Genomic DNA, 112,925 nt, shown 5'->3' with positions numbered 1-112,925 from the left:
CTCGCGCGTTCGCTAGCGCGCGGGCGGGGACTTGACTCGCAGTAGCATTGCACACATGTCAGCCCCGGCCACCACCGTCGAGGACGCGATCAACGCCGCGCTCGCGACCGTCGACGACCCCGAGATCCGCCGACCCATCACCGAGCTCGGGATGGTCCGCGACGTCACCCTGCGCCCGGACGGGGTCGCCATGATCGGCATCCTGCTCACGGTGGCCGGCTGCCCGCTGAAGGACAAGCTCCGCACCGACATCACGCGCGCCGTCGGCGCCGTCACGGGTGTGAGCACGGTCGAGATCGACTTCGGCGTCATGACCGCTGAGCAGCGCAAGAACCTGCAGACCAGCCTGCGCGGCGACGTGCAGGAGCCGATCATTCCGTTCTCCCAGCCCGGCTCGCGCACCCGCGTCTACGCCGTGGCCAGCGGCAAGGGCGGCGTCGGCAAGTCGAGCGTCACGGTCAACCTGGCGGCCGCCCTGGCCGCCCGCGGCCTGTCCGTGGGCGTCGTCGACGCCGACATCTACGGCCACTCGGTCCCCCGCATGCTGGGCGCCGACGGCCGCCCCACCCAGGTCGAGTCCATGATCATGCCGCCCTCCGCCCACGGCGTGAAGGTCATCTCGATCGGCATGTTCACCCCGGGTAACACCGCGGTCGTCTGGCGCGGCCCGATGCTCCACCGCGCGCTGCAGCAGTTCCTCGCGGACGTGTACTGGGGCGACCTCGACGTCCTGCTCCTCGACCTCCCGCCCGGCACCGGCGACGTGGCCATCTCCCTCGCGCAGCTCCTGCCGTCGGCCGAGATCCTGGTCGTGACCACCCCGCAGGCCGCCGCGGCCGAGGTGGCGGAGCGGGCGGGTTCGATCGCCCTGCAGACCCACCAGCGCATCGTGGGCGTCGTGGAGAACATGTCCTGGCTCGAGCTCCCGGACGGCAACCGCCTGGAGGTCTTCGGCGCCGGCGGCGGCCAGACGGTGGCCGACTCGCTGACCCGCATGGTCGGCGCGAAGGTACCGCTGCTGGGCCAGATCCCGCTCGACACCCGCCTCCGCGAGGCCGGCGACTCGGGCCTGCCCCTGGTCCTGGCCACCCCGGACGCCCCGGCGGCGGCCGCGCTCGTCTCGGTGGCGGACAAGCTCGCGCTGCGGCGCGAGAGCCTGGTCGGCAAGCCGCTGGGCCTGAAGCCGGCAGGCCGCTGACCGCTTCTACGCATCTCGACCCGCGGCGCGCACGCATCTGACATTGCGCGCTGCGGCGGTCGCAATTCCGGCGGATACCCGAAATTCCGCCCGGCGACGCTTAAATCGGGCGGTGCGTCACCGCGGCGCATGGTGCGACAGAGCCGGGCGCCTGGCCGGGGGACTCCTAGCGGGCTCTCTGAGCCTTAGTGGCGATCAGGTGACGTCGTCCCACGAAGCCTTGATGGCCGGCTGCTGAGACGCGGCGGGGGCCGGAGCCGGGCTCGCGGCGGGGGCGGTCACCGACTTCGCGGCCGACTCGGCGTCGCGCTTGACCTGGTCGGCCACGCCGCGTACGTCGTCGTAGATGCCCTGCAGCGGCTTGCGCAGCGCGGCCTCGTCCTCCTCGCTCAGCAGGTGCTTGCGCAGGAAGGTCTTCGGGTGCAGGTCCTCGAGCTGGATGTCCGTGCCCAGCTCGCGGCTGAGGTCGCCGGTCGCGTTGCGGGCCATCTGGCGGAGCTGGCGCAGCATCTTCACGCCGTCGGCGATCGCCTTGGGCAGGCGGTCGGGGCCGAAGATGAAGAGCCCGACCAGGATGATGACGACGAACTCCCAGCCACCGATGTTGTCCAAGCCCATGTGCCGGCCCTCCCCTTACCTTCTCACCGGCCAGACTACGCATTCCCGAGCCGGTTCCGGGAGTGCCTGTCAGGTCACTTCGCGTCGGCGACCAGGGTTACGGACGTCTTGGCTCTTGCGGTACCGCGGAGGTATTGGATCTCGACCGTGTCCCCGGGCGCGTATTTGCGCACGAGGGCGGTCAGGTCCCACGACTCCTCGATCGGCTTGCCGTTGACGGCCATGACCACGTCGCCGGACTTGAGCCCGCCGCCCTCGGCCGGACCGCCGGCCTGGACCTGGGACAGGCGCGCGCCGCCGAGCGGGTTCTGGTACGACGTGTCCACCTGCACGCCCATCACCGTGCGGCGGGCCTTGCCGGTGTTGATGATGTCCGTGGCGATCCGGCGGGCGTGGTTGATCGGGATGGCGAAGGCGAGGCCGACGTTGCCGGCGCTGGCCTGGTCCTCGGACAGGGTGCCGATCACGGAGTTGATGCCGATCACGCGCCCGGCGGCGTCGAAGAGCGGGCCGCCGGAGTTGCCCTGGTTCACGGCGGCGTCGGTCTGGATGGCCGAGTAGTACCGCGACTCGCCGCCCTCGCTGGTGCGGATGGGGCGGTCGAGGTAGCTGACCACGCCGTACGTCACGGTGCTCGTCAAACCCAGCGGCGCGCCGACGGCGACGACCGGGTCGCCGACCTGTACCTGGTCGGAGTTGCCGAACTGGACCGGCACCAGCTTGCCGTCGGGCAGGCCGTTGGTGTCGATCTTCAGTACCGCAATGTCGGACTCCGCGTCGTTGCCGACCACCTTGGCGGTGGCGACGGTGGCGTCGCTGAAGCGGATGGTGGCGCTGCCGTTGCCGCCCTCGACGACGTGGTTGTTGGTGATGACGTGGCCGTCGGAGGAGACGACGAAGCCGGAGCCGAGGGAAGTGCCGTTGCCGACCCGCATGCTGATCGTGACGACGCTCGGCAGGACCTTCTTCACCAGGGCGGCGATCGAGTCGGGCGCGCGGTTGTTCAGCGGCGCGTTGCCGACCTGGCCGCCGGCGCCGAGCGTGGCGCCGCCCCCGCCGACGGCGAAAACGTAGCCGAGGGTGCCGCCCAGGGCGCCGGCGAGCAGGGCGGTGACGATGGACACGAGGAGTACAAGACCAATGCCCACGCGAGGGCCGGCGGACGGTGGCGGCGGTTTCTCCAGATCCGGGACCTCGTCCGGTGGGTTTTTGACCACCACGACGGGTGCGTCGGGGTCGCGCCAAGGGTCGGCGAGCGCGTCGGACCACCAGCTGTTGGGCGCAGGCTGCGGCCCGGCCGCCTGAGGCGTGTTGGGCGCGGGCCACGTCGGGCGCGCCTCCCAGCCTCCGCTGGCCGGCGCGCCGGGGCCCGGCTGACGCCAGGCCGAACCGTCTGTCACGATCGGCTCCTCCGTCCGTTTCGCATCCAGCATTACACGACCCGGCATGAAGCATGCGCGGGCGAGGTCTCCTAGGCTTGCGGACATCGACTCACATACAGAGGGGTACATCATTTCCGCTTCCGCCCGGACCGCTGACTTCATCGACGGGTACGTCGCCGAGGACCCGGTGCTGACGGCCGCCCGTGAGCAGGCGTTCGAGCTCGGCATCAACGCGGTCAGCCGGGGCTGCGGGGCGGCCCTGCGGGTGATCGCCGCGGTGAGCAACGCCAAGGCGGTCGTCGAGGTCGGCACGGGTACCGGGGTGAGCGGCGGGTGGCTGCTGCGCGGTATGCGCCGCGACGGGGTGCTGACCACCATCGACTACGAGGCCGAGCACCAGCGCGTCGCGCGCCGCGTCTTCTCCGCCGCCGGCAACCCGCCGTCGCGCACGCGGATCATCACCGGCCGCGCGCTGGACGTGCTGCCGCGGCTGGCCGACCGCGCATACGACCTGATCTTCGTGGACCACGACCCGAGCGAGTACGGCCCGGTGGTGACCGCGGCCGAGCGCCTGCTGCGGCCCGGCGGCACCCTCGTCCTGGCGGACGCGCTGGCCGGCGGCCGGGTCAGTGATCCCACAATGAGGGACGCTGAGACGGTACTTCTCCGTGAAGCGGTCAAATCGCTCCGCGACAGCGAGGCGTGGATCCCCACACTGCTCCCCCTCGACGACGGACTGCTACTGGCCGCTCGCGCGCAGTGACCCTCGCCCAAAATTGTCGTACCCCTGTTCGAACATCAACCCATGACCGAACTCGGCACCATCACCCAGACACTCCTCCCGGCCACCGCTCCTTATGACCTCGGCTGCACGCTGCGCGCCCTCGCCGGCTTCCGGCCCGGCCTGCGCGACGTCGGGCTGTTCGACGGCATGGTCCGCCGCGCCTTCACCCACCCGGCCGACCCGCAGTCCGCGATCGTGACCCAGGTCACCGAGCGCGACGACGGCGCGCCCGGCGTCCGGCTCACCGTGTTCAGCGAGGCGCCCCTGGCCGAGGCCGACCTCGACGCCGTCGGCCGGCGCGTCAACGCCTGGCTGGGCCTGGACGACGAGCGGGCGGAGTTCCTGCGCATCGCCGAGGCCGACGAGCACGTGCGCCCGCTGCTCGCCCTCACCGCGGGCCTGCACCAGCCGCGGTTCTCGAGCCTGGCGGAGGCCGCGGTGTACTTCGCCCTGGTCCAGAACTCCGCCGAGTGGTACGCCACGCTCCGCAAGCGCCGCCTGACCCTCCACCTGGGCCCGACCGCCCGGGTGGAGGGCGTGGACTACACCGCGTTCCCGGAGTTCCCGCTGCTGACGACGCTGTCGCCGACCCAGCTGCTGCCCTACGTGGGCGTCGCGAGCAAGGCCGCCCCCCTGGCCGACGTCCTCGCCGGTGTGGCCGCGCTGGACGAGGAGCTGCTGCGCCACGGCCCCTACGAGGAGGCGAGGGCGGCGCTGCTGTCGGTGCGCGGCGTCGGCGACTACACGGCCCACGCGCTGCTCCTGCGCGCCCTCGGCCGGCCCGACGCCGTGCCGCTGGAGATGGAGCAGTTCGTCAACATCGCCGTCTCCGTCTACGGCGACCCGCCGCCGGCCCCGTCCGAGCTCCGCGAGCGGTACGGGCCGTGGGTGGGTTGGTGGGCCTACTCCTGCCGGACCGCACTGGCCTGGCTGGACCAGGAGCGCCGCGCCCGCGAGCGCGCCGAACGGCTGCGCCAGCGCTCCGCGACCGCACGCCGCCCGCGCACGCCGAGCGGCAGCACCCGCCCACGCGCCGCGGGCCGCGGCCGCCAGCCGGCACCGTGGAGCCCGACGGACCCGGGCCCGGCCGCGGTCGACGCCTTGGCACTCGCCACGGCGCCGGCGCCCTCCCCCGCATCGCCCCCACCGCCAGCCGACGCGGCCGACTCGGCACCTGTTCGCCCGGCCGACTCGGCGCCTGATCCCACAGCGGCCGACGCGAACGCTCCTACAGCGCCCAGCGCGGACGACACAGCGCCTGGTCCCACGGCGGTCGACGCGGACGCTCCTACACCGGCCAGCGCGGGCAACACAGCGCCTGGTCCCACGGCGGTCGACGCGGACAACGGAGCGCCTGCTCCGACAGCGGCCAGTGCAGACGGCCGTGCACTCGTTCTCGCGCCGCAGCCCGCAGCTCTCGGCGCCGACGACGCCGCACCTCTTGTCGCGCCGCAGCCCGCAGCTCTCGGCGTCGACGACGCCGCACGTCTTCACACGTCGCAGCCGGCGGTGATCGGCGGGCTGGCCACGGGCGCGGCGCTCATCGGCGCGACCGGCGCTTCGACGACCGGTCCTGCGGTTCGGACGGCGGCGGTCGGCTCGGACGTCTCGGCGCCCGCTCTTGCGCTGCTGACCGGGGTGATCGAATCTGACGACTCCGCGGCGGTCGAGGCACAGGATGCGGCCTCCGCCGAGGGCGTGCCGATCTTCGAGTCGGACGATGCATCGCACGCGCGCCTCACCGCGACGGACGCCGCACTCATGAGCCGCGAACTGCTCGCCCAGCCCGTGGGCGGCTAACGCCGAACGGATCGGCGACCGCATCCGCCCACCCGCGGCGGATGCGGTCGCTCGGCAAGGCCGGTCGCCGACCGCGCCGGTGGCCCGGTCGTCGCGAAGCGCACCGAGGGGCGAAGTCGCCGCACAGCACGTGTGGGCCGCCCGGCCGCCGCACAGCACGTGTTCGCCGCCCGGCCGCCGCACAGCACGTGTTCGCCGCCCGGCCGCCGCACAGCACGTGTTCGCCGCCCGGCCGCCGCACAGCACGTGTTCGCCGCCCGGCCGCCGCACAGCACGTGTTCGCCGCCCGGCCGCCGCACAGCACGCACATGCGGCCCGCACGGCGCAGCACATGCGGGCCACACGGCGCAGCGCGTGCGCGAGGCGAGTCATTGCTCACATCGTCTGGGAGGTCAGATCGCCGAAGATCAGCACACCGAGCGACCCCGCACCACCTCGCACGCCGATGGCCGCCGCCGGCCGGATCGGCGGGTAGCGGGCACGCGTGCCGGGCCAATGCCGCGACGCGCGCGAGGCTCAATCGCCGCGCGCCGGCGTCCGGCCGCCGCCGGCCAGGTCGTCAGGCGAGCCGAGCGCCGCGCCAGTCGGGTGCCGCGCGGGCCGGGCGCCGCGCGGGCCGAGTGCCGCGCGGGCCGAGCACCGCGCGGGCCGAGCACCGCGCGGGCCGAGCACCGCGCGGGCCGAGCACCGCGCGGGCCGAGCACCGCGCGGGCCGAGCACCGCGCGGGCCGAGCACCGCGCGGGCCGAGCACCGCGCGGGCCGAGCACCGCGCGGGCCGAGCACCGCGCGGGCCGAGCACCGCGCGGACCGAGCACCGCGCGGACCGAGCACCGCGCGGACCGAGCACCGCGCGGGCCGAGCACCGCGCGGGGATGCCGATGGAAGTCCGGGTCGGGGCTGGCCGTGCGCGGCGGGACGGAGCAGGTGCGCGGGCGCTGGCGCGGAGCTACAGGATGCCCTCCAGCTGGGACTTGTAGCCGAGGATCTGTTCGGGGTCGGCGTCGAGGACGTCGCGGAGGAGGGTGGCGTACACCGAGCGGAAGTCGGTCGTGAACTTCAGGTCGCCGTTGTCGAGGTCGCTCAGGGCGGGCTGTTCGCCGTACAAGCCGCCCTTCACCGGGCTGCCCAGGATGAACATGTTCGAGGCCGTGCCGTGGTCCGTGCCGTCGGAGCCGTTCGCGGCCACCCGGCGGCCGAACTCCGAATAGACCGCGACCACCACCTTGCGGCCGGCCTCCGTCTTCGACATGCGGTCGGCGAAGGCCGTGAGGGCCTGGTCCAGGAGCTTGAGCAGGATCTCCTGCGAGTTGCGCTCCTCGGCGTGCAGGTCGAAGCCGCCCAGCGACACCGAGAAGACGCGGGTCGCCACGCCGGCCTCGACGCAGCGGGCCACGAGGTCGAGCTGGGTTTTCAGGTCGGAGCGGCCGCCCGTCGCGGTGCCGGAGGAGGCGGAGCCGGAGTCGTCGGCGGCGGACTCGTCGACGCTGTGGATCAGGGCGTCCACCTCAACCAGGTCGGCGAAGGCGCGGGCGGCGCGGGCCTGCAGGGGCGGTTCGCCGTCGGAGGGCTTGCCGAACGCGGTCAGGACCTCGGGCTTGACGCCGTTCGGGAGGGTGAGGCCGCTGACGGGAATGGCGGCGCCCGAGGTGGTGGCGCCGGCCAGCAGCGGCGGGAGGACGGGCTCGAAGGAGACGGCGTGGCGGGGGTCGCCGCCGAAGGCGTCGAGCCAGCGGCCGAGCCAGCCGGTGTTGCCGGGGCGGTCGGGCTGGGCGGTCTGCCAGATGTCCATGGAACGGAAGTGGCTGTGGTCGGGCTTCGGGTAGCCGACGCCGCGGACGATGGCGAGCTTCTTCGCGTCGAACATGCGCTTGAAGCCGGCCAGGCCGGGGTTGAGGCCGAGGGAGTCGTCGAGCTTGAGGACCTCCTCGGGCTTGTACGCGAGGTCGTGGCGCGCGGGGGCGTAGGCCTTGTCGGCGTACGGGATGACGTTGGACAGGCCGTCGTTGCCGCCGTAGAGCGTGACGAGGACGAGGGTCTTGGCGTCGCCGGGGCGGTCGTCCCACTTGGCGGTGTCGAGGACGTCGTACAGCGTCCAGGCTCCGCCCGCGGCCAGGGCCGCGCCGCCGACCACACCGCTGGCGATCAGAAACTTCCTGCGCGTTAGGGCGTCCATGTCGCCTCCTTGAGGGTCAGTTGACGGCGTACTCGGGGCTCGCCAGGCCCAGGGTCAGCAGGCGGCGGGCGTCGTTCGCGGCGGGGGTGAGCGCGGCCAGCGTGCGGTCGGTGAATGTGTCGACGACCAGCAGGCGGGCCAGGGCCGCGGGGCGCTGGGCGGGCGGCACGGCGGTGAGGCGGTCGATCACCGGCTGCGGGGCGCGGGCGCCGAGGGCCTGGGCGAGCCTGATGCGGGCCTGGGTCGCGGACGTGGTCAGCCAGGCCGCGCCCGCGGGCCAGCCGCCGACGCTCGGCGGGCGCAGCGGGACCTGGCCGAGCTGGGTCAGGCCGCCGGCGAGCTGCTTGCGCTGGGCGTCGTTGAGGTCGCCGGGGCGGATCTGCAGCTGCCGGAGGGCGCCGACGAGCCACTCGACGGGCTGCTTGACGAGCTCGGCGTGGCCGTCGGCGGTGAGCAGCTCGCGCAGCATGGCGGCCGTCGTGGTCTGGGCCTTGGCGCGGTCGAGGGCGGCCGGCGGGATGGGGGCGTCGCTGCAGTACCGCAGCCAGAGCCTCCGCGCGATGAACTCCGGGCTGACGGGCTGGGCCAGCAGGATGTCGGCGAAGCCGTCGGCGTCGAAGTTTCCGGTCCTGCCGAGGATGGTCTTGGGCTTGTCGTCGTGGCGCTTGGCGTTGAACGTCGCCGTGCCGGACTTCGCGTCGACCGTCCAGCCGGTCAGCGCCCGGGCGCCCTCGCGCACGTCCTGCTCGGTGTAGTTGCCGACGCCGAGGGTGAACAGCTCCATGAGCTCGCGGCCGAGGTTCTCGTTGGGGGCCTTGACGGTGTTCTTCTGGCCGTCGAGCCAGACGATCAGGGCCGGGTCGCGCAGCATCGTGTGGACCATCGTGGCGAAGTCGCCGAGGGCGGTCTTGTACAGGGTCTGCTGCTGGTTGAGCATCAACGGGCCGGACTTGACCTTGTCGGCCGAGGTGGCCCAGTGGCCGTGCCAGAAGAACGTCAGCTTCTCGTGCACCTGGTGGTCGGCCTGGACCATGCGGTCGAGCCACCAGGCGCCGACCGTGCGGATCTGCTCGGCGCGGTCGCTCCTCTCGTTGACGACCACGCCGAGCCTGGGCGGCGGGGTCCGGCCCGCGCCGGCGTCGGGCGCGGGCGGGTCGAACAGCGCATCGAGGGTCGCCGCCGGGCCCTTGGACTCGGCCGCGTCGACCTCCTCCGCCGTGGGCCCGAACGTCGCCCGGCGCAGCAGATGCGCAACCTTCTCACGATCGGCCATGGACCCCAGGCTATGGGCCTTTTGTACGAAACGTGTTAAGCGGGGCTCAGGCTCCGTTGAAGACGGGGCGCTGCTTCTGTACGAAGGCGGCCGTCGCGTCGCGGTGATCCGCGGTGCGGCCACAGGTCGCCTGGGCCTCGGCCTCGACGGCGAGCGCGGCGGCGAGCGAGCCGGAGCCGCCGGCCGCGAGCTCGCGCTTGATCTGGCCGTACGCGACCGTCGGGCCGGCGGCGAGGCGGTCGGCGAGCTCGAGGGCGCTCGGCAGCACGTCCTCGTCGTCGTCCGTGAGCCGGGTCAGCATGCCCAGCCCGAAGGCGGCCTGCGCGGGGACCGGCTCGGCGAGCAGGAGCAGTTCGAGGGCCTTGGCGTGCCCGACGATGCGCGGCAGCGCCCACGAGATGCCGGTGTCGCCGGCCAGGCCCACGTTGGCGAACGCCATCAGGAACGCGGTCTTCGGGCCGCCGATGCGGAAGTCGCAGAGCAGGGCGAGCGAGGCCCCGGCGCCGGCGGCCATGCCGCGCACGGCGGCGACGACGGGCTTGGGCATGCCGCCGAGCAGCGTGGCGATCGGGTTGTAGTGCTCGGCGACGGTCGACAGCGGCGCGCTCGAGCCGGACTCCAGCAGGTCGACGTGCTCGCGCAGGTCCTGGCCGCCGCAGAAGGCGCGCCCGGCGCCGGCGAGCACCACGGCGCGTACCGAATCATCGTCCTGAATCTCTTGCAAGGTGTCCCGCAGGGCCACCTTCAGCGCGGTGGTCAGCGAGTTGAGGGCATCCGGCCGGTTCAGCGTCAGGATCGCCACGCCGGACTCGGTGCGTTCGAAGAGCAGCTCCATCGGTACTCCAAAACCTAAAGGGTCAGGCACGTGTCGACGAACCGGTCCGCGGCGGGGCGCAGCCGGGCGGCGTGGTGGTCGAAGAACGCGGCCGCCGCGGTGCCGGCCCAGCGCTCGGGCAGCAGTTCGGGCGGCAGCTGCGGGTCGCGGAAGAGGAACGCTCGCCAGGCGTGCACCAGCGTGAACCGCACCGCATAGGCGCGCTCGTCGGGCGTCGCCGGCCCGACGCCGGCGACCAGTGGCGTGAGGCGCTCGACGAACTCCCCGTAGGCCGCGGCGATCGCCTCCAGATCCCAGGCTCTCGCCACCATTTGCAACGCGCCAGCGGTACCGCCGGAATGCTCCGCCTCGAATCGGTCATAGCGCACGCCGGCCTCCGTCAGCAGGGTGTCGACGCCCTCACCCGGGCGCGGGGCGATCCAGGTGGAGCCGTCGAGCGAGCCGTACCCGAGGAATCCCAGGTTCGCCACCAGTCTCGCCCGCGCGCCGCGGTGCGCGGGCGGTTCGAGCGTGATGAGATCGAAGCGGCCGGTCCAGGCGTTGGCGGGCGCCCCGGGGCGCTGCGTGCGGTAGATCCGCGCGCCGGCGGCGTCCAGACGGCGTGCCGCCTTCGGGGTGATGCCGTAGCCGGGGCCGGTCGGCAACCGTAGAGGGTGCAGCCATCCCTGCCGGACCATCCGCGACACCGCGGTCCGGACGGCGGGGGCGGCGATGCCGAGGGGAGCGAGCAGGCGCACGAGAGCCGCGACCGCGGCCCGCCCACCGCGCGGGCGAAGATGGTCGCCATAGAGATCAAAGAGGGCGGACCGGGCCTGCATGGCCGCTTATTGTGACAGTTGACCGCCTGTTCCCGCTAGAACATGTCATAGGGACCGACCAGGCGTTGTCACAAGGTTCGCGTCCCGGTTTGGGTCTTGGGGCCATCATCAGGGAAAATCAACGGTTGGTGCGTACATCACGGAGCCGGCGGGTCCGGTCGAGGCCCCGTGACCTGGCGCGCCGGGCATGCGGGGACGGCTGTGCCACCTGATGTCTGGGACATCAGGAAGCGAAGGGAGACAACATGGCGGCCATGAAGCCGCGGACAGGCGACGGTCCGCTGGAGGTCACCAAGGAGGGCCGCGGCATCGTCATGCGCGTCCCGCTCGAGGGTGGTGGGCGGCTTGTCGTCGAGATGACCAAGGACGAGGCCAACGAGCTCAGCGAGGCGCTGAAGACGGCCACAGGCTGACTCTTCCTGCAATCGGCTCTGCTTTCGGGTTGACTGGGGTGGCCAGGACTGGTCGCTCCCATCGGTGTGCGCAGAAAAATGGAGGGTCCCCGTGCTGGACATCAGGTTCGCCACAGCCCGCAGCGCCTCCGGCGCGGTCGCTGTCGTCGTGCCGTCCGGCTCCCCCTCCGACGCTTTGGACCTGCTGAAACTCGGTCCAGCCGACCTTGCGGAGTGCGAGGCGTTCCTCGAGGACGTCGAGCACTCCGGGTCGGCCGGGACCGTGCACACCCTGCCGCGACCGGCCCGGCGGCCGTCGCGGCTGCTGTTCGCCGGCATCGGCGACGGTGAGGAGGCCGGCTGGCGAGCCGCGGGCGCGGCGCTGGCCCGTTCGGCGCGCTCCGAGACGTCGTTACGAGTGTTGGTACCGCGGGACACGGCGCCCGAGGCGGTCCGCGGACTGGCCGAGGGGCTCTGGCTCGCCTCGTACCGGTTCCGCCTCAACGACGCCGAGCCCGACCCGCTGCGGCGTGTCACGGTGGTGCTGCCCGCCACCGAAGAGATCGAGGCCGCGCTCGACCAGGCCCGGGCGGTCGTCACCGCGACGCTGCTCGCCCGCGACCTGACCAACATGCCGAGCGACCGCAAGACGCCCGCCTGGTTCGCCCGGCAGGTGGTCAAGGCGGCCGCCGGCGTGCCGGGGCTCACAGTCGAGGTGCGCGAGCCCGCCTACCTGGCGGCGCAGGGCTTCAACGCGATCCTGGCCGTCGGCCGGGGCGCGGCCCAGGAGCGCGGGCCCCGGCTCGTCGAGCTGTCGTATCGCCCGCGCGGCGCGAAGCGGCACATCGTGCTGGTCGGCAAGGGCATCACGTTCGACACCGGCGGCGTCTGCATCAAGCCGGTGAGCGGCATGAAGCTCATGCGCAAGGACATGGGCGGGGCGGCCGCCGTGATCGGCGCGACCCTCGCCGCCGCCGCGATGCGCCTGCCGGTGCGGGTGACCGCGCTGGCCCCCCTGGCCGAGAACGCGCTCGGCGACGACTCGATGCGCCCCGGCGACGTGATCACGCACTACGGCGGGATCACCTCGGAAATCCTCAACACCGACGCCGAGGGCCGGCTGGTGCTGGGCGACGCCATGGCGTACGCGGTGCGCCGCCTGCGGCCCGACGTCATGGTCGACCTCGCCACCCTCACCGGGGCGCAGGGCGTGGCGCTGGGCAAGCGGACCGCCGCGCTGTACAGCCACAGCGACAGCCTCGCGGGCGCCCTGGCCGAGGCGGCGGCCGCCTCCGGCGAGTCGGTGTGGCGGATGCCGCTGAACGAGGACTACGCCGCGGAGCTCGACGGCGACCTGGCCGACATCGTCAACTCCACCGACATCGGCGCCGGTTCGCTGCTCGCCGCGCTGTACCTGCGCGAGTTCACCGGCACGCTACGCGAGAACTGGGCGCACTTCGACATGTCCTCGCCCGCCTGGTCGGACTCCAACGACGGCGAGCTCACCAAGGGCGCGACCGGCTGGGGCGTGCGCACGCTGACCCGCTGGCTGGAGACCACCGCCGCCTGAGACGGCGGCGGCCTCCCCCATCGTCGTTACAGGATCGTCCAGGTGTCGCCGCTGTTGAGCAGCCCGGCGAGCTCCTCCTCGGGCGAACCCTTGGCCTTGGCCTTCGCGGCGACGAGCTGGTCGCGGACGATGTCGTCGTACGCCGGCCGGTCCACGGACCGGAACACCCCGATCGGCGTGTTGCGCAGGTCGAGGCCCGGCAGCCGGGACAGCGCGAACGCATACGCCGGCTCGGTGACGGTCTGGTCGTGCACCACGATCTCCTCGGCGCTCACCGAGGCGGTCGGCACGACGGAGAGGCCGAAGCCGCCGGGCGGGTGCGTGACCGCCCACTCGCCGTCCTTGCCGAACGTGATCGGCCGCCCGTGCTCCAGCCGGATCAGGAAGTCGTCGCGGGTCGCCGGCTCCTTGAGCGCGTCGAACGCGCCGTCGTTGAAGATGTTGCAGTTCTGGTAGATCTCCACGAACGCGGAGCCGCGGTGGTCGGCCGCGGCGCGCAGCACCGACTGCAGGTGCTTGCGGTCGGAGTCGATCGTCCGCGCGACGAAGCTCGCCTCCGCGCCCAGCGCCAGCGAGATCGGGTTGAACGGCGAGTCGGCCGAGCCGGCCGGCGTCGACTTGGTGATCTTGCCGATCTCCGACGTCGGCGAGTACTGCCCCTTGGTCAGGCCGTAGATCTTGTTGTTGAACAGCAGGATCTTGAGGTTGACGTTGCGGCGCAGCGCGTGGATGAGGTGGTTGCCGCCGATGGACAGCGCGTCACCGTCACCCGTGACCACCCACACCGACAGGTCGGGGCGCGACACCGACAGGCCGGACGCGATCGCCGGCGCGCGGCCGTGGATCGAGTGCATGCCGTAGGTGTTCATGTAGTACGGGAAGCGCGAGGAGCAGCCGATCCCGGAGACGAAGACGATCCGCTCCCGCGGGATGTTGAGCTCGGGCATGAACGACTGGACCGCCGCCAGGATCGCGTAGTCCCCGCAGCCGGGGCACCAGCGCACCTCCTGGTCGGACTTGAAGTCCTTCATCGTCAGCTTCAACATCGGCCCGGGCATTTTTTCGGTCTCAGGCATTCTTGACCACTTCCTCGAGCACACCCTCCAGCTCGGCCGCGGTGAACGGCAGGCCCCGGACCTGGTTGTAGGCGATGGCGTCGACCAGGTACTTCGACCGGATCACGGCGGCGAGCTGGCCGAGGTTCATCTCCGGGATGACGACCTTGTCGTAGGACTTGAGCACCTCGCCCAGGTTCTTCGGCATGGGCGAGAGGTGCCGCAGGTGGGCCTGGGCGATCGCCAGGCCCCGCTGACGCAGCGCGCGGGCGGCGGCACCGATCGGCCCGTACGTCGAACCCCAACCCAGCACCAGCACCCGCGCGGTGCCGTCGGGGTCCTCGACCTCGACGTCGGGCACGTCGATGCCCTCGATGCGGGCGGCCCGGGTGCGGACCATGAAGTCGTGGTTGGCCGGGTCGTAGGAGATGTCGCCGGTGCGGTCGGCCTTCTCCAGGCCGCCGATGCGGTGCTCCAGCCCCGGGGTGCCCGGGACCGCCCACGGCCGCGCCAGCGTCTGCGGGTCGCGCAGGTACGGCAGGAAGGTCTTGCCGTCCTCCCCGTTGGGCTCGGTCGCGAACTGCACGCGCAGGTCGGGCAGGTCGGCGACCTCCGGCAGGCGCCACGGCTCGGAGCCGTTGGCGATGTACCCGTCCGAGAGCAGGATCACAGGGGTCCGATAGGTCAGCGCGATGCGCGCCGCCTCGAGCGCGGTGGTGAAGCAGTCCGCGGGCGAGCGCGGGGCGAGCACCGCGACCGGGGCCTCGCCGTGCCGGCCGAACAGGGCCATGTTGAGGTCGGCCTGCTCGGTCTTGGTCGGCAGGCCCGTCGACGGGCCGGCCCGCTGCACGTCGATGATCACCAGCGGCAGCTCCAGCGCGACCGCGAGCGAGATCGTCTCGCCCTTGAGCGCGACGCCCGGGCCCGAGGTGGTGGTCACGCCGAGCGCGCCGCCGTAGGAGGCGCCCAGGGCCACGCCGATCGCGGCGATCTCGTCCTCGGCCTGCACCGTCGTCACGCCGAACTTCTTGTGCTTCGACAGCTCGTGCAGAATGTCCGACGCCGGGGTGATCGGATACGCGCCGAGGAACACCGGCAGCTGCGAGCGCACGCCCGCGGCCACGATGCCCAGCGCCAGCGCCGCGTTGCCCGTGATGTTGCGGTAGTTGCCGGCGACCATGCGGGCCGGCTTCACCTCGTAGCGCACCGCGAAGTTCTCGGTCGTCTCGCCGAAGTTCCAGCCGGCCTTGAAGGCGGCGATGTTGGCGGCGACGAGCTCGGGGCGGGACGCGAACTTGCGCTCGAGGAAGGCCAGCGTGGACTCGTGCGGGCGCGAGTACATCCACGAGAGCAGGCCGAGCGCGAACATGTTCTTCGCCCGCTCGGCATCCTTCTTGGAGATCTCGAACGACTCCAGGGCCTTGACCGTCATCGACGTCAGCCCGACCTGGGCGACGTTCCAGCCGTCCAGCGAGCCGTCCTCGAGCGGGTTCGCCGCGTACCCCACCTTGGTGAGGTTGCGGTTGGTGAACTCGTCGGTGTTGACGATGATCGAGGCGCCCTTGGGCAGGTCGGCCAGGTTGGCCTTGAGGGCGGCGGGGTTCATCGCGACCAGCACGTTGGGCGCGTCACCGGGCGTGAGGATGTCGAAGTCGGCGAAGTGCACCTGGAAGCTGGACACGCCCGGAAGCGTGCCGGCTGGGGCCCGGATCTCGGCGGGGAAGTTCGGCAGCGTGGATATGTCGTTTCCGAGCTGAGCGGTCTCGGATGTGAAGCGGTCACCGGTGAGCTGCATGCCGTCGCCGGAATCGCCAGCGAACCTGATGACCACCCGATCCAGCTGGCGGACCTGCTTGGTCACGTGAGCTGACCTCCTATTGCGGCGATCGTGTTGTCCTACACCCTGAGGGTACGTCGGAGGGCAGGCTACGCCTGCGGCGCATATCCCTCCTCGAGCCGCATTGGTGCGACTTTGGTCATTGCGTCGCGGACGCCGTTGTGCGCTGATCGCCGAACCGTACAAATTATCCCTCAGCCGGTGGACCGATCGTCACTGTCCGTGTCGTATTTCTCACGGAAACCGGAGCCGGCGACCGGCCCGCTGGGCAGCCGGGGCAGGGTGAGCGAGCGCGGGATCGGCGCGCGGGGCAGGGCGATCGACGCCGGGTCCCCGGCCCCCGCCGCGGTCACCAGCACGACGTCCTCGACGTCGTCGGGCGGCAGGTCCTCGTCCCGGCCGCGGCGGCGCAGCGAGAACACGACCAGCGCGCCGACGATGGCAGCCAGGCCGACGATGCCGCCGATGTACGGCAGGCTGGAGAGCTGGTGGCTGTCGTTGGCCTGTTTGCGCAGGTTGAGCTCGCCGATGCTCGGCGGCGGCGGTGACACCGGCGCCGAGGTGGGCAGCGGCGCGTCGGCGCCGGCCAGCGGCGGAGCGGTGATCTTGAAGTCGAACCGGGTCTCGACGGCGTCGCGGCCGATCGGGGTCAGGTAGGCGTGCACCGTACCGGTGAGGGGCAGTTCGGCCCGGGCGGCGGCGCTGACGTTCAGCCCGAACACGGCCACCACCTCCTTGCCGGCCGCGATGTCACCCAGCTCACACCGGTCCCGCTCGGCGGAGATGCGCCGGTGCGAGCGGCAGGCCGCCGGGAACCCGACCAGGTCGACGCCGGGCGGGGTGACCACCTCGAGCGCGCCGGCGGCCTTCGTCGTGCCGGTGTTGCGCAGCCGGACCGACAGCTGGGTCGACTCGTCCTTCGGCGAGGAGGCGCCCGGCAGCTGCGGTTCGGTGGTGCCCAGGTCGATGCCGGGCGTCGGCGGCGTGGTGAACGCGAACGAGATCGGCGCCGTGCGCACCAGCGGCCCGATCGCGGCGGTGACCTGCCCGGCGGTGATGGTCTTCCAGGCGCCGGGGTCGACGTTGACCTTGATCACGATCTGGCCCAGGGCCTGCTCGGCCAGCGGGCAGCTGAAGCTCAGCGCGCCGTTGTCGACGCGGCAGCCGCCGGTGCCGTACGCCCCGGTGGCCTGCGACCCGCTGGGGAACGCGTAGTAGCCGGTGATCGTGTCGCGCCCGACGTTCTCGCCGGTGTTCTTGACCGAGATGACCAGCTCGGCCGAGCCGTCGCCCTGCCAGTACCCGTCGCCGAGCGAGACCGTGCTCACGGTCATCTTGAACCGGTGCACCGGCTGCGGAGGAGGCGCCGCCGGCGTCGTGGTGGGCGGCGGGGGCGGGGCCTCGGTGGTGGTCGGCGGCGCCTGCGTGGGCTGCCCGGTGGTGGGTTCCTGCGTCGGTACCTCGGTGGTGGGCACGTCCACGGGCGGTGAGCTGGTCTCGCCGTCGCCCGGGTCGGCGTACGCCGGGGCGGCGAGCAGCATGGAACAGACGGCGGCCAAGAGCACGAAGGAGCCGGCCCGCAGCCGCCTGGTTCGGCGGCCCGTGGGTGCTTCCATAAGGGGGTGTCCTTCTAATCTCGTCTCAACGGCAGGCCGGGGGTGACTTGGTTGCACTCCGGCAAGAACAGATGCCAATTATGTAGACGGATTCGCATTTCGGCATGTCGGAGATCGTGATGATGCGTGTACGGTGCGTACCATGAACGGATATCTGGGCGGATACGCGACGCTCGGACTCCTTCTGCTGGTCGGAGCCGGGGTCTTCGTCGCCGCATTTACGGCCAACCGGCTGCTCGGACCGCGCCGTTCGGCCGACTGGCGGATAGCCACCGGGCCGAAGTACGAGACGTATGAGTGCGGCCTCGACCCCGTCGGCGGCGACTGGGCGCAGGCACAGATCCGCTACTACGTGTACGCCTACCTCTACGCCCTGTTCGCCGTGGAGAGTGTGTTCCTCTTCCCCTGGGCGGTCGTCTTCGACGGGCCGGGCTTCGGCGGCGCGGTCGTCGTCGAGATGGCGATCTTCGTGGCCGTGCTGTTCCTCGGTATTCTGTACGCCTGGCGCAAGAACATCCTGCGCTGGACATAGGCCGCGAATCAGGCAAGACCGCGGCGGGCCACGGCCGGCGGGCGCTCCCCCCGGATGGCGGCGATGGTGTCGAGGACGCGCCGGGTCTCGCGCACCTGGTGGGCGCGGAACACCCGGGCCCCCAGCCACGCCGAGACCGCCGTCGCCGCCAGCGTGCCCTCGAGGCGGTCGCCGACCGGCAGGTCGAGGGTCTCGCCGATGAAGTCCTTGTTCGACAGCGCGACGAGCACCGGCCAGCCCGTCTCGACCAGCTCGCCCAGGCGGTTGGTGATGGCGAGGGAGTGGCGGGTGTTCTTGCCGAAGTCGTGCGCCGGGTCGATGAGGATGCCGTCCCGGCGTACACCCAGCTGAACGGCCCTTTCAGCCAGCGCCGTGACGGTGGTGACCACATCGGCCACCGGGTCGGCGAAACCCACCCGGTGCGGGCGGGTGCGGGGGGTGAGGCCCCCGGCGTGCGAGCAGACCAGACCGGCGCCGGTCTCGGCGGCGACCTCGGCCAGGGCGGGGTCGGCGCCCGCCCACGTGTCGTTGATGAGATCGGCCCCGGCCGCGACGACCTCGCGGGCCACCTCCGCCCGCCAGGTGTCGATCGAGATCACGACCTCGGGGAACATCGCCCGGATCTTCTCGACGGTCGGCAGCGTGCGGCGCAGTTCCTCGGCGGCGTCGACCGTCTGGCCGGGGCCGGCTTTGACCCCGCCGATGTCGATGATGTCGGCGCCGTCGGTCACGGCGGCCTCGACGGCGCGCAGCGCGACGTCCTCCGCGAACGTTGCACCCTTGTCGAAAAAGGAGTCCGGGGTCCGGTTGATGATGGCCATCACTGCATATTCGCTGTCGGCGAACCGCCGGACGCCCAGACGGAACATTGCGTGACCTCCGTGTTTCGTGCAGATAGGTGTGCCGGGCTCGCCCAGGCGTTCTCAGCGTGCCACGATTCCCCCTATGGCTGAGTTCCTCCTGGTGTTGATCGCCGCTGTGGTCGTCGGGGCCATCGGGTTCGGCGTGTCGCTGTTGATCACCGGTGACGACCCGGGGATCGAAGGACATGAGCCCGACGGACGCTCCGTGCCACTGCCCTCGTCGCGCCCGCTGGTCGAGGGCGACGTGAACCAGCTGCGCTTCGACACGGTCGTCCGGGGGTACCGGATGAACCAGGTCGACACCGCGCTGCGGCGGGCCGGCTACGACATCGGCTACAAGGAGGAGCTGATCCAGGTCCTCGAGGCCGAGATCAAGGCCCTCCGCGAGGGCCGGAAGGAAGACGCCGACGCCCTGCGCGACGCCCGCGAGGCCGCCGCCACCGGCGCGTCCGCGACCGCCTCCCCCGGCCCGGCCGAGGCCGAGGCCGAGGAGAAGGCCGAGGAGAAGGCCGAGGAGGCCGCGCCGGAGATCGACCTGGACGAGAAGCCCGAGTCGGGCGGCAGCTGGGACGCCTCCGCCGACGACTCGTGGGGCCGCCCGTCACCGGTGGTGAAGTGACCGCCGAGGACTTTGCCGAGGCGGCCCGGCCCGGCCCGGGCGAGGTGACGGCCACGGTGATCGTGGCCGCGCCGGCCGCCCGGGTCTTCGCCGCGCTCACCGACTGGCCGCGGCAGGGCGACTGGATCCCGTTCACCACGGTCCGGCTGCTCTCCGGCGACGGCGGCGAGGGCAGCCAGATCGAGGCGGTGACCCAGGTCGGCCCCGCCTCGCTGCGCGACCTCATGCGGGTGGTGAAGGTCGACGCGCCGTTCGAGGTGCGGGTCGTGCACTACGGCAAGGTGCTGCGCGGCCCCGGCGTGCTGCGCTGCACGCCCCTGGCCAGCGCCCGCACCCAGGTCGTGTGGCACGAGTGGTTCCACCTGCCGGCCGGCCCGGCGGGCCGGGTCGCGTGGCCGCTGCTGTGGCCGGGCTCGAAGGCCGGTCTCACGGGCGCGTTGCGCCGGTTCGCCCGGCTGGTGGAGTCCGGCCGCCTCGGCTGAGGCATTTTTTTGTCGTACCCCAGGAGTAGCTTCCTGGGCATGAGCGGTGTGGTGGTTGGCGAAGACGGGCTCGCCCGGTGTGGTTGGGGCGCCTCGACCCCCGACTACCTGGAGTATCACGACAGCGAGTGGGGCCGGCCGGTCCGCGACGACAACGGGCTGTATGAGCGCATGACGCTGGAGGCGTTCCAGTCCGGCCTGTCGTGGATCACGATCCTGCGCAAGCGCCCGTCGTTCCGGGCCGCGTTCGCGGGCTTCGAGATCGAGAAGGTGGCCGCGTTCGGGGAGTCCGACGTCGAGCGGTTGCTGCTGGACGCCGGGATCGTCCGCAACCGGCAGAAGATCGAGGCGGCGATCGCCAATGCGCGGGCGGCGGCGGAGCTGCCCGGGGGGATTGCGGCGCTGTTGTGGTCGTTTGCGCCGGAGGCTCGGCCGCGGCCGGCGGATTTTTCGGAGGTGCCGGCGGTGACGCCGGAGTCGAAGGCGATGGCGAAGGAGCTGAAGCGGCGGGGGTTTCGGTTCGTGGGGCCTACTACGGCTTATGCGCTGATGCAGGCTACGGGGATGGTCAACGATCATGTCGTTGGGTGTTTCGTGGAGGTGTGAGGTCGGGGGTGTTCGAAAGCTGGGGCCGGGGGCAGGGTGCGCCTCTTCTTTGAGCGGTGTGGGGGAACGGGTCGGGCGCCGTCTGAAGGTGCCGGGTGGCAGGTGGCCTTGGCTTTCCTTTTGAGCGGTGTGGGGGAACGGGTCCGGGGCGTCTGAAGGTGCGGGGTGGCAGGTGGCCTTGGCGTTCCTTTTGAGCGGTGTAGGGGAACGGGTCCGGCGCCGTCTGAAGGTGCCGGGTGAGCACGAGGGCGGCGGCGTTCGAGGTGGCAGGGGGGCTGTGGACCTTGTGGGCGGGGGGCGCGGGCGTGGTGCAATGACCGTATGGGTCAGTGGGTGGTTGTCGTCTCCGGGGAGCAGTACGAAAGTGAGCGGCTTTACGGAGGGGAGGCGCTGACCGTCGCCGACGGGGGGTTTGGCGCCGGCGATGAAGTGCTGCTCGTGGCCGCTGTGGAGCCGGCGGTGGTGTTCGGGGTGGGGCGGGCCGAGAGCGGGGAGCGGCTGCGGTACACGGTGAACCTGCTCGACTCGCCGCTGGCGGCCGAAGGGCTGCCCGTGGAGGTTGGCGTGTGGGGGGTTGACGAGGAGGCGTACCGGGCGGTGGCGCGGCGGGCCGTCGTCGAGCCGGAGGAGCGGCGGACGTGGCTGGTCAGCGTCGACATGCCGATCGAGGCCTCGTCGCCGGGGGATGCTGTGCGGGCGTTCTGGAGCTACGTGCGGGAGCTGGGGCCGGCCGAGCTGCCGGCGTTCGTGTGGCCGGCGGGGAACGAGCTGGCGATGCAGGCGTACGTGCTCGGGGCCGAGGCCAACCAGGATCCCGAAGAGGAGTAGATCCGGCGGCTACTCGACCGTGGAGAAGCGGATCGAGCCGGCCATCAGGTCCGGGTGCTCGATCGTCAGGGCCAGGGCGACCGACTCCTCGAGGGTCAGGGTGGCGCCGGTGGCGTAGGCGGCGTCGAAGTCCGCGTCGCCCATCGTGGAGCGCAGGTTGGCCTGCTGCTCGGTCCAGAACGTGCCGAAGGCGCCCGGGGAGCAGCGCAGGCGGATGCGGGCGGCCTGGGCGGCGCCGAACAGGCGGGCGGCCGTCTCCGCGTCCCCGGCCAGGGAGCAGCGCACGGCCACGGCGTTCAGCGTTTCGCAGACGCGCAGGTGGAAGCCGTGGGTCATGCGGGAGCGCAGCGCCACGATCAGGTGGTCGTGGGCGGCCACCAGGTCGCCGCGGGAGAGCGCGACCATGCCCAGGAGCATGTCGACCGTGCGGCGGCCGCGGTCCAGGGGGCGGCTGTTCTCCAGCGGGCGGGCGCTGGCCAGCAGGTCGGCGGCCTCGTCGAGCGCGTCGCGGCGCCAGAGGATCTGGGCCAGGGTGTAGACGGCGGCGATGGCCTCGCCGGCCACGCCCTGCTCCTCCGACCAGCGGATGACGTCGCGGGCGACGCGCTCGGCCTCGTCGGCGCGGGACATCTCCAGCAGCGGCACGCCGCGGGCGGCGAGGATGCGGGCGATGAGGCCGGGGTCGCCGGCCCGGCGGGCGGCGGACTCGGCGCGCTGGGAGAAGCGCAGCTCCTCCACCGTCTCGCCGTCGGCGCCGGCGTGCAGGGAGTGCATGTGGTACGCCGCGGCCAGCTCGGCGTCGGGGACCGGCTCGCCGGTGGCGCTGATCCGCTCGTACAGGCGGAACAGCCACATGCGGCCCTCGCGCACCAGGCCGCGCTCGCGCCACCACTGGTCCAGGGCGCCGGCCAGGGCCAGGCCCTGGCGGGCGCTGCCACGGGTCACCGTCCAGTGCAGCGCGGCGCGCAGCTCGTCGGCCAGCGGGTCCAGCGTGTACAGCGACAGCGTCACCGGGCGGCCGTCGGCGTCGACGTAGGCGTCGTGGGCGGCCTGGCGGCACCAGGCGACGTGCCGCTCGCGGGCCGACTCCTCCTCGCCGGCCTCGACGAGGAGGCGGGCGGCGTAGGCGCGGATGGGGTCGAGCATCCGGTAGGTAGCGCTGGTGGCGCCGGCCTCGGCCTGCAGCAGGGACTTGTCGACGAGGGTGGCGAGGGGGTCGAGCGGGTCGCCGTCGTGCAGCCACTCGACCGCCGGCAGGTCGACCGGGCTCGCGAAGACGGACAGCCAGCGCAGGAGCCGGGCGGCGCGGGGGTCGAGGGTGCGGTACGACCAGTCGACCGCGGCCTGCATCGTGAGGTGGCGGTCGGAGGCGGGGGCGTCGGCGAGGTCGGCCGCGCGGGAGCCGGCGTCGAGGGTGCCCAGCACGTCGCCGATGCGGTCGGCCAGCTGCGCGGCGGACAGCAGGCGCAGGCGGGCCGCGGCCAGCTCCAGCGCCAGCGGCAGGCCCTCGAGGGCCGAGGCCACGCGGGTGAGGTGGGCGATGTCGCCGGGCTCGACCGGGCGGCCGCCCCGCGCGGCGGCGGCGCGGTCGACGAGCAGGGCCACGGCGTCGCTGAACCCGCCGCCGCTGGCCGCCTCGACCGACAGCGGCGGGATGCGCCAGACGAGCTCACCGGCGACGCCCAGCGGCTCCCGGCTGGTCGCCAGCACGGTGACCTGAGGTCCGGTGGCGAGCAGCCGGGCCACGAGGCGGCGCGCCGCGGGCAGCTGGGCGTCGGAGGTGTCGAGCAGGATGAGCAGGCGGCGGTCGCGGACGTGGTCGGCGATGGTCTGGGCGACCAGGCGGCCGGGCTCGGGGCGCAGGCCGAGGGCGGCGGCGACGCTCACGTCGACGAGGTCACCGTTGGCCACGGCGCTGAGGTCGGCGAACCAGACGCCGTCGCGGAAGCGCTCGACGATCTCGCCGGCCGCCTCGATGGCGACCCGGGTCTTGCCGGCCCCGCCGGCGCCGACGACGGTGACCAGGCGGTGCCGGCCGATCAGGTCGCGCACGGCGGCCCGCTCGCTGGCCCGGCCGATGAAGCGGGTGGTCTGTACCGGCAGGTTGTGCGCCGGGGCGTCGATGGTGCGCGGGCGCGGGAACTGCCGGTCGAGGCCCGGCGCGACCAGCTGGAAGATCCGCTCGCAGCCGTCGAAGCCGCGCAGCCGGTGCAGGCCGAGGTCGAGCAGCCACGCGTCGTCCTCGAGCGGGGCGTCGGCCAGGCCGACGCGGGCGGCGGTGGCGGCCGAGCAGAGCACCTGCCCGCCGTGCGCGGCGGCGGCGACGCGGGCGGCCCGGTGCACCTCGGGCGAGGTGTACTCGCCGCCGTAGGGCTCGGCGAAGCCGGTGTGCAGGCCCATCCGGACCTTGGGGCGGGCCTCGGGGCTGGGCCAGTCGTGGACGGCGAGCTCGCGCTGGGCATCGGCGCAGGCGGCGAGGGCGGCAGTCGCGTCGGCGAAGGCCACGAAGAGGGAGTCACCCTCGGTGAACAGCTCCACACCATCCGCTTTGGACAGTGCGCGGCGAATCACGTCCCGGTGCTCCTGGAGCACCGGACGGTATCCCGCACCGAGCATCTGGGCCAGTCGCGTCGAGCCCTCGATGTCAGTGAAAAGGAAAGTCACCAGCCCGCTGGGCAGGTGCGTCCGCCCCGACACGTGAAACCTCCGCCTCCTTATTTCAGGCGTGCCCCATATTTCCCCACTCTGCCGGTGCGCGCATCGTAGAAACGGTCGATCCCGGATTGGTCATCCGGAGCGATCCGCGCTGGTCAGCAACGATGGGGGGCAAAGCTTGAGTGGGTTTCGCGTGACGTAACGACAACACTCCGGTAGCGGTTGTGGCACGACAGGCCACAACATCAAAGCCGTTTCGCCAATAGAATCGAAACCGACCCGTAACAATGTCTCAGCAGCCACAGGCGCCACCGCAGCATCCGCCGCCGGACGGCGCCGGACCGCCCCCGGCCGACCCCGCGGCGCCGCCGCCCACGGCGATCGTCGACAGCAGCTTCACGGTGTCGTCGTGGCCCGCCGGACAGGCGGTCTTCACGTTGGCTTCACGCATCGGGCGTTGCACTTCGAAGGTGTCGCCGCAGGCGCGGCAGCGGTACTCATAACGAGGCATCTGCACAGGTTATGCCAAGGTGACACACGCCCGGGAATTCGAAATACTCGGAGACGTGGCAAGCAACGACGAGGCGCCCGAGGTCGACCGACCGACCACAGTGGACACTCCCCCGGCCGCCGTGATCCGGCCGCCGGCGCCGGAGCCCACGGCCGTGCCGTCGCCGGCGGAGCCCGCGGCCGTGCCGTCGCCGGCGGAGCCCGCGGCCGTGCCGTCGCCGGCGGAGCCCGCGGCCGTGCCGTCGCCGGCGGAGCCCGCGGCCGTGCCGTCGCCGGCGGAGTCGTCGGCCCTCCCGGCGCCGCGAGAGGCGTCCGAGGAGCGCCGCATGCCCGTGGACATCATCCCGCCGACGAGCGGCGCCTCCCCCGGGCCGGCCGAGAAAACGGGTGAAAAGCCGCCGCACCGGCCCAAACACGCCGCGCCGGAGCCGCCCGCCGGCGACGTCCTGGAGTCACGGCGGCGGCGCTTCGACGAGTGGCGCGAGCGCTTCGCCGCCGCCCGGACTCGGCCCGGGTTCCGGTTCCTCGTACCCAGCCTGCTCATCGCCCTCATGCTCGCCCTGGCCGGCGCGGCCGGGTTCGCCGGCGGCAAGCTGCCGTCGGCCAGGCAGGCCGACCCCACCGGCACCGCCGCCCCGCCCACCGGGACCAACGGGCCGCCCGCCACCGGCGCACCCGCCACCGGCGAGGCACCCCAGCCGGCCGACCCGTCGGCCACCGCGCCCTACAGCCCCCCGCCGGGCACCAAGACCCGCCCCGCCGACGTGTACGGCGCGTGGGCCGCCACCCGCGCCGTCCGCCTCGACATCCCGGTCGTCGCGCTGCAGGCCTACGGCTACGCCGAGGCGATCACCGCCCGCACGACGCCGCGCTGCCACCTCACCTGGACCACCCTGGCCGGCATCGGCAAGATCGAGTCCGACCACGGCCGCACCAACAACTCCGTCCTGCAGGACGACGGCCGCTCGGTCCCCCCGATCGTCGGCCCGCCCCTGGACGGCCAGAACGGCCGCCAGGCCGTCCCCGACACCGACCAGGGCACCCTGGACACCGACAAGACGTGGGACCGCGCCGTCGGCCCGATGCAGTTCCTGCCCTCGACCTGGCGGCAGTACGGCGTCGACGCCGACAACGACGGCGTCATCGACATCAACGACATCGACGACGCCGCCCTCACCGCCGCCGCCTACCTGTGCGCCAACGACCGCGACCTGTCCACATTGGAAGGCTGGAACCAGGCCATCCACTCCTACAATGTGCCCGAGGAGTACCGGGCCGCTGTCTTCAACGCCACCAACGACTACGGCCGCCGTGACCGGCAGGGTTAAATCACAAATCACCCTCGAGTAGATCAATGCCACGCTCTGCGCTGTGGTACTTCCGCTCAGCCACAAACAAGGGCAGGCTTAGGGCGTGAAGGTGCGCGAGTGGGACCCGGGGACCGCGTCCGCGGCCGAGGTCGAGGCGGTGCTGCGGGCACTCAACGACATCGTGACGGTCGACGTGCCCGAGGACCCACCGTGGCGCGAGACCATGTTCCGCGAGTATCTCGCCGTCACCATGCCGGGCGAGCGGCGCACCTCCTGGCTGGCCACCTCCGACGCGGGTGAGATCCTCGGCCACGCGAGCCTGCTCGCGCTCGAGGACATCGGCGTGCTCGAGCTGTCGGTGGTGCCGAGCGCCCGCCGCAGCCAGGTCGGCACCGCGCTGCTGTCCGCCGTCGCCCGCCGGGCCGCCGAGGAGGGCTTCGAGTCCGTCGGCGTCGAGGTCATCGGCGGCACCCCGAGCGTCAAGTTCTTCGAGTCCCACGGCTTCGAGTGCGCCTTCATCGAGATGCGCAACCGGCTGGACCTCAGCGGCGTCGACTGGCTGCGGCTGGGCGAGATGGCCGCCGGCATCAGCGCCGGCTACCGCATCGAGTACTACCCGGGCGGCCCCCCGCCGGAGCTGTACGCCGGCTACGCCGCGGCGAAGGAGGCCGCCCGCGCCGCCGTGGTCGAGGACCTCGAGCTGCGGCCGAGCTCCTACGACTCAGAGCGGCTCGCGGCCAGCCTGCGCACCCTGCACGCCCGCGGCCTGAAGCCCTACATCGTCCTCGCCGTCCACGAGCAGTCCGAGACGATCGCCGGGCTCACCGAGGTCGTCGTGCCGGCCCAGCGGCCGACCCGCGCCGACCAGTACGACACCATCGAGGTGCCGACCCACCGCGGCTACGGCATCAGCCGCGCGATCAAGGCCCGGATGCTGTTCGAGCTGCGCGCGGCCGAGCCGGACCTGCTGGAGGTGCAGACCTGGAACGCGCTCGAGAACGAGCCGTTGCTGCAGGTCAACGCCGAGTTGGGGTTCAAGCCCGACCGCGAGTGGCGCGAGTACGAGGCCGACGTCGTCGACCTCCTGCGCCGGCTCAAGAGCTAGCCCGGGGCCCCAAAGCCGTCAGCTTGCCGCCCACGGCCCCTGGACGAAGGTGCCGTCGCTGGTGAACGGGAACGCGTTGGGCGTGCAGCCGTTCAGCGCGATCGTCTGCGTCTGCATCACCGGCGCAACCTGGCCCGAACCGGGGCACTTCATGTGGTCGAAGCCCAGGAAGTGGCCCATCTCGTGCAGCACGGTCTCGGCGTGGAAGTCGATGCCGGCCTGCCCGTCGATGCCCTTGAGCCAGCGGCGCAGGTTGAGCAGGATCGTCTTGCCGTAGCGGCACGAGTAGATGCCCTGCGTGGTCACGCCCTGTGCCTTGCACAGCTTGTCGACCGTGCCCGGCGTGGCCAGCCGCAGCACCACGTTGTAGTTGCCGTCGCTCACCCGCTGGAACTTCCAGGTCGCCCCGTTGATGTGGGTCTGCCCGAGGTTGTAGGTCACCGGGTGCGCGGCGGACATCGTCCAGCCCTGCGGCGCGGCGATCGCCCGGTCGACCTCCTTGGCCAGCGAGTCGGTGGTCCAGACCGTGTTGTTGCCCCAGGTGATGCCGTTTTCCATCTCGACCTGGTACTTCACCATCGTCGCGGCGTCCGCCGAGCCGACCACGTCGGTTCCGCCGCCGGCCTTGCTGAACGTGCCGTTGCCCAGGTTGGGCACCCCGTCGTTGGTGTTGGCCTTGCCGCCGCCGGTGTCGCCGCCCGCCTTGACCGTGGTGACCGGCTTCGGGCTCGCCTTCTTCGTCGGCGACGGCGATTGGGACGGCGCCGCGCCCAGTCCGCTGTCCTCGCCCTCGAGCTGGGCGACCGGGAACGGATCGGTGCTGGCCGGCACCTCGGCCGCGGCTCCCGGTGGGGCCGACTCGGCGTTCTTGGCGCAGCCCGCGAGGCCCGCCAGGCCGGTCAGCAACGCGCCGACGAGCACAACTCTCCCCATCCGAGTCCCCAGCACCCGGCCGAGCCTAGGGGAAAGTCGCAACCGACGCTGCCCCCGGTCGATTTGGTCACGTCGGAGCAACCCCGCGACGGGGGCCGTACGTCTCCGTACAGCCCCCGTCTCGAAGATCACGCCGGCAGGGTCCACTTCTGCGCGGCGCTGCCGTTGCAGGTGTACAGCTGCACGACCGTGCTGTCGGCCGAGTTTCCGCCGGCCACGTCCAGGCACTTGCCCGACTGCGGGTTGCGCAGCGAGCCGTCGGCCTGAGCCGCCCAGTTCTGCGCGCCCGTGCCGTTGCACGTCCACAGCTGGATCTTCGTGCCGTCGGCGGTGCCGCCGCCGGAGATGTCCAGGCACTTGCCGAGCGCCCGCAGCGTCTGCCCCGACACCGTCCAGCTCTGGGCGCCGGAGCCGTTGCAGGTGTACAGCTGGATCTGCGTCCCGTCGGCGGTGCCCGCGGACCGCACGTCCAGGCACTTGCCGGCCAGCCCCTTGACCGGGCCGGTCGGGTTGGCCGGCGGCGAGCTCTTCACGAACGTGAAGTCGTCGACGTCGAACAGCCCGGTGCCGGTGCCGGTGAACGTCAGGTACACGTTTGCCGTCCCGGTCGGCACGCCGGTCAGCGCGGTGCTGACGTCCGCGAACGTCTCCCAGCCGCCGGTGTTGGGCACCGTGACCGTGCCCAGGATCGGGCCGGTCGTCGAGCCGGTGCGGACCTGGATCTGCCCGCCGGGGCCGCCGGACACCACCCGGGCGCGGAACGAGGTCGCGCCGCCGACGTCCACCGAGTTGTACGCCGCCCAGTCCCCTGGCTCGATGTAGCCGAGCGTCTGGCCGTTGTTGGCGCCCGGCTTGGAGAAGGGCTGGACTCCGCCGGCCGACGAGAAGTTCTCGGCCTGGATGGTGCCGGAGAGCTCCTTGATCCGGACGTTGCGGAACGACACCTGGTCGCCGGCGCCGTGGTTCTGGATGCCGACGTACCCGTCGAGGTTGCGCGCCGGGTCGGTGTTGGTGAAGTCGTTGATCAGGGAGCCGTTGAGGTACACCCGGATCCGCTGCCCCTCGACCAGGATCTCGTAGGTGTTCCACGCGCCGGGCGGGTTGAGCGCCGCGTCGCGCGCCGCGATGTTCGCGGACTGGAAGTTGTAGATCGCGCCGGTCGTGTGGTCGGGCGTGTCGGTGGCGTCGATCTGGATCTCGTACCCCTGGTTGATCGCGATGTTGGGGTCGTTGCCCGGGTTGGGGAACCCGACGTAGACGCCGGAGTTGCTGTCGCCCGTGATCCGGAAGTCGGCCTTGAGCGAGTACGACGTGCCGTACTGCTTGGCGCTGTACCAGAACAGCCCCAGGCCGCCGGTCGAGCTCAGGGTGGCGTCGGAGTTGGTGAACCCGCCCGGGCCGGCCTGCGACCAGCCGGTGGTCGAGCCGTTGTAGAGCGCGGTGTACCCGGTCTCGGGCCGGCAGTCGGCCTGGGCCCGCTTGGCCGCGTACCGGATGCCGCCGAGCAGCTCGCCGCGGAAGTTGCTGTCGGCGTACGACTCCTGGGTGTGCCCGAAACCGGTGTAGAAGGAGCGCCCGGCGTCGATCGTCTTGCACCAGGTGATCGGGTGGTCGGCGCCCATCGTGCCGCCGGAGTACGACGACTCGTCGAGCGTGGCGAGCACCTTCGCCGTGCCGCGCGGGTTGGTCTGGTAGTTGTACAGCTCGTCGGTGCGGGTCCAGACCTGCGGCAGGTGCGCCGTGGCCGGGTTGGCCCGGTCCTCGGTGCGCGAGTTGACCTGCTGGATCGCCGGGTGACTGGCGAACCAGGCCCCGACCAGCTGGCCGTAGAAGGGCCAGCTGTACTCCGTGTCGGCCGCCGCGTGCACGCCGACGTACCCGCCGCCGCCGCGGATGTAGCTCTCGAACGCCGTCTGCTGGGCGTCGTTGAGCACGTCCCCGGTGGTGCTCATGAACACCACGGCCTCGTACTGCGCCAGGTTGGCCGCCGTGAACGCGCTGGCGTCCTCGGTGGCGGTCACGGTGAAGTTGTTCGCCGCGCCCAGGTCCCGGATGGCCTGGATGCCGGCCGGGATCGAGTCGTGCCGGAAACCGGCGGTCTTGCTGAAGACCAGCACGTCGTAGGGCGCGTCGGCGGCCTGGGCCGGAGTGGCGACCAGGGCGCTGCCGATCAGGACCGCGGCGACCATCAGCGCGCGTTTTTTCATGGCAGGGTCCACTTCTGCGCGGAGGTGCCGTTACAGGTGTACAGCTGCACCGGTGTGCTGTCGGCGGAGTTCGCCCCCGTGACGTCGAGGCACTTGCCCGACTGCGGGTTCTTCAGCGATCCGTCGGCCTGCGCCACCCAGTTCTGTGCGCCGGTGCCGTTGCACGTCCACAGTTGCACCTTCGTGCCGTCCGCGGTGCCGCCGCCGGAGATGTCCACGCACTTGCCGAGGATCTTCAGCTGCTGACCGGCGACCACGACGACCTGCGCGCCGGTGCCGTTGCAGGTGTACAGCTGCATCTGCGTGCCGTCGGCGGTGGCCCCGCCCCGGGCGTCCAGGCACTTGCTCGCCAGCCCCTTCACCGGCCCGACGCCGTTGCCGCCGGCGCCGGTCGTGAACGTGAAGCTGTCCACGTCGAACAGCGCGGCCGTCGTGTTGCCGGAGAAGGTGAGGTACAGGGACGTGCTGCCCGCGGGCGCGTTGCTGATCGACCCACTCACATTGGTGAACGTCTCCCAGGAGCCGGTCACCGGGACCGTCGCCGAGCCGATGATCGTGCCCGTCGGCGAGCCCGTGCGTAGCTGCAGCGTGCCGCCCGCGCCGCCGGAGGAGACCCGGGCGGTGAACGAGGTGGCGTTGTTGAGCTTGTACGGGTCGAAGCCGATCCAGTCGCCGTTGTTGATGTTTCCGACGGTCTTGCCGCCCTCGGCCTGGGTCTTGACGATCGGGTCGACGCCGGAGGACGTCTTGTAGAACTCGGCCTGGCGGTAGCGCGGCGCCATGATGCTCTGCGCGTGCACGGTCAGGCCGCCGTTGTCGGTGTACTGCGCGTCGAAGATCGGGAAGATGTTCGACGCCGTGTCGTGCTCGCCGTCGACCGGGATCGTGATCGTGCCGGCGCAGCCGTTCTGCGACGTGATCTGGTGCGCGTGCTGGTCATGACCGAGCACGTAGGTCATCGTGATCCTGGAGCAGTCGATCGCGCCGTCCTCGGGATCGGTGACGGTCACGCTCCACGGCACCGAGTCGCCGAACGACACCAGCTGGCCCGGCGCCGGGCCGCTGATCTTCACCGTCGGCGCGGTGTTGCCGACGCTGATGAGCACGTTGGCGGTGCCGATCGCGCCCTGCGGGTCCTTCACGGTGAGGGTCACCGAGTAGTTGCCGTTGGCCGTGAACGTGTGCGACGGGTTGGCGGCGGTGGAGCTTGCGCCGTCGCCGAACGTCCACTGGTAGGTCAGCGCGCCGCCCTCGGGGTCGGCGGAGCCGGCGCTCGAGAACGTCACGGCGAGTGGCGCCTGCCCGGACGTCGTGCTCGCGCTCGCCACGGCGGTCGGTGCCCGGTTGCCGCCGGCGCCGACGTAGTCGTAGCGGTACAGCGCCGAGTTGGCGTCGCCGTTGAAGTAGCCGGTGCCGTAGTCCAGGACGTACAGCGACCCGTCGGGGCCGAACTGCATGTCCATGACCTGCTTGCCGTTCCACTGGAAGTTGTCGATCGCGCCCGGCGAGCCGTCGGCGTTGATCTTGATCGGCTTGATCCAGCCGCGGCCGAACTCGCCGGCGAAGAACATGCCGTCCAGCGCCTGCGGGAACTTCGTGGTCGACGGGTTGGCGGCGTCGTAGTGGTACACCGGGCCGCCCATCGGCGACTCGGAGCCGCCGCCGAACTCGGGCGGGCTGCCGGCGTCGCCGCCGTAGCGGATCCAGGCCGGCTTGGCGGGCGGCAGCTTGGACAGGCCCGTGTTGCGGAACGAGTTGTTCGTCGGGCCGCCGGCGCAGTCGTACTTCGGGCCGGTGCTGTTGGTCGCGAAGTTCCACTCGTTGTACGTCTCGGCGGTGGTGTTGGTGCCGGTGCAGTACGGCCAGCCGTAGTTGCCCGGCCCGGTGACCCGGTCGAACTCGACCTGGCCGGAGGGGCCGCGGTTGGGGTCGCTGGTGCCCGCGTCGGGTCCGTAGTCGCCGACGTAGACGATGCCGGTGGCCTTGTCGACGGTCATGCGGTACGGGTTGCGGAAGCCCATGGCGTAGATCTCGGGCCGGGTGTTGGCGGTCCCCGGCGCGAAGAGGTTGCCGGACGGGATCGAGTACGACCCGTTGGCGTTGACCTTGATCCGCAGGATCTTGCCCCGCAGGTCGTTGGTGTTGGCGGCGGAGCGCTGGGCGTCGTACGCCGGGTTGCGGTCGGTCCGCTCGTCGATCGGCGAGTAGCCCGCGGAGTCGAACGGGTTGGAGTCGTCGCCCGTCGACAGGTACAGGTTGCCGGCCGCGTCGAAGTCGATGTCGCCGCCGACGTGGCAGCAGATGCCCCGGTTGGCCGGCACGTCGAGGATGTTGACCTGGCTCGCCATGTTCACGGTGTAGTCGGCGTTGAGCGTGAACCGGGACAGGCGGTTGACGCCGGTCCACGTGGCCCAGGTCGCGTCGTTGCCCGTCGCCGGCGCGTCACCGGACGGGGTGCTCAGCGGCGGGGCGTAGTACAGGTAGATGTAGCGGTTGCTGGCGAAGCCCGGGTCCGCGGCGACGCCCTGCAGACCTTCCTCGTCGTGGGTGTACACCGGGATGTTCGCGATGACGGATGTGTTGCCGCTCGCGTCCGTGCGCCGCAGCGTGCCGTTGCGGGCGGTGTGCAGCACGGAGCGGTCGGGCAGCACCGAGATGGTGAGCGGCTCGCCCACCTCCGGCTCCCCCTTGGCCAGCGTGACCTGCTGGAAGTCGGCCGGGTTGATGGCCGCCGCGGCCGGCGTCGCGGGCGCGACGGCGATCGCGGTGAGGCTTGCGGAGACGAGCACGAGGGCGGCACCCATCGGCCGCCATCGATGACGTGAGGGCTGCTGGTTCACTGTGTCCCTTCCTGACGTTGACGTGCCAGGCAGGGCGCGCGCCGCCGCGCCGGATGCCCTGATTCCGGGCTGCCCCGATCCGGAGCCGAAGCCGGATACATTGACGAAACACCCCGGTCTCGTGGGGCACACATTAGGGTCTTTAGCTGCGACTGTCCATACCTTCTGTCATTCCGCCACCAACTTTTGCTCCGCCCGGCAAAAGGCCAGCTAGCTCGCCGCATCGCGCGTTTCGCCCGGATTTTTCGGACAAATCCGGCTGCACTCCGGCTGCCCGACAGGTCGTCTCTCATGGAGAAGGCCATAAAAATTTGCATATGCTGTAGCCATGGGGGCTCAGCAGGGGGAACTACGCCGCGACGCCGAGCGCAACCGCCGGCAGCTCGTGGAGACCGCGAAAATCGTGTTCGCGGAGCGCGGCCTGGAGGCCCCGCTCGACGAGATCGCGCGCCGCGCCAAGGTCGGCAACGCGACGCTCTACCGCCGCTTCCCCAGCCGCGGCCACCTGGTCGCCGCGGTCTTCGCCGGCGCGCTGGAGGAGGTGGTGGCGGCGACCGAGCGCGCCTTGGCCGTCGAGGACCCGTGGGACGCGTTCGCCGAGCACCTGACGTTCCTGTGCGAGGTCCAGGCCGGCAGCCGCGCCTTCGCCGACCTGCTGACGGCCACGGTCTCGGCCGTCCCGGAGCTGGAGCAGCTGCGCGACCGCGCGTTCCGCGGCCTGACGGCGCTGATCGACCGCGCCCGCGCGGCGGGCGTGCTGCGCCCGGACTTCCAGCACGAGGACGTGGTCCCGGTCCTGATGGCCAACGCCGGCCTGGTCGAGCGCACTGGCACCACGGCCCCGACGGCGTGGCGGCGCCAGCTCGGCTACATGCTGGCGGGCCTGCGCGCGCCGGCCGACGCGCCGGCGGAGCCGGCCCCCGACCGGATCGGCATCCTGCGCGCGATGCACGCCCTCGCCGAACGCAATGGCCTCACGGCCGCCGGCCTCGAAAACTGACCACCGCCCGCGCGGTCTCAACCCCACGCGTCCTCGAAACTGACCACCACCCGCGGAACCGAACGGCGGGACCGGTTGGCGGCCACGACCTTGCCATCCACACCGCCCGCGAGACTGGACCACCGCGCGCGAACTCCCAGCACCACCGCTCGCAAGGTCTCAACCCCGCGCGCGGGCGAAACGCTGCAAGCAACCGCGACATCGCACCGAACCCGGATGTCACCCCATCGATCGTGGTCGCAGCGGCGGACATGCACCTCGGCCAGCCCCGCTCCGATTCTCCTCGAGCCTACACCCGCCCACCAAGTCGATCTCCCCGCCGATCACCCAGCGTCAGCAGGGCTCACGCCACGCATCCAAGGCGAGTTTCTTCTTCATCGACGAGAAGCGCAAGGCCCTCGCCTGAGGGCAGAACGAGCTCGGCGCGCCGTCGTACTCCACGTGGAACACCGGCTTGCCGGCGTCGACGAAGACCTTCAGGTCGGAGCACTCGTCGTACCGCGCGCACTCCTCGTTCACCGCGAAATCGAACGCCGGCTGCAGCGACGACGCCTGCTCCACGTCGTTCTTCAGGCCGACCGCCAGGCCCGTGCGGTGGGCCAGGTCGGCGACGCGGCGGTTGAAGGTCAGCTGGTCGGCCGCCGTCAGCGGGAAGCCGCTGCTGTTGCTGTAACCGTCCACATTGTCCGGTTCGACGGCGTCGAAGCCCTTGTCCTTGCACACCTTGAAGCGCGCGGCCAGCAGCGGCTCGAGAACGTCCCAGCGGCGGATGTCCAGCCACTTCTCCCCGGGCCAGCCTTCCAGGCCCTTGCCCCGCACCGACTCAGGGTAGTTCTTCGCGTCCGCGCGGAAGTCCTCGTGGGCGCCGGCGTTGACGTAGCAGATGACGTGGCGGCCGGCGGACTTCAGGGCGGCCACGTCGGACGCGGACGTGTTCGCGCCGTCCACGTCGTACACGTCCACCGCCACCGAGCGGTCCAGCGTGCCGGTGAGCTGCCACTGCCACGTCAGGCCCACCGCCGGCTTCCACCAGCCAGCGGCGGGCGCGGCGGGCGAGGGCGCGCTGCCCGACGGGGAGGCCGAGCCGAGGCCGGCGCCGTTGGACGGGGCGAAGCCGCCCGTCTGCGGGGCGTGCGAACCGCCGCCGACGTCGCGGCCGTGGCCGGAGGTGCAGCCGGCGGCGTACAGGACCGTGAGCGCCACCAGCGCACAGAGCAGGCTGCGCAGGCGCCGGGGGGTCACCGCGCGGCCGCGCGGGCGCGCAGCGAGCTCGGGACGCCCTGGTACGGCAGCGGCGCCGCCAGGTCCGTCACCAGGCCGTGCGCGGCGCGCGACAGCAGCAGCGCGCTCGCCTCGCCCAGGCGCGCCGACGGTACCCCGTAGACGAGATGGGCGGCGTTGGGCCAGTCGCGGGCGGCGGGCGTCATCGCGGCGTAGGTCTCCCATGGCCCCTCGAACGTACACACGACGTCGGCGAGCGCCGCATAGCCGGGCAGGCAGCGGGTGCCCGGGTTGAGCACGACGGCGCCGCGGACCGCCCGGACGACCTGGGTGACGTAGGCGAGACCGGCGGCGTCGGCCGGGACCTGGTCGAAGAAGATGCCGCCGACGGGGTACTGCGACCAGCCCACGATGTCGCACCACACCTCGCCGTTGGCGCGCCCGCCGTAGCCGAGGTCGACGTAGCCGAGCATCTTCACGCCGGACTCGTGCAGGCGCGCGGTCAGCGGGGCGTAGACCTCGTCGCGGCCCGCGCCGGGTCCATTGTGGATGTTGACGATCGTCCAGCAGGCGCCGCCGCGGGGCAGCGCGTCCCACGCCTCGGGGTCGGCGAGCGGGTGGGCGTACAACGGCAGCAGCATCATTCTCGGTAACTCTCCGGATCACGCAGGACGAGCGCCGCGACGGCGAGCCCGGGCAGGGCCGCACCCAGCAGGGTCGCGACGGCGAGGGTTTCGGCGAACGAGGGCGCGACGTGCACGAGGGCGGGCGCCCAGTGCCCGACGCCCGAGACGAGCAGCGTCGGCCACCACACGACGATCGCGGCGGTGCCGGCCCGGCCGTGCGCGGCGAGGACGAGGCAGAGCGCGTAGACGCCGGTGAGCAGGACGGCGGCGGCGAAGGGCTGGCCGCCGCGCAGGAGGCCGAACCACACCGCGCCGGCGACGGCCGCGCCCAGCAGCACCGGGGCGCCGAGGACGGCGACGGTGCCGGCGCTGATGCGGGCGAGGTGGCGGTCGAACGCGAACCGGTCGGCGAGGTTGGCCCGCGCGGACGCGATGCGCCGCTGGTGCCACACGAGCGTCAGTTCGATCAGCGGTACCCCGAGCAGCAGCGGAACCGCCTCGACCGGCACCCGGTGCGGCGCGATCCCGTCGAGCGCGACGCTGCGCAGCAGGGCCGCCTGCCCGGCGCCGACCAGCCCGTAGAGGGCCGCGTAGCGCAGGTCGTGCCGCCACCAGTTCCGGGTCCGGCGCGGCCGGTCGGGGCGCCCGAGCACGGGCCGGAACGCCACGACGGCCAGCGCCGCGACGCAGGCGAGCAGGGCCCAGACGCCGAGGCCGTACCGCAGCCCGGCGGTCGCCAGCCAGCAGGGCACGACGGCGGCGATGACGACCCGCTCGCGGTTGGTGACGAGCGTGACCCCGGCGACGGCGAACAGGGCGAGCGTGACGCCGGCGACGGCGTACGCCCGGGCGCTCTGCCCGATGAGCGCCAGGGCCCACAGCGCGGCGAGCGCCAGGAAGCCGGCGCCGAGCACCCGGGCGGCGGCGGTGCGCCCGCGCTCGGACAGCGCGCGGTACCCGAGGTACGACAGCGCCTGCCCGCCGCCCCACCCCAGGATCAGGGTGCCGGTGGTGGCCAGCCGCGGCACGCCGTCCACTTCGGACGATGCGCCGACGCCGATGACGAGCGGGGTGAGGTAGATGACCGCGCGCAGCAGGGTGTCGCCGACGACCCGGCCGAGCGGCGGGCCCTCGGCCCGGATCGGGCGCAGCAGCTGGGTGTCGGCGTTGTCGAGGGTGCGGGCGACGACGCGGCCGGCGAGGGCGAAGACGGACGGCGCGCCGTACTCGCGGTCGGCGACCCGGTCGTTGATCCCGTTGGCCTCGAGGATGGCCGCGATCTCGTCGATGTCGACGGCGTCGAGGCAGTCGTCGCGCATCTTGTCGGCGAGCGCGGCGACGGGGTCGGTGGCGACGCGCCCGACGTACCGCAGCGACTCGGGCCGGTCGAGCTCGCTCGGCCGCGCCCGCCGCTGCGCCGGCACGATCACCAGCGAGTCGCCGCTCACGGTGCCCACCAGAATCGTCCGATATATACGCTCATGCCGGAACCAACGCCTCAGCGCCCGTCAGGGTCCGGTAACGGTCGCGATAGGCGGAAACGCAGCGGTCCAGCGTGTACTCCCCGAGCGCCCGCGACCGCGCGCGGGCGCCGATCGCGGACCGGAACTGCGCCGACGACAGGAACGCCACGCACGCGGCGGCGAACGCGGCCGGGTCGCGCGGGGGCACCACCAGGCCCGCGTCGCCGACCGCCTCGGCGACGCCGCCGACGTCGGTGCTGACCGTGGGGCGGCCGCACATCATCGCCTCGAGCACCGTGTACGGCATGCCCTCCGAGATGCTCGACAGCGCCGCGACCTGGCCGACCGCGAACGCCTCGCGGCTGGAGGCGCACGGGCCGGCCCACGTCACCGCGGCCTCGAGGCCGAGCGCGGCCGCGGCGGCGCGGCAGTCGGCGGCGTAGGACTCGTTGCCGTCGGGCACCGGGCCGGCCAGGTGCAGGCGGGCGTCCGGCACCGACTCGCGCACGATGGCGAGGGCGCGGATGAGCGTCTCGAGGTCCTTGAGCGGGTCGATCCGGCCGACCCACGAGATGACCGGCTCGGCGGGCTCGTCGGCGAGCCGGGCGAAGCGCGCCGGGTCGACGCCGTTGCCGATGACGGCGAGCTTGGCCGGGTCGGCGCCGTGGCGGACCGCCCAGCGGGCGTTGAAGCCGCTGACCGGCGCGACGAGGTCGGACTCCCAGTAGGCGAGCCGGGCCAGGGCGCGGTGGAAGCGCAGCAGCGCCGTCTTGACGCCCGGAGACTGGGCACCGGCGGCGAGGTAGCGCTCCCGGAGGTACACCCCGTGCTCCGTCATCAGGAACGGCACCCCGAGCCGCCACTTCGCCGCGAGGGCGACCATCGCGGAGAGGCCGTTGGCGTTGGCGTGCACCAGCTGCGCGTCCGGCGGCACCGAAGCGGCGAGCGGGCGCAGGGCGTGCTCCAGCAGTACCGCGGCCTCGTCCGCCTCCCGCAGCGTCAGCCGCGGCAGGCGGATCCCCTCGGCGCCGGCCCGGGCCCAGGCGTCGAGCAGGATGTCGCCCAGGCCGGTGCCGGCCAGCGGGTGACGCCCGGCGCGCCGGCCGAAGCGGGTCCGGCCGACGGCGAGCTCGGCGAGGGCGCGCAGGCCCTCGCCGAACACCACGAGGTCGGCCGCCGAGTCGCCGAGCATGCCGCGGCACAGCTGGGCCGCGGCGCGCTCGGGCCGGCCGCGGGCCGGGCGGGGCGGCCCCCACACCGGCACCGGGTGCAGCGACCGGACGTTGCCGGGCAGCGGAATGGCGGGGCGGTCCGGCTCGGTCCCGACGATGGCGACGAGGTCCCACTCCACTTCGGACAGTCCGCGCACCAGCTGGTCGCACCACGTGCTGACGCCGCCGGTGGCGTACGGGTACGTGCCCTCGTTGACCAGGACGACTCTCATGTCAGCTCACGCGGAGCAGCTGCTGACCGCCCTTGCCGATCGAGCGCCACGCCGAGCGCTCGCCGCCGTAGGCATCGCCGAACGCGGCCCCGGTGACCTCGACGCCGAACACCGAGGCGGTGACGAACTTGCTGCCGTTGGGCATGGTCAGCGGCACGTCGAGGGAGCCCGTTGCTCTGTTGTTGATCGTGACCTTGCCGCCCAGCAGGTACGCCTCCACCGAGCGGCTCGCCGCGGACCACGCGGCCTGGCGGCGGTTCTGCAGCGCGGACTCGGCGAACTTGGGGTTGATCACCGGGGTGGCGCTGGTGTAGGTGGCCCGGTAGCGGGCCAGGACGGCGTCGAGCACCGGGTACAGCACGCGGTCCTCGGCGAGGTTGGACTGGTGCGCGTAGTGCGGCGCCGGGTTGCCGGACACGACGTGGTCGTAGGCGATGCGGGACTCCATCGGCACGATGTAGCGGGCGAAGCCGTCCGCCCCGAGCGGGCGGATGCAGGTCGAGGCCGAATTGTTCTCGCAGATGCCGCTGCCGCCGTCGGCCTTGCGGGTGTACAGCCAGTTGTACTCGTCGACCTCCTCGGCGACGCTGCCGACGTTGTAGTAGATGTTCAGCGGGAACCGCGGCACGGTGGTGGCGTTGCCGACGGCGCGGGCGGTCTGCTCGCGGGAGGCGTCCGAGGCGACGTACCTGACCCCGTTGGCGTTCAGCGCCGGCGCGAGGTTGGGGTTGTCGTTCGGCATCTGCGGCAGGGACTTGAGCCCGGAGTGCTCGCCGGTGACGAGCTCGCTCGCGTCGAGCGTGAGGCCCTTCCCGCGCGCCCAGTCGACGTTCTGCTTGATCTGGGCGGAGATGTCGGCCTGCGACACCCACCGCGTCCGGCCCGGGGCGTCGGTGGCGCAGCGCCACGGTGTGACGGCGAAGTCCTGGACGCAGCCGAGGTACGGGTGCTCGTACGTGTGGTTGATCCAGCGGAACTGGCCCTTGTTCTTCACGAACGCCGCGGTGAGCGGGTCGCCCGCGCCGGCCTCGACGCTGCCGCCGCCGTTGAACACCATGTCGAGCTTGACGCCGCGGGACTTCTGCCACGCGACCAGCGCGTTCACGTCGTCCTTGGTCATGCGGATCGTGGTGTTGTACGGCTGGACGGCCGGCTGCCGCTGCGGGTTGCAGTCGTCGCCGACGGTGCAGTTGTGCACGGTGTCCCAGCGGTCGTCCGGCAGGAAGACGTCGTCGACGTGCACGCTGAACCAGTTGCGCGCGTAGCCGAGGTGGATGCCCCTGGTGAGCCAGGTGATGAGGCCGTGCCCGAGCTCCATGGCGTGGGTCTGGTACCGGTTGGCGGCCAGCGTGATCGCCAGCTCCTCGCGCCCGTCGTGCGCGTAGACGCCCATCAGCGAGCCGCTGGTGCCGCCGCCGGGCGGGGTGGCGGTGACGAGCGGGGTGAAGGTGGCGCCGGCGGCCGGGGCGGGGGTGCCGAGGTACCCGTACGACTCGAGGACGGCCGGGTCGCGGTCGTCGACGGCGACGGGCCCGGCGAGGTACCCGAAGCCGCCCGCCTTGCCGGCGGCGGTCACGTGCATGGTGGCCCCGTCGAGGACGCCGCTCCACGCGGTGCTCTGCCCGACGTTGGGGTTGGCCCAGGTGTACGCGTCGATCTGGCGGATCTTGAACTCGCGCTCGAAGTCGGCCAGGGCCGTCGCCTCGGCGCCGGCGACCGCGCCCTCGTTGGGCAGGATCACGCCCTGGAACCTGGCCCGGCGCACGCCGCTCACGGTGTCGGCGAGGTAGGCGGGGGTGATGGCGGGGCGGCCGTCGGTGCCCAGCGCGATGGTGTCGTAGGGCACGCCCTCGCGGTCGAGCTGGGCGCGCAGCGTGTCGATGCCGGTGGTGCCGTCGTCGAGGACCAGCACCCGCAGGTCGATGCGCTGCTTGGGGGCGGCGGCGGCGAGGGCGGGCTGGGCCAGGGCGATGCCGGCCGCGCCCAGCAGGGCGAGGGCACCAGCGATGATCCGGGACTTCAAGGGGCGGCGCTCCTTAGATCAGGCGGCTTTGGCGACTTCGGCGATGGAGCTCGTGACAATGGCGGGCAGCCCGTGGCGGGCCCGCCAGCCGAGGCGGGCGCGGATGCGGTCGGGGCTGGCGAGGACGGCGGCCGGGTCGCCGGGGCGGCGCGGCGCGGCGTCGAAGGGCAGGGGCCGGCCGAGGGCACCGGCGACGGCGGCGATCATCTGCAGCACGGAGGCGCCCTCGCCGCGGCCGACGTTGAGCACCTCGTCGCGCAGCTCGCCGTCGTGCAGGGCGAGCGCGGCGCGCACGTGCGCGTCGGCGATGTCGGCGACGTGGACGTAGTCGCGCACGGCGGTGCCGTCGGCGGTCGGGTAGTCGGTGCCGTAGACGGTCGCCGGGATGCCGAGCGCGGCCGCGCGCAGCAGCCGGGGCAGGAGGTTGGTGCCGCCCTCGTCGCGCAGGTGGGGTGCGGTGGCGCCGGCGACGTTGAAGTACCGCAGCGCGCCCCGCCGGAACCCGCACCCGTCCGCCGCGTCGCGCAGCATCCACTCGCCGACGAGCTTGGTACGGCCGTAGGCGTTCTCCGGCTCGGCCGGGTCCTGCTCGCGCACCGGGGAGCGCCGCGGCGTGCCGTAGACGGCGGCGCTCGAGGAGAACAGGACGGACCGGGTGCCGACGGCGGCGACCGCGCCCAGCACGGCCCGCAGCCCGTCGAGGTTGTCCTGGTAGTAGCGCAGCGGGTGCGCGGTGGACTCGGCCACGTCCTTGCGGGCGGCCAGGTGGATCACGCCGTGGGGCCGATGGCGGCGGAACAGCTCGCGCACGACCGCGGCATCGCGCACGTCGGCCCGCAGGAGGGGCACCCCGAGCGGCACCCGGGCGGCACGTCCGGTGGACAGGTCGTCGAGGACGACGGTTTCGATGCCCGCCTCGCTGAGGGCGGTGACGACGTGCGCGCCGATGTATCCGGCGCCTCCGGTGACGAGCCATCTCACGATGGGGGCAACGAGGGCCGAACGTACCCAATCGGGCAACTGTCATTTTCCTGACAGCGCCCCGACCTGCAGATTCCCCCGCGCGGTGCCGTAACCAGGCCGATGACCTGCGCTTACTATTCTGCGACAGCAGCGCCGAGGAACCGCCGCAACACGCCCAAAATGCCCGATTTGAGCTACCGCGATGTCCGCCGTGGGCGCGGTCCGTGACTCCCGGGCCCGCGGCGTCCGAGCCCAGTCCGAAAAGCGCCGTCGGCGCACGCCTCCGGCGCGGGCGCGCTGAAAGCGCCGTCGGCGCACGCCTCCGGCGCGGGCGCGCTGAAAGCGCCGTCGGCGCACGCCTCCGGCGCGGGCGCGCCGGGGGGTTCCCACCCCGGACCCCCCATGCCCGCTCCGCGGGCACTACAGCCGAAAGCGCCTCCGGCGCGGGGGTTTCCACCCCGGACCCCCATGCCCGCTCCGCGGGCACACAGGCTCAGCCCGCCGCGCCTTCTCCTGCTTGACCGTGCCCCGGGCGCGCGGTGGCGCGCTCAGGCGGCGGCCGCCACCCGGTCGCGGCCGCTGCGTTTGGCCGCGTAGAGGTGCCGGTCGGCGAGGTCGTAGAGATCGCGGCCGTCCATGCCGTCGGCGAGCTGGGCCACGCCCATGCTGAGCGTGACCCGCAGGCCCGGCGCGAACTCGGTCCAGTCGCGGGCGGCGATGACGTCGCGGATGCGGGCCCCGATGCGCGCGGCCGTGCCCAGGTCGCAGCGCAGGAACAGGGCGAACTCGTCGCCGCCGAGCCGCACGGCCACGTCGTCCTGGCGGCAGTGGGCGCGCAGCACCGTGGCGACCTCGCGCAGCACGCGGTCGCCGACGCCGTGCGAGTACCGGTCGTTGATGCCCTTGAACCGGTCCACGTCGACGAGCAGCAGCCCGACCGCGCCGCCGCGGGCGTCGGCGAGCCGGTCGAGCTGGCGGTCGAACTGGCGGCGGTTGCCGAGGCCGGTCAGCGGGTCCTGGGCCGCGGCCCGGTCGGCACGCTCGCGCGCCGCCTCCAGCTCGGCCCGGCGGCGAGCCTGCTGCAGCATCGAGCGCCGCTCGTTGCGCAGCTGCCACAGGTGGCGGGCCTGGGCCCGGACGGCGCCGAACAGGGCGTCGGCCGACTCGCCGGGCTCGGCAACGGCGGCCAGGTGGGCCAGCTCGAACTGGAAGATGAGCCGCTGCGGGCTGAGCGGGGCGAGCTCGGCGGCGGCCAGAAACTCGCGGCGGGCGGCCTGGTAGTCGCCCCGGCAGCGCAGCGCGATGCCGTGCGCGAGGTGGGCCAGCCGCGCCTCGTGCTCGTGGCCGCCGTCGCGCAGCGGCACGACCAGGCCGGCCGCGGCCTCCAGGGCGGCGTCGACGGCGCCGGTCTTGACCAGGGCGAGCGCGTAGAGGGCGGCGGCCAGCGGGGCGTCGTCGAAGCCCATCGTCGCCAGGTCGCGGACCAGGACCACGGCCCGGGCGAAGCGGACGTCGGCCTCCTCGACCAGCCCGACGTGCTCCAGCCGCAGCCCCCACTCCAGCAGCAGCTCGGCCCGCTGGAGCTCGGCCGAGGCGCGCTGGATCGGGGTCATCGGGAAGGCCTCCATCGAGTACGCGGCGGAGGCGTCGGCCAGCTCGTAGAGCTCGGCGGCGCGGGCGGCCTCGCAGATCGAGGAGAGCGCGGCGATGTACCGCACGTTGCTGAGCGGCACGTTTTCGAGCACCCGGCTGGCGTTGGCCAGGCGGTGCAGGCCCTCGTCGAGGCGGCCCAGCTTGATCAGGACCTCGGCGGTGTCGGCCAGCGCCCGGGCCTCGCTGGCCCGGAAGCCGCGGTCGCGGTGCCGCTGCAGCAGCCGCTCGCCCGTGACGAGGGCCTCCTGGAGGCGGCCGAGGGAGATCTGGGCGTACATCCGGCCCTGATTGATCATCGCGGTCGAGCGCTCGTCACCGAGCAGCTCCACGACCCCCTGATGACGGTCGGCCAGCTCCAGGGCCTGGCTGTTGCGGCCCTGGACGGTGAGCTCGTGAACGCGCAGGCTCAGCGCATGGTAGGGGCCATACGGGCACAGCGGCACGGGTAGCCGCTCCTGCTGCTCCAAGACTGTGCCCCCGTCCGGTCCGGTCGTTGTCCTGCGGAATACTTCGGCAGGCGACCGGACCGGCTGAGGCAATCAGATCTTGGACAGGAGGCGAGCCGCGTCACTGGCCCAGTACGTCAGGATCATCTGGGCGCCGGCCCGGCGGATCGAGGTCAGCGTCTCGAGGATCACGCGCTCGCGCTCCAGCCAGCCGTTGGCGACGGCCGCCTCGACCAGCGCGTACTCGCCGGAGACCTGGTAGGCGGCCACGGGCACGTCCACCATCTCGGCGACCCGGGCGAGCACGTCGAGGTACGGCAGCGCGGGCTTGACCATGACCATGTCCGCGCCCTCCTCGACGTCGAGGGCGACCTCGCGCAGGGCCTCGCGCAGGTTGGCCGGGTCCTGCTGGTAGGACTTGCGGTCCCCGGTCAGCGCGGACTCGACGGCCTCCCGGAACGGGCCGAAGAAGGCGCTGGCGTACTTCACGGCGTAGGCCAGCTGCGACACCTCGGTGTACCCGGCGCGGTCGAGGGCGCTGCGCACGACCCCGACCTGGCCGTCCATCATCCCGGACGGGCCGAGCACGTGCGCGCCGGCCTCGGCCTGGGCCAGGGCCATCAGCTCGTACTGCCGCAGCGTGGCGTCGTTGTCGACGGAGCCGTCGGGGGCCAGCACGCCGCAGTGCCCGTGCGAGGTGAACTCGTCCAGGCAGAGGTCGGACATGACGACGGTCGCGTCGCCGACCTCGGAGATCACGTCGCGGATGGCGACGTTGAGGATGCCGTCCGGGTCGATGCCGCCGGAGCCGGTCTCGTCGCGCCGCTCCGGCACGCCGAAGAGCATGAGACCGCCGACGCCCTCGGTGACCGCCTCGACGGCGGCCTTGCGCAGCGACTCGCGGGAGTGCTGCACGACCCCGGGCAGGGAGCTGATCGGGCGGGGCTCGGTGAGCCCCTCCTTCACGAACATCGGCAGGATCAGGTTGGACGGCCGGACGTGCGTCTCGGCCACGAGCCGGCGCATCGCGGGAGTGCGACGCAGCCGGCGCGGGCGAATCTCCGGGAATCCCATGTCGGATGACCCCTTATGTCAAACCTCGTGCGGAAAAACCTCAGCGGAACCGCAGGGCGGTCGGGCCCTGCACCTTCGAGCCACGCCGCTGCTTCGCCGGCATCGCGGCGAGCTTCTCGCGCAACTCCACAGCGTAGCCCGCCAGCGCCTCCACCAGGTCCGGCACGGACGCGTGCGGCGGCTGGACGTCCACCCGCAGGCCGAACTCGACGGCGGTGTCGGCCGTCTTCGGCCCGATCACCGCGACGACGGTGCGGGCGTGCGGCTTGCCGGCGATGCCGACCAGGTTGCGCACCGTGGAGGACGAGGTGAAGAGCACCGCGTCGAACCCGCCGGACTTGATCGCGTCGCGGATGTCGGCCGGCGGCGGCGCGGCGCGGACCGTGCGGTACGCCGTGACGTCGTCGACCTCCCACCCGAGCTCGGTGAGCCCGGCGGCGAGCGTCTCGGTGGCGATGTCGGCGCGGGGCAGCAGCACCCGGCCGACCGGGTCGAGCACCTCGTCGTGCGGGGAGAACTCGGCCAGCAGGCCCTCGGAGGACTGCTCGCCGGACGGGATCAGCTCGGGCACGATGCCGAAGCCGCGCACCGCCTCGGCGGTCGCCTCGCCGATGCAGGCGACCTTGACGCCGCCGAAGTGGCGGGCGTCGAGGCCGTGCTCGGCGAACTTCTCCCAGACCGCGCGGACGGCGTTGACCGAGGTGAAGACGGTCCAGGCGTACCGGCCGTCGACCAGGCCCTTGATCGCCCGCTCCATCTGCGCCGGGGTGCGGGGCGGCTCGACGGCGATCGTCGGCACCTCGCACGGGATGGCGCCGTAGGCGCGCAGCCGCTCGCTCATCGCGCCGGCCTGCTCCTTGGTGCGCGGCACCAGGACCTTCCAGCCGTACAGCGGGCGGTTCTCCCACCAGCCGAGCTTCTCGCGCTGCGCGACGCCGGCGCCCAGGCACAGCACCACGCGGCCGGCGAAGCCGAGCGCGGCGGCGACCATGCTGTCGACGGTGGAGGCGGAGCTGTACTGCGTCTCGCCCGTGCCGTCGCCGGTGATCGACACCGGCGTGGCCGGGTCGACCCCGGCGGCCAGCAGCCCGTCGCGGACGGCCGCGAGGTCGCCCGCGTCGACGGCCATGGCCGAGGACCCCCGGGCCACGGCCGCGGCGACGGACTCGAAGTCGACGGACTGCACGTCGTCGACGTCGGCGGTCACCCGCACGCCCGGCAGCGGCACGCCGGCGTAGGTCGCGACGCCGGCGGCCTGGCCGATGCCCGGCACGACCTCGAACGGCACGGCGGTGCGGGCGACGGCCTGGACTTCCTTGAGGACCGTCTCGTGGGCCAGCGGGTCGCCGCCCACCAGGTGTATGGCGCGCAGGCCGGAGCGGGCCGCGGACAGCAGCACCTTGGCGACGTCGCCCGGAGCCCCCTCGGCCGGGCTGAACTGCGCCTCCGGGTCGGCCTCCGCGCGGATCGCGGCGAGCAGCGGCTCGGGTACGTTGCGGTCGTAGACGACGTGGTCGGCGGAAACCAGCGCCTCATGGGCGCGGCGGGTCAGGAGGCCGGGGTCGCCGGGGCCGGCCCCGACGAAGGCGATCCGGCCGGTGCTGCCCTTACGGGTGCGGGTCATGCTGCACTCCCAGTGCGTTGTCGGCGCCTTCTTCGCGCAGGTCGCGGGCCAGGGCTCGGCCCACCTCCGCGGCGTCGGCGAGCGTTCCGGTGCGCGAGAGCCGGAGGGCGAAGCCGCCGTCCGGGCTGAACACCGCACCGCGCAGATAAATCTCCGGCCCCTCGTCGCCCTCGGCGACCTCGGCCAGCGCCGCGATCGGGGCGGAGCAGCCCGCCTCGAGCTCGGCCAACAGCGCCCGCTCGGCGGCCACCGCCGCGCGGGTGTATTCGTCGTCGAGCGCGGCGAGCACCTCGCGCAGCTCGGCATCGTCCTCGCGGCACTCGACGGCCAGTGCGCCCTGCGCCGGGGCGGGCAGCATCAGGAGCGGATCGAGCACCTCGGTCGCCTCGCCGCCGCGGCCGAGCCGGGCCAGCCCGGCGTGCGCGAGAACGATGGCGTCGAACTCGCCCTCGGCGAGCTTGCGCAGACGCGTGTCGACGTTGCCCCTCAACGGTACCGCGTGCAGGCGCCGGCCCAGCGCGTTGATCTGGGCGATCCGGCGCAGCGCGCCGGTGCCGATGCGGGCGTCGTCGGGCAGCTCGTTGAGCGTCATCCCGTCGCGGGCGACCAGCGCGTCGCGCGGGTCCTGCCGCAGCGGGACGGCGGCCACGACGAGCCCTTCGGCCGGCGCGGTCGGCAGGTCCTTGTAGGAGTGGACCGCGAAGTCGATCTCCTTGTTGAGCAGCGCGTCGCGCAGGGCGGAGACGAACACGCCCACGCCGAGCTGCTGGATCGGCGCGCTCGAGCGGTCGCCGGACGTGACGATCTCGACGAGCTCCACGTCGCGCCCGGTGCGCTCGCGCACGGCGTCGGCGACGGTCGTCGACTGCGCCATGGCCAGCGCGCTACCCCGGGTGCCCAGCCTGAGCGTCACGGATGCACCTCGGAAGCCTCGGTCGGATTGATGCCGGATGTCGGCACCTGCAGGTCGAACAGCTCGCGCAGCGCCTGAGCATAAGCCTCGCCGCCCGGCTCGGCGGCCAGTTGCCGCACGCGAACGGTCGGTTGGTGCAGCAGGCGCTGGACGATCCGGTGAATGCTGTGCGACACCTCGCCGCGAGCCTCGTCGGACAGCTCGGGGCAGCGCTGGGCGAGCCGGCGCAGCTCGGCCTCGACGACCTCGTCGGCCCGGGCCCGCAGCGCGGCCACGGTCGGGGCCACGTCGGCGCCGCGCAGCCAGGTCAGGAACGCCTCGACCTCGGCGGCGACGATCTCCTCGCCGGCCCGCTCCTCCGCGTCGGCGGGGGTGGACAGCGACTCGGACAGCAGCTCGATGTCGACCAGCGTCACGCCGGGCACGTCGCGCACGGCCGGCGCGACGTCGCGCGGCATAGCCAGGTCGAGGATCAGCAGGTCGCGCCCGGCCCCCGAGACGAGCGGCGCGTCGAGCACCGGCTCCGGCGACGCCGTCGCGCTCACCACCACGTCGACCCGCTCGAGCAGCGACGGCAGCTCGGCGAACGGCACCGCCTCGGCGCCGTGCAGCTCGGCGAGGCGCTCGGCGCGCTGGTGGCTACGGTTGGTGACGTACAGCGGCGAAGCACCGGCCCGCCGCAGCGTGGCCAGCGACAGCGCGCCCATGGCGCCCGCCCCGATGACGAGCGCCGGGCGCCCGTCGACCGGCGCGGTGGCGCCCTGCCCGTAGGCGAGGGCGGCGCTCACGACGCTCTGCCCGGCCCGGTCGATCTCGGTCTCGGCGTGGACCCGCTTGCCGACCCGCAGCGCCTGCTGCAGCAGCTCGTGCAGCAGCCGGCCCGCGGAGCCCTGATCGCCGGCCGCGCCGTAGGCGTCGCGGAGCTGGCCGAGGATCTGCGCCTCGCCCACGACCATCGAGTCGAGGCCGGCGGCGACCCGGAACGCGTGCCGGACGGCGTCGACCTCATAGTGGACGTACAGCTGGGGGGCCAGCTCGTGCATCGCGAGCCCGGCCCGGGCGGCCAGGGCGCCGCCGACGTCGGCGAGGCCGCCGTGGAACGCGGTGACGGCGGCGTAGACCTCGACGCGGTTGCAGGTCGACAGGACGACGGCCTCGTCGACGTACTGCTGCGAGACGAGCTCGGCGAGCACGGCCGGCATCTCGCCGGGGCTCAGCGTGAGCCTCTCCAGCAGCGGAACCCCCGCAGTCCGGTGCGACAACCCGACGACCAGGAGATTCGCCTTCGCAGTCACGTGCCCACCGCCTCCCCGCCGAGCCGGTCGGCCACTCCGACCCGCCCGGGCTTCTGCACCGCCGGGAGCGCCGTCAGCGCGGACTTGCGGTGCTCGTGGAAGGACAGGATCTGCAACTCGATGGCCAGATCGACCTTACGCACGTCCACACCCTCCGGCACGTTCAAGACGCAGGGTGCGAAGTTCAGGACGCTCGTGACGCCCGCGGCGACGAGCCGGTCACACACGTGCTGGGCTGCGTGGGCCGGGGTGGCGATCACGGCGATGGAGATCGACTCCTCCTTCACCACCTCGGGCAGGTCGTCGACGTGCCGCACGACCAGGCCGTTGATGTGCTCGCCGACCCGGCCGAGGTCGGCGTCGAAGAGCGCGGCGATGCGGAAGCCACGGTTGCCGAAGCCGGCGTACCCGGCCAGGGCGTGACCGAGATTACCCACGCCGACGAGCGCTACCGCCCGGCGGTGGGTGAGCCCGAGCACCTGCTCGATCTGGTCGATGAGCAGCGTGACGTCGTAGCCGACGCCGCGGGTGCCGGTGCGGCCCAGGTGGGACAGGTCCTTGCGGAGCTTGGCGGAGTTGACGCCCGCGGCCGCGGCCAGACCCTCCGAGGAGACCGTGTCGTGCCCTTCCTCGGCGAGGTGGTGCAGGGCGCGCAGGTACTCCGGAAGCCTGGCGACGGTCGCCTCCGGCAGGTCCGGAAAGTCCGGTCCGTCCGTCGGGCCGGTGCGCTGCTGGCTCATGAGTCTCCGAGACGACGACTGGTTGCGATTCCACCCGTTACGAGTCCGACCATGGGGCCGGTCACCAAGGCGGTTACCGCCTGTGCTAGCGGGGTTCGTCGTTGGAACAGAGTAGGCGCTTGTGAAGCCGTGCACAAATCGCGATCTTGAAGACTCGGCGCCCACCGCGTAGAGGTCAGCGCCCGCCCGTACGGATCGCGCACAGGAGAAATGCCCCCGCGGCACGTGGTGCCCCCTTTCCCCGACGCGGTCGGCAGCGGGCGGGCGCTGTGGCCAGTATCACCGCAATTCCGGCATAAAACCCACCCGACACGCTGGATTTCCAGCGGTCGCGCGCCCATGGTTCGGCGTTACGTAGCGACACTACACGTTTTCCCAGTAGGGTTGCCCCTACCATCAAGTGGCTGGACCGCGGGATGGGAGGCGGGGGCCCGAATGCCTAGCGTCGATGACATGACGACGACCATCACCCCGTTGGGCCCGGGACGCTTCTCCCGCATCTTCCGCCAGCTGGGCATCGACACGCAGTACGTGCTGCTCGGCTTCCCCCTCGGCCTCATCACCCTGGTGCTCTGCATCACCGGCTTCGCCGTCGGCGTGGGCCTGATGGTGACGATCGTCGGATTCCCGATCCTGTTCGCCACGATGTTCCAGGCCCGCGGCTTCGCCACCCTGGAGCGCGCCCGCGTCGGGCCGATCCTGCGCCGGCACCTGCCCCATCCGTACTACAAGAAGGCCGAGCCCGGCGCCGGCTTCTGGCGGCGCACGTTCGTGCCGCTCACCGACGGGCAGTCGTGGCTGGACCTGCTGCACGGCATCCTGCGCTTCATCCCGAGCACGATCGCGTTCTCGTTCGTCGTGACCTGGTGGGCCGGGACGCTCGGCGGGCTGACCACGGTGCTGTGGGACTGGTCGATCCCCCGCCCGCCGGACAACCAGGACCTGCCGGAGCTGCTCGGCCTCGGCTCGGGCACCGAGCTGCGGGTCCTCTTCTACACCGGCATCGGCGTGGTCTTCGCCCTCACCCTGATCCCGGTCGTGCGCTTCTGCGCCCTGCTCGAGGCGTGGTCGGCCCGCGCCCTGCTCAGCGGCGTCAACGAGCTGCGCGAGCGGGTCGTCGAGGCGGAGCGCAGCCGCGACCGGGCCCGCGCCCAGACCACCGCCGCCGTCTCGGCCGAGGCGACCGCCCTGCGCCGGCTCGAACGCGACATCCACGACGGGCCGCAGCAGCGCCTGGTCCGCCTGGCCATGGACCTGGGCCGGGCCGACCTGCAGTTCGACCACGACCCGGCGGCCGCCCGGGCGACCGTGGCCGAGGCGCTGGCCCAGACCCGCGAGACGCTGGAGGAGCTTCGGGCCCTCTCCCGCGGCATCGCCCCGCCGATCCTGGTCGACCGCGGTCTGCGGGCCGCGCTGACCGCCCTGGCCGGCCGCTCGATCGTCCCGGTCGACCTGGAGGTCCCGGAGCTCGGCCGGCTGGCGACCAATGTGGAGACGACGGCCTACTTCGTCGTCGCCGAAGCCCTCACCAACGTGGCCAAGCACAGCCACGCCAGCGAGTGCAAGGTCACACTGCAGCGCTCGGCGTACGGGATGCTGGTCACGATCGAGGACGACGGTGTCGGCGGCGCCAGCCTGGCCAAGGGCCACGGCCTGAACGGCCTGGCCGACCGCGTCCGGGCCGCCGGCGGTGAGCTGACGGTCACCAGCCCGCTCGACGCCGGAACCAAGCTGGTCGCCATCCTCCCCGTTTAAGGGTCGTCCCCTACGATCGGGCGCGTGCGGGTTGTCGTTGCTGATGATGCGGTACTGCTGCGCGAGGGCCTCGTGCGCCTGCTCACCGAGAGCGGCCACGAGGTCCTCGCCGCCGTCGGGGACGGTCCGAGCCTGGTGGAGGCGGTCGTCGCCCACCGGCCCGACGTGGCGATCGTGGACGTGCGGATGCCGCCGTCGCACACCGACGAGGGCCTGCGCGCCGCCGTCGAGGCCCGGGCCCGGGTGCCCAAGACGCCGATCCTGGTCCTGTCGCAGTACGTCGAGGTGTCCTACGCCGACGACCTGCTCGCCGACCGGGCCGGCGCCGTCGGGTACCTGCTGAAGGACCGCGTCTCCGAGGTCGCCGAGTTCCTCGACGCGATGGAGCGGGTCGCCGCCGGCGCCACCGTCCTGGACCCCGAGGTCGTCGGCCAGCTGCTCGTGCGCCGCCGGCGCGACGACCCGCTGCGCAGCCTCACCCCGCGGGAGCGGGAGGTCCTCGGGCTGATGGCGGAGGGGCGCTCCAACACCGCCATTGCCCGCAAGCTCGTCGTCACCGACGGCGCGGTCGAGAAGCACGTGAAGAACATCTTCACCAAGCTCGACCTGCCGCCCGACGACGAGCAGCACCGCCGGGTGCTAGCCGTGCTCACCTACCTGCAGGGCTAGGTCGACCGCCTCCACCAGGGAGTGGGCGACCGGCAGGCCGGTGGCCTTCAGCAGGGCGGTATCGGTGAAGCCGCCGGCGTACAGCACGGCCGAAGCCCCGACCGCGAGCGCCGCTTCGCCGTCGTCGACCGAGTCGCCGACGAGCACGACGCCGGCCGGGTCCAGGTCCAGCGCGCCGAGGTGGCGCTCCAGGTAGGCGGCCTTCTTGTGGCCGCCGACCGTGCCGGGCAGGCCGTCGACGCGCACCAGCCGGGCCGACAGGCCGTGCCGCTCGACCTCGACCAGCAGCTCGTCGTGGAAGAACATGGACAGCAGCGACTGGGTGCCGGGCCAGCGGCCCATCGCCTCCAGCGCATCCGGGGCCAGCTGGACCTCGCCGATGCGCTGCCGGTACGCGTCGTGGAAGGCGTCGTCGAGCAGCTGGAACTCCACCTGGTCGACCGGGCGCTCCAGCACGTGGGCGTAGTAGTCCAGGATCGGCCGGCGGAAGTCGCGGCGGTGCTCCTCGGCGGTGATCACGGGCCCGCCGACGGTGGCCAGGCAGACGTTGGTGGCGTCGACGACGAGCTTCAGGTCGTCCAGGAGGGTCCCGTTCCAGTCCCAAACCAGGTGCTTCACCCGGGTGAGGATAGCCCTAGGTCGGCGCGCAGCCGGTCCTCCTCGACCCGCCAGTAGCCGTGCTCCTTGCCGTCGAGCAGCAGCACCGGGATGCGGAAGCCGTACTCCTCCTCGAGCTCGTCGTCGCCCGAGATGTCGATCTCCTCGAACGGCTCGCCGACCCGCTCCAGCACCGTCTTGGCGTCCTCGCACAGGTGGCAGCCCTCGCGCGTGTACAGCCTCAGCCTCATCGCAGCACCCCCTTGCGGACCTTGCCGGTCGCCGAGTGCGGCAGCTCGGCGACGAACTCGACGGCGGTCGGGCACTTGAACCGGGCCAGGTTGCGCTCGCAGTGCGCGATCAGCTCCTCGGCGGTCACCTGGGAGCCCGGCCGGCGTACGACGATCGCCTTCACGGTCTGGCCGGTGTACGGGTGCGGGACCCCGAGCGCCGCCGCCTCCAGCACGTCCTCGTGGGCGGCGAGCACGGACTCGACCTCGTGCGGGTACACGTTGAACCCGCTCACCAGGATCAGCTCCCCGAGCCGGTCCACGATGAACAGGTCGCCGTCCTCGTCGGCGTAGGCGACGTCGCCGGTCGCCCACCAGCCGCCCTCCCCGGGCCCGGAGGCGCCGTCCGGCCAGTACCCCAGGAAGAAGTTCCGGCCGCGGGCGACGATCTCGCCGGGGTCGGTGGTTCCGTCGTCCTCGTCGGGCTCCACGTCCTCGCCGGCCGCGTCGACCAGGCGCACCTCGACGCCCGGAATCGGCCGGCCGATCGAGCCCGGCTTGATCGAGGGGCTGGCCAGGGTGCTGGTGAGCACCGGGGCGCCCTCGGTGAGGCCGTAGCCCTGGTGTACCGAACGGCCGGTCGTCTCGGCGAAGCGCCGCTCGGCGGCGGGGTCCAGCGGGGACGCGCCGCACACGGCGAGCCGCACGCCGGCCCAGGCGCGGGCCAGCCGCTCCCCCATGAGCGACCACGCGATGTACATCGGCGGGACCCCGACCACGCCGGTCACGCCGTGCCGCTCGATCACCTCGAGCGAGTCGGCCGGGTCGAAGCGCTCGACGAGGACGCCGCACGCGCCGTGGTACGCCACCGCGCCCAGGCCGGAGTTGAGCCCGTAGGCATGGAAGAGGGGCACGGCCAGCAGCAGCACGTCGTCGGGGGCCACCGGGGGCGGGTCGATGCGCTCGAGCTGCTCGTGGTTGGCCACCAGCGCGCGGTGCGGCAGCATGGCGCCCTTCGGCGCGCCGGCGGTCCCGGAGGTGTACAGCAGCACCGCCAGGTCCTCGCCGCCGCCGGCCGCGGCGACCTCGGCGGCCGGGGTGAAGAGCTCACCCAGGTTGCGGCCGAGGGTGAACTGCCGCGCGGGCCCCCGCTCGCCGACCGCCTCGGTCACCGCCTGCGTGGCCACCAGCACGGCGGCGCCGGAGTCGGTCAGCACGTGCTCCAGCTCGCGCGCGGTGTACGCGGGGTTGACCGGCACGGCGACCAGCCCGGCCCGCAGCACCCCGAAGAAGACCGCGGCGAACTCCGGCACGTTCGGCAGGGCGATGCCGACCCGGTCCCCCGGGGCCAGGTCCAGCGCGGTCAGGGCGGCGGCGACGGCGTCCACCTGCGCGTCCAGCTCGGCCCAGGTGAGCACGGCGTCATGCGATCGCAGTGCGGGTCCTGCGCCGCGGGCGGAGGCGGCGCGCCGCACCAGGTCGGCGAAGTTCGTTACGTCCGGCACGGTCGACGAGTCTTGCACAGCCCCGAGTCGATCACTCAGCGCCCGCGGGTGAGAGGCCGGTCTCGGAAATATCACCCGTCACCAATCACCCATTCCCATGGGATGGTCCCAGTCGCGGTTCGGTCGGCGTGGGCGCCCCCGACACGCCGACTGAGTAAGAGTTCATCCGTTCGTGTGCGAAGGGCGAGTAGTCCATCAGTAGTCACGGGGCGGTTACGTCCCGTTTCGCCGGTTTGACGGCGTGTCGTACGGCGTGTCGCGACGAAGTGACGGACAGCGTGTGCGCCGAACGGACGCTGATCCATGGGAGAAAAGTCCCCGCACGCCAAGAGCCGCCCACACGCGGGTGACGCCGGACCTATCATCACCAAAAGTCAACTCAACCCATTTGTTGTGATCATCCCATTTGTTGCGAGTTGACACCCCTCACCCCGAGGAGGCCCAAGTGCCCGCGATAGCCGTCTTCGTAGTGGTTTGCGACGCATGAGCGGTTACCAGCACGTGTTCAATGCCGAGCACGCTCTCGCCGGTGGGCTGTCGATGCTGCGCGACTCGATGCGCGACATGTTCAGCACGGTGATCCGCGGCGAGGGAGGGAGTGTGCCCCGCACCCGCGGGCGCCCACACACCAACGAGGCACCGGCGCGGCCGGGCCCGGCCCCGAACACGAGACCCAACGCCGGGATGAACGGCAAGCCCGCCGGCGGCGCCGGCGCGGGCCTGCTCGGCGAGGAGACGGTGCCGATCCCGGCCGACATCCTGGGCGGGGGTGGCACGGACACGCTCATCGAGACCGGGCCGCGCGAGCCCGTCCCGCCGCAGCCGACGCGCCCCGAGCGCGGCGACCCGGCCTCCGAGGTCTGGGCGCTCATCGAGCGGGCCCAGGCGGGCGACGGGGCGGCATTCGGCCTCCTCTACGACCGGTACTTCGACACGGTCTTCCGGTTCGTGTACTTCCGGGTCGGCAACCGCCAGCTCGCCGAGGACCTGACCGCCGACACGTTCCTGCGCGCGCTCAAGCGCATCGGCAGCTTCACGTGGCAGGGTCGCGACCTCGGTGCCTGGCTGGTCACCATCGCCCGGAACCTCGTCGCCGACCACTTCAAGTCCGGGCGGTACCGCCTGGAGGTCACCACCGGCGACGTGCTCGACGCCGACCGCCCGGACCGGGGGCCCGAGGGCAGCCCCGAGGCGGCCGTGATCGACCACATCACCAACGTGGACCTGCTCAAGGCGGTCAAGCAGCTCAACCCCGAGCAGCAGGAGTGCATCGTGCTGCGGTTCCTGCACGGGTTCTCGGTTGCCGAGACCGCGCAGACCATGAACAAGAACGAGGGAGCCATCAAAGCGTTGCAGTACCGTGCGGTACGCGCGCTCGCCCGGCTGCTGCCCGACGGATTCCAGCCGTGACGGCTGTCACCTTCGGTTACAGTGCCCCGGCGGGCGCCGTAACCAGCCTCCGCCCTGCACCGTTGGTCCTGATGCGACCGCCGGCATGGCGCACGGCGGACGCGGTGGCCGACCATCCCGCTGCCCTGCCGCGCCTGAGTGACGCGATCAGCGAAGGGGGGTGCCTCAGGTGACTGGCTCCGTCTTCCATCGTCGACGCGCTGAGCGGTTCGCCCAGCTACTCGACGAGCCCGCAGGGGCAAGACGGCATCGCATGAGGTCCACGGTCGACGACTCCCTCACCGACCTGGTGTCGGTGGGCCAGCGGCTCGCGGAGCTGCCGGTCAGGGTGGAGGCGCAGCCGGAGTTCCGCGACGGTCTACGGGCCATGCTCATGGCCACGATCGAGCGCGAAGGCATCGGGGTCACGGCCAAAGAGCCGGAACCCGAGCCGGTGCGCCGGCTGGGCCTGCGCTCGCTGAGCCGCCCCGCGGGCAGCCGGCCAGCTGTCAGCCGCCGCACCCGCACCCGCGGTGCCATCGTGGTCGGCCTCGCCGCCGGCACGCTGGCCCTGTCCGGGATGTCGGCCGCGAGCGGCGACGCGATCCCCGGCGATGCGCTCTACTCGGTCAAGCGGTCCACCGAGAAGGCCCAGCTCGCGCTGGCCGGATCGGACATCAGCAAGGGCCAGCTGTACCTCGAGTTCGCCCGGACCCGCCTCGACGAGGCCCAGGCCGTCAAGGACCCGACGGGGCTCACGTCGGTCCTGGACGACATGGACGGCGAGACCCTCGAGGGCGTACGCCTGCTGACGGCCACCGCGGTGGCCCGCAAGGACACCGCCGCCCTCGACGCGATCGACGGCTTCGTGACCAACCAGCGCGGCGCCGCCGAGAAGCTCAAGACCTCGACCACCGGCGACGCCCACACCCGGGCCACCAAGTCGGCCACCCTGCTCGACGAGATCGACCGCCGCTCGAAGGCGCTGCGCCCGCTGGTCAAGTGCGGCACCCCCGCGGTGAGCACGCCCGACTCGCTCGGCCCGGTGCCCGTCACCGGCGCCTGCAAGACCCCCGGCAAGTCGGGCGGCAACGGCTCCAACAGCACCGGCACGCAGCCCGGCGCCCCGGCGGCCAGCGCGCCCGCCGACCGCTCCGGCACCGCCCCCAGCGTCAACTCGACGGCCACCGAGTCGACGCCCGCCCAACCGAACAGCGTCGTCGAGCAGCCCTCGCCGACGCCCTCGAAGACGGAAAAGGGCGGCCTGCTGGACTGGCTGCTGCACTGATTCAACCCAGCGACACGTTCGCGACATGACAGGGCCCGGTGAGCGTCACCGGGCCCTGCTGCTCTTCGATGCCGGTACGGTTGGTCAGTCGCGTCGTATCCGGCGTCGCACCACACCCGCCTTGCCGAAAGGAGCAGACACATGCCGATCCGCCCCTCAGCGCTACGACGCCGCCGACCGAGCGGTCGCATTGTCGCCTCCGGCGCCGGCTGGGCAGCGGCCGAGGTCGAGGCCGCCCTGGAGATTCCCTCCGACGCCAGCGCCGCCGCGTTCTTCGACGTCGACAACACGATGATGCAGGGCGCGTCGATCTACTACTTCGCCCGCGGCCTGGCCAAGCGCAAGTACTTCACCAGCCGCGACCTCGCCCGCTTCGCGTACCAGCAGGCCCGCTTCCGCCTGCTCGCCTCCGAGCACGCCGGCACCGTCTCCAGCGCCAAGACCGCCGCACTCGCCTTCATCGCGGGCTGGAAGGTCGACGAGATGGAGCGCCTCTGCGAGGAGATCTTCGACGAGCTCATGGCCGACCGCATCTGGTCCGGCACCCTGGCCCTGGCCCAGCTGCACGTCGACGCCGGCCAGCGCGTCTGGCTCGTCACCGCCGCCCCGGTCGAGCTGGGCCGGATCATCGCCGCCCGCCTGGGCCTGACGGGCGCGATCGGCACGGTCGCCGAGATCGAGGACGGCGTCTACACCGGCCGCCTGGTCGGCGACCTGATGCACGGCCCGGAGAAGGCCTCGGCCATCACGACGCTGGCCCTGGCCGAGGGCCTGGACCTGACCCGCTGCGCCGCCTACAGCGACTCGATCAACGACGCCCCGATGCTCTCCACGGTCGGCTACGCGGTGGCGGTCAACCCGGACCCGTCGCTGCGCCGCGAGGCCCGCAAGCGGGGCTGGGAGATCCGCGACTTCCGCACGGGCCGCAAGGCCGCGAAGATCGCCGTCCCCGCCGCCCTGGCCACCGGCGTCGTGATCGGCGGCATGGCCACGTTCGCCGCGATGCGCAAACGCCGCCGCCGCGCCGCCCCCGCAACTCCCCCGGCCCCGCGCAAGCCCACGGCCTGACCACTCCCGCCGCCTTCGTCAGCCGCGCCCCGCCCGTCCGCCGAGCGCGGCTTACCGCGATTCGCCGCTCCCGACCGCTCCCGCCGCCTTCGACAGCGACGCCCCGACCGTCCGCCGAGCACGGCTTACCGCGATTCGCCGCTGCCGAGCCGGTCTCTTACCGCGCGAGGCGGGCATTTGCGACAAGTCGGGCGCTGTCGCGCCACGACTTGTCGGATTTATACCCCGTCAGGAGATAAATGCGATAAGTCGTGGCACGAAGTGCCCGACTTATCGGTTCTGCCCCCGACGAGCGGGTTGCCAGCAGCACTCCGCCCGCGATCTACGCGGAGAAGGCGTCCGGGCGGCGGTCCAGCAGCTTGTAGAGCGTCTGCTGAATCGTCTCGCGCACCTGGTCCGCCAGGTTGAACACGACCATCGGGTCGTCGGCCGAGTCCATGTAGTCGTCCGTCGGGATGGGCTCGCCGAACTCGATCATCCACTTGCTCGGCAGCGGCACCAGACCCAGCGGGCCCAGCCACGGGAACGTGGGGGTGACCGGGAAGTACGGGGCGCCGAGCAGCCGCGCCAGGGGGCGGATGTTGGCGATCATCGGGTAGATCTCCTCGGCGCCGATGATCGAGACCGGGACGATCGGGGTGCCGGTGCGCAGCGCGGCCGAGACGAAGCCGCCCCGGCCGAAGCGCTGCAGCTTGTACCGCTCGGCGAAGGGCTTGCCGATGCCCTTGAAGCCCTCCGGGAACACGCCGACGAGCTCGCCCTCCGACAGCAGGCGCTCGGCGTCCGGGTTGCAGGCCAGCGTGGCGCCGGACTTGCGGGCGACCTCCGACAGGAACGGCATCCGGAAGACCAGGTCCGCGCCGAGCAGGCGCAGGTGGCGGCGGGCGTTCGTCTCGTCGTGGACCGCGACCGAGAGCATCAGGGCGTCGAGCGCCAGCGTGCCCGAGTGGTTGGCGACGACCAGCGCGGGGCCCTCCTTCGGCACGTGCTCGGTGCCGAAGACCTCGGTGCGGAACCACTGCTTGTACAGCGGCCGCAGCATCGGCAGGAACACGCCGTCGGTCAGATGGCGGTCGAAGCCGAAGCCGTCGATCTCGTACTCGCCGGTGAGCCGTTCGCGCAGGAAGGCGAGCGCGCCGGCGACCCGATCGTCCCACACATCGGGAAGACCAGGGTCAGTCATGGCCACTCTCCAACGCGGCCCGGGCCGCTCGCGTCCGGCGAAAACCTTCGAGCAACGCCTGCTCCACCGTGCGAATGGTAACCGCGGGCAGCGGCTCGCGCTCGCGGCGGCTGGCCACGAACTCGCCGAATGCCTCCTTGGTCGTCCGCGGGGTGAAGCCGAACTCGCGGATGAGGTGCGAGGTGTCGACGACCCGGCCGTGTACGAACAGGTCGAGCTGGTCCAGCGTCACGCCGGCGCGGCCGAGGCCGGCCAGCGCGTTGAGGCCCGGCTCGAGGATCGGCATGGTGACCCGCCCGGCCCGGCGCACCGCCTGGGACAGCGTCAGGGTCCCGGCCCCGGCGACGTTGAACGTGCCCGGGTGGTCCTCGATGACCGAGCGCACCAGCACCTCGAACGCGTCGTCGACGTGCACGAACTGCAGCCGCGGGTCGCGGCCGAGGACGGTCGGGACGACGGGCTGGGCGAAGTACCGCGTCAGGCGCGTGTCCACGGCGGAGCCGATGAACGGCGCGAAGCGCAACACCGTGGCGTGCACCTCGGGGCGCCGGCGGCGGAAGCCGCGCACGTACCCCTCGATGTCGAGCACGTCCTTGGCGAACCCGCCCCGGGGCACCTCGCGGGGCTCGGTGTCCTCGGTGAAGATCGCCGGGTCGCGGAAGGAGGCGCCGTACGCCGCCGTCGACGACCGCACGATGAGCTTGCGCAGCCGGGTCGCCTGCTGACAGGCGGCCAGTAGCTGCATCGTGCCGATGACGTTGAGCTCCTTCATCGCCGCGCGGCCGCCGTGCTGGTCGGTCGCCGTGGCCACGGCGAGGTGGGCCACCGCCTCGACGCGGGCGTCGACCATCACCCGCAGCACCCCGGGGGTGCGCAGGTCGATCTGGTGCACGTCGATCTTCGGACCGGCCGCCGCGAGCACGTCGGCCAGCGCCTCGGCGGGCGCCGAGGCGTCGATGGCGATGACGCGGCTGACACGCTCATCGGCGGCGAGCCGGGCGGCCAGGTGAGCGCCCAGATAGCGGCTCACTCCGGTCACCAGCACGACGCTTGGCGGCGCGCTCACGCGACTCCGATCGCGGCAGAAGCCATGAAAAACCGGGCGGCCCGGCCCCCGAAGGAGGGACCGGCCACCGAGTGACGAGCCGGAAGGCTACTTGCCGAGACGACGACGCTGGACGCGGGTCTTGCGCAGCAGCTTACGGTGCTTCTTCTTGGCCATACGCTTGCGGCGCTTCTTGACCACCGAGCCCATACGAGCATCTCCTCGATACAGCGGAACGCGTGCCATCGCTGGCACGCCAAAGACATGGTTAGCCGTTCAAGGGTAGCCGTACCGCTGCTGGATCGGAAAACGACCCCGCTATGCGGTCTCACGGAACGCTTCGCGCAGGTACGCGTCGACCGCGTGCTCGGGGACCCGGAACGACCTTCCGACGCGGACCGCGGTGAGATCGCCGGCATGGACGAGGCGGTACACGGTCATTTTCGACACCCGCATCAGGGTGGCCACTTCGGCCACGGTCAGGAACCTGACCTCGCCCAACCGGCCTTCGGTGGTGTGGGGCGTGCTCGACATCGCGACCTCCGACCAGCGTGCTCGCCTCGTTACTCAATCAGCGTGTTACCAGTACGGTAGCGGTACTGCTGTGACTTGCACCCCTGGTTCGTCGGAATCTTTCCCCTGACTTGATCATTCGGTCCGCAGCGCAACGACCGGATCGAGGCGCCCGGCGCGCTGGGCGGGCACCACCCCGAAAATGATCCCGACGCCCGCGGACACCCCGAACGCGAGCGCCAGCGACCACCAGGTGATCGCGGCCGGCACCGGCGAGAGCGCGGCGACGATGAGAGCGGCGCCGATGCCCAGCGCGATCCCGATGAACCCGCCCAGCGTGGTCAGCAGCACCGCCTCGAGCAGGAACTGCACGCCGATGTCCCGCGGCCTGGCCCCGACCGCCTTGCGCAGGCCGATCTCCTTCGTGCGCTCGCGCACCGACACGAGCATGATGTTGGACACCCCGACCCCGCCGACCAGCAGCGAGATGCCGGCGATCGCGGCCAGCACGCCGGTCAGCACGCCGAGGATGTCGCCGAGCACGCCCAGGATCTGCTCCTGGGTCACGGCGCTGAACTGGGTGCCCGGGTGCCGGCGGGTCAGCTCGGCGATGATCCGGGCCGACAGGTCGCCGATCTCGTCGCGGTTGGGCGCCTTCACCGCGATCCCGTCGACCCGGTTGGTCGACAGCAGCCGCTGCGCGGTGGTGATCGGCACGTGCACCTCGTTGTCGCGGTCGATGCCGAGGCTCTGCCCGAGCTGCTCGAACACCCCGAGGACCCGGAACCGCACGCCGGCGATGGTCAGCTGCTGACCGACGGCGTCGCGGTCGCCGAAGAGCTTGTGGGCCACGCTCCAGCCCAGCACGGCGACGCGGCGCTGGGTGTCGACGTCGGAGCGGGTGAGGTACGTGCCGCGGGCCAGATGGCGCACGAAGACGTTCGGGGTGGTCTCGATGACGCCGTTGATGCTGGCGAAGGTCTCGGCGTTGCCGGCCGCCACGGTCTCGCCCGAGGCCACCGTCACCGCGACCCGGCTGCGGTCGCCGACGATCTTCGACACGGCGTCGACGTCGGAGAGATCCATCCGCGACACCGAGGGCGCCGACCCGATGTTGACCTCGCCCGGCACCACGATCAGCAGGTTGGAGCCGAGCCCCTCGACCTGCTGCTCGATCTCGTTCTTGGTGCCGGTGCCGATGGCGACCAGCACGACGACGGCGGCGACGCCGATGATCACGCCGAGCATGGTGAGCGCGCTGCGCAACCGGTTGGCCCGCAGCGCATCGATCGCGACCCGCCACGCCTCCGCGAGCCTCATGAGACGATCTCGCCGTCGCGCATGACGATCTGCCGGTCGGCGCGCGCGGCGACCTCGCGGTCATGGGTGACGATCACCAGCGCGACGCCCTGGTCCCGGTTGAGGTCCTCCAGCAGCGCGAGCACCGCCTGGCCGTTCTTGGTGTCGAGGTTGCCCGTCGGCTCGTCGGCCAGCAGCACCTGCGGGTCGGTGACCAGCGCCCGGGCGATGGCGACGCGCTGCTGCTCGCCGCCGGAGAGCTGGTTGGGGCGGTGGTCGAGGCGATGCCCGAGACCCACGCGCTCCAGCATCGCTACCGCACGGCGGCGACGTTCGCCGGCCTTGATTCCGCGGTACACCAGGGGAAGCGCGACATTGTCCACCGCGCTCGTGCGGGCGAGCAGATGAAAGGACTGGAAGACGAAGCCGATCGTCTCGTTGCGCAGCCGCGCGAGCTCCTGCGGGTCCAGGCGGGCCACGTCGCGGCCGCCGATGAGCAGCCGGCCCGACGTCGGGCGGTCCAGCCCGCCGAGTAGGTGCATGAGCGTCGACTTGCCCGAGCCCGACGGCCCGATGATCGCGACGTAGTCGCCCGCCCCGATGGTGAAGCTCACGCCGCGCAGCGCCGGGACGGTGACCCCGTCCAGCGCGTACTGCCGCGCCACGTCCTCCGCGACCAGCGCCGCCGTCATTGGGGCAATTCCATGCCCTGCTTGACCTTGTCCGTGCCGCGCACGACGAGGTGGTCGCCGTCGGCGATGCCGCTGAGCACCTGCACCCGGTCCTGTCCGGCGACGCCGATGCTGATCGGCTGCTGCACCGCCTTGCCGCCGCGGACCAGCCAGACCACGTCCTTGCCGCCGACGTTGAACACCGCGGCGGCGGGCACCGTGACCGCGTCCTGGATCGAGCGGACCTGCAGGTGGGCCACGGCGTTCATGCCGGGCCGGGGCGACGGCGCCGCCCGCCCGTCGTCGTACCGGCCGGCCGCCAGCTTCAGCCGCGCCCGGTAGGCGACGCCGCCGCGGGCGGAGGTCGTCGGCAGGATGTCGGCCGAGGTGACGGTGGCCTCATAGGCGGCGCCCGGCGCGGCGTCGAGCTCGACCCGCGCGGTCACCCCGGGCTGGACGAGCAGCACGTCGGTCTCGTCGACCTCGGCCATCAGGCCCAGCTCCGAGACGTCGACGACGGTCAGCACGGCCGTGCCCGCCGCCACCCGGCCGCCCACCGGTACGGCGGGGTCGACCCCCGGCCCGGACGCGCCCGCCCCGCCGCCGCTCGACGCGGCCGCGGGCGCCTGGCCGCCGGACGCGGCGCCGATGAGGTCGGTGATCGACGGGGCGCTGGCCGCCGAGGTGCCGCCGAGCTGCACGACGCCGGCCACCGGCGCCCTCAGCGTGAGCTGGTCGACCGTCGACTGTGCGAGGTCGTACGCCGACTGGGCCTGCGCGAGCTGCGCCTGGGTGAGCGCCGACATCGCCTGCGAGATGCTGGCGAGGCCGCGCTGGACGCTCTGGATCACCGCGCGCGCCGAGGCGGCCGCCTCCTGGTACGTCCGCTCGGCGAGGTCGATCTGGGCGGTCAGCGTCGTGCGTACCGCCACATCGGCGATCTGCCCGGCGGCCGCCCGCGCATCGGCGAACGCCTTCGCGGCCGCGTCGTCGGTCCGCTTCTGCTGCGCGGAGAGGTTCTTCACCCCGACGCCGCCGCCACCCGAGCGCTTCAGCGCGTTGAGGGCGTCGCCGGCCTCCTTGAGCCGCTGCTGGGCCGAAGGCGAGTCGATCACGGCGAGGATCTGGCCCGCGGCGACCGTGTCGCCCGGCTTGACGCTCAGGCTGGCCAGCGTGCCGTCGGCGGCCGCGGTGAGCGTGGCGGCGGCCCGGGCGGTGACCGTGGCCGGCGCATCGACGACCTCGACCACGTCGCCGCGGCCGGCGCTGCCCACGCCGATGCCGTCGTCGTGACCGGTACAGGAGGCGCCGGTCAGCGACACCAGGATGAGGATGGCCACGGCCGTCGTGCGCGGGGGGACGCGATGCACGCTGGCAAGTTTAGATACGTCGTCGCCCTACCCGCGGCCCCGGACGAACCGGGCGCAATCAGCCTGCACGTCGTCCCAGCTCACGCCGAACGCCTTGGGGGCCGCGTCGGACAGGGCCAGGCCCTGCCGGGCGGCGTAGTCGAAGAACTCCAGCAGCTTGTCCTCGCCGAAGCGGTCGGCGATGCGCTGCAGGGACAGGTACGCCACGCCGTAGCGCCCGCTCACGTCGGCGGTCGTGGCCCCGTCCGGCGGGTCGTCGAGGTCGATCTCGCCCTTCCAGTGCCCGCTGCGCACGTAGGTGCGCACGTCGGAGACCTGGTCGAAGGACTTGCCGCTGCCCTTGACCCGCACGTACTCCGCGATGCCCTCGACCAGCCACCACGTGTGCTCGTACGACTTGTCGACCCCGGCCAGCGTCACCACGTGCGTGAACTCGTGGCGCAGCACGTCGAGGGTCTGCTTGGTGTCCACCCGCGCGGCGTTGAGCACGATCTCGGTCACGCTCGAGGTGAGCGGCAGCGCGAAGCCGGCGACCCAGGACTCCTGACGGATGCCGTACCACGACGACCACTCGTCGGGCCCGGCCAGGTACACGACATAGCGGGCCGGCGGCGGGCCCCAGCGGGCGAAGGTGTCGGTGAGCGCGGCCGCCTTCTCCGCGGCGGCGAGCATCGAGGGCAGCCGCGAGGCGTACTTCGGGGTCGTCGACATCAGCACCCGGTCGCCGACGGCGGAGCGCAGCTCGCTCGCCTCCCACGGCCGCGGCCCGAGGTCCTTGGCGGTGCCGAACTCCAGCAGCGTGACCGACTTGCCGGAGACGCTCCACTTGGTGGTGGTCTCGAGGCTCATCGGGTCGCAGGTGGCGACGACGAAGCAGTACTTCACCAGCACGCTCGCCGTCGCGGTGCCCCCGCCCTCGGTCTTCGCCCGCCCCTCCAGCGCCGGCTGCCAGAGCTTCACCTGTAGCTGGCGCAGCGAGGCGAACCGGCGGGCGAGGTCGTCGCGCAGCGGGCCGGCCGACGGGTCGACGATGCGAAGAAACGCGTCCTGGTCGCCGGCGAGCAGGGCCGCGCCCTGGTCCTCCAGCGCCTGCCGGATCCGGCCCTCGAGGGTGTTCGGCGCCGGGCCGCGGCTGGCCCCCGCGCCGTTGCGATCGGCGGCCGGGTTGGTCCGCCCACCCGTGCCGCGCCCGTCGACGCCGGCGAGGCCCTGCCCGGCCGCGGCCGGCGCGAGCTCGTCGCGGACCGTGGTGTACGCGAGTGCGGCCGGCGGGGCGAGCAGCAGCGCGGCGAGCGCGCCGATGAGGGCGACGCGCAGGGTCGTGCCGCGGCGAGGGGCCGCCTCGGCGTATCGAGCCGGTCCGACCGGCGTCTCGCGCTGGTCCGGTCCGACGGGCGTCTCGCGCTGGTGCGGGATGGCCGGCGTCTCGCGCTGGTGCGGGATGGCCGGCGTCTCGCGCTGGTGCGGGATGGCCGGGACGGTTGCGGTCTCGGCGGCGCCGCCGCGCGAGGCGCCCGCGGGCCGCCAGCCATCACCTTCCATCACTGCCGGACCGTACGTGAACCGGTCAAGTCGGCGCGTCGCCCATACGGACGAGAACCGGCGGGACGTCGGACAGGAGCCGCATCCCGCCGTCGGTCAGCTCGTTTTCAGCGGCGCGATCGCAGGGCCCTGGCCAGGAAGCCGAGGTTGGCCGGGCGCTCGGCGAGGCGTCGCATCATGTACGCGTACCACTGCGTGCCGTAGGGCAGGTAGACCCGCACGGTGTAGCCCGCGCGGGCGAGGCGCAGCTGCTCGTCGGGGCGGACGCCGTACAACATCTGGAACTCGAACTCGTCGGGGCTGCGGTCGAACCACTTCGCGCGGTCCTCGCCGATGGCGACCAGGCGGGGGTCGTGGGTGGCGATCATGGGGTACCCGCCGCCGGACATCAGCACGTTGAGGCAGCGCACGTAGGACTTGTCGACGTCGATGCGGGTCTGGTACGCCACCGACTCGGGCTCCTTGTAGGCGCCCTTGCACAGGCGCACCCGTGAGCCCTCGACGGCCAGTTCGCGGCAGTCGGCCTCGGTGCGGCGCAGGTACGACTGCACGACCGCGCCCGTGGTCGGGAACTCGGTGCGCAGCCGGGCCAGCACGTCCAGCGTCGAGTCGGTCGTCCTGTGGTCCTCGGCGTCGAGCGTGACCGTGGTGCCCGCCTCGGTCGCCTTGGCGCAGATCGCGCGGGCGTGCTCGAGCGCGACCTTCTCGTCGAAGACCTGGCCGAGCGCCGAGAGCTTGAGGCTGACCTCGGCGGCCGGGGTCAGCTCGGCGGCGTGCAGCGCGTCGAGCAGCTTCAGATACTCATCGCGGGTCGCCTCGGCCTGATGGGGGTTGGTGGTGTCCTCGCCGAGGTAGTCGATGGTGACGGCCAGGCCCTCGGCGGCCAGCTCGCGAGCGCGCTGTAGCGCCTCGTCCGCGTGCTCCCCGGCGATGAATCGGCGCACGATACTGCGGCTGACCGGGGCGGTTTCAACGAGCCGCTCGACCCTGTTTGAGCGGGCGGCGGCGAGAATTGCCGATCTGAGCATGTGCCGAGCGTAGACAGAACCGGAGACGTCCGGTGACGCCTGGTCGCCAGTGTGGCATTTCTTGACTACCTTGGTCGGGTGGACTTCGACGCGTATGCGCGGACCGCCGTCGACATCGTCAACGCGCCGCTCGAAAGCATGCAGGACCTCGTCGCCCTCTTCGGCGAGGACAGTTGGCAGACCGCGGAGGCGACGGAGCGCGATCTGATCGCCTTCCGCCGCGCCCGCAAGCGGCTGCGGGAGGTGTTCGAGCACGGCTCGTCCGGCCGGGACGTCGCCGCCGTCGCGGAGCTCAACGCGCTGCTCGAGGCGTATCCGATGCAGCCGCGCATCTCCGGGCACGACACCCACGACTGGCACATGCACGTGACCGGCCGGGGCTCGTCGGTAAGCTCGGAGCTGCTGGCCGGCGCCGCCTGGGGCCTGGCCGTGTGGCTGTGCGAGCACGGCAGCACCCGCTTCGGCGTTTGCGCCGACGAGCGCTGCGGCAACGTGTACCTGGACACGTCCTCGAACTGCTGCCGCCGCTTCTGCTCGGAGCGCTGCGCCACCCGCTCGCACGTCGCCGCCCACCGCGCCCGCAAGCGAGCCGCGGAGACCGGCGCGGCGCTGGTCGGCGACTCCGATCGGGCGGTCGTGACCGCGTAAGTGCTGGAAAACCACACCGGCGCTGTGTACTTCGGCATATCTTGCGTCATGTGGTTCGCTTTACCGCGCGTCCGATAAGTCGGACACGCGGGGTTGGGCGATGCGGGGCCGGTTTCGTTGTGGACCGGCCCAAGACACCGGGGTACGTCACCGGATCACAACGCCCTACGAAGGAGAAACAGCACCATGGCCCAGGGAACCGTGAAGTGGTTCAACGCTGAGAAGGGCTTCGGCTTCATCAGCGTCGACGGCGGCAACGACGTCTTCGTCCACTTCTCCGCGATCGTCGCCGACGGCTATCGCAGCCTCGAGGAGAACCAGCGCGTCGAATTCGAGATCAAGCAGGGTCCCAAGGGCCCCCAGGCCGAGTCGGTCCGCAAGATCTAACGCATTTTCGACTGCCGGGAGGAGCCCCGCTCCACTCGAACCCCCTCAAAACCCGGCGACGCGAAGCTCCTTTCGGGGCGCGGCCGGAGCGCTCCTTGAGGATGCGACGCCGCGTGGCAAGCAGCGTTTTCGCTCCACGATCATGCGATTTCCGCGGGGACAAACCGGACTTCGCCATGATCGTGGAGCGTTAATGCACTGAGGGCGACACTTTTCCCTCCACGATCATGGCTGTGTCTGATTTGTCCGGCCCATTGCGCATGATCGTGGAGCGAACGCCCCTTGCCGCATCGGCGGCGCGCACCCGAACCCGCCGGGTGCGCAACCGATAAGTCGGGCGCTGGCGCGCCACGACTTATCGCATTTTTCGCCTGTCGGGGCATAAATCCGACAAGTCGTGGCACGGAGTGCCCGACTTGTCGGAAAGCCCATGTCCCCGTCCGCGGATCGCTGGCCGGCCGCCCGGAGAGCGACCCGCGAGCGCCGGGCCGCCTACGACCTCCGAGCGCCGGGCCGCCGCGTCGCCTGTGCAGGACGGACGACAGAGTCAGAGCCCGACCCGTGTTGCTGGCTGCGGATCGCTGGCCGGCTTCCTGACGTGCGACGGGCGGGCCGACGCGCCGATCGCAGAACAACGCTTCCTGACGCGCGACCCGCGGAACGACGCGTCGATCGCAGAACAACGCTTCCTGACGCGCGACCCGTGGAACGACGTGTCGACTGCAAACGACCAAAAGGCGCAAACGGTCAGGCGACCGGGGACGGCGTGGTCAGGTGCTGGCGGGCGAAGCGCAGTGCCTCGGCCAGGTCGGCCTCGCGCTCGCTGCGGCTGCCGGCCTTCCGCGTGCCGACCTCGACCGCGACCGAGCCGGTGAAGCCGCGCGCGTGCAGCGATCCCAGCAGCTGCGCGCAGGGCTGGTTGCCGCGGCCCGGCACCAGGTGCTCGTCCTTCGCCTTGCCCGTGCCGTCGCCCAGGTGGACGTGGGCCAGGTTGCCGGCCATCGTGTCGGCCAGGGCCAGCGCGTCCGTGCGCGAGGCGGCGCAGTGCGACAGGTCCAGCGTGTAGGCGTCGAAACCGACCAGCGTCGGGTCCCAGCCGGGGGCGTAGGGGACGAACTCGCGGCCCACGCCGCGCAGCGGGAACATGTTCTCCACCGCGAAACGGATGTGCGGGAACTGGCGGCCCAGGCGCAGCAGGCCCGACTGGAAGGTCCGGGCGTACTCGCGCTGCCACGCGAACGGCGGGTGCACCACGACCGTGTTGGCGCCCAGGCCGTCGGCGAGCTCGGCCGCGCGGCGCAGGCGCTCCCACGGGTCGGGGCTCCACACGCGCTGCGTGACCATGAGGCACGGGGCGTGCACGGATCGTACCTGGACGGCGTAGTGCTTGGAGAGGCCGGCGAGCGCTCCCGCGTCCTGGCTCACGGCGTCGGACCAGACCATGACCTCGACGCCGTCGTAGCCGAGCGCGGCGGCCATCTCGAAGCCGGCCGCGGTCGGCTCGGGGAAGACCGAGGAGGTGGACAACAGGACCGGTACTTGACGACTCACACCACCAGGCTAGCCCGACCCAGGTAGCGTCTCCTGTCGATCAACTCGACTCCAGCACTTCCAGACGGCGAAGAATCACTCCTTCGCGCAGGGCCCAGGGGCAGATCTCGACCTCGTCGATGCCGAGGGTGCGCATCGTCACTTCGGCGACGACGGCGCCGGCGAGGATCTGGCGGGCGCGGCCGGGGCTCACGCCGTCGATCTCGGCCAGGCCCGTCGACGGGATGCGGCGGATGAAGGACAGCACCTGGTGCAGGCCGGTGCGCGTGAGGCGGCGCGAGGCGCGCGGGCCCGCCCCCGACGGGGCGGCGCCGGCCAGCCGGGCGAGGGTGCGGAACGTCTTCGAGGTCGCCACCGGGCGGTCCCAGCCGGCCGCCATGAGGCGCAGGGCGGTCCTGGCCACCTCGGCCTCCGCGTACTCGGTCAGCGCGTCGATGGAGGCCGCCGTCGCCGGGTCGCCGACGAGCCGCTCACGCGTCAGGCGGCCGGCTCCCAGGGGTACCGACATCGCCACATCGGGCTCTTCGTCGATCCCCGCGGCCAGCTCGAGGGACCCGCCGCCGATGTCCATGACCAGCAGGCGCCCGGACGACCAGCCGAACCACCGGCGCACGGCCAGGAACGTCATGATCGCCTCGGCCTCGCCGGAGAGCACCTGCAGGTCGACGCCGGTCTCCTCGCGCACGCGCTTGAGGACGCGGGCCGAGTTCTTCGCGTCGCGCACGGCCGAGGTGGCGAAGGCGAGCAGGTCGTCGGTCTCGAGCTTGGCGGCGGCGTCGCGGGCCTGGGCGACCGCGGCGATGAGGCTGTCGGCGCCGACCTTCGACAGGTCGCCGTCCTTGCCGATGCGCTCGGCGAGGCGCAGCTCCGCCTTCTGCGAGTGGGCGGGCCACGGGTGCGCGCCGTGGTGGGCGTCCACGACCAGCAGGTGCACGGTGTTGGAACCCACGTCGAGTACGCCGAGTCGCATGCGTAAACCGTAACGGCGGAGGCGTACTGTTCGTCGGATGGACATCCACGTCGAGGTCGAGGACCCCAACGACCCGCGCAGCCTCGAGGTTGACCTCGACTTCCCGCGCGAGTGGCTGGAGTTCGCCGACCCGGCCGACGCCGACCACCTCATCCGCGCCGACCTGACCTGGCTGTTGTCCAACTGGACCTGCATCTACGGCCGCGGGTGCCACGGCATCATCGAGGGCCACGCGGACGAGGGCTGCTGCTCGCACGGCGCCTTCTTCACCGACGAGGACGACCAGCGGCGGGTTCGCGCCGCGGCGAAGAAGCTGACTCCCGAGCACTGGCAGCACTACCGCCGGGGCTTCAAGCGGTACACCGAAACGGACACCATCGACGGCACCAGCAAGGCGCTGCGCACGGCCACCCGGGAGGGCGGCGGCTGCGTCTTCCAGAACGACCCGGACTTCGCCGGCGGGGGCGGCTGCGCGCTGCACGGCCAGGCGCTGCGCGACGGCGTGCACCCGCTGGAGTACAAGCCGGACGTGTGCTGGCAGCTGCCGGTGCGCCGCGACCAGGACTGGCGCAAGCGCCCGGACGGCACCAAGGTGCTCGTCTCGACGCTGGGCGAGTTCGACCGCCGCGGCTGGGGCGAGGGCGGGCACGACCTGCACTGGTGGTGCACCTCGTCGCCGGAGGCGCACGTCGGCACGAAGCGGATGTACCAGGAGTACGAGCCCGAGCTGATCGCGCTGATCGGCAAGCAGGCCTACGCGAGGCTCGCCGAGCTGTGCGCGGCCCGCGCCGAGCAGGGCATGATCGCCCCCCACCCCGCCACGACGGCGGCGGTGAAGCTCATCCCCATCCGCCCCGTCTGAGCCTGACCAGGTCGGCAAACACTGCCACGACGGCGGCGCTAAAGCTCATCCCCATCCGCCCCGTCTGAGCGCGACCGGGTCCGCTTGGCCCGGGCCACCAGCGAGTAGCCCACCGCGATCAGCGACAGGCCGATGAGGATGCTCGGCAGCGCCGTCCGCCAGGTGTCTCGCTGGATCGCCGTCCACGTCGAGCTCCCTGCGAGCAGCAGGCCGACCACCATCATGAGCGTGCCGGCCGGGCCGGTGTTGAAGCTGCGCACCAAGGGAAACGCTACGCCGCCGCAACGGCTCGTGCGGCAGACTCCTCAAGTCTCGCCCGGGTGAGCCGAACGTGCGGGAGTGACCAGCCTGCCCGGGATCAACGCCCTGGTCGACGTGGTGCTGATGGACGGCGAGGCCTATCAGTCCAGGGTCGAGGACATCAGCGGCAAACGCCTGACCGTGGCCGCGCCGTTCGGCGTGTCCTCCGTCGACGTGCCCAAGGTCGGCGCGTCCATGGAGCTGGCCTGGGTCGCGGGCGACCGGCGGCAGGCGGTCGACGTCAAGCTGGTCGAGCTCAGCCGCGAGCAGCCGCCGCGCTGGTCGCTGGAGGCGGTCGGCTCGACCCGGCTGCAGACCCGACGCAACTACGTGCGCGGCGGGGGCGGCGAGTGGGTCGAGGTGACCCTCAAGGGCACGACGTACCAGGGCAAGGTCATCGACCTGTCCGAGGGCGGCGTGCGCTGCCGGATGCTCGAGGACCGCTTCGACCGCGACGACCGGGTCGAGATCCGGGTGCTGCTCGACGAGACCCCGATCACGCTCAGCGGGACCGTCCTGTTCGTCCGCCGAGATCCCGAGAACGCCACCTACGACGTGATCATCACGTATGAGACCAGCGAGGGCGTCGGGCGCGCCATTCGCGGTTACGTCCTGCGCCGGGAGATGGAGGAGCGCAGGCGCAACCGCGAATCCGTGGCGAACGCCGGGTAGTTGCAGCCAGCACTGCACCTACGGCTCGAACTTGTACCCGAGGCCGCGCACCGTGACGATGTAGCGCGGCGCCGAGGGCTCCGGCTCGATCTTCGAGCGCAGCCGCTTGACGTGCACGTCGAGGGTCTTGGTGTCGCCCACGTAGTCGGCGCCCCAGACGCGGTCGATCAGCTGGCCGCGGGTCAGCACCCGGCCGGCGTTGCGCAGCAGCAGTTCGAGGAGCTCGAACTCCTTGAGCGGCAGCTGTACCGCATCGCCGGCGACGGTCACCACGTGCCGGTCGACGTCCATGCGGACCGGGCCGGCCGACAGCGTCGGCGGGGCGAGCTCGCCGACCGTGTCGACCTGGCGGCGCAGCACCGCGCGGATGCGGGCCACCAGCTCCCGGGGCGAGTAGGGCTTGGTGACGTAGTCGTCGGCGCCGATCTCCAGGCCGACCACCTTGTCGATCTCGCTGTCCCGCGCCGTGATCATGATGATCGGCACGTTGGACTTCTGCCGCATCTGCCGGCACACCTCGGTGCCGGACATCTCGGGAAGCATCAGGTCGAGCAGGACGATGTCCGCGCCGGTGCGGTCGAACTCGGTCAGGGCTTCGGTGCCGGTCGCCGCGATGGAGACCTCGAAGCCCTCTCGACGGAGCATGTACGACAACGGGTCGGAGATCGACTCTTCGTCCTCGACCACGAGTACGCGCGCCAACGTGCTGTCCTTTCGTAGCTGCCGGGGAGCCGCGCTGCGCTGCGAACCGCGGGTCTGAGGTTGCTGTTGCGTAACGATCATGGGGCCCCTCCGATCTCAACTGACGGCGGTAGCGCCAGCGCGGCCTCCGTCGGACGCGCAGGCAGCCGCAACGTGAACGTCGAGCCAACTCCGACGGTGCTGGTCACCATGACCCGGCCACCGTGGTTGGTCGAGATGTGCTTGACGATCGCGAGGCCCAGCCCGGTGCCGCCAGTGGCCCGGGAGCGCGCGCGGTCGGCGCGGTAGAACCGCTCGAAGATGCGGTCGATGTCGCGGGGCTCGATCCCGATGCCCTGGTCGGCCACGGCGATCTCGACGTAGCCGTTGTCCTCGCGCGTGGTGACCGTCACCGTCGTCTGCTCCGGCGAGTACGCGATCGCGTTCTCCACCAGGTTGACCACCGCCGTGACGAGCTGGTTCTCGTTGCCGTACACGGTCAGGCCGCGCACGCCGGTGAACCGCAGCTCGATCTCCTTGGCCGAGGCGGGGGTCTTGGCCCGGTCGAGCACCTCGGCGGTGATCTTGTCGACGTCGACCGGCTCCGGCTCGGGCAGCGGCTCGGCGCCCTGCAGCCGGGAGAGCTCCAGCAGCTCGGAGACCAGCCGGCCCAGCCGCGCCGACTCGTGCTTGATGCGCTCGGCGAACCGGATCGCGGCGGCCGGGTCCTTGTCGGTCGCGTCCAGCAGCGCCTCGGCGAGCAGCTGCAGCGCCCCGACGGGCGTCTTGAGCTCGTGGCTCACGTTGGCGACGAAGTCGCGGCGCACCCGGGCGACCCGGTGCGCCTCGGTGACGTCGGCGGCCTCGATCGCGACCCGGCCGGAGTCGAGCGCGACGGCGCGGACGTTGACCCCGAGCGGCTCGCCGTGGGTCAGGCGCGGCAGGTCCAGCTCGACGACGCGGGTGATACCCGTGCGCCGCACCTGCCCGGCGAGGGTCCGCACGATCGTGTGCGCCTCCTCGCTGGTGGTCGACCCACCGGCGCCGGCCACGGAGCGCTGCCGGATCAGGCCCATCTCCCGTGCGGCCGCGTTGGCGAGCACGGGTTTGTCACCCTCGTCGAGAACGAGGACGCCGACCTGCAGCGCGTCGAGGACCTCGGTCATCGCCGGTCCCTCGGCCTTCGACTGCCGGAACTTCCAATCCACGCTCCGATCGTAGGAGACCCAGTACCGCATCCAGAGCGCACGGAGGTACGAAACGGGCTCACGACGTCCAGTGTTCACCCTGCTGGTCGCCAGTGTTCACCGGCAGGAGCGGCTTGGGGCCCTACGGTGAGGTACAAAACGATTGGAGCACTATGCGCGACGAATATCGTGCCGATCTTCTGCAGGTCAATAAGCTACTTGTCTGGATGGCCGACGCGGTGCGCTCGGCGATGAAGCGGGCCACCAACGCCCTGCTCAACGCCGACCAGACCGACGCCGAAGAGGTCATCGCCCGCGACGCCGAGGTCAACGCGCTCTACCGGCTCGTCGAGGACAAGGTGTACGACCTGTGCGCCCGCCAGGCCCCGGTCGCCTCCGACCTGCGGCTGCTGCTCACGGCGCTGCACCTGGCGGCCGACCTGGAGCGCATGGGCGACCTCGCCGACCACGTGGCCAAGACCGCGCTGCGCCGCCACCCGGCCCGCGCCGTCCCGGAGCCGCTGGTCGAGACGTTCGAGCAGATGGGCGACGTGGCCGACCGGATCGCCGGCAAGATCTCGACGGCCATCTCCAACCTCGACATCGTGGCGGCCGCCCAGCTCGAGCGCGACGACGACGCGATGGACAAGCTGCACACGAGCCTCTTCGGCCTCATGTTCAGCCCGAAGTGGACCGAGGACACGGAGTCCGCCGTCGACTCGGCGCTGCTCGGGCGCTTCTACGAGCGCTACGCCGACCACGCCGTGAACGCCGGCCGGCACGTGGTGTTCCTCGTCACGGGCGAGACGCTCGACACCCGCGGCCAGTAGGTCGTGCTCGGAGGGGGCCGAGACCCCCTCCGAGACGCCTCAGCGGCCCTGGTTCGCCACCGCGGCGGCCGCTTCCTTGGCCGCCTCCGGGTCCAGGTAGGTGCCGCCGGCCGTGACCGGGCGCAGGTCCGCGTCCAGGTCGTAGCGCAGCGGGATGCCCGTCGGGATGTTGAGCTTGGCGATCGCCTCGTCGGAGATGCCGTCGAGGTGCTTGACGAGCGCGCGCAGCGAGTTGCCGTGCGCCGCGACCAGCACGGTCTTGCCGTCGAGCAGCTGCGGAACGATCTGGTCGTACCAGTACGGCAGCATCCGCGCCACGACGTCCTTGAGGCACTCGGTCTTCGGCCGCAGCTCCGGCGGCAGCGCCGCGTAGCGGGCGTCGCCGGCCTGCGACCACTCGTCGTCGTCGGCGATCGGCGGCGGAGGCGTGTCGTACGAACGGCGCCAGAGCATGAACTGCTCCTCGCCGAACTCCTCCAGCGTCTGCTTCTTGTTCTTGCCCTGCAGGGCGCCGTAGTGCCGCTCGTTGAGCCGCCAGCTGCGCTGGACGGGAATCCAGTGCCGGTCGGCGGTGTGCAGGGCGATCTCGCTCGTACGGATGGCACGGCGCAGCACTGACGTGTGCACCACATCCGGCAGGAGACCGGACTCACGGATCAGCTCGCCGCCCCGACGGGCCTCGGCCTCTCCCTGGGCGCTGAGGTCCACGTCGACCCAGCCGGTGAACAGGTTCTTGGCGTTCCACTCGCTCTCACCGTGCCGCAAGAGCACCAGTGTCCCGACTTCGCTCATGGACTCATCCTCCCGTACCGAATGCCTTCGACATCACACGGCTCCGGGTGTAAGGATGCCAAGCCGTGGCACTCATTACGGGCAAGCAGCGGCTGCCGAGTCAGTTCTGGGTCCTCTGGACGGCCACGCTGATCAACCGGGCCGGCAGCTTCGTCATCATCTTCCTGGCGATCTACCTGACCACCCAGCGCGGCTTCAGCCAGTCCGCCGCCGGCCTCGTGATCGGGATCTACGGCGTCGGCGGCGCGATCGGGGTCACGATCGGCGGTCACCTCGCCGACCGCTGGGGCCGCCGCCCGACCGCCCTGCTGTCGCTGTTCTGCGCCGCGGCGCTGATGCTCGCGCTCGGCCTGGCCCGCGGACCGGCCGCCGTCACCGCCGCCGCCTTCCTGCTCGGCGTGGCCGCCGAGTCGGCCCGCCCGCCGCTCGGCGCGATGATCGCCGACATCGTCCCCGGCCCCGACCGGATGCGGGCCTTCAGCGTCTACTACTGGGCGATCAACCTCGGCTTCGCGCTCTCGTCCGCGGTGGCCGGGTTTGCGGCCCAGGCCGGGTACACGACACTGTTCGTCGGCGACGCGGCCACCACGGCGGCGGCCGGCCTGCTCGTCGCCTGGCGCATCCGGGAGACCCGCCCGGTGGTCGCGGCGCCCGAGCCGCACGAGCGCGGCGGCCTGCGCACCGTGCTGCACGACCGGGTGTTCCTCGGCTTCGTCGCCTGCAACCTGCTCATCGCGCTGGTGATGCTGCAGCACATGTCGATGCTGCCGCTGGCGATGATCTCCGACGGCCTGCCGCCGCGCACGTTCGGCCTGGTGATCGCGGTCAACGGGGTGCTCATCGTGGCCGGGCAGATGTGGGTGAGCCGGCTGCTGGCCAACCGGAGAGCGGCGTATGTGATGCCCGTCTCGGCGGTGATCATCGGCGTCGGGTTCGGGCTGACCGCGTTCGCGCACATGCCGCTGCTGTACGCCGGGACGGTCCTGGTCTGGACGGCCGGCGAGATGCTCAACGCGCCGTCCAACTCGGCCCTGCTCGCCGGGCTGTCCCCGGTCGCGATGCGGGGCCGCTACCAGGGCGCCTTCGGCCTGTCCTGGCAACTGGCGTCGTTCCTCGCGCCCACGCTCGGCGGGCTCGTGCGCGACGCGCGCGGCAACACCGCGCTGTGGCTCGGCTGCTTCGGCGCGACCCTCGTCGCCGCCGTCTGGAGCCTGCTGGCCGCGCCCGCACGCGCGGCCAGGGTCACCGCCCTGACCGAGGACGGCCTGGTTAAGATCGAACTGTAAGGAGCCTTAACAAAAGGGGTTGACAGGCGTGCGCAACTGGTACCGGTCCACCATCGGCGGGCTCCCCGGGCTGTACTGGTACCTCTGGACCGGCATGCTCATCAACCGCGTCGGCGGCTTCGTCGCGCTCGTCCTGTCGCTGTACCTCACCTCCGCCCGCCACCTGTCGGTGCCCGTCGCCGGCCTGGTCGTCGGCGCGTACGGCATCGGCGGCATCGCCGGCGTCCTGCTCGGCGGCGTCCTGGCCGACCGCTGGGGCCGGCGCCCGACGCTGCTGCTGGCCCACTTCGGCGCGGTCGCGGTGCTGGCCGGCCTGACGTTCGCCCAGCCGATCCCACTCATCGCCGGCCTCGCGGCGCTGCTCGGGGTGATGCACGCCATGCCGGGCCCGGCGTTCGTGGCCGCCATTGTCGACGTGACCCCGGCGGCGGACCGCAGCCGCGCGTTCAACCTGCAGTTCTGGGCGTTCAACCTCGGCATGGCGGTGGCCTCGGTCCTCGCCGGGGCGCTGGCCGAGGTGAGCTTCACCCTGCTGTTCACCGTCGATGCGGCCGGCACGCTGGTGACGGCGCTGCTGATCCTGTGGAAGGTGCACGAGACCCGCCCGGCCCGCCGCCCGTCGGCCCAGCCCGCCGGCGGCCTGCACACGGCGCTGACCGACCGCGCGTACATGCTGTTCGTCGGCCTGTCGCTGCTGCTCGCGGTGCTGTCGACGCAGACGTCGACGATCCTGCCGCTGGCGATCACCGGCGACGGCCTGCGCCCGTCGGTCTACGGCTCGGTCGTCGCCTACGCCGCGCTGCTCATCGTCATCGGCCAACTCTTCGTCCCGCGCCTGATCGACCGCTGGCGCAAGGGCACCGCGCTCGCCGTCGCCAACCTGTTCCTGGGCCTGGGCTTCGCCGCCGTCTCCCTCGCCGACGGCGTGGCCGGCTACCTGGCCGCGGCGACGATCTGGACGATCGGCTCGATGATCGCCGCCCCGCCGAACGCCGCGGTCATCGCCGAGCTCTCCCCCGAGGCGCTGCGCGGGCGGTACCAGAGCGTGTTCTACCTCACCTTCCCCGCGGCCGGCTTCATCGCCCCGGCCGCCGGCGGCGTCAGCCTGCAGTACCTCGGCGATTGGCACTGGATCGTATGCGGCGGACTGGGCCTGGTCGCCGCCGCCGGCCACCTGCTGATCCAGCCGGCCCGCGAGCGCCGGGTGGCGGAGCAACTGGAGGCGGACAGGTTTGCGGTCCCGGTCGCCGGGTAGTCGGTGCGCTTCCCTGACGGCAGGAGGCGGGACTTTGGACGGCTTGTCGGCGACCCTGGAGCCAACGCCTCCGGACACGGTCGTCATCCGCCTGGCCGGCGAGCTGGACATCGCCACCCGCGAGCAGGTCACCGAGGCGGTCCGGGCCGTGCTGCCCGCTTTCCGCCCCGACGCCCTGGTCCTCGACCTGGACGCGGTCACCCTGCTGGACTCGGCCGGCATCGGCGCGCTGGTGAGCTGCTGGAAGCTCGCCAACGGGGCCGGCTGCACCCTGCGGCTGCGAAACCCGCGCCCGCTCGCGTACGCCCAGCTGGAGCTCACCGGCCTCCTGGACGTCTTCGCGCTCTAGAGCGTGCCGTCGTACTTGGCCGCGTTCGGCGCGGTGGCGTCGGCGCGCAGCCGGGAGCGGGCGCCCGCGTCGCCGTAGAGGCTGTAGCGGAAGAAGTCGAGCATCGTCTTCGTCACCGCATTGGCGGCCGGCGTGGTGCCCCACAGCGCGGCGCCGTGGTCGCCGCCGAGCAGCGTCAGGAACGCCTTCGGCCACGAGGTGGCGTCGTAGAGGGATTTTCCGCTGCTGTACGGCACCGTGGCGTCGGCGTCGCCGTGGATGAACAGCACCGGGGTGGCGGCCCCGGAGAACTTGCCGCCCATCGAGCCGCCGGAGACGATGACGGCGCCCTTAAGGCGGGCGTCGCGGGTGTTGCCCGAGAGCAGGCCGGCGGTGGTGTACCCGCCGGCGGAGTGCCCGGCGGCGCCGACGTGGGCGGTGTCGATCCGGCCGTTGAGCGGCGAGCCGGCCTGGGTGTCGAGCTTGAGCACCTCGGTGATGACGGCCGAGGCGTCGGCCGGCTGGTTGGCCATGTCGTTCTGGTTGAACGGGTCGGCCTTGTCGTTGGTGAACGGGTACGCGGGCGCGGCCACGACGAAGCCGGCCGCGGCGATCTTCTGGGTCACGCCCTGGTACCCCTCCGGCGACCCGTGCAGCCCGTGGCTCCACAGCACCAGCGGATACCGCCCGGCCGTCTTCGGGTACGTCACGACGGTCCGCAGCGTCCGCCCGGCCCGCGTAAACGTGAACTGCGCGGTGGCGACGGCGAACGTCTGCGTCGGCGCCTTGCCGCCGGAGTTGGCGGCGGCCGATGTCTTGGTCGCGCTCGGCGTCGTGGCTCCCGCGGCGGCCAGTCGCCCCGACCCGGCGTCTTCCTCGACGGACACGCTCGGTGAGGACTCGGCCGCGGCGGCGGGCGTCGAACCGTCGGCGGCTTTGGCACCGCATCCGGAGAGCCCCGCCAGAAGAATCGCGGCGGCGAGAAGACGCACGGGCGCACTGCGCATGCGAGGAAAATTACGGCTATCGAGGCCGTTGCGTCTTTACGGCCGCCTTAAGTTTCGATGGCTCGCCCGGCGGTCACGCACGAACGGCGACCCCGACACGAGGGGTGTGGGTGGCGAAGCCCCAATACGGCCGCCCTAAGTTTCCAAGGCCTCGCCCGGCGGATGAGTTCGAGGCTTCGCCCGGCGGATGAGCACGAACGGCGACCCCCGACACGGGGGCGTGGGTGGCGAAGCCCCAATACGGCCGCCCTAAGGTTCCAAGTCCTCGCCCGGCGGATGAGTTCGAGGCCTCGCCCGGCGGATGAGCACGAACGGCGACCCCCGACACGGGGGCGTGGGTGGCGAAGCCCCCACTGGGGAGCGAGCGCAGCGAGCGCGAAACACAGGAGCCGGGCCCATCGCGAGCACGCCACAGGCGTGCGAGTAGGGGGACTCGAACCGGCGGCAGCGGATGCCATGCACCCCCAGTCCACGACACCCGCTATGTGCCGCCGGTTGCAGCGACGCGCCCCGCCCGGACACGTCACCGCGAGTGGGCCTTGCGGCCCGAACACCCCCGCCGCTCCCCAACTTCAGGAATCGCCGGATCCGTAAACGACGGTACGCGGCCTGCGAATACGGCGACAAGTAAACGGGCTGTCGGCTCGCTCACACACTCGAAATAATCGATATCAATCGAAATGTTGGGCCTTCGGCCACAGCTCATCCCACGTGACCTTCCGATCGCGGCAGACGTAGACGTGAGCTGTTTGCTCCTCGTTGTCGATGCCGTAACCGTTGTCGAGGGCGGCCTTGCTCTCGCACGAGCCGAAGAACGTCTGGTGCAGCGGGCCATCGCCCTCGGTGACCCAGACCACGACCGTCGCCGACTCGGGGGGCGGGCCGAGGTACCACAGCTCGTTCTGTCCACTGTAGACATCGGGCAGGCCCTGGGGCTTGCCGTAGCGGTCCAGGGCGCCGGCCTCGCCGTAGTTGCCGGTGAACAGGATCGTGTGCGCCTGTTCCTCGGGCGGCAGCGCGTCGTACACCGCCTTGATCTGCGCCACGTAGCGCGGCCAGCCGATCTCGTCGGCGATGCCGATGTTGATGCCGGGGACCGGGGTCTTGGCGAGCACCTCGATCGGCAGCACCGGCAGCGACGAGACGACCGCCACACCGCAGTTGACGACGACCGCCGCGGCGAGCAGCACCCGCCGGGCGCCGCTGTCGCGCAGCCAGCGCTCGGCCGGCACGGCGCCGATGGCGAACAGGGCGGCCAGGAGGCCGAAGCTGTAGTACGGCTGGCCGGCAATCACCAGCAGCAGCACCAGCATCAGCGGATAGGCGATCGCGAACGCCCGCACCGGGCGCAGCTCCACGCGGCGCAGTAGGGTCACGATCCCGGCGATCCACACCGGTACGAAGAACGGGCCGAGCCACGCCAGCTGCAGCGGCAGGAGCGTGATCCGGGCGTCCGCGCCCTTGTTCTCGGCCAGCGCATTCGCCATGTGGATCTGCGGAAAATCATTGGCGATCTGGTACAGCAGGTTGGGCAGCCCCACCACGACCGCGATCGCCGCGCCGGCCCACAGCCACTTGGACAGCAGCACGGGGCGCGGCCCGACGGCGAGCAGCCCGGCCGCCCATGTCAGCAGCAGCAGGATCACCAGGTGCTTGTTGTAGAGCGCCAGGCCGGCGAACAGGCCCGCCAGCAGGAAGTACCGCGGCCGGTCCCGCAGGAGCGCGCCCATCAGGCACAGGATGACCAGCAGCCACATGACGAGGTCGGGCGCGGCGGTGATCGTGATGTGCCCGGCCGTGAGGGGGAACGTGGTCAGCACCCCGGCCGCGGCCAGGCTCTGCGCGAGCGCGCGGCCGCCGGCCTCACGGGCGATGTACGCGAGCAGGATGGCGGCGGCGGCGACGTACAGCAGGCCGGGAATGCGGACCGCCCACACCGTGTCGCCGAAGACCTGCGTGCACAGGTGCACCAGCAGCGGGGTGAACGGCGGCTGGTCGACGTAGCCCCACCTGGGGTGGGCGCCGACCATGCGGAAGTACAGCTCATCGCGGTGGTAGTCGTATCGGCTGATGGTGAGCAGCAGCGCCAGCACCGCGCCGCCGGCGATCGCACCGACGGACTTCCAGGCCAGGGGGGATCGCTCGATCACACCCCGGAATGGTAGCTAGGCCGGTCGATTGACGAAGTCCGTGAAAGCCCTGAGATTGTCCAGCGGCTCGCCGCGCTTGACCCGCCACTCCCACTCGCGGCGGATCGCCGAGCCGAAGCCGATCTCGAGCATGGGGTCGAAGCTCTCGTCGGCGTACGTCAGCACCGCCCCCAGCAGCCGGTCGAGCTCGTCCTCGGTGACCGCGTGCAGCGGCAGCCGGCCGACCAGGTACACGTCGCCGTTGGCGTCGACGCTGAAGGCCACGCCGTACATGCGGGCGTTGCGCTGCAGCAGCCACTCCCACAGCGCCTCGCGGTTCTCGTCGGGGTGGCGCATGACGAACGCCTCGATGCGCAGCGCGTGCTCGCCGACGATCAGGTTGCAGTTCGTCTTCTGCTTGTGGGTGCCCGGTAGCGTGACGACGTAGGCGTCGGGACCGGTCTTGTCCCATGGGATCTCGCGCTCGGCGGCGACTCGTTCGATCAATGCGCCGATCTCGGCCTTGCCGGTCACGCCGCCACCGCCTCCCGGTGGAACGCGAGCGCGTCGCGGTAGGCGGCCAGCAGGCCGCTGGCCGTGTGCGCCCACGAGAACTCGCGGGCGTGCTGCACCGCGCCGAGCGACAGCGCCGCGCGCCGGGCCGGCTCGGCCAGCAGCGGCCCGAGCGCGGCCGCCCAGTCGACGGGCTTGTGCGTGTCGACGAGCACGCCGGACACGCCGTCGCGGACCGCGGTCGCGAGGCCGCCGACGCGGGCCGCCACGACCGGCGTGCCGCACGCCTGCGCCTCGATCGCGACCAGTCCGAACGACTCGTTGTGGCTCGGCACGGCGACGACGTCCACCGCGCGGAACAGGTCGGCCAGCGCGTCGCGCGGCTGGGGCGGCAGGAACCGCACGATGTCGGCGATGCCAAGGTCGCGGGCGAGGTCCATGAGGGCGGTGGGCCGGTCCAGGCCGGAGCCGCTGGGCCCGCCGCAGATCACCACCAGCAGCTTCGGGTCGCCGGCGTGCAGCTCGGCGGCGGCCCGCAGCAGCACGTCGGGGGCCTTGAGCGGCTGGATGCGCCCGGCGAAGGCGACCACGCGCGCGTCGAGCGGCAGGCCGAAGCGCTCCCGGGCGGCGCGCTTGCGGCCGGGGCGCGGCGCGAACCGCTCGAGGTCGACGCCGGGCGGGACGACGCTGACCTTGCGGGGGTCGGCGGAGTACAAATCCAGGAGGTCCTCGGCCTCGGCCGGGGTGTTGGCGACGAGGGCGTCGGCCGCGCCGACCACCTGCTCCTCGCCGATCACGCGGGCCTTGGGCTCGGGCTTGTCACCGTCGGCGAGCAGCTGGTTCTTGACCTTGGCCAGCGTGTGCGCGGTGTGCACCAGCGGGACGCCCCAGCGGTCCTTGGCGAGCCACCCGACCTGCCCGGAGAGCCAATAGTGGGAGTGGACGAGGTCGTACCACCCGTAGGGCCGGGCCGCCTCCGCCCGCAGCACGCCGCCGGTGAACGCGCACAGCTGCGCCGGCAGGTCCTCCTTGGCCAGCCCCTCGAACGGCCCGGCGACGACGTGGCGCACGTGCACGCCCGGCGCCATCTCGACGACCGGCGGCAGCTCGCTGGTGGTCGCCCGCGTGAAGATCTCCACCTCGACGCCGGCCCGGGCCAGGCGCTGTGCCACCTCGACGATGTACACGTTCATGCCGCCCGCGTCGCCGGTGCCCGGCTGGTCCAGCGGCGAGGTGTGCACCGACAGCGTGGCGACGCGCCTGGGCAGTGAGCGGCGGGACTGCGGGGTATGGCCGTGCAGCGAGTCGACCCGCGCCACGAGGTGCTCCTGTCATCCTGTTGAAACGTACTTGCGGGTGGTTACATTCTCCCAACCGTCCATGTTCCCTCGCCCGCGGCCGTCTACCCACCGTTGCGTTGGTCACTGCGCCGCGGGCAACATCGTGCAGGATGGCCACATGTCTACTCGTATCGCCGTGGTCACCGGCGCCTCCAGCGGCATCGGGGCCGCCACCGCCCGCCGGTTGGACGCCGAGGGCTTCCACGTCGTCGCCGTCGCCCGCCGCGAGGACCGGCTCAAGGACCTCGTCGCCGGGCTCTCCTCGGCCACCGCGGTGGTGGCCGACGTGACCTCCGACGCGTCCGTCGCCGCCCTGGCCGAGGCCGTGGGCGCGCTGGACGGCACGGTCGAGCTCCTGGTCAACAACGCCGGCGGGGCGATCGGCGCCGAGACGGTCGAGCAGGCCGACCTGAACGACTGGCAGTGGATGTTCGACGTCAACGTGCTCGGCACCGTCCGGGTCACCAAGGCCCTGCTGCCGCTGCTGGAGCGCTCGGGCCGGGCCACGATCGTGGTGCTGAGCTCCACCGCGGGGCTGATCGTGTACGAGGGCGGCGGCGGATACACGGCGGCCAAGCACGCCCAGACCGCCGTGGCCGAGACGCTGCGCCTCGAGCTCAACGGCCGCCCGATCCGGGTCGTCGAGATCGACCCCGGCATGGTGCGCACCGACGAGTTCGCGCTCAAGCGCTTCGAGGGCGACGCGCAGAAGGCCGCCGCCGTGTACGCCGGCGTCGCCGAGCCCCTCGTGGCCGAGGACATCGCCGACTGCATCGCCTGGACCGCGACCCGCCCGCACCACGTCAACATCGACCGGCTCGTGGTCCGCCCCCTCGCCCAGGCCGCCCAGCACAAGGTCCATCGCGTGCTGTGAAGCCCATCGGGTCGATCACGCGGGGCACGACCAACCCCAACCGTCTCCGCCGGGTCGACAACTGGATCGCCGCGACGCTCGGCGCGCGGCTGCGCCGGGCGCCGGACCCGCTCGTGGTCGACCTGGGCTACGGCGCTTCGCCGATCACGACGATCGAGCTGCACGCCCGCCTGGGCGTGCCGGTCGTCGGCCTCGAGATCGACCCGGACCGGGTGGCCGCCGCCCGCCCCTACGCCCGCCCCGGCCTCGACTTCCGCCTCGGCGGCTTCGAGCTGGCCGGCCTGCGCCCCACGCTCGTGCGCGCCTTCAACGTCCTGCGCCAGTACGACGAGGCCGACGTACCCGCGGCCTGGTCCGCGATGACCGCCACGGGCGCGCTGCTCGTCGAGGGCACGTGCGACGAGCTCGGCCGCCTGGCCGCGTGGGTGCTCGTCTCCCCCGCCGGCCCGCGCACCCTGACCCTGGCCGCCCGCCTGGCCACACTCGACACGCCCGGCACCCTGGCCGAACGCCTGCCGAAGGCGCTCATCCACCACAACGTGCCCGGCGAGCGCATCCACGCCTTCCTGTCCGCCCTGGACGCCGGCTGGCGAGCGGCGGCCCCACTGTCGGTCTTCGGTCCGCGCCAGCGCTGGCGCCGTTGCGTCGAGTCGGCCATCGAGGCGGGATGGCCGATCGTGGACCGCCCGTCCCGCTGGCGCCTGGGCGAGGTGACGCTCCCCTACGCCGCAATCGACCCCGCTGTTCCGGATATGTCCGCCACTTCGTGACGGACATATCCGACATTTCGTATATGCACGTTTGCTCGCCGCGCACGGCCGCTGCCTCCGCCGCGAACCCTCGCGCCGGCGCCCGGTCGTGCCTGTTCAGGGGCAGGCTCGCGGTCGTGCCTGTTCAGGGGCAGGCTCGCGGTCGCGCCTGTTCAGGGGCAGGCTCGCGGTCGCGCCTGTTCAGGGGCAGGCTCGCGGTCGCGCCTGTTCAGGGGCAGGCTCGCGGTCGCGCCTGTTCAGGGGCAGGCTCGCGGTCGCGCCTGTTCAGGGGCAGGCTCGCGGTCGCGCCTGTTCAGACTCGCGGTCGCGCCTGCCCACGCTCGCGGTCGCGCCTCCCCAGGCTCGCGCGAAGCGCGGAAGCGGGCCGGCGGTGCGCTGCGGCCGAACGTCCGCCACAGTGCCCCCGGGTGGGTCGCGCGGCCCGCGCAGACCCGCGTGACGAAACGGGGAGCATGGCGGGCGCGGCAGGGACATCCGCCACGGGCCCGGTGGGTCGACCGGGGCCGGGAAACGGGCACGAGCGGCGGCCGCGGCCGAGGCGGCCGCCATGGCCCGGTGGGTCGACCGCGGCCGGGAACAGGCACGAGCGGCGGCCGCGGCCGAGGCGGCCGCCATGGCCCGGTGGGTCGCGGCCGCGCGGACCGCGCCGGCAACCGCATTGCCCTAATCTTGATGGCTATGAGCAAGCCTCAGCTCACCAAGGACATCTGGCTGGCCGCCCTCCGCACCGAGGGGGACGCATTCCGCGCCGCCCTCAACAGCGGGACCCCCATCGACGCGCCGGTGCCGAGTTGTCCGGGCTGGAGCCTTGGCGAGCTCGCGTGGCATTTGAGCCTGGTATATACGTACGTCACCGGACACGTCGCCCGCGGTGTGCTCGACCGGCCCGAAGCGCGGCGCACCGACCCGCTGCCGGAAGGGGTGGACGCGGTCTCGGCCTGGACCGACGCGTTCACCGAGCTCGTGGCGACCCTCGACGCCGTCAACCCCGACCTGCCGGCCTGGAACTTCGCGCCACAGGCCAAGAAGGCGTCGTTCTGGCACCGGCGGATGGCCCACGAGACGGCGATCCACCGGTGGGACGCGCAGATGGCCGGCGGCCTCGCCGAGCCGATCGAGGCGCGGCTCGCCAGCGACAACGTCACCGAGGTGCTCGACAGCTGGCTGCCCTCGGGCCGGCGCAGCGGGCCCGACGACCGGGCCGGGATGATCGCGCTGCACGCCACGGACGTCGACCAGGTCTGGTACGTCCGCCTCCGCGGCGCCGGCATCGCCCTGCTCGACACCGACACCCTGCTCGACGACGACGATCACCGCGAGCGCGCGACGGCGAGCGGCCCGGCCAGCGACCTGGCCCTGGCGCTGTGGGGCCGCGTGCCCTTCGACACGCTCCTCGTCAGCGGCGACGCGACCCTGCTCCGAGGCCTGCTGGCGTAGCGACGCCGACGAGACTCACCGGCGCCGCGACACCAAACGAGGCAGCTCGGGACGGGGCTTGCTGGCACGGCGACACCAACGAGACTGACCGACACAACGGCGCGGACGACGCCGACACGGCGGGCGCGCACGACGCCGGCACGGCGGGCGCGCACGACGCCGGCACGGCGGGCGCGCACGACGCCGGCACGGCGGGCGCGCACGACGCCGGCACGGCGGGCGCGCACGACGCCGGCACGGCGGGCGCGCACGAGGCCGGCACGGCGGGCGCGGTGCCTACGAGGCCGGACGGCCGAGCAGCGGCGCCGGGCCGGGGCCCCGATCGGCCACCGGCGGCAGCGGGTCGATGTTGAGGCCCAGCAGCCGACGGGTCATGAGCGTGGCGCCGGAGACCGCGGCCGGCACGACGACGATCGCCACCACCGGCAGCAGCAGGACCAGGAACACCGGGATGCCGAAGCCGAGCGCCATCGACCGGTTGGCCCGCAGGATCTTGCGCCGGTCGCGCAGCCGCAGGCCCCGCCGGTTGAACGGGATGCCGGTCAGTTCGACGGTGATCAGCCAGCCGCCGACGATCGCGTTGAGCACCGGGACCACCGTCTGGCCCACGATCGGGATGAAGCCGAGCAGGAACAGCGGGATCGCCAGCATGATGCCGAGCGTGATCAGCCGGATGGAGTCCACGAGGTTGGGCCACAATGTGCGGTACCACGGAAGGTTGACCGCGCCGGGTGTGCCGCCCAGCCCCTCCTCGATGCGCTCGGAGATGACCTCGTAGAACGGGTCGCCGATGAGCAGCGTCAGCGCGGTGAACGTGAGGGCCGAGATCAGCGCGGCCACCACGAGCACGCCGGCGCCCGCCCCGAACTCGACCACCTTGCGCAGCCCGTCGGACCAGTCGTCGGCGAACCAGGTCATCGCCGAGGCGATCTCGTCGATATAGATGATCAGGAACGCCCAGGCGACGGCGAACAGCGCGAACGTGATCACCGCCGGAATGGCGCCGAGCAGCAGCAGGCGCGGGTTGGCGCCATACCGCTTGAAGCCCCGGCCCAGCAGCCGCAGCCCCATGCCGAATTCCGACCCCGCCGACCTGACCTGTCCCACAGGCGGCAGCCTACCGGTGATCCGCCAGCCCGTGGCGGTACGCATAGGCGACCGCCTGTGCCCGGTCCCGCGCATCGATCTTGGCCAGCAGGTGGTTGATGTGGCTCTTGACGGTGCCCTCGCTGATGAACAGCCGGCCGGCGATCTCGGCGTTGGACAGCCCCGCGGCGACGAGGCGCAGCACCTCGGCCTCCCGCGGCGTGAGCCCGTCGGGCGGCGGGCCGGACGGCGCGGCAACGGCGCCGGGCTGCGCGATGGCGTTGAGCAGATGGTGTTGTACCGCGGGATCGATCGCCGCCCCGTCGTCCAGGACCCGCTCGAGCGCCTCGCGGATCTCCTCCCCGCCGGCCTCCTTCGTCAGGTAGCCGCGCGCGCCGGCCCGCAGCGCCTCGAGGACCGAGCGGTCGTCGGAGTACGTGGTGAGCACGATCACCCGCACGCCCGGCACGCGCTCCCGCAGCCGGCGGGTGGCCTCGACCCCGTCGCAGCGCGGCATGCGCAGGTCCATGAGCACGATGTCGGGTCGCAGCCGCTCGGCCAGCGTCACCGCCTCGTCGCCGTCGGCCGCCGCCCCGACCACCTCCACGTCGGCGAGCAGCCCGAGGACGAGCGACAGGCCCTCCCGGACGACCCGCTGGTCGTCGGCCAGGAGCACGCGGATGGTCACGCCGGCACCCTAAGCTCCACCCGGAAGCCGGTCGCGGTCGGGGCCGCGGCCAGCGAGCCGCCGAGCAGCTCGGCGCGCTCGCGCATGCCGGTCAGGCCGTAGCCCACGCCCGGCACGGGCACCGGCGGCGGCTCGCCGAAGTCCTCCACGGTCAGGTGGACGGCGTCGTCGCCGTACGAGAGCCGGACCGCGACCCGCGACGGCCGCGCGTGGCGGGCCGCGTTGGTCAGGGCCTCCTGGGCGACGCGGTACACGGCCAGCTGCGCCGGCGACGGCAGCGGCCGCTCCGGCCCCTCCTGGTCGAACGCGCACGGCACGCCGTGGTCGCGGGCGAAGCCGGCGGTGAGCTCGGACAGGCTCGGCAGCTCGGCGTCGCGCAGCAGCCCGATCGCCCGGCGCGCCTCGTCGAGCCCGGCCCGCCCGAGCTGCTGGGCCCGCTCGATCGCGACCGGCAGCCGCGGGTCGCCCGGCTCGCGCACGGCGAGCATGCGGGCGCCCTCCAGCTGCAGCATCAGCCCCGACAGCGAGTGGGCGAGCACGTCGTGCATCTCGCGGGCCAGCCACTGCCGCTCGGCCAGCCGGGCCGCCTCGGCCTGCGCCGCGCGCCCCCGCTCGAGCTCCTCGACCAGCCGCTCGGCCTGCTGGTTGGCCTCGCCGAGCCGCATGGCGAAGACGAGCATGCCGTAGAACGCCCCGACCATGACGGCGTCGAGGAGGGCCGAGGTCAGCGAGCCGTTGCGGGCCGAGGTGATCACCACGGCGATCAGCACCAGCGCGACGACCGTGATCGGGATCGAGATGTGCCAGCGCAGCAGGGGCGCCAGGAACGAGATGCCGACGAAGATGCCGGCCACCCCGACCCCGTCGGGTTGCAGCCACACCAGCGCGATCGAGGCGGCGAGCAGCCCGCCGACGAACGCGGCGTGCAGCGGCAGGCGGCGACCGCTCACGGTGAGCACGACGCCGGCGCCGCACAGCACGAACGCGGCCAGCGCGATCAGCACCGGCCGCCCCGCCCCGCTCAGCGCCGGCGCGGGCGTGGTCGTCCACGCCCCCCACACGACCACCGCCATGACGAGCGGCGCGAGCGGGCGCAGCCAGCGGATCACCGCGGCGCGCTGCGCCCGCCCCGCGTCGAGGGCGGCCAGCGCGGGGGTGCTCTCCTCAGCGGCCATGAAGCCATTCAACGCGCCTACATGGCCGGGCACATCTAACCGGGGTTGGAGACGCGGGTTCTACCTTGGCGCCGATGCGTTGAGAGGCCGGTCGCGGCCAGCCTTGAGGCCATGCGAACGCCACGAATCCTCACCGCGGGCTACCTCGCCCTGAGCCTGCTGACCCTCGCCGTGATCATTGCGCTGCACCACCACGCCGACATCGTGAACCCCGCGGTGTGGATCCGCGGCACGATCGTCGTCGCGAGCGCCGCGCTGACGAACGTCTTCGCGCTGCGCGGCGACGTACGCCGCCTGCGCATCGTCTCGATCGTGATGGTGACCGCGATCGCGATCATCGTCGCGCTCCCCGGCCCGTTCCCGCTGTGGCTGAAGATCGAGCAGGTCGCGTGCGGCCTGCTGCTGCTCGGCACGGTCCTGACCCTCCCCCGCCGCCGGCGCCGCGACCGGACCGCCTGAGAAACCCGGGTCCCGCGCGCCGGCCACGCAACACGGGCCGGCGCGGACGCGACGACGCAGCGCGGCGCACAACGCGCCGCGGGCGCCACAAAGGCGGCGCGGAACGTGAGCGGGCTCGACCGCGTTCAGCCATAGCGCCACATGGCCCGCGCGGCCGCACGACGGGGGCGACCGAACGGCGCGGGCGAGCGCGGCCGCACGGTGAAGCCCGCGCGCGGCCCGGCCCCAGTGCAGCGGGCTACGACGAGGCGAGGCGGCGCAGGGCGCCGCGGACGACGTCGGGCTTGGTGGTGTACCAGAACGGGGGCAGCGACTTGCGCAGGAACGGCCCATAGCTGGTCGCATGCTCCAGGCGCGAGTCGAGCACCGCCACCACGCCCTTGTCGCCGCGCGACCGGATCAGGCGGCCGACGCCCTGGGCCAGGCGCACGGCGGCGATCGGGACGCTCACCGCGGCGAAGCCCGAGCCGCCGGCCGCCTGCACCGCGTCGGAGCGGGCGGCCGACAGCGGCTCGTCGGGGCGCGGGAACGGCAGGCGGTCGATGATGACGAGCTGGCACGCGTCGCCGGGCACGTCGACGCCCTGCCACAGCGACATCACGCCGAGCAGGCAGCTGTTGCGGTCCTGGCGGAACTTGCGGACCAGGATCGGCAGCGCCTCCTCGCCCTGCAGCAGGATCGTGATGCCGGGTGTGCGGGCCCGCAGCACCTCGGCCGCGCGCTCGGCGGCCTTGCGGGAGGAGAACAGGCCCAGCGCCCGGCCGCCGAGGGCCTGCACCAGCTCGACCATCTCGTTGGCGGCCGGCTCGGACAGGCCCGACGTCTGCGGCTTGGGCAGGTGCGCGGCGACGTAGAGGATGCCCTGCTTGGCGTAGTCGAACGGCGAGCCGACGTCGAGCGAGGTCCAGGCCAGGCCGGCGGTGTCGCGCGCCTCGTCGGCCCGCACCACGGCCTCGCGGGCCTCCTCGGCCGGCGTGCCGGCGGGCGCGGGGCGCTCGACGGCGACCGGCAGGCCGAGCGAGCGGGCGACGGTGTCGAACTGCCCGCCGAGCGCCAGCGTCGCCGAGGTGGCCACGACCGTGCGCTCGCTGAACAGGTGGGTGCTCAGCGTGCCGGCGACCGACAGCGGCGCGATCACGACCGCGCGCCGGCCCCGCTCGTCGCGCTCGACCCAGGTCACGTCGTGCTCGGCGTTGGCGATCATGCGCTGGGCGATCTTCGTCAGGTCGGCGACCATCGTGCGGGCCTGCTGCTTGCGCACCGGGTCGGCGTCGTCGGCGCGCACCTCGCCGATCGCCTCGACCGCCTTGCGGCCGCCGCCGTCGAGCAGGGTGAGGGCCTCCAGCAGCACGTCGGGCAGCGCGCCGACGACCCGGCCGGCCGGCACCTCGGCCAGGGCCACGGTGAGCACGTCGCCGGCCTCCATGAGCCGGTCGGCGACCTCGTCGTCGACATAGGGGCGGCACCGGCGGGCGGCCCGCTCCAGCAGCTCGGGGGTCAGCTCGGCCTGCGACGCGGAGCTGACCCGGTCGGCGAGCTCGTGCGCCTCGTCGACGACCAGCAGCTCGTGCGGCGGGATGATCTGCCGGCCGGTGAGCATGTCGACGGCGAGCAGGCTGTGGTTGGTGACCACGATGTCGGCCTCGCGGGCCCGGGAGCGGCTCAACTCGGCGAAGCACTCGGCGCCGTAGGGGCAGCGCTGCGCGCCGACGCACTCGCGGGCCGGCATCGACACGAGCTTCCAGGCCGCGTCGTCGACCCCGGGGTCGAGCTCGTCGCGGTCGCCGGTCTCGGTCTCCATCGCCCAGTCGCGCAGCCGGTCGATGTGCTTGCCGAGCCGGCCGGCCTCGCCGAGCCACTTCGTTGGCTTCGCCTCGCCGACGTCGAACAGCCCGTCTTCGGGCTCCTCGGCCGCCGTGCCCTCGAGCCGGGCCAGGCAGACGTAGTGGTGGCGGCCCTTGAGCACCGCGAACGTGGGCCGGCGGCCGAGCATCGGCTCGACGGCGTCGGCCAGGCGCGGCAGGTCGTGGTCGACGAGCTGCGACTGCAGGGCGAGGGTGGCGGTCGAGACGACCACCGGGCCCTCGACGAGGAGGGAGGGCACCAGGTAGGCCAGCGACTTCCCGGTCCCCGTCCCCGCCTGGACGAGCAGATGCTCCTCCCGCTCGACCGCCGTCGAGATCGCCCGGGCCATCATCTGCTGGCCGGGGCGCTCGGCGCCGTCGGGCACGGCGCCGACGGCGACGCCGAGGAGGTCGACCACATCCAGTGCTCTCACGTCCGAGCACGCTACCCCTCGCGTACGACAGAATCTTTCCCCATGAAGCGTGTCCGGGTGGTCTGGCGGAAGTTCGACGGGGCACTGCACTGGAACTACGAGACCGACCTGCTCGGCGAGGACGAGCACGGCATCTGGCTCGGCGCGCGGACCGGCACGCCCGTGCACCGCGGCACCACCTCGACGGGCCCCGTCGAGTCCCCGCACGTTCTGCTCTTCCCCCGCCGGGCGTGGTGGACGGCGTGCTTCAACGCCACGCCCCACCGCACGGAGATCTACTGCGACATCACGTCGGTGGCCCACTGGCCGAGTGAGACCGAGGTCACCGCGATCGACCTCGACCTCGACGTGATCCGCCGCCGCACCGGCGAGGTCATCCTGGCCGACGAGGACGAGTTCGCGGTACACCAGGTCCGCTACGGCTACCCCGCCGACGTCATCGCCGAGGCCCAGGCCAGCGCCGACTGGCTCCTGTCGGCCGTCGGGGACCGGCTGGAGCCCTTCGGCTCGGCGTACCACCGCTGGCTAGAGCTCGTCGCCTAGCTTCTGCGGGTTGAGCTGGTTGTAGATGCCCGTGATCAGCCCCTCGGGGGACACCGCGAGCACGGTGACGCCGACCGGGCCGGTCCCGCGCACGACCACGCCGACGTCGCCGTTGACCAGCGCCGGCTCGACCGTCCAGCCGTAGCGCTCGGCCCGCCGGGCCAGGCCGATGATGAAGCGGGCCACCGCGTCGGCGCCGACCACCGGGCGCCGGCCGGCCGACACCAGGCCGCCGCCGTCGCCGATCGCCACGACGTCGGGCGCGAGCACCTTGAGCAGCCCGGCGAGGTCCCCGTCCTGCGCGGCGGCGGTGAAGGCGGCGAGCACCTCGGCCTGCCGGGCGCGGTCGGTGGTGTGCCGCCGCTCGCCCGCCGCGACCGCCCGACGGGCCCGCGAGGCCAGCTGCCGGGCATTTTCCGCGGTGGTACCAAGGGTGCCGGCCACATCCGCGAAGGGCACCCCGAAGACGTCGTGCAGCACGAACGCGACTCGCTGCTCCGGGGTCAGCGCGTCCAGGACGACGAGCAGCGCGAAGCTGACGCTCTCGGCCAGCGCCACCTTCTCGCCCGGGTCGGCGCCCTCGTCGGGCAGCCGTTCGACCAGCGGCTCCGGCAGCCACGGCCCGACGTACGCCTCCCGCCGCACCCGCGCCGAGCGCAGCTGGTCCAGGCAGAGCCGCCCGATCACCGTGGTCAGCCAGGCGCGCAGGTCGGCCACGCCGGAGGTATCCGCGGCCTGGTACCGCAGCCAGGCCTCCTGCACCGCGTCCTCCGCGTCGGCCCGGCGGCCGAGCATCCGGTACGCCACGCCGAACAGGTGCCCGCGGTGCTCGAAAAACGCATCGGTCACACGCCCCATTCAACCAGCGTGCGAAATGAGCGTTAAGTACCATTTTGTCCATGGATAACGCCCTGGCCACCGTCGCCGCCGGGCTCGTGGGGCTGGCGGGCAGCGGGGCCCTCGCAGCGGGCGTCGCCGCGCGCGTGCGCCGGGGCCGGCCCTACCTCGCCGCCGGCCTGTACGTGGCGCTCGACGGCCCGGTCGACCCCGCCGCCACCGCCGCCCGCGCCGGGTACGCCGGCGTCGAGGTCGGCGTGCGCGTCGACACCGACACCACCGCGCCGACGCTGCGGCTGACCTGCGCCATGCCGCCCGGCGAGCCGGCCCCCACGTTCGACCAGGCGGTGCTGACGCCGCTGGCCACGCGGGTCGCCGGCAACCCGCTGGGCCGCGTGCACCCGCGCCGCGCCGAGCCGTTCCTGCTGCTGGTGCGGGCCGAGCCGGAGCCCGACCCGGAGACCGGCGCGGTGCGCGCGACCGGCCGGGAGTACGACACGCTCGACCGCCTGCTGCGCCCGCACGCCGCGATCCTCACGACCTTCCTCGGCGGGCGGGTCGTCCCCGGCGCCATCACCGTCGTGCTCACCGGCCCGCACTGGTCGAGGGCCGACCTGCTGGGCGCCTATGAGCGGTACGCCTTCCTGGAGGGCCGCTTCTCGGACCTGGAGCCGGGCGGACTGCCGGTCGGCGTCGCGCCGATGGTCACCGGGCCGCTGGCCGCCCGGCTGGGCTGGGACGGCCACGAGGAGTGGCCGGAGTTCCCGGCCGAGGCGCGGCACATCATCCGCTCGCTGGTGCGCGCGGCGCACGCCGGCGGCCGGAAGATCCGCTTCGTCGACGTCCCCGAGGGCCCCCGCCGCGTGCGCAATGCCTTCTGGCGCGAGTTGCGCGCGGCCGAGGTCGACGTGATCGGCAGCCGCCACCGGTCCGCGCTCGCCCGGTTCCTGCGCCGGCCGGCGCAGCGCACCTACAAGCACCGCGCGGCGCCGGTCCGGTACGCCCCGGAGCGCGCCGCCGAGCAAGTTGAATCATGGGTGAACGGGAGATGAACGACCAGCTCACAAGGGACCTCGGTGCGGCGATCGCAGGTGAAGGGTCTTAGCATTCTCGCTTTGAGAGATCCCCCCGGCTCCCGGCTGATGTTTTGAGGTCAACTGTGCGGTTCAGGCTGCGTCCAAGCGACGATTCGTTCTACGAGCTGTTCAGTCGCGCGGCCAAGAACCTCGTCCGAGGCACGGACCTGCTCTCCGAGCTCGCGGTGCCCGGGGTCGACGTGCAGTCCGTGAGCGAGCGGCTGGTCGAGGTCGAGCACGACAGCGACGCGATCACGCACGAGCTCTACAAGAAGATCAACTCGAGCTTCATCACGCCGTTCGACCGCGAGGACATCTACCGGCTCGGCTCGCAGCTCGACGACGTCATGGACCACCTGGAGGCGGTCGGCAGCCTGCTGTACCTCTACGGCCTCACCAAGCTGCCCTCCCTCCCCCGCGAGATCCACGAGATCGTCAAGGTGCTCGACCAGCAGTCCCGGCTCACCGCCGACGCCATGCCGCGGCTCAAGTCGATGAAGGACCTGGAGCAGTACTGGGTGGAGTGCAACCGCCTCGAGAACGAGGGCGACAACGCCTACCGGATGTCGCTGGTGCGCCTGTTCTCCGGCGAGTACGACGCGCTCACGGTGCTCAAGATGAAGGAGGTCGTCGACGAGCTGGAGGCGGCCTGCGATGCCTTCGAGCACGTGGCGAACACGGTCGAGACCATCGTGGTCAAGGAGTCCTAGCCATCAGCTCCGAGCTCATCGCCGTCATCGCCGTCATCCTGGTAGCTCTGGTCTTCGACTACACCAACGGCTTTCACGACGCCGCCAACGCCATCGCCACGTCGGTCTCGACCCGCGCGCTCACTCCGCGGGTCGGCCTGATCATGGCCGCCGCCGGCAACTTCCTCGGCGCCCACCTCGGCGGCCACGTCGCCGCGACCGTCGGCGGCGGGATCATCGACCCGCCGGTCGGCCTGACCGGCCTCGGCATCGTGTTCGCCGGCGTCGTCGGCGGCATCGTGTGGAACCTCCTCACGTGGTGGCGCGGCCTGCCCTCCTCGTCCTCGCACGCCCTCTTCGGCGGCCTGGTCGGCGCCGCCCTGTGCGCCGCCTGGCTCGGCGCCGACGCTCACGTGCTGTGGTCGGGCATTGTGGACAAGGTCGTCGTGCCGATGGTCGCCTCGCCGATGGTCGGCTTCCTCCTCGGCGGCGCCTTCATGGTGGCCCTCATGTGGCTGTTCCGCCGCGGCAACCCGCGCCGGCTCAACCGGGGCTTCCGCCGCGCCCAGACCGTGTCGGCCGCCGCGATGGCGATCGGCCACGGCATGCAGGACGCGGCGAAGACGATGGGCATCATCGTCCTGGCCCTGTACGCCGGCGGCTTCCAGAGCACGAAGACGCACATCCCGGAGTGGGTCTTCCTGGCCTGCTCGACGGTCCTGGCCCTGGGCACCTACTCCGGCGGCTGGCGCATCATCCGCACCCTCGGCCGCAAGGTGATCGACCTGGACCCGCCGCAGGGCTTCGCGGCCGAGACGGTCGCCGCCGGCGTGCTCTTCACGACCTCCCAGCTGGGCCTGCCGATCTCGACGACGCACAGCATCACCTCGGCCATCATGGGCGTGGGCGCGACGAAGCGCCTGTCGGCCGTGCGCTGGCAGGTGGCCGGCAACATCGTCATCGGCTGGGTGCTGACCTTCCCCGGTGCCGCCCTGATCGCGGTGCTCACCTACCTGCCGGCGCACTGGCTGTTCTCCTGACCACCTACCGGTAGCTGGTCCGCGCCTCGAGCCCCATCTCGGCCCGCAGCGCGTTCTCGGTGAGATCGGCCGGGTGATCCGGGTCGAGCCGCTCCGGCGTGCCCGGATCGCCGTCGTCGTCGATCGCCAGCCCGACGGCCTTCCGCTCGAGGTTGGACACGCCGTCGTCCTGCGTGGACGGGTGCGTGTAGGGCCGTGTGTCCACCCCGCCGTGCTCGTAGTCGTAGATGTGCGCCATCTCGTGGAACAGCACCGCCACGGGCGGCGTCTGCGCGCCCGGCGACCGGCCGGTCCAGGCCAGGTCGGTCCAGGCCGGGTTGTAGCTGATGACCCGGTCCGCCGTCGCGAACCCGTTGTCCACCGCGATCGGCTCGATGCGCAGGTCCTGACCGCGCAGCGCGGTGAGCATCTCGCGCCCCTCCGGCGACGCGGCCAGCAGCGCCAGGTCGGCCTTCACCCGCGCCTGGTACTCCGCGTCCCCGCCGATCTTGATGAACCCGGTCAGATCGTCGCCGCCGGCCTCCGTCGCGGTCATCCGCTCGATGCCCGACAGGCCGCCGGCGTCGTCGCCCTGCCCGTAGAGCGTGTCGCGCCCGTCGCCGCCGAGCACCACGTCGTGGCCGTCGCCGGAGTAGACGACATCGTCACCCGAACCGCCGATGATCTCGTCGTCGCCGCCGCCCCCGGAGAGCACGTCGGCTCCGCCGCCGCCGTCGACGATGTCGCCGCCGGCGCCGCCTTCCAGGTAGTCGTCTCCGGCGCCGCCGTCGATCACGTCGTCGCCGTCGAGCCCGTAGAGCGTGTCGTTGCCATCGTCGCCGTTCAGGAGATCGCCGCCCGCGCCGCCGTCGAGGTAGTCGTTGCCCTCGCCGCCGTGCAACGAGTCCTCGCCGTCGCGGCCGTACAGCGTGTCGTGCCCGGCCTCGCCGTCCATCCAGTCGTCGCCCGCGCCGCCGTCCAGGTGGTCGTCACCGTCGCCGCCCAGGACCACGTCGCGATCGCCGCCGCCGTCCAGGCGATCGTTCCCGGCGCCGCCGAGCAGCGTGTCCTCGCCGGCGCCGCCCTCGAGGTGATCGTCGCTGTCGCCGCCGGACAGCAGGTCCGCGCCGTCGCCGCCATACAGCTCGTCGGCGCCGGCCCCGCCGTCCAGCACGTCCTCGCCCGCGCCGCCGTCGAAGCGGTCGATGCCGGCCGAGGCGCCGAACATCAGGTCCCGGCCGGCGCCGCCGTCGGCATGGTCGTTGCCGAAGCTGCCCCACAGCCGGTCGTCGCCGTCGCCGAGGTCGGCCACCTCCTCGACGCCCAGGTGCGTGATGCCGCCATCACCGAGCAGGCCCAGGCTGACCCGGTCGTCGCCGGCCCCGGCGTGGACGGTGTCCAGCCCGGCGCCGGCGATCAGCGTGTCGCCGCCCGCGCCGCCGTCGAGCCGGTCGTCGCCGTCGCCGCCGAGCACCGTGACGCCGTGCTCGCCCTGCACCGTCACGGCGTCGGCGCCGGCTCCGGTGCGCAGGACGAGCGTCGCCCCCGCCGGGATGGCCAGCCGCACACCGCCGACGGTCACGGAGCCGTCGTCGACCGTCACCTGGTCGTCGCCGGCCCCGGTCTGCACGACGAACTTCCCGTCGACCAGCCGCGCATCGAAGCCGGTCGCGGGCGGCGGCGACCAGCTGACCGCCGCGCCCGTCATCTCCGGCAGCGCGGCCTGGCCCGGCTGCTGCCAGGCGTCGCGCGCCCGGGCGAGCGCCGCCTCATGCTGCCTCAGGCCGCGCTCGATGTCGGAGCGGATGTCGCCGGCTTCGGCGATCGCGGCCCGGACGGCCTCGACCTGCCCGGCATCGGCCGGCCGGAATATCACCGTCGCGCTGCCGCCCTGGTGTGCGACCGCATCGCACACCCGGGCGAAGGCGTCCCCGAGCTGCTCCCGGCCGCGGCGCAGCACGGCCGCCGCACCGTCGAACGCGGCCGAGGTGTCGTATGCGGCCCGGGACATCTCGTCCAGGTTCTCGGCGATGCGCCGGTAGTGCCGCCGGTAGGACGCCGCGGCCTCGCCGTCCCACGCGCCGCCGAGCACCGGCGCCGCGGAGTGGTCAAGGGTGGAGAGGGCCGTCAGTGCGCTCGAACCGACCGCCCACCAGGCCTGCGCCGCCCGGGCGAGCACGTCCGGCTGGGCCTCCAGTTCCCACACGTTGTCCACGATGACCGGTTCGTACTCGACCTCGATCTTGTCTGTTCCCACGTTTCGCACCCCCGTGCTTTCCCGCTACAGCTGCGCGCCGCGCGCGCCGCCCATGCCCTCGGCCGCCATCCGGTCCGCCGCGGCGTAGGCGAACGCGGCCTGCAGCAGCTTGTCGGCGTCCGCCTCGAGGATCTGTGCGTGCACATACACCGCCAGCCGGGCATCGGACTGCAGCCGATCGGCGACGCCGGCGAGCGGGCCGGACGCCGCGGTGTTGCCGAAGGCGCCGGACGGCGGCATCAGGTCGCGGACGCTGTGGCGGTAGTCGTTGCCGAGCTCGTCCGCGGCCGTCAGGGCGGCGTCGGCCAGCCTGATCAGCGCGTCCGGCTCGGCCCGGATCTCTTCAGTCACACGGCGGACAGTAGCGAGGCCGGGACGCTACGTCCGTCCCGTTCAGCCCTCAGCTCGAATAGTCAAGTCCGATAATTCCGGAAACTTCCGCCAAAACGCGCAGAATTCCGAGCGTCTCGTCGAGCGGCACCAGCGGGCTCTCCAGCAGGCCCTCGCGCAGGCAGCGGTGCACCTCGGCGGCCTCGAACTGGTACCCCCGCCCCTCGTACGGCAGCTCGAAGACGGAGGCCTCCCCGTCGCGCCACAGCGTGAAGCCGGTCGGATGGAAGAAGTCGCGCTCGACCTCGAGGCGCCCGAGCGTGCCGGTGACCGCGCCCCGCCGCGGGGTGTCGCCGAGCAGCGAGCAGGTCAGCGCGGCGACCCCGCCGCCGTCGTAGCCGAAGAGCATGCCGGTGTTCTCGTCGACGCCGCCGGCGCTCATCCGCGCCCACGCCGACACCGCCGCCGGGGCGCCGAGGAACAGGTGGGCGAACGTGACCGGGTAGATGCCCACGTCGTAGAGGGCACCGCCGCCCAGGCGCCGGTCGCGCAGCCGGGAGGTCTCCGGGAACGGGCCCTGCATGCCGAAATCGGCGTGCACCGACACCGGCTCGCCGATGGCGCCGTCGCGGACCAGTTCGGCCATCCGCCGGATCGCCGGGATGCAGCGCATCCACATGGCCTCCATGAGGAACACGCCGCCGGCGCGGGCGGCCTCGATCAGCGCCTCCGTCTCGGCGACCGCGAGGGTGAACGGCTTCTCGCACAGCGTCGCCTTGCCGGCCTGCAGGGCGAGCAGCGCGGCCTCGTAGTGCGCGCTGTGCGGGGTGGCGATGTAGATCGCGTCCACGTCCGGGTCCTCGACCAGGGCCCGCCACGAGCCGTGCGCCCGGGCCGCGCCGTGGGCGGCCGCAAAACGCTCCGCGGACTCGGTACTGCGAGACCCGACCGCGGCCAGCTCGGCATCCGGCAGCAGTCGGAGGTCCTCGGCGAACGTGGCGGCGATGGAGCCGGTCGACAGGATGCCCCAGCGGATGCGATCGGTCATGAGACGTAGCTTAGGCAGGTGACCTTCAACGATGACGACGGCCCGGACGCGGCCCACCGCCGGCCGGAGGGCGTGACGGACGAGACGGTCGAGGCGCTCGGCAAGCTCAGCGAGGCGCTGGAGACCGTCGAACGGGCCCGCGGCCGCCTCTACGACCTGCACCAGCTCATCGGGCACGCCGACCTGATGCTCGACGATGCGGTGGCCCTGCTGCGCAGCGCCGGCCACGGCGACTTCGCCGACCGCGTGCAGCGGGACCTGGTCGGGCGCAACGTGATCGCCGGCCGGTGGACGTTCCAGCTGGTCGAGGACTTCGACGACGGGTACTACGCGCTGTTCCGCGAGCTGGACCGGGCCGCCCGCGACCAATTCGCGCAGGGCCGCCGGCACCTGTTCGAGGCCGAGATGAAGGAGCGCCGGCGCACCCACGGCCGCCCGGGGCACGAAGCTACTCCCTGATCGGGCGAAACCCGTAGGTTGGGCTGATGGTCGAGTTCAAGCTGCCGCCCGCGCTGGCCGAACAGGCGCGGGCCTTCGCCGAGCGCGGCGGCGTCCCCGTGCAACCCCGCCTGGCCAGCACCGTGGTGCTGCTGCGCGAGCCGTTCGAGGCGTACCTGCTGCGGCGGGTCGCCACGATGGCGTTCGCGGCGTCGATGTACGTCTTCCCGGGCGGCGGCGTCGACCCGCGCGACGCGGCGGTCCACCCCGGGTGGGCCGGGCCGTCGCCGGCGGAGTGGGCGGCGCGGCTGCACCTCGACGAGTCGGTCGCGCGCTCGGTCGTGTGCGCGGCGGTCCGCGAGGTGTTCGAGGAGTCCGGCGTACTGCTGGCCGGACCGGACGCGGACACCGTGGTCGGCGACGTGAGCGGGCCGGACTGGGAAGAGGCGCGGCTGGCGCTCATCGCGCGGGAGCTGGGCTTCGCCGAGTTCCTCAGCCGCAACGGCCTGGTGCTGCGCAGCGACCTGCTGGCGGCGTGGTCGCGCTGGATCACGCCGGAGTTCGAGCCCCGGCGCTTCGACACGTACTTCTTCGTGGCCGTCCTGCCGAAGGGGCAGGTGCCGCGGGACGTCGGCGGGGAGGCCGACGACACCGTGTGGTGCGCGCCGGGCGAGGCCGCCGACGGGCGTTACACGATGCTGCCGCCCACGCAGTACACCCTGCTGGAACTGGCCGGCGCGGGCGGCATCGACGCGGTCCTGGCGGCGGCGCCGGCCCGGAATCCGGCCGACGCCATCCGCCCAACCGCTGACTGACGGGTGAGCCGAAGGCTTAACCGAAGCGGCCCGTGATGTAGTCCTCGGTCTTCTTCACCGAGGGGTTGGTGAAGATCTTCGCGGTGTCGTCGTACTCGATGAGCCGGCCCGGCTCGCCGGTCTTGTCGATCGAGAAGAACCCGGTGCGGTCGGAGACGCGGGCCGCCTGCTGCATGTTGTGCGTCACGATCACGATCGTGTACTGGTTCTTGAGCTCGGTGATCAGGTCCTCGATCGCGAGCGTCGAGATCGGGTCGAGGGCCGAGCAGGGCTCGTCCATCAGCACGACCTGCGGCTCGACCGCGATCGTCCGGGCGATGCACAGCCGCTGCTGCTGACCGCCGGACAGGCCCGCGCCGGGGCGGCCCAGCCGGTCCTTGACCTCGTTCCAGAGGTTGGCGCTGCGCAGCGCCTTCTCGGCGACCTCTTCCAGCACCGACTTCTTGCGCACGCCGTTGAGGCGCAGGCCGGCGACGACGTTCTCGAAGATCGACATCGTCGGGAACGGGTTGGGCCGCTGGAACACCATGCCGATCATGCGGCGCACGGCCGTGACGTCGACGTCGCGGTCGTAGATGTTCTGCCCGTCGATGAGGAGCTGACCCTCGATCCGCGCGTTGGGCAGCACCTCGTGCATCCGGTTGATGGACCGCAGGAAGGTGGACTTGCCGCAGCCCGACGGACCGATCAGCGCGGTGACCGACTTGGGCTCGATCGTCATCGACACCGAGTCGATCGCCTTGAACGAGCCGTAATACGACGTGACGCCGTGGGCTTCGATTCTCTTAGCCATGGGGGGCGCTCCAGTGATTATCGGGCGAGCTTGTTACGGCGGGCGAGCAGCTTCGCCGCGACGGTCAGAGCCAGGACGAGCACGACCAGGGTGAGAGCCGCCGTCCAGGAACGCCCGGGCGCGAACTCCGAGGCGGCGCCGGCCTGCTGGTACACGAACAGCGACAGCGACGACTGGTTGCCGTCGAACAGGTTGAAGTTGATCGCGTCGGCGCCGCCGGCGACGAGCAGGACGGGGGCGGTCTCACCGCAGGCGCGGGCCACCGCCAGCATGACACCGGTGACGATGCCGGGGCCGGCGGTCGGCAGCACGATGCTGGTGATCGTCTTCCACTTCGGCACCCCGAGCGCGTAGGAGCCCTCCCGCAGCGCCGTCGGCACCAGCCGCAGCATCTCCTCGCTGGAGCGCACCACGGTCGGGAGCATGAGCACGCTGAGCGACAGGCCGGCGGCCAGGCCCGAGTAGTGCGGGTGGCCGTCGGAGCTGTACAGCGGCGTGATCGTGAACACCCAGAACGACAGGATGAACAGACCGGCGACGATCGACGGGATGCCGGTCATGACGTCGACGAAGAAGCGGATCGCGCCCGAGAGCCAGCCGCGGCCGTACTCGACGATGTAGACCGCGCCCAGGATGCCCAGCGGCACCGTGATGAGCGTCGCGATGCCCGCCTGCTCCAGCGTGCCGATGATCGCGTGGTACGCACCACCGTTGGAGTCGAACGCGGTGATGTTGTTCATCGACGTGTTGAAGAAGTTGGCGTCCAGCCGCGAGCTGCCCTTGCTCAGCAGCGTGAACACCACCGACAGCAGCGGCAGCAGGGCGAGGATGAAGGCGCCGTAGATGAGCACCGTGGCCATGCGGTTGCGGGCCGACCGGCCGCCCTCGACGAACGCCGCCGCGACCCCCATGAGGATCACGAACAGGATCGCCGCGACGACGCCGGTGAGCACCATGCCGCCGGCGCCGGTGAGGTTGATCAGGACGAACGACAGGGCGATCGCGCCCACCGCGACCGCCCACGGAGCCCAGTTGGGCAGCGTCTTCGCGCGCAGCTGGTGGGCGTCGGTCACGCCCAGGCCACGCACGGGGGTATCGACGGCCATTACGCAGCGCCTCCCACGAACTCACGACGCCGGTACACGATCGCGCGGGCGATCATGTTGACGACGAGCGTGATGACGAAGAGCACGAGACCCGAGGCGATCAGGGCGCTGCGACCGAAGTCGTTCGCCTCGCCGAAGCGGCTGGCGATGTTGGAGGCGATCGTCACGCCGTTGGGGCCGAGCAGGTCGAAGTTGACGTTGAAGACGGCACCGAGGGTGAGCGCCAGCGCGATCGTCTCGCCGAGCGCGCGGCCGAGGCCGAGCATGACCGACGCGATGATGCCGGCGCGGCCGTACGGCAGGACCGCGGTGCGGATCATCTCCCACTTGGTCGAGCCCAGCGCGAGTGCCGCCTCCTGGTTCTCCGGCGGCGTCTGCAGGAACACCTCGCGGGACAGCGAGGTCACGATCGGCAGGACCATGATCGCCAGCACGACGGAGCCCAGCAGGACGGACTTGCCGTAGGGCCCGTTGCTCCCGAAGATCGGCAGCCAGCCCGCCACGTCGTGCAGCCACTTCGACAGGTCGGTGATCGGCTCGAAGAAGTAGTCGCGACCCCAGAGGCCAAACACGACGCTGGGCACCGCCGCGAGCAGGTCGATGACGAAGCCCAGGATGCTCGCGACTCGCCGGTGCGCGTAGTGCGACAGGCACAGCGCGATGCCCAGGGCCACCGGCACCGCCAGCAGCAGCGCGATCGCCGCGGTCAGCACGGTGCCGAACGCGGTCGCCGCGATGCCGAACTTCGGCTGGTCGCCGTCGGTGAACCAGGCCTTGTAGGTGAAGAAGTTCTCGGTGTCCTTGCTGATCGCCGGGATGGCCTTGACGATCAGGAAGGCGGCGATCGCCGCGATGATGACGAGCACCATCGAGCCGGACGCGGTCGCGGCACCGCGGAAGAACATGTCACCGCTGAACCGCTTACGTGGCGGAAGACCGCCACCTCCGCCGGGCGAACCGGCGGAGGTGGAGGGCAGAGTCTGCTGGCTCAACGATGTTCCTGTCAGGCCAGGTTCTTGATCGCGGCGTCGACCTTGGTGCGGACGGTCTCGGGCAGCGGGGCGTAGCCCAGCTTGTCGAGGGTCGCCTGGCCGTCGGTGCTGACCGTGTAGCCCAGGAAGCCCTTGAGCAGCGCGAGCTTGGCCGCGTCGTTGCCCTTGCCGCAGACGATCTCGTAGGTGACCAGGACGATCGGGTAGGCACCCGCCGTGGTGGTCTTGTAGTCGATCGTCATCTTGAGGTCGTCACCGGTGCCGGTGATCTTCGCGCCCTCGATGGTCTTGCCGGCCGACTCGCCGGTCAGCGCGGTGTACTCACCGGCGCCGTTCTGGACCTTGGCAATCGACAGCGAGTTGGTCTTGGCGAAGGACAGCTCGACGTAGCCGATCGCACCGGCGGAGCGCTTGATCGCGGCCGACACGCCGTCCGACTTCTGCTCGCCCTGGCCGCCCGGGGCCTTCCACACCTTGTCGTGGCCGAAGGTCCACGAGGTCGGCGCGACGGAGGTCAGGTAGTTGGTGAAGTTGTCGGTGGTGCCCGACGAGTCACCGCGGTGCACCGCGAGGATCGGGGTCGACGGGAGCGTCGCGCTCGGGTTGTCGGCCTTGATCGCGGCGTCGTCCCAGGTCTTGATCGCGCCGGAGAAGATCTTGGCGATCGTGTCGGGCTTGAGCTGCAGGTCCTTGACGCCGTCGAGGTTGTAGGCGATCGCGATCGGGCCGGTCACCATCGGCAGGTTGATGGCCGAGTTGCCGGAGCCGCAGCGGGCGTTGGCCTTGGTGGCCTCGTCGCCGTCCTTCAGGGCGGAGTCCGAGCCGGCGAAGTCGGCGGTGCCGCCCTGGAAGGCGGTGATGCCGGCGCCGGACGCGGTGCCCTGGTAGTTGATCTTCGCGTCGCTGCACTTCGTCTGGTATGCCTTCACCCACTCGGCCATGGCGTTCGCCTGCGCGGTGGAGCCCTGAGCCGTAAGCGAGCCGCTCGCGCACGTGATGCCGCCGCCGGCGGGAGCGCCGCTGCCGGCACCGTTCGTCGCAGGCGCGGTGGGTTCGTTGTTGTCCGATCCGCACGCGGCGAGCGCGAGCGTCGCGGTGAGCGCGATGCCGGCGATGAGGCCGTGCCGCTTGAGGTTCACTGCGGTCCCTTCGTCGGGGATGTACCGAGGCTTCCGTTTCCTGGGGAGGTGTCCGGAAGGCCGACGCGGATCGTCGACTTGAAGGGACGCTAGGAGCGCGAGGTAACCACGCCTCTGGAGAAGGGTGAACGAGGAGTGAACAGGTCTCGGGGCCCAGATGACGCCTGGTCGGAGGCGAGTTGGCCATTGGGTGAACTGCCCAGCGGTGGTGCGCAGTGTCCTTTTTGTGTGGCGATCTCGGTCACAGAGCCGAGGTTCTCGTCACAAACTGCGCTGGAAGGAAACGTCGTTCGCCCAACGAACGAAACCCAGTCGCTGGTACAGCCCGACAGCCCGCGTGTTGCTCTCGTCCACGTACAGCATGACCTGCGCGAGCCCCCGGTTGCGCAGGTGCCACAGCCCGGCGAGGGTCAGCGCCCGGCCGAGCCCCCCGCCGTGCGCGTCCGGCGACACGCCCAGAACGTACACCTCGCCGATCGGCTCATGGGCATGCGGCTCCTCGCCGTCGTGCGGGTGGGTGTGCGCCTCGCCGTGGACCTTGGTCCAGTGGAAGCCCAGCAGCCGCCCGTCCTCGTCCTCGGCCAGCAGGAACCCGGCGGCCTCGAACCACGGCTCGCGGATCCGCGCGTGCAGGTCGTCCAGCGTCCACTTGCCCTGCTCGGGGTGCCAGGCGAACGCGGCGTTGTTGACCGCGAGCCACTTCTCGTCGTCCTCGCCCGGCCGGAACGCGCGCAGGCTGACCCCGGCCGGCAGCGCGACCTCCTCCAGCGGCGCGAACAGCGACCGGCGCAGCTGCAGCAGCACCCGGGCGCGGTCGAAGCCGAGCCGGATGGCCAGCGCCGAGGCCGACGGGTGGTCGCCGTGCGCCCACAGCCGCAGCCGCCCGGCGCAGCGCTCGTCGGCGACCGCCATCGCCGCGGTGACCAGCGCCCGCCCGAGCCCACGGCGGCGGTGCAGCGGGTGCACGACCAGCTCCGCCGACGCGCCCTCGACGGCGTCGGTGGTGTCGACGTGCGCATAGCCGACGACCTGCCGGTCATCCCCCAGGGCCAGCAGGTGTACGGCGGGTGCCTCACCCCCGTGCCGAAGGTGCAGCACGACGTGCTCGGACAGCGGCAGCGCACCATCGGTGTCGCCGGCGGCCTGCATCAGGGTCAGCACCTGCTCGACCTGTTCGGGGGAGAGGTGATCGGCCCGCAGGACCGTCGGCGCAGGGATCATGCGGCCAGGGTAACCGGAGAGCTCTGGCTAGACCCTTACCGGCTCACTGTCGTGCAGCGGCCGCGACGGCGGGACGACGAACTTGTAGCCCACCTGCCGCACGGTGCCGATCATCGACTCGTACTCGGAGCCGAGCTTCGCCCGCAGCCGCCGCACGTGGACGTCGACCGTCCGGGTGCCGCCGAAGTAGTCGTAGCCCCAGACCTCGCGCAGCAGCTGGTCGCGGGTGAACACCCGGCCCGGGTGCTGGGCCAGGAACTTCAGCAGCTCGAACTCCTTGTAGGTCAGGTCGAGCGGCCGCCCCTTGAGCTTCGCGGCGTAGGTGTCGGGGTCGATGGAGAGCTCGCCGGCCTTGATCATGCCGCCGGACGCCGCCGCGGCGGAGTTCAGGCGGCCGACGGCCAGCCGCAACCGCGCCTCGATCTCGGCCGGCCCGGCGCTGGCCAGGACGACGTCGTCCAGCCCCCAGTCGGCGTGCAGGGCGACCAGCCCGGCCTCGGTGACGACGGCCAGCAGCGGCACACCGAGCCCGGTGGCGTGCAGCATGCGGCAGGTGGCGCGGGCGTCGGCGAGCTCGGTGCGCGCGTCGACCACGACGGCGTCCGGGCTGGGTCCGCTCACGAGCGTGCGGACGTCACGGGGTGCAGTACGGACCGTGTGCGGCAGCAGGTCAAGGCCCGGCAGCACCACCTGGCCCGCGGGCGCCGCAGTCAGCAGCAGAATCTCCACGAGTCACCTCCGTGGCCGCGGCACACCGGACGCGTCCGGGCGCTGTGGCGCCCCTCAGCAGGGCGGCGGCTCGATGTCGTCCCGGCAACTCTGGCGGGCGGTTGTGTTTCCATCCCGTACGAGAATATCTGAGTACTCAAGATTTGAGACCGGTCGAATCGCAGTTCGAGACTGTGTTTCAGCTCGCTGCACTCGGGCCGGGGTGGCTCACGCCGCCCGAACCGCCGCAAAAGCTGCGTTTCCCGCGTCTTCTCACGGACGGTTGCCCGGGTCCGACGTTACGTATATCTGCCGTCGGTCCGGCCCGGCAGTGAATGCCGAACAGGCGGGCGAGCACCTCGTGCGCGTCATCCCGCCGAGGCCGAATCCGCTCCGTTCTGGCACGATCGGTGCGTGCCCGCAACCCCGTCACCGGCCGAGGACTTCGGCGCCTGGCCACCGGCCGCCGAGTCGGCCTCCCGTCGCCGCCGCCGCGACGATGCCGGCCGCCAAGGCGACCGTCCCGACGGTGACGGACAGGGCGGGACCGGCGCCGGGCGCGACGGCGGCCCGCGCCGCGAGCGCTCGACCGGCGGCGCCAACCGCCCGGCGGGCGGGCGCGGCCGGCGACCCAGGTCGGACGACGCCGGCAGTGAGCACGACGCGCCGGGCGACCAGGGCGCGGGCGAGCCGGGCGACGAGCCGGCCGAGGCCTCCGCGCCGCTGCCGAAGGTCCGCCGGCTGGTCTCGCTGGGCGTGGCCGGCTTCGCGGCGCTCGTGTCGATCGCGCTGATCGTCGGCGCCCAGACGTCGCACAGCTCATACGCGGTGGTGGTCTTCGGCGTCCAGGCCCTCTTCGTCGGCGTCTGGGTCATCGCCAGCCGGCCGCCGGCGCCCGGGGTGGTCGGCGCCGTGGGCATCGCGGTGGCCATCGGCACCGACGTGTCCGCCGTGTGGACGCGGCCGGCGTCGCTCGCGCCGCTGGCCTACGTGACCGCCGCCGGCTTCATCGTCGGCGTCGTCGGGCAGCTCACCCGCCCCGCCGGCCGCCAGCGGGTCACCGAGTCCCTGGGCTCGTCCCTCGTGGTGACGCTGGGCGTGGTGGCGTTCGCGAGCCTGGTCGTGCTGGGCCGCGCCGCACACGGCACCCAGGCGATCGTCGCCTGCCTGGCCGCGGCCGGCCTGGCCCTGTTCATCGCCCGCGTCGCCGACGCCATCGTCCCGCTGCCGAGGATCGCCCCGCAGGTCGCGCGCGGCGGGGCCGGCGTGGTACTCGGCGCGATGGTGGGCACCGCGGCCGCCGGCGCGATCGGCAACTACCTGGACGGCCTGAGCCCGCTGCCCAGCGCCCTGGCCGGCCTGGCCACGGCGATCGTGGCGGTGATGGTCGACCTCTCCGTCGGATACGCCGAGGCCAGCCGCATCATCGACGGCGACGAGCCCGCCCTGTGGCTGGCCCGCCACATCCAGGGCCCGATCGGCGCGATCGCCTTCGCCGCCCCGGCCGCCTACGTCGCCAGCAGCCTGCTCCTGCTCTAGCCACTCCTCGATCGGCGCCGTCGCCTTTCGCCTCCGGTGGGGCGCAGCCACCGGCGCAGGCAATGCAGTCACGGATTCGCGCCAAGAAAGGCGCGCTAGGGTCGCCGAACCGGAGGCGGTACGAAATCCTCGTGGGTGGGTACGGTGCGGGGACCAATGGACCGGAAGGGAGCGCCGTGGCGGCGAGACGAGGCACCAAGATCGGCATCACGCTGGTCGTCCTGCTGATCATTCTGGTCGGGGTGCTCGCCGTCGTCGACCGCATCGCCGCCGGCGTGGCCGAGGACCGGATCACCGCCGAGACCAAGGCGCAGCTCGCGGCCAACGACGTGAAGTACGAGGGCGAGCCGCAGGTCAAGATCACCGGCTTCCCGTTCCTCACCCAGGTGATCGCCGGGGAGTACAAGAAGATCACGATCGGGCTCGACAAGCCGCAGGTGAACAACGTCAAGCTCGACACCCTCACGGTCGAGGCGCTCTCCGTGAAGGCCGACGCGATGGATCTCATGAACGGCAAGGGCGACGTCACCGCCGGCGTCGTCAGCGGGAACGCGTCGATGAGCTGGGAAAACGTCAAGCCGCTGCTCGAGGTGGCGGGGATGCCGCCGTCGATGGACCCGTCACAGGTCACGCTGACGGTGGTCGACAACAAGATCGAGATGCGGGTGCCGATCGCGTTCCAGGGCATCAAGGTCACGCTCATCGCCAAGGGGAGCATGATCGTCGAGGCCGGCAAGGTGCGGCTCAAGCTCGAGTCCGTCACGACCGACCAGGGCAGCCTGCCGGCGCAGGTCAACAACCTCATCAAGACGTACCAGAACCGGCTGCAGGTCACGGTCAAGCTGCCCGGGCTGCCGTACAACCTCGTGATCAACTCCGTCCAGACGACGAACGACGGACTGCAGGTCACCGCTTCGGCCGCCGACGTCAAGCTCACGGGGCAGTGACCCAGCGGACCCTGGGCGGGCACGGTCCGCGATGCTAGGCTGCCAGACCATGAGCATGCTGCTCACCCGACGGCGCGCGGTCGACCTGTGCCGCGTGGCCACCTGCCTGTGTTGCCGCCCTTGATGGTGCGGCCCTGCAGCGTGCTCATATAACGGCTCGAGGCAGCGGCGCCCCAGACCGATGGGTCTGGCCGGCGACCGAATTGTTCGCCGACTGTTCCACAGACTCATCGCCGAAACCGTGATCCGTCCCCCTCGGGTCGCGCGCGGCGTCATGCCCGTGTGGCGACTCGAACCCGAAACCATCGTTCCTGGGAGAGAGAACACCCATGAGTCGCGAATCCGCCCTGGTCACGGCCGACTGGGCCGAGCAGAACCTCGAGACGCCCGGCGTCGTCTTCGTCGAGGTCGACGAGGACACCACCGCCTACGACGGTGGCCACATCCCAGGCGCCGTCAAGATCAACTGGAAGACGGACCTGCAGGACCCGGTGCGCCGGGACTTCGTCAACAAGGCCCAGTTCGAGGCGCTGCTGTCGGCCAAGGGCATCGGCAACGACGACAAGGTCGTGCTGTACGGCGGCAACAACAACTGGTTCGCCGCGTACGCCTACTGGTACTTCAAGCTCTACGGCCACGGCGACGTCAAGCTGCTCGACGGCGGCCGCAAGAAGTGGGAGCTCGACGCGCGCCCGCTGAACAAGGAAGACGTCACCCGCGAGGCCACCAACTACGTCGCCGTGCAGGACCAGGACCTCTCGATCCGCGCGTTCCGTGACGACGCCGTCGCGGCGATCGGCGTGGCCAACCTGGTCGACGTCCGCTCCCCCGACGAGTTCGCCGGCCGCCTCCTCGCCCCGGCCCACCTCCCGCAGGAGCAGGCGCAGCGCCCGGGCCACATCCCGACCGCGATCTCGGTGCCGTGGAGCAAGGCCGCGAACGAGGACGGCACGTTCAAGTCCGACGACGAGCTGCGCTCCATCTACGGCGCCGCCGGCCTGGACGACAGCAAGCCGACCATCGCGTACTGCCGCATCGGCGAGCGCTCCTCGCACACCTGGTTCGTGCTCAAGGAGATCCTGGGCCACTCCGACGTGCGCAACTACGACGGTTCGTGGACCGAGTACGGCTCGCTCGTCGGCGTGCCGGTGGCGCTGGGCGACGAGCCCGGCGAGGCCTGAGAGGGAGAGGGAAACCAAGATGAGCACCGCTGACAGCTGCGCCGCGCCCGACCAGAGCGCCCCGCTCCCCGCGAGCGTCGACGTCGAGAAGGAAACCGTCATCACCGGCGTCGTGAGCAACGGCGACGGCCCGGTCGGCGGCGCCTACGTGCGCCTGCTCGACTCGACCGGCGAGTTCACGGCCGAGGTCGTCACGTCGGCCGCCGGCCAGTTCCGGTTCTTCGCCGCCCCGGGCAACTGGACGCTGCGCGCCCTGTCCCGCGCCGGCAACGGCGACGCCACCCTGGCCGCGAACCGCGGCATCAACGAGGTCGCCGTCTCCGTCGCCTAGGCAAGACATCTCGCGAAACAACGTGACGCCGCTCGCCGGGCCCAACCCCGGCGGGCGGCGTTACGCGTTCCGGCTGCAAGGATGGCCGGCGTGAAGCGTCGCTGGATCGTCACCGGGGTGGTCGCCTGGGCCGTGGTCGTGACCGGGTTCGCGCTGTACTCCTCGTTGGAGGGCACCCCGACCGCCCGCGAGCAGACCACCATCGCCGACGCCCTGCCGACCGTGGACGCCGCGCTGGGGCACGTGTACGCCGCCCTCGACCCGCAGGCGTCGGTGGCGGTGCTCGGGGGGTACCGGCGCGCCGAGATGAGCTGCCGGGTGACCTCGGCCCGGGAGGGCACGCGATTCACGCGCGAGCTCATCGTGTACGTCCACAAGGCCGCCGAAGGCCCCACCCTCGACCGGGTGAAGGGCGCCCTGCCGGCGTCGTACCAGGCCTCGGTCGCCCACCACGACGACGAGCACCTGCTCACCGCCGACGCCGGCAACTTCGTGGCGGTCCACGGCGCCTCCTACGGGCCCGGCGTGCTGCGCTTCACCGCCGACACCGGCTGCCGCCCGCAGAACGCCCCCGTCGTGGAGGCCACGCCGGCGTCCCAGAACGCCAACCGCGCCCCGGTCGAGGCGGTCCTCAGCACGCTGGGCACGACGGCCTCGCAGTGGCGCACCCACCGCCTCACGTGCCCCGACGGCGGCGCGCTGTGGACGGTCGAGGCGGTCACGACGGGCGACGGCGCGAAGGCCCGCGCCACGGTGCCGGCCGCGGCGATCATCCTCGACCAGGAGAAGACGTTCGCCTACCGCGCGGGCGCGGCCGGGGTCTCCTTCCGCACCGAGGACGGCAACCTCGTCGTCGCCTCGACCGCGGGTTGTTAGTTCTTGGCCCCGCGGACGCCGGGATTCCTGGTGGGAACAACGGTCGTGCGTTGCACGGACCCGAGCCATGATCAATAAATAAGGGCCTGCGCCTCGTCCTGGAGCGCCTCTTCCACGAACGCCGCGGCCCCGGCGATCCTGATTCCCGGGATGACGTCCTCCGGTTTGATGTCGCGGCGGGCGGCGCACTGCGTGCAGACCGTGACGCGCCCGCCGGCCAGGACCGCCTCGAGCAGGTCGACGAGCGGGGCGGCGTGCGGCAGGTCGAAGTCGGCGGCGCGGCCGGGCAGCGCGAACCACGCCGACTCGCCGGTGAGCCACAGCGAGGTCGCCACGCCGCCGGCGACGGCGGTCGCGGCCACGGTGAAGGCCTGCGAGCAGCGCTCGGGGGCGTCCGCTCCGGCGGTTGCCTTGACGACGAGAGTACGAGCCATGTCTCGCAGCATAGGATTCCGGTGATGGTTACGGAGATCGGGTTCGTGAGCCTGCTGGTCGCCGGCATGGGTGCGCTGGCCGGCGGGCTGATCTACCTTGCGGTTCGGGTGTCGAGGGGGCGTTGGTGACGGACGAGGAGCAGGCCCCGCCGTGGGCGGGACTGGCCCCGGTCGGGGAGTATCCGTACGAGGAGACGCATGACCTGCGCTCCGGGCCGGACCTGCATCCGGCGCTGCTCGGGCTGCTGCCGCTGGTGGGCGTGTGGCGCGGGCGCGGCCAGGGCGACTACCCGACGATCGAGGGCTTCCACTACGGCCAGGAGGTCCGCTTCAGCCACGACGGGCGGCCGTTCCTGTTCTACGAGTCGCGCGCGTGGATCATCGACGCCGACGCCAACCCGATCCGGCCCTCCCACCGCGAGGTCGGCTGGTGGCGCCCGGCCATGTCCGACGGCAAGGCGACCGACGAGCTGGAGATCCTGCTCTCCTCACCGACCGGGATCGTGGAGCTGTACACCGGCCAGCAGCGCGGCACGACCCAGTGGCAGATGGCCACGGACGGCATCGGGCGCACCGGGACGGCCAAGGAGGTGCGCGGCGGCCAGCGGCTCTACGGCATCGT

At 72.3% G+C, this 112,925-nt stretch carries 106 protein-coding genes and 2 pseudogenes (1 of these 108 running past the window's edge); 44 read left to right on the top strand and 64 right to left on the bottom strand.

The features are described from left to right. Positions 1-55 precede the first annotated feature (55 nt). Positions 56-1,198 carry a P-loop NTPase gene (locus ACQEVU_RS54680; RefSeq protein WP_433339039.1) on the top strand — a complete coding sequence of 381 codons (1,143 nt, stop codon included), beginning with the start codon at positions 56-58 and terminating at the stop codon, positions 1,196-1,198. Positions 1,199-1,393: 195 nt separating this feature from the next. Here ACQEVU_RS54680 and ACQEVU_RS54675 read toward each other — a convergent pair whose 3' ends face one another. After that, positions 1,394-1,816 carry a Sec-independent protein translocase subunit TatB gene (locus ACQEVU_RS54675; RefSeq protein WP_433339037.1) on the bottom strand — a complete coding sequence of 141 codons (423 nt, stop codon included), beginning with the start codon at positions 1,814-1,816 and terminating at the stop codon, positions 1,394-1,396. Positions 1,817-1,890: 74 nt separating this feature from the next. Continuing rightward, entirely contained in the window at positions 1,891-3,216 is a 1,326-nt protein-coding gene (locus ACQEVU_RS54670; RefSeq protein ID WP_433339035.1) for a S1C family serine protease, read from the bottom strand. A gap of 46 nt (positions 3,217-3,262) precedes the next feature. On the opposite strand from ACQEVU_RS54670, the gene ACQEVU_RS54665 reads away from it, so the two are divergent. Both ACQEVU_RS54665 and ACQEVU_RS54660 read left to right on the top strand, forming a co-directional pair. Further along, complete coding sequence (locus tag ACQEVU_RS54665; RefSeq protein ID WP_433339033.1) at positions 3,263-3,961, top strand: O-methyltransferase; 699 nt, start codon at positions 3,263-3,265, stop codon at positions 3,959-3,961. A gap of 42 nt (positions 3,962-4,003) precedes the next feature. Next, the gene (locus ACQEVU_RS54660) at positions 4,004-5,782 is read left to right on the top strand and encodes a hypothetical protein (protein WP_433339031.1); all 1,779 of its coding nucleotides are present in this window, start codon (positions 4,004-4,006) and stop codon (positions 5,780-5,782) included. Positions 5,783-6,729: 947 nt separating this feature from the next. On the opposite strand, the gene ACQEVU_RS54655 is transcribed toward ACQEVU_RS54660, so the two are convergent. Genes ACQEVU_RS54655 through ACQEVU_RS54640 form a run of 4 tightly spaced genes read right to left on the bottom strand, consistent with a single transcriptional unit; the run spans position 6,730 to position 10,882 of the window. Continuing rightward, positions 6,730-7,956, bottom strand: coding sequence for a DUF1501 domain-containing protein (locus ACQEVU_RS54655; protein ID WP_433339029.1), 1,227 nt, complete (start codon positions 7,954-7,956; stop codon positions 6,730-6,732). 16 nt (positions 7,957-7,972) lie between these two features. Further along, complete coding sequence (locus ACQEVU_RS54650) at positions 7,973-9,229, bottom strand: DUF1800 domain-containing protein (RefSeq protein WP_433339027.1); 1,257 nt, start codon at positions 9,227-9,229, stop codon at positions 7,973-7,975. 46 nt (positions 9,230-9,275) lie between these two features. Further along, positions 9,276-10,064, bottom strand: coding sequence for an enoyl-CoA hydratase-related protein (locus ACQEVU_RS54645; RefSeq protein ID WP_433339025.1), 789 nt, complete (start codon positions 10,062-10,064; stop codon positions 9,276-9,278). Between the two features lie 14 nt (positions 10,065-10,078). After that, complete coding sequence (locus tag ACQEVU_RS54640; RefSeq protein WP_433339023.1) at positions 10,079-10,882, bottom strand: PaaX family transcriptional regulator; 804 nt, start codon at positions 10,880-10,882, stop codon at positions 10,079-10,081. A 245-nt stretch (positions 10,883-11,127) separates the two neighbouring features. On the opposite strand from ACQEVU_RS54640, the gene ACQEVU_RS54635 reads away from it, so the two are divergent. Next, a complete protein-coding gene (locus ACQEVU_RS54635; RefSeq protein ID WP_081971220.1) occupies positions 11,128-11,295 on the top strand; it encodes a DUF3117 domain-containing protein in 168 nt (55 codons plus the stop codon). A 148-nt stretch (positions 11,296-11,443) separates the two neighbouring features. Continuing rightward, the gene (locus ACQEVU_RS54630) at positions 11,444-12,844 is read left to right on the top strand and encodes a leucyl aminopeptidase family protein (RefSeq protein WP_433339768.1); all 1,401 of its coding nucleotides are present in this window, start codon (positions 11,444-11,446) and stop codon (positions 12,842-12,844) included. 26 nt (positions 12,845-12,870) lie between these two features. Here the strand turns inward: ACQEVU_RS54630 and ACQEVU_RS54625 are convergent, their stop codons facing one another. The 3 genes from ACQEVU_RS54625 to ACQEVU_RS54615 all read right to left on the bottom strand — a co-directional run bounded on the left by ACQEVU_RS54625 (position 12,871) and on the right by ACQEVU_RS54615 (position 17,352). Beyond that, complete coding sequence (locus ACQEVU_RS54625; RefSeq protein ID WP_433339767.1) at positions 12,871-13,902, bottom strand: 2-oxoacid:ferredoxin oxidoreductase subunit beta; 1,032 nt, start codon at positions 13,900-13,902, stop codon at positions 12,871-12,873. 10 nt (positions 13,903-13,912) lie between these two features. Beyond that, entirely contained in the window at positions 13,913-15,760 is a 1,848-nt protein-coding gene (locus ACQEVU_RS54620; protein ID WP_433339021.1) for a 2-oxoacid:acceptor oxidoreductase subunit alpha, read from the bottom strand. A gap of 170 nt (positions 15,761-15,930) precedes the next feature. Continuing rightward, a complete protein-coding gene (locus tag ACQEVU_RS54615; protein ID WP_433339019.1) occupies positions 15,931-17,352 on the bottom strand; it encodes a hypothetical protein in 1,422 nt (473 codons plus the stop codon). A 142-nt stretch (positions 17,353-17,494) separates the two neighbouring features. Here ACQEVU_RS54615 and ndhC point away from each other — a divergent pair, with 142 nt between their 5' ends. Continuing rightward, on the top strand, positions 17,495-17,884 hold the full coding sequence (ndhC, locus tag ACQEVU_RS54610; RefSeq protein ID WP_433339017.1) for an NADH-quinone oxidoreductase subunit A: 390 nt from the start codon (positions 17,495-17,497) through the stop codon (positions 17,882-17,884). An 8-nt stretch (positions 17,885-17,892) separates the two neighbouring features. Here ndhC and folP read toward each other — a convergent pair whose 3' ends face one another. Then, positions 17,893-18,753, bottom strand: coding sequence for a dihydropteroate synthase (gene folP, locus ACQEVU_RS54605; protein WP_433339015.1), 861 nt, complete (start codon positions 18,751-18,753; stop codon positions 17,893-17,895). A gap of 76 nt (positions 18,754-18,829) precedes the next feature. Between folP and ACQEVU_RS54600 the strand changes: the two genes are divergently transcribed. From ACQEVU_RS54600 to ACQEVU_RS54585, 4 genes are all read left to right on the top strand, one after another. Beyond that, complete coding sequence (locus ACQEVU_RS54600; RefSeq protein ID WP_433339013.1) at positions 18,830-19,366, top strand: DivIVA domain-containing protein; 537 nt, start codon at positions 18,830-18,832, stop codon at positions 19,364-19,366. Further along, positions 19,336-19,848 (top strand): SRPBCC family protein, encoded by a 513-nt coding sequence (locus ACQEVU_RS54595; RefSeq protein WP_433339011.1) that lies wholly within the window; start codon positions 19,336-19,338, stop codon positions 19,846-19,848. Before ACQEVU_RS54600 ends, ACQEVU_RS54595 begins: the two co-directional genes overlap by 31 nt. A gap of 39 nt (positions 19,849-19,887) precedes the next feature. Next, positions 19,888-20,454, top strand: coding sequence for a DNA-3-methyladenine glycosylase I (locus ACQEVU_RS54590; RefSeq protein WP_433339009.1), 567 nt, complete (start codon positions 19,888-19,890; stop codon positions 20,452-20,454). A gap of 321 nt (positions 20,455-20,775) precedes the next feature. Beyond that, on the top strand, positions 20,776-21,282 hold the full coding sequence (locus ACQEVU_RS54585; protein WP_433339007.1) for a hypothetical protein: 507 nt from the start codon (positions 20,776-20,778) through the stop codon (positions 21,280-21,282). A 9-nt stretch (positions 21,283-21,291) separates the two neighbouring features. Here ACQEVU_RS54585 and ACQEVU_RS54580 read toward each other — a convergent pair whose 3' ends face one another. Together ACQEVU_RS54580 and ACQEVU_RS54575 are read right to left on the bottom strand one after the other, a co-directional pair. Continuing rightward, positions 21,292-23,979 (bottom strand): adenylate/guanylate cyclase domain-containing protein, encoded by a 2,688-nt coding sequence (locus tag ACQEVU_RS54580; RefSeq protein ID WP_433339005.1) that lies wholly within the window; start codon positions 23,977-23,979, stop codon positions 21,292-21,294. 250 nt (positions 23,980-24,229) lie between these two features. Beyond that, positions 24,230-24,448, bottom strand: coding sequence for an FmdB family zinc ribbon protein (locus ACQEVU_RS54575; protein ID WP_433339003.1), 219 nt, complete (start codon positions 24,446-24,448; stop codon positions 24,230-24,232). Between the two features lie 55 nt (positions 24,449-24,503). Between ACQEVU_RS54575 and ACQEVU_RS54570 the strand changes: the two genes are divergently transcribed. Both ACQEVU_RS54570 and ACQEVU_RS54565 read left to right on the top strand, forming a co-directional pair. Beyond that, on the top strand, positions 24,504-25,775 hold the full coding sequence (locus tag ACQEVU_RS54570; protein ID WP_433339001.1) for a lytic murein transglycosylase: 1,272 nt from the start codon (positions 24,504-24,506) through the stop codon (positions 25,773-25,775). A gap of 85 nt (positions 25,776-25,860) precedes the next feature. Then, complete coding sequence (locus ACQEVU_RS54565) at positions 25,861-26,862, top strand: N-acetyltransferase family protein (protein ID WP_433338999.1); 1,002 nt, start codon at positions 25,861-25,863, stop codon at positions 26,860-26,862. Positions 26,863-26,880: 18 nt separating this feature from the next. On the opposite strand, the gene ACQEVU_RS54560 is transcribed toward ACQEVU_RS54565, so the two are convergent. From ACQEVU_RS54560 to ACQEVU_RS54550, 3 genes are all read right to left on the bottom strand, one after another. Continuing rightward, complete coding sequence (locus ACQEVU_RS54560; RefSeq protein ID WP_433338997.1) at positions 26,881-27,795, bottom strand: DUF3152 domain-containing protein; 915 nt, start codon at positions 27,793-27,795, stop codon at positions 26,881-26,883. 128 nt (positions 27,796-27,923) lie between these two features. Continuing rightward, positions 27,924-30,002, bottom strand: coding sequence for a ThuA domain-containing protein (locus ACQEVU_RS54555; protein ID WP_433338995.1), 2,079 nt, complete (start codon positions 30,000-30,002; stop codon positions 27,924-27,926). Continuing rightward, on the bottom strand, positions 29,999-32,806 hold the full coding sequence (locus tag ACQEVU_RS54550; protein WP_433338993.1) for a PQQ-dependent sugar dehydrogenase: 2,808 nt from the start codon (positions 32,804-32,806) through the stop codon (positions 29,999-30,001). The genes ACQEVU_RS54555 and ACQEVU_RS54550 overlap by 4 nt, the downstream gene beginning before the upstream one ends. 364 nt (positions 32,807-33,170) lie before the next feature. Between ACQEVU_RS54550 and ACQEVU_RS54545 the strand changes: the two genes are divergently transcribed. Then, on the top strand, positions 33,171-33,842 hold the full coding sequence (locus ACQEVU_RS54545; protein WP_433338991.1) for a TetR/AcrR family transcriptional regulator: 672 nt from the start codon (positions 33,171-33,173) through the stop codon (positions 33,840-33,842). Positions 33,843-34,175: 333 nt separating this feature from the next. Here ACQEVU_RS54545 and ACQEVU_RS54540 read toward each other — a convergent pair whose 3' ends face one another. The 12 genes from ACQEVU_RS54540 to ACQEVU_RS54485 form a co-directional block, all read right to left on the bottom strand. After that, positions 34,176-35,084, bottom strand: coding sequence for an endo alpha-1,4 polygalactosaminidase (locus ACQEVU_RS54540; RefSeq protein ID WP_433338989.1), 909 nt, complete (start codon positions 35,082-35,084; stop codon positions 34,176-34,178). Beyond that, a complete protein-coding gene (locus ACQEVU_RS54535; RefSeq protein ID WP_433338987.1) occupies positions 35,081-35,707 on the bottom strand; it encodes a spherulation-specific family 4 protein in 627 nt (208 codons plus the stop codon). Before ACQEVU_RS54535 ends, ACQEVU_RS54540 begins: the two co-directional genes overlap by 4 nt. Continuing rightward, complete coding sequence (locus ACQEVU_RS54530) at positions 35,704-37,137, bottom strand: hypothetical protein (protein WP_433338985.1); 1,434 nt, start codon at positions 37,135-37,137, stop codon at positions 35,704-35,706. The genes ACQEVU_RS54535 and ACQEVU_RS54530 overlap by 4 nt, the downstream gene beginning before the upstream one ends. A 31-nt stretch (positions 37,138-37,168) precedes the next feature. Next, positions 37,169-38,596, bottom strand: coding sequence for a GT4 family glycosyltransferase PelF (gene pelF, locus ACQEVU_RS54525; protein ID WP_433338983.1), 1,428 nt, complete (start codon positions 38,594-38,596; stop codon positions 37,169-37,171). Position 38,597: 1 nt separating this feature from the next. Further along, on the bottom strand, positions 38,598-40,619 hold the full coding sequence (locus tag ACQEVU_RS54520) for a hypothetical protein (protein ID WP_433338981.1): 2,022 nt from the start codon (positions 40,617-40,619) through the stop codon (positions 38,598-38,600). Positions 40,620-40,637: 18 nt separating this feature from the next. Continuing rightward, a complete protein-coding gene (gene galE, locus ACQEVU_RS54515) occupies positions 40,638-41,600 on the bottom strand; it encodes a UDP-glucose 4-epimerase GalE (protein ID WP_433338979.1) in 963 nt (320 codons plus the stop codon). A gap of 530 nt (positions 41,601-42,130) precedes the next feature. Beyond that, entirely contained in the window at positions 42,131-43,702 is a 1,572-nt protein-coding gene (locus ACQEVU_RS54510) for a diguanylate cyclase (protein ID WP_433338977.1), read from the bottom strand. A 72-nt stretch (positions 43,703-43,774) separates the two neighbouring features. Next, entirely contained in the window at positions 43,775-44,755 is a 981-nt protein-coding gene (hemB, locus tag ACQEVU_RS54505) for a porphobilinogen synthase (protein ID WP_433338975.1), read from the bottom strand. A 40-nt stretch (positions 44,756-44,795) separates the two neighbouring features. Continuing rightward, positions 44,796-46,379 (bottom strand): uroporphyrinogen-III synthase, encoded by a 1,584-nt coding sequence (locus ACQEVU_RS54500; RefSeq protein ID WP_433338973.1) that lies wholly within the window; start codon positions 46,377-46,379, stop codon positions 44,796-44,798. Continuing rightward, positions 46,363-47,292 carry a hydroxymethylbilane synthase gene (gene hemC, locus ACQEVU_RS54495; protein ID WP_433338971.1) on the bottom strand — a complete coding sequence of 310 codons (930 nt, stop codon included), beginning with the start codon at positions 47,290-47,292 and terminating at the stop codon, positions 46,363-46,365. The genes ACQEVU_RS54500 and hemC overlap by 17 nt, the downstream gene beginning before the upstream one ends. Then, complete coding sequence (locus ACQEVU_RS54490; RefSeq protein WP_433338969.1) at positions 47,289-48,587, bottom strand: glutamyl-tRNA reductase; 1,299 nt, start codon at positions 48,585-48,587, stop codon at positions 47,289-47,291. Before ACQEVU_RS54490 ends, hemC begins: the two co-directional genes overlap by 4 nt. After that, a complete protein-coding gene (locus ACQEVU_RS54485; RefSeq protein WP_433338967.1) occupies positions 48,584-49,327 on the bottom strand; it encodes a redox-sensing transcriptional repressor Rex in 744 nt (247 codons plus the stop codon). Before ACQEVU_RS54485 ends, ACQEVU_RS54490 begins: the two co-directional genes overlap by 4 nt. Before the next feature lie 453 nt (positions 49,328-49,780). Between ACQEVU_RS54485 and ACQEVU_RS54480 the strand changes: the two genes are divergently transcribed. After that, positions 49,781-51,082, top strand: coding sequence for a sensor histidine kinase (locus ACQEVU_RS54480; protein WP_433338965.1), 1,302 nt, complete (start codon positions 49,781-49,783; stop codon positions 51,080-51,082). A gap of 24 nt (positions 51,083-51,106) precedes the next feature. Beyond that, a complete protein-coding gene (locus tag ACQEVU_RS54475; RefSeq protein WP_433338963.1) occupies positions 51,107-51,751 on the top strand; it encodes a response regulator in 645 nt (214 codons plus the stop codon). Here the strand turns inward: ACQEVU_RS54475 and ACQEVU_RS54470 are convergent. Genes ACQEVU_RS54470 through ACQEVU_RS54460 form a run of 3 tightly spaced genes read right to left on the bottom strand, consistent with a single transcriptional unit; the run spans position 51,722 to position 54,083 of the window. Continuing rightward, positions 51,722-52,369, bottom strand: a complete 648-nt coding sequence (locus ACQEVU_RS54470) for an HAD family hydrolase (protein WP_433338961.1) — start codon at positions 52,367-52,369, stop codon at positions 51,722-51,724. The genes ACQEVU_RS54475 and ACQEVU_RS54470 overlap by 30 nt on opposite strands. Then, positions 52,366-52,599: a glutaredoxin family protein gene (locus ACQEVU_RS54465; protein ID WP_433338959.1), complete on the bottom strand. Its 234-nt coding sequence runs from the start codon at positions 52,597-52,599 to the stop codon at positions 52,366-52,368. Before ACQEVU_RS54465 ends, ACQEVU_RS54470 begins: the two co-directional genes overlap by 4 nt. After that, positions 52,596-54,083 (bottom strand): AMP-binding protein, encoded by a 1,488-nt coding sequence (locus ACQEVU_RS54460; protein ID WP_433338957.1) that lies wholly within the window; start codon positions 54,081-54,083, stop codon positions 52,596-52,598. The genes ACQEVU_RS54465 and ACQEVU_RS54460 overlap by 4 nt, the downstream gene beginning before the upstream one ends. A 483-nt stretch (positions 54,084-54,566) precedes the next feature. On the opposite strand from ACQEVU_RS54460, the gene ACQEVU_RS54455 reads away from it, so the two are divergent. The 3 genes and pseudogenes from ACQEVU_RS54455 to ACQEVU_RS54445 all read left to right on the top strand — a co-directional run bounded on the left by ACQEVU_RS54455 (position 54,567) and on the right by ACQEVU_RS54445 (position 57,828). Further along, positions 54,567-55,493, top strand: coding sequence for a sigma-70 family RNA polymerase sigma factor (locus tag ACQEVU_RS54455; RefSeq protein WP_433338955.1), 927 nt, complete (start codon positions 54,567-54,569; stop codon positions 55,491-55,493). Between the two features lie 169 nt (positions 55,494-55,662). Then, a pseudogene (locus ACQEVU_RS54450) lies at positions 55,663-56,550 on the top strand (DUF5667 domain-containing protein); the annotation flags it as partial. 351 nt (positions 56,551-56,901) lie between these two features. Further along, positions 56,902-57,828 (top strand): HAD family hydrolase, encoded by a 927-nt coding sequence (locus ACQEVU_RS54445; RefSeq protein ID WP_433338953.1) that lies wholly within the window; start codon positions 56,902-56,904, stop codon positions 57,826-57,828. A 322-nt stretch (positions 57,829-58,150) separates the two neighbouring features. On the opposite strand, the gene ACQEVU_RS54440 is transcribed toward ACQEVU_RS54445, so the two are convergent. From ACQEVU_RS54440 to ACQEVU_RS54400, 9 genes and pseudogenes are all read right to left on the bottom strand, one after another. After that, positions 58,151-59,011 carry a lysophospholipid acyltransferase family protein gene (locus tag ACQEVU_RS54440; RefSeq protein WP_433338951.1) on the bottom strand — a complete coding sequence of 287 codons (861 nt, stop codon included), beginning with the start codon at positions 59,009-59,011 and terminating at the stop codon, positions 58,151-58,153. Further along, positions 59,004-60,077 carry an NAD-dependent epimerase/dehydratase family protein gene (locus ACQEVU_RS54435; RefSeq protein ID WP_433338949.1) on the bottom strand — a complete coding sequence of 358 codons (1,074 nt, stop codon included), beginning with the start codon at positions 60,075-60,077 and terminating at the stop codon, positions 59,004-59,006. Before ACQEVU_RS54435 ends, ACQEVU_RS54440 begins: the two co-directional genes overlap by 8 nt. A gap of 87 nt (positions 60,078-60,164) precedes the next feature. Next, a complete protein-coding gene (locus ACQEVU_RS54430; RefSeq protein ID WP_007465623.1) occupies positions 60,165-60,266 on the bottom strand; it encodes a 30S ribosomal protein bS22 in 102 nt (33 codons plus the stop codon). A 108-nt stretch (positions 60,267-60,374) separates the two neighbouring features. Further along, positions 60,375-60,590 (bottom strand): helix-turn-helix domain-containing protein, encoded by a 216-nt coding sequence (locus ACQEVU_RS54425; protein ID WP_033363444.1) that lies wholly within the window; start codon positions 60,588-60,590, stop codon positions 60,375-60,377. Positions 60,591-60,704: 114 nt separating this feature from the next. Continuing rightward, the gene (locus tag ACQEVU_RS54420; protein WP_433338946.1) at positions 60,705-61,889 is read right to left on the bottom strand and encodes an ABC transporter permease; all 1,185 of its coding nucleotides are present in this window, start codon (positions 61,887-61,889) and stop codon (positions 60,705-60,707) included. Then, positions 61,889-62,560, bottom strand: a pseudogene (locus ACQEVU_RS54415) (ABC transporter ATP-binding protein); the annotation flags it as partial. The pseudogene ACQEVU_RS54415 and the gene ACQEVU_RS54420, both read right to left, overlap by 1 nt. Further along, complete coding sequence (locus ACQEVU_RS54410; RefSeq protein ID WP_433338944.1) at positions 62,557-63,909, bottom strand: efflux RND transporter periplasmic adaptor subunit; 1,353 nt, start codon at positions 63,907-63,909, stop codon at positions 62,557-62,559. The gene ACQEVU_RS54410 and the pseudogene ACQEVU_RS54415, both read right to left, overlap by 4 nt. A gap of 27 nt (positions 63,910-63,936) precedes the next feature. After that, positions 63,937-65,451 (bottom strand): basic secretory protein-like protein, encoded by a 1,515-nt coding sequence (locus ACQEVU_RS54405; RefSeq protein WP_433339766.1) that lies wholly within the window; start codon positions 65,449-65,451, stop codon positions 63,937-63,939. Between the two features lie 107 nt (positions 65,452-65,558). Beyond that, complete coding sequence (locus tag ACQEVU_RS54400; protein WP_433338942.1) at positions 65,559-66,479, bottom strand: proline dehydrogenase family protein; 921 nt, start codon at positions 66,477-66,479, stop codon at positions 65,559-65,561. 78 nt (positions 66,480-66,557) lie between these two features. Between ACQEVU_RS54400 and ACQEVU_RS54395 the strand changes: the two genes are divergently transcribed. Next, entirely contained in the window at positions 66,558-67,127 is a 570-nt protein-coding gene (locus ACQEVU_RS54395; protein ID WP_433338940.1) for a CGNR zinc finger domain-containing protein, read from the top strand. A gap of 186 nt (positions 67,128-67,313) precedes the next feature. Continuing rightward, the gene (locus ACQEVU_RS54390; protein WP_344618099.1) at positions 67,314-67,514 is read left to right on the top strand and encodes a cold-shock protein; all 201 of its coding nucleotides are present in this window, start codon (positions 67,314-67,316) and stop codon (positions 67,512-67,514) included. A gap of 747 nt (positions 67,515-68,261) precedes the next feature. On the opposite strand, the gene ACQEVU_RS54385 is transcribed toward ACQEVU_RS54390, so the two are convergent. Both ACQEVU_RS54385 and ACQEVU_RS54380 read right to left on the bottom strand, forming a co-directional pair. Then, positions 68,262-69,065, bottom strand: a complete 804-nt coding sequence (locus tag ACQEVU_RS54385) for a sugar phosphate isomerase/epimerase family protein (RefSeq protein WP_433338937.1) — start codon at positions 69,063-69,065, stop codon at positions 68,262-68,264. Between the two features lie 40 nt (positions 69,066-69,105). Beyond that, positions 69,106-70,035 carry a Ppx/GppA phosphatase family protein gene (locus ACQEVU_RS54380; protein ID WP_433338935.1) on the bottom strand — a complete coding sequence of 310 codons (930 nt, stop codon included), beginning with the start codon at positions 70,033-70,035 and terminating at the stop codon, positions 69,106-69,108. 37 nt (positions 70,036-70,072) lie between these two features. On the opposite strand from ACQEVU_RS54380, the gene ACQEVU_RS54375 reads away from it, so the two are divergent. Further along, positions 70,073-70,897: a hypothetical protein gene (locus tag ACQEVU_RS54375; RefSeq protein WP_433338933.1), complete on the top strand. Its 825-nt coding sequence runs from the start codon at positions 70,073-70,075 to the stop codon at positions 70,895-70,897. 38 nt (positions 70,898-70,935) lie between these two features. On the opposite strand, the gene ACQEVU_RS54370 is transcribed toward ACQEVU_RS54375, so the two are convergent. Continuing rightward, positions 70,936-71,157 (bottom strand): hypothetical protein, encoded by a 222-nt coding sequence (locus tag ACQEVU_RS54370; protein WP_433338931.1) that lies wholly within the window; start codon positions 71,155-71,157, stop codon positions 70,936-70,938. Between the two features lie 79 nt (positions 71,158-71,236). Here ACQEVU_RS54370 and ACQEVU_RS54365 point away from each other — a divergent pair, with 79 nt between their 5' ends. Next, entirely contained in the window at positions 71,237-71,869 is a 633-nt protein-coding gene (locus ACQEVU_RS54365; protein ID WP_433338929.1) for a PilZ domain-containing protein, read from the top strand. 18 nt (positions 71,870-71,887) lie between these two features. Here the strand turns inward: ACQEVU_RS54365 and ACQEVU_RS54360 are convergent, their stop codons facing one another. Together ACQEVU_RS54360 and ACQEVU_RS54355 are read right to left on the bottom strand one after the other, a co-directional pair. After that, positions 71,888-72,571: a response regulator transcription factor gene (locus ACQEVU_RS54360; protein ID WP_363332644.1), complete on the bottom strand. Its 684-nt coding sequence runs from the start codon at positions 72,569-72,571 to the stop codon at positions 71,888-71,890. Positions 72,572-72,648: 77 nt separating this feature from the next. Then, complete coding sequence (locus tag ACQEVU_RS54355; RefSeq protein WP_433338927.1) at positions 72,649-73,788, bottom strand: sensor histidine kinase; 1,140 nt, start codon at positions 73,786-73,788, stop codon at positions 72,649-72,651. 122 nt (positions 73,789-73,910) lie between these two features. On the opposite strand from ACQEVU_RS54355, the gene phoU reads away from it, so the two are divergent. Then, entirely contained in the window at positions 73,911-74,567 is a 657-nt protein-coding gene (gene phoU, locus ACQEVU_RS54350) for a phosphate signaling complex protein PhoU (RefSeq protein WP_433338925.1), read from the top strand. Positions 74,568-74,606: 39 nt separating this feature from the next. Here the strand turns inward: phoU and ACQEVU_RS54345 are convergent, their stop codons facing one another. After that, complete coding sequence (locus ACQEVU_RS54345) at positions 74,607-75,359, bottom strand: phosphoglyceromutase (RefSeq protein ID WP_433338923.1); 753 nt, start codon at positions 75,357-75,359, stop codon at positions 74,607-74,609. 65 nt (positions 75,360-75,424) lie between these two features. On the opposite strand from ACQEVU_RS54345, the gene ACQEVU_RS54340 reads away from it, so the two are divergent. The 3 genes from ACQEVU_RS54340 to ACQEVU_RS54330 are packed head-to-tail and all read left to right on the top strand — an operon-like array spanning position 75,425 to position 78,249. Continuing rightward, positions 75,425-76,645 carry an MDR family MFS transporter gene (locus ACQEVU_RS54340; RefSeq protein ID WP_433338921.1) on the top strand — a complete coding sequence of 407 codons (1,221 nt, stop codon included), beginning with the start codon at positions 75,425-75,427 and terminating at the stop codon, positions 76,643-76,645. A 28-nt stretch (positions 76,646-76,673) separates the two neighbouring features. Continuing rightward, positions 76,674-77,900, top strand: a complete 1,227-nt coding sequence (locus ACQEVU_RS54335; RefSeq protein ID WP_433338919.1) for an MDR family MFS transporter — start codon at positions 76,674-76,676, stop codon at positions 77,898-77,900. 43 nt (positions 77,901-77,943) lie between these two features. Continuing rightward, complete coding sequence (locus ACQEVU_RS54330) at positions 77,944-78,249, top strand: STAS domain-containing protein (protein WP_433338917.1); 306 nt, start codon at positions 77,944-77,946, stop codon at positions 78,247-78,249. Here the strand turns inward: ACQEVU_RS54330 and ACQEVU_RS54325 are convergent. The 4 genes from ACQEVU_RS54325 to mshA form a co-directional block, all read right to left on the bottom strand. Further along, a complete protein-coding gene (locus tag ACQEVU_RS54325) occupies positions 78,246-79,235 on the bottom strand; it encodes an alpha/beta hydrolase family protein (RefSeq protein ID WP_433338915.1) in 990 nt (329 codons plus the stop codon). The genes ACQEVU_RS54330 and ACQEVU_RS54325 overlap by 4 nt on opposite strands. Before the next feature lie 671 nt (positions 79,236-79,906). Then, positions 79,907-81,385, bottom strand: a complete 1,479-nt coding sequence (locus tag ACQEVU_RS54320; protein ID WP_433338913.1) for an ArnT family glycosyltransferase — start codon at positions 81,383-81,385, stop codon at positions 79,907-79,909. 15 nt (positions 81,386-81,400) lie between these two features. Next, positions 81,401-81,898 carry a YbjN domain-containing protein gene (locus ACQEVU_RS54315; protein ID WP_433338911.1) on the bottom strand — a complete coding sequence of 166 codons (498 nt, stop codon included), beginning with the start codon at positions 81,896-81,898 and terminating at the stop codon, positions 81,401-81,403. Further along, positions 81,895-83,196 carry a D-inositol-3-phosphate glycosyltransferase gene (mshA, locus tag ACQEVU_RS54310; protein ID WP_433338909.1) on the bottom strand — a complete coding sequence of 434 codons (1,302 nt, stop codon included), beginning with the start codon at positions 83,194-83,196 and terminating at the stop codon, positions 81,895-81,897. Before mshA ends, ACQEVU_RS54315 begins: the two co-directional genes overlap by 4 nt. A 139-nt stretch (positions 83,197-83,335) precedes the next feature. On the opposite strand from mshA, the gene ACQEVU_RS54305 reads away from it, so the two are divergent. The 3 genes from ACQEVU_RS54305 to ACQEVU_RS54295 all read left to right on the top strand — a co-directional run bounded on the left by ACQEVU_RS54305 (position 83,336) and on the right by ACQEVU_RS54295 (position 86,298). Continuing rightward, positions 83,336-84,091, top strand: a complete 756-nt coding sequence (locus ACQEVU_RS54305; RefSeq protein ID WP_433338907.1) for an SDR family oxidoreductase — start codon at positions 83,336-83,338, stop codon at positions 84,089-84,091. After that, positions 84,088-84,861 (top strand): class I SAM-dependent methyltransferase, encoded by a 774-nt coding sequence (locus tag ACQEVU_RS54300; RefSeq protein ID WP_433338905.1) that lies wholly within the window; start codon positions 84,088-84,090, stop codon positions 84,859-84,861. Before ACQEVU_RS54305 ends, ACQEVU_RS54300 begins: the two co-directional genes overlap by 4 nt. Positions 84,862-85,539: 678 nt before the next feature. Next, entirely contained in the window at positions 85,540-86,298 is a 759-nt protein-coding gene (locus ACQEVU_RS54295) for a maleylpyruvate isomerase family mycothiol-dependent enzyme (RefSeq protein WP_433338903.1), read from the top strand. Between the two features lie 276 nt (positions 86,299-86,574). Here the strand turns inward: ACQEVU_RS54295 and ACQEVU_RS54290 are convergent, their stop codons facing one another. The 3 genes from ACQEVU_RS54290 to ACQEVU_RS54280 are packed head-to-tail and all read right to left on the bottom strand — an operon-like array spanning position 86,575 to position 89,247. After that, on the bottom strand, positions 86,575-87,405 hold the full coding sequence (locus ACQEVU_RS54290; protein ID WP_433338901.1) for an EI24 domain-containing protein: 831 nt from the start codon (positions 87,403-87,405) through the stop codon (positions 86,575-86,577). Between the two features lie 10 nt (positions 87,406-87,415). Next, positions 87,416-88,072, bottom strand: a complete 657-nt coding sequence (locus ACQEVU_RS54285) for a response regulator (RefSeq protein ID WP_433338899.1) — start codon at positions 88,070-88,072, stop codon at positions 87,416-87,418. Then, on the bottom strand, positions 88,069-89,247 hold the full coding sequence (locus ACQEVU_RS54280) for a sensor histidine kinase (protein ID WP_433338897.1): 1,179 nt from the start codon (positions 89,245-89,247) through the stop codon (positions 88,069-88,071). The genes ACQEVU_RS54285 and ACQEVU_RS54280 overlap by 4 nt, the downstream gene beginning before the upstream one ends. 111 nt (positions 89,248-89,358) lie before the next feature. On the opposite strand from ACQEVU_RS54280, the gene ACQEVU_RS54275 reads away from it, so the two are divergent. Then, a complete protein-coding gene (locus ACQEVU_RS54275; RefSeq protein ID WP_433338895.1) occupies positions 89,359-89,706 on the top strand; it encodes a hypothetical protein in 348 nt (115 codons plus the stop codon). Between the two features lie 238 nt (positions 89,707-89,944). Here the strand turns inward: ACQEVU_RS54275 and ACQEVU_RS54270 are convergent, their stop codons facing one another. After that, positions 89,945-91,903 carry an ATP-dependent DNA helicase gene (locus ACQEVU_RS54270; protein WP_433339765.1) on the bottom strand — a complete coding sequence of 653 codons (1,959 nt, stop codon included), beginning with the start codon at positions 91,901-91,903 and terminating at the stop codon, positions 89,945-89,947. A gap of 123 nt (positions 91,904-92,026) precedes the next feature. Here ACQEVU_RS54270 and ACQEVU_RS54265 point away from each other — a divergent pair, with 123 nt between their 5' ends. Further along, the gene (locus ACQEVU_RS54265) at positions 92,027-92,527 is read left to right on the top strand and encodes a DUF402 domain-containing protein (protein WP_433338893.1); all 501 of its coding nucleotides are present in this window, start codon (positions 92,027-92,029) and stop codon (positions 92,525-92,527) included. Here ACQEVU_RS54265 and sigJ read toward each other — a convergent pair. Beyond that, complete coding sequence (gene sigJ, locus ACQEVU_RS54260; RefSeq protein WP_433338891.1) at positions 92,510-93,385, bottom strand: RNA polymerase sigma factor SigJ; 876 nt, start codon at positions 93,383-93,385, stop codon at positions 92,510-92,512. The genes ACQEVU_RS54265 and sigJ overlap by 18 nt on opposite strands. A gap of 41 nt (positions 93,386-93,426) precedes the next feature. On the opposite strand from sigJ, the gene ACQEVU_RS54255 reads away from it, so the two are divergent. The 3 genes from ACQEVU_RS54255 (at position 93,427) to ACQEVU_RS54245 (ending at position 96,169) form a co-directional block, all read left to right on the top strand. Beyond that, positions 93,427-94,416, top strand: a complete 990-nt coding sequence (locus tag ACQEVU_RS54255) for a hypothetical protein (protein ID WP_433338889.1) — start codon at positions 93,427-93,429, stop codon at positions 94,414-94,416. Positions 94,417-94,523: 107 nt separating this feature from the next. After that, positions 94,524-95,150, top strand: coding sequence for a DUF47 domain-containing protein (locus tag ACQEVU_RS54250; protein ID WP_433338887.1), 627 nt, complete (start codon positions 94,524-94,526; stop codon positions 95,148-95,150). Between the two features lie 2 nt (positions 95,151-95,152). After that, positions 95,153-96,169 carry an anion permease gene (locus tag ACQEVU_RS54245; protein WP_433339764.1) on the top strand — a complete coding sequence of 339 codons (1,017 nt, stop codon included), beginning with the start codon at positions 95,153-95,155 and terminating at the stop codon, positions 96,167-96,169. A gap of 4 nt (positions 96,170-96,173) precedes the next feature. On the opposite strand, the gene ACQEVU_RS54240 is transcribed toward ACQEVU_RS54245, so the two are convergent. Genes ACQEVU_RS54240 through ACQEVU_RS54230 form a run of 3 tightly spaced genes read right to left on the bottom strand, consistent with a single transcriptional unit; the run spans position 96,174 to position 99,783 of the window. Further along, entirely contained in the window at positions 96,174-98,405 is a 2,232-nt protein-coding gene (locus ACQEVU_RS54240) for a M91 family zinc metallopeptidase (RefSeq protein ID WP_433338885.1), read from the bottom strand. A gap of 24 nt (positions 98,406-98,429) precedes the next feature. Further along, positions 98,430-98,756, bottom strand: coding sequence for a hypothetical protein (locus ACQEVU_RS54235; protein WP_433338883.1), 327 nt, complete (start codon positions 98,754-98,756; stop codon positions 98,430-98,432). Between the two features lie 49 nt (positions 98,757-98,805). After that, positions 98,806-99,783 (bottom strand): Gfo/Idh/MocA family protein, encoded by a 978-nt coding sequence (locus ACQEVU_RS54230; RefSeq protein WP_433338881.1) that lies wholly within the window; start codon positions 99,781-99,783, stop codon positions 98,806-98,808. 18 nt (positions 99,784-99,801) lie between these two features. Between ACQEVU_RS54230 and ACQEVU_RS54225 the strand changes: the two genes are divergently transcribed. Continuing rightward, positions 99,802-100,242, top strand: coding sequence for a hypothetical protein (locus tag ACQEVU_RS54225; protein ID WP_433338879.1), 441 nt, complete (start codon positions 99,802-99,804; stop codon positions 100,240-100,242). A gap of 26 nt (positions 100,243-100,268) precedes the next feature. After that, positions 100,269-101,036, top strand: a complete 768-nt coding sequence (locus tag ACQEVU_RS54220) for an NUDIX hydrolase (protein ID WP_433338877.1) — start codon at positions 100,269-100,271, stop codon at positions 101,034-101,036. Positions 101,037-101,052: 16 nt separating this feature from the next. Here ACQEVU_RS54220 and pstB read toward each other — a convergent pair whose 3' ends face one another. The 6 genes from pstB to ACQEVU_RS54190 all read right to left on the bottom strand — a co-directional run bounded on the left by pstB (position 101,053) and on the right by ACQEVU_RS54190 (position 107,016). Next, entirely contained in the window at positions 101,053-101,829 is a 777-nt protein-coding gene (gene pstB / locus ACQEVU_RS54215; RefSeq protein WP_433055832.1) for a phosphate ABC transporter ATP-binding protein PstB, read from the bottom strand. A gap of 17 nt (positions 101,830-101,846) precedes the next feature. Continuing rightward, positions 101,847-102,935, bottom strand: a complete 1,089-nt coding sequence (pstA, locus tag ACQEVU_RS54210) for a phosphate ABC transporter permease PstA (protein ID WP_433338875.1) — start codon at positions 102,933-102,935, stop codon at positions 101,847-101,849. Further along, positions 102,935-103,840, bottom strand: coding sequence for a phosphate ABC transporter permease subunit PstC (pstC, locus tag ACQEVU_RS54205; RefSeq protein ID WP_433338873.1), 906 nt, complete (start codon positions 103,838-103,840; stop codon positions 102,935-102,937). Before pstC ends, pstA begins: the two co-directional genes overlap by 1 nt. Before the next feature lie 98 nt (positions 103,841-103,938). Further along, the gene (gene pstS / locus ACQEVU_RS54200) at positions 103,939-105,066 is read right to left on the bottom strand and encodes a phosphate ABC transporter substrate-binding protein PstS (RefSeq protein WP_433338871.1); all 1,128 of its coding nucleotides are present in this window, start codon (positions 105,064-105,066) and stop codon (positions 103,939-103,941) included. A gap of 261 nt (positions 105,067-105,327) precedes the next feature. After that, positions 105,328-106,287, bottom strand: a complete 960-nt coding sequence (mshD, locus tag ACQEVU_RS54195; protein ID WP_433338869.1) for a mycothiol synthase — start codon at positions 106,285-106,287, stop codon at positions 105,328-105,330. A gap of 27 nt (positions 106,288-106,314) precedes the next feature. Then, on the bottom strand, positions 106,315-107,016 hold the full coding sequence (locus ACQEVU_RS54190; protein WP_433338867.1) for a winged helix-turn-helix transcriptional regulator: 702 nt from the start codon (positions 107,014-107,016) through the stop codon (positions 106,315-106,317). Positions 107,017-107,409: 393 nt separating this feature from the next. Between ACQEVU_RS54190 and ACQEVU_RS54185 the strand changes: the two genes are divergently transcribed. The 6 genes from ACQEVU_RS54185 (at position 107,410) to ACQEVU_RS54160 (ending at position 111,869) form a co-directional block, all read left to right on the top strand. Then, the gene (locus ACQEVU_RS54185) at positions 107,410-108,534 is read left to right on the top strand and encodes a hypothetical protein (protein ID WP_433338865.1); all 1,125 of its coding nucleotides are present in this window, start codon (positions 107,410-107,412) and stop codon (positions 108,532-108,534) included. Positions 108,535-108,710: 176 nt separating this feature from the next. After that, the gene (locus ACQEVU_RS54180; protein ID WP_433338863.1) at positions 108,711-109,481 is read left to right on the top strand and encodes an LmeA family phospholipid-binding protein; all 771 of its coding nucleotides are present in this window, start codon (positions 108,711-108,713) and stop codon (positions 109,479-109,481) included. A 31-nt stretch (positions 109,482-109,512) separates the two neighbouring features. After that, positions 109,513-109,605, top strand: a complete 93-nt coding sequence (locus ACQEVU_RS54175; RefSeq protein WP_432834518.1) for an Ms5788A family Cys-rich leader peptide — start codon at positions 109,513-109,515, stop codon at positions 109,603-109,605. A 205-nt stretch (positions 109,606-109,810) separates the two neighbouring features. Further along, the gene (locus ACQEVU_RS54170) at positions 109,811-110,662 is read left to right on the top strand and encodes a sulfurtransferase (RefSeq protein ID WP_433338861.1); all 852 of its coding nucleotides are present in this window, start codon (positions 109,811-109,813) and stop codon (positions 110,660-110,662) included. A 19-nt stretch (positions 110,663-110,681) separates the two neighbouring features. Continuing rightward, positions 110,682-110,993 (top strand): DUF1416 domain-containing protein, encoded by a 312-nt coding sequence (locus ACQEVU_RS54165; protein WP_433338859.1) that lies wholly within the window; start codon positions 110,682-110,684, stop codon positions 110,991-110,993. 90 nt (positions 110,994-111,083) lie between these two features. After that, positions 111,084-111,869 (top strand): hypothetical protein, encoded by a 786-nt coding sequence (locus ACQEVU_RS54160; RefSeq protein ID WP_433338857.1) that lies wholly within the window; start codon positions 111,084-111,086, stop codon positions 111,867-111,869. Between the two features lie 71 nt (positions 111,870-111,940). Here ACQEVU_RS54160 and ACQEVU_RS54155 read toward each other — a convergent pair whose 3' ends face one another. Then, positions 111,941-112,315 carry a DsrE family protein gene (locus tag ACQEVU_RS54155; RefSeq protein ID WP_433338855.1) on the bottom strand — a complete coding sequence of 125 codons (375 nt, stop codon included), beginning with the start codon at positions 112,313-112,315 and terminating at the stop codon, positions 111,941-111,943. 12 nt (positions 112,316-112,327) lie between these two features. On the opposite strand from ACQEVU_RS54155, the gene mtfM reads away from it, so the two are divergent. Beyond that, the gene (gene mtfM / locus ACQEVU_RS54150) at positions 112,328-112,432 is read left to right on the top strand and encodes a small membrane protein MtfM (protein WP_033363477.1); all 105 of its coding nucleotides are present in this window, start codon (positions 112,328-112,330) and stop codon (positions 112,430-112,432) included. Then, positions 112,426-112,925: the 5' portion of an FABP family protein gene (locus ACQEVU_RS54145; RefSeq protein WP_433338853.1), read on the top strand. 94 nt of this gene lie beyond the right edge of the window; the window shows 500 of its 594 coding nt (coding positions 1-500); its start codon is at positions 112,426-112,428; its stop codon lies off the right edge, out of view. The genes mtfM and ACQEVU_RS54145 overlap by 7 nt, the downstream gene beginning before the upstream one ends.

Source organism: Dactylosporangium sp. CA-139066 (assembly GCF_050936175.1).
Taxonomy (GTDB): domain Bacteria; phylum Actinomycetota; class Actinomycetes; order Mycobacteriales; family Micromonosporaceae; genus Dactylosporangium.
This window is presented reverse-complemented; position numbering and strand designations above follow the sequence as displayed.

Bases quoted from the DNA above. Each gene is read 5' to 3' on its own strand.
- ACQEVU_RS54680 (WP_433339039.1), top strand. From the start codon at position 56: ATGTCAGCCCCGGCCACCACCGTCGAGGACGCGATCAACGCCGCGCTC.
- ACQEVU_RS54675 (WP_433339037.1), bottom strand. From the start codon at position 1,816: ATGGGCTTGGACAACATCGGTGGCTGGGAGTTCGTCGTCATCATCCTG.
- ACQEVU_RS54665 (WP_433339033.1), top strand. From the start codon at position 3,263: ATGAAGCATGCGCGGGCGAGGTCTCCTAGGCTTGCGGACATCGACTCA.
- ACQEVU_RS54660 (WP_433339031.1), top strand. From the start codon at position 4,004: ATGACCGAACTCGGCACCATCACCCAGACACTCCTCCCGGCCACCGCT.
- ACQEVU_RS54655 (WP_433339029.1), bottom strand. From the start codon at position 7,956: ATGGACGCCCTAACGCGCAGGAAGTTTCTGATCGCCAGCGGTGTGGTC.
- ACQEVU_RS54650 (WP_433339027.1), bottom strand. From the start codon at position 9,229: ATGGCCGATCGTGAGAAGGTTGCGCATCTGCTGCGCCGGGCGACGTTC.
- ACQEVU_RS54645 (WP_433339025.1), bottom strand. From the start codon at position 10,064: ATGGAGCTGCTCTTCGAACGCACCGAGTCCGGCGTGGCGATCCTGACG.
- ACQEVU_RS54640 (WP_433339023.1), bottom strand. From the start codon at position 10,882: ATGCAGGCCCGGTCCGCCCTCTTTGATCTCTATGGCGACCATCTTCGC.
- ACQEVU_RS54635 (WP_081971220.1), top strand. From the start codon at position 11,128: ATGGCGGCCATGAAGCCGCGGACAGGCGACGGTCCGCTGGAGGTCACC.
- ACQEVU_RS54625 (WP_433339767.1), bottom strand. From the start codon at position 13,902: ATGCCCGGGCCGATGTTGAAGCTGACGATGAAGGACTTCAAGTCCGAC.
- ACQEVU_RS54615 (WP_433339019.1), bottom strand. From the start codon at position 17,352: ATGGAAGCACCCACGGGCCGCCGAACCAGGCGGCTGCGGGCCGGCTCC.
- ndhC (WP_433339017.1), top strand. From the start codon at position 17,495: ATGAACGGATATCTGGGCGGATACGCGACGCTCGGACTCCTTCTGCTG.
- folP (WP_433339015.1), bottom strand. From the start codon at position 18,753: ATGTTCCGTCTGGGCGTCCGGCGGTTCGCCGACAGCGAATATGCAGTG.
- ACQEVU_RS54600 (WP_433339013.1), top strand. From the start codon at position 18,830: ATGGCTGAGTTCCTCCTGGTGTTGATCGCCGCTGTGGTCGTCGGGGCC.
- ACQEVU_RS54590 (WP_433339009.1), top strand. From the start codon at position 19,888: ATGAGCGGTGTGGTGGTTGGCGAAGACGGGCTCGCCCGGTGTGGTTGG.
- ACQEVU_RS54585 (WP_433339007.1), top strand. From the start codon at position 20,776: ATGGGTCAGTGGGTGGTTGTCGTCTCCGGGGAGCAGTACGAAAGTGAG.
- ACQEVU_RS54575 (WP_433339003.1), bottom strand. From the start codon at position 24,448: ATGCCTCGTTATGAGTACCGCTGCCGCGCCTGCGGCGACACCTTCGAA.
- ACQEVU_RS54560 (WP_433338997.1), bottom strand. From the start codon at position 27,795: ATGGGGAGAGTTGTGCTCGTCGGCGCGTTGCTGACCGGCCTGGCGGGC.
- ACQEVU_RS54555 (WP_433338995.1), bottom strand. From the start codon at position 30,002: ATGAAAAAACGCGCGCTGATGGTCGCCGCGGTCCTGATCGGCAGCGCC.
- ACQEVU_RS54550 (WP_433338993.1), bottom strand. From the start codon at position 32,806: ATGGGTGCCGCCCTCGTGCTCGTCTCCGCAAGCCTCACCGCGATCGCC.
- ACQEVU_RS54545 (WP_433338991.1), top strand. From the start codon at position 33,171: ATGGGGGCTCAGCAGGGGGAACTACGCCGCGACGCCGAGCGCAACCGC.
- ACQEVU_RS54535 (WP_433338987.1), bottom strand. From the start codon at position 35,707: ATGATGCTGCTGCCGTTGTACGCCCACCCGCTCGCCGACCCCGAGGCG.
- pelF (WP_433338983.1), bottom strand. From the start codon at position 38,596: ATGAGAGTCGTCCTGGTCAACGAGGGCACGTACCCGTACGCCACCGGC.
- hemB (WP_433338975.1), bottom strand. From the start codon at position 44,755: ATGGGATTCCCGGAGATTCGCCCGCGCCGGCTGCGTCGCACTCCCGCG.
- ACQEVU_RS54500 (WP_433338973.1), bottom strand. From the start codon at position 46,379: ATGACCCGCACCCGTAAGGGCAGCACCGGCCGGATCGCCTTCGTCGGG.
- ACQEVU_RS54485 (WP_433338967.1), bottom strand. From the start codon at position 49,327: ATGAGCCAGCAGCGCACCGGCCCGACGGACGGACCGGACTTTCCGGAC.
- ACQEVU_RS54480 (WP_433338965.1), top strand. From the start codon at position 49,781: ATGACGACGACCATCACCCCGTTGGGCCCGGGACGCTTCTCCCGCATC.
- ACQEVU_RS54465 (WP_433338959.1), bottom strand. From the start codon at position 52,599: ATGAGGCTGAGGCTGTACACGCGCGAGGGCTGCCACCTGTGCGAGGAC.
- ACQEVU_RS54455 (WP_433338955.1), top strand. From the start codon at position 54,567: ATGAGCGGTTACCAGCACGTGTTCAATGCCGAGCACGCTCTCGCCGGT.
- ACQEVU_RS54445 (WP_433338953.1), top strand. From the start codon at position 56,902: ATGCCGATCCGCCCCTCAGCGCTACGACGCCGCCGACCGAGCGGTCGC.
- ACQEVU_RS54440 (WP_433338951.1), bottom strand. From the start codon at position 59,011: ATGACTGACCCTGGTCTTCCCGATGTGTGGGACGATCGGGTCGCCGGC.
- ACQEVU_RS54430 (WP_007465623.1), bottom strand. From the start codon at position 60,266: ATGGGCTCGGTGGTCAAGAAGCGCCGCAAGCGTATGGCCAAGAAGAAG.
- ACQEVU_RS54425 (WP_033363444.1), bottom strand. From the start codon at position 60,590: ATGTCGAGCACGCCCCACACCACCGAAGGCCGGTTGGGCGAGGTCAGG.
- ACQEVU_RS54420 (WP_433338946.1), bottom strand. From the start codon at position 61,889: ATGAGGCTCGCGGAGGCGTGGCGGGTCGCGATCGATGCGCTGCGGGCC.
- ACQEVU_RS54405 (WP_433339766.1), bottom strand. From the start codon at position 65,451: ATGGAAGGTGATGGCTGGCGGCCCGCGGGCGCCTCGCGCGGCGGCGCC.
- ACQEVU_RS54400 (WP_433338942.1), bottom strand. From the start codon at position 66,479: ATGCTCAGATCGGCAATTCTCGCCGCCGCCCGCTCAAACAGGGTCGAG.
- ACQEVU_RS54390 (WP_344618099.1), top strand. From the start codon at position 67,314: ATGGCCCAGGGAACCGTGAAGTGGTTCAACGCTGAGAAGGGCTTCGGC.
- ACQEVU_RS54380 (WP_433338935.1), bottom strand. From the start codon at position 70,035: ATGCGACTCGGCGTACTCGACGTGGGTTCCAACACCGTGCACCTGCTG.
- ACQEVU_RS54375 (WP_433338933.1), top strand. From the start codon at position 70,073: ATGGACATCCACGTCGAGGTCGAGGACCCCAACGACCCGCGCAGCCTC.
- ACQEVU_RS54355 (WP_433338927.1), bottom strand. From the start codon at position 73,788: ATGCGGTACTGGGTCTCCTACGATCGGAGCGTGGATTGGAAGTTCCGG.
- phoU (WP_433338925.1), top strand. From the start codon at position 73,911: ATGCGCGACGAATATCGTGCCGATCTTCTGCAGGTCAATAAGCTACTT.
- ACQEVU_RS54345 (WP_433338923.1), bottom strand. From the start codon at position 75,359: ATGAGCGAAGTCGGGACACTGGTGCTCTTGCGGCACGGTGAGAGCGAG.
- ACQEVU_RS54325 (WP_433338915.1), bottom strand. From the start codon at position 79,235: ATGCGCAGTGCGCCCGTGCGTCTTCTCGCCGCCGCGATTCTTCTGGCG.
- ACQEVU_RS54305 (WP_433338907.1), top strand. From the start codon at position 83,336: ATGTCTACTCGTATCGCCGTGGTCACCGGCGCCTCCAGCGGCATCGGG.
- ACQEVU_RS54295 (WP_433338903.1), top strand. From the start codon at position 85,540: ATGAGCAAGCCTCAGCTCACCAAGGACATCTGGCTGGCCGCCCTCCGC.
- ACQEVU_RS54280 (WP_433338897.1), bottom strand. From the start codon at position 89,247: ATGGCCGCTGAGGAGAGCACCCCCGCGCTGGCCGCCCTCGACGCGGGG.
- ACQEVU_RS54275 (WP_433338895.1), top strand. From the start codon at position 89,359: ATGCGAACGCCACGAATCCTCACCGCGGGCTACCTCGCCCTGAGCCTG.
- ACQEVU_RS54270 (WP_433339765.1), bottom strand. From the start codon at position 91,903: ATGATGGCCCGGGCGATCTCGACGGCGGTCGAGCGGGAGGAGCATCTG.
- ACQEVU_RS54265 (WP_433338893.1), top strand. From the start codon at position 92,027: ATGAAGCGTGTCCGGGTGGTCTGGCGGAAGTTCGACGGGGCACTGCAC.
- sigJ (WP_433338891.1), bottom strand. From the start codon at position 93,385: ATGGGGCGTGTGACCGATGCGTTTTTCGAGCACCGCGGGCACCTGTTC.
- ACQEVU_RS54255 (WP_433338889.1), top strand. From the start codon at position 93,427: ATGGATAACGCCCTGGCCACCGTCGCCGCCGGGCTCGTGGGGCTGGCG.
- ACQEVU_RS54230 (WP_433338881.1), bottom strand. From the start codon at position 99,783: ATGACCGATCGCATCCGCTGGGGCATCCTGTCGACCGGCTCCATCGCC.
- ACQEVU_RS54220 (WP_433338877.1), top strand. From the start codon at position 100,269: ATGGTCGAGTTCAAGCTGCCGCCCGCGCTGGCCGAACAGGCGCGGGCC.
- pstB (WP_433055832.1), bottom strand. From the start codon at position 101,829: ATGGCTAAGAGAATCGAAGCCCACGGCGTCACGTCGTATTACGGCTCG.
- pstA (WP_433338875.1), bottom strand. From the start codon at position 102,935: ATGGCCGTCGATACCCCCGTGCGTGGCCTGGGCGTGACCGACGCCCAC.
- pstC (WP_433338873.1), bottom strand. From the start codon at position 103,840: ATGTTCTTCCGCGGTGCCGCGACCGCGTCCGGCTCGATGGTGCTCGTC.
- mshD (WP_433338869.1), bottom strand. From the start codon at position 106,287: ATGATCCCTGCGCCGACGGTCCTGCGGGCCGATCACCTCTCCCCCGAA.
- ACQEVU_RS54175 (WP_432834518.1), top strand. From the start codon at position 109,513: ATGCTAGGCTGCCAGACCATGAGCATGCTGCTCACCCGACGGCGCGCG.
- ACQEVU_RS54170 (WP_433338861.1), top strand. From the start codon at position 109,811: ATGAGTCGCGAATCCGCCCTGGTCACGGCCGACTGGGCCGAGCAGAAC.
- ACQEVU_RS54165 (WP_433338859.1), top strand. From the start codon at position 110,682: ATGAGCACCGCTGACAGCTGCGCCGCGCCCGACCAGAGCGCCCCGCTC.
- ACQEVU_RS54155 (WP_433338855.1), bottom strand. From the start codon at position 112,315: ATGCTGCGAGACATGGCTCGTACTCTCGTCGTCAAGGCAACCGCCGGA.
- mtfM (WP_033363477.1), top strand. From the start codon at position 112,328: ATGGTTACGGAGATCGGGTTCGTGAGCCTGCTGGTCGCCGGCATGGGT.